General features: G+C 65.5%; 109 protein-coding genes and 2 tRNA genes (2 of these 111 running past the window's edge). 61 read left to right on the top strand and 50 right to left on the bottom strand.

All coding sequences use genetic code 11. The features are described 5' to 3' along the window. The 7 genes in view from U1700_RS10330 to eda are tightly spaced (at most 10 nt apart) and all read left to right on the top strand, a layout consistent with a single transcriptional unit that may run on beyond the window. Positions 1-1,595, top strand: partial view of an alpha-amylase family glycosyl hydrolase gene (locus U1700_RS10330; RefSeq protein ID WP_332752579.1) — the 3' portion only. Its footprint begins 28 nt before the window's first position; 1,595 of the gene's 1,623 nt are visible here — the last part of the coding sequence; the start codon falls outside the window, past its left edge; the stop codon is at positions 1,593-1,595. After that, a complete protein-coding gene (locus U1700_RS10325; protein ID WP_332752578.1) occupies positions 1,586-3,649 on the top strand; it encodes a glycoside hydrolase family 97 protein in 2,064 nt (687 codons plus the stop codon). The genes U1700_RS10330 and U1700_RS10325 overlap by 10 nt, the downstream gene beginning before the upstream one ends. A gap of 10 nt (positions 3,650-3,659) precedes the next feature. Then, positions 3,660-5,165: a tryptophan halogenase family protein gene (locus U1700_RS10320; RefSeq protein ID WP_332752577.1), complete on the top strand. Its 1,506-nt coding sequence runs from the start codon at positions 3,660-3,662 to the stop codon at positions 5,163-5,165. 9 nt (positions 5,166-5,174) lie between these two features. Then, positions 5,175-6,632, top strand: coding sequence for a glucose-6-phosphate dehydrogenase (gene zwf / locus U1700_RS10315; protein ID WP_332752576.1), 1,458 nt, complete (start codon positions 5,175-5,177; stop codon positions 6,630-6,632). Next, complete coding sequence (edd, locus tag U1700_RS10310) at positions 6,625-8,460, top strand: phosphogluconate dehydratase (RefSeq protein WP_332752575.1); 1,836 nt, start codon at positions 6,625-6,627, stop codon at positions 8,458-8,460. The genes zwf and edd overlap by 8 nt, the downstream gene beginning before the upstream one ends. Then, entirely contained in the window at positions 8,457-9,428 is a 972-nt protein-coding gene (locus tag U1700_RS10305) for a glucokinase (RefSeq protein ID WP_332752574.1), read from the top strand. The genes edd and U1700_RS10305 overlap by 4 nt, the downstream gene beginning before the upstream one ends. Continuing rightward, positions 9,425-10,036 carry a bifunctional 4-hydroxy-2-oxoglutarate aldolase/2-dehydro-3-deoxy-phosphogluconate aldolase gene (eda, locus tag U1700_RS10300; RefSeq protein ID WP_332752573.1) on the top strand — a complete coding sequence of 204 codons (612 nt, stop codon included), beginning with the start codon at positions 9,425-9,427 and terminating at the stop codon, positions 10,034-10,036. The genes U1700_RS10305 and eda overlap by 4 nt, the downstream gene beginning before the upstream one ends. A gap of 54 nt (positions 10,037-10,090) precedes the next feature. Here eda and U1700_RS10295 read toward each other — a convergent pair whose 3' ends face one another. Further along, positions 10,091-10,915 (bottom strand): outer membrane protein, encoded by an 825-nt coding sequence (locus U1700_RS10295; RefSeq protein ID WP_332752572.1) that lies wholly within the window; start codon positions 10,913-10,915, stop codon positions 10,091-10,093. Positions 10,916-11,063: 148 nt separating this feature from the next. Between U1700_RS10295 and hslV the strand changes: the two genes are divergently transcribed. Together hslV and hslU are read left to right on the top strand one after the other, a co-directional pair. Further along, positions 11,064-11,615, top strand: a complete 552-nt coding sequence (gene hslV / locus U1700_RS10290; protein WP_332752570.1) for an ATP-dependent protease subunit HslV — start codon at positions 11,064-11,066, stop codon at positions 11,613-11,615. After that, positions 11,612-12,901, top strand: a complete 1,290-nt coding sequence (gene hslU / locus U1700_RS10285) for an ATP-dependent protease ATPase subunit HslU (protein WP_332752568.1) — start codon at positions 11,612-11,614, stop codon at positions 12,899-12,901. The genes hslV and hslU overlap by 4 nt, the downstream gene beginning before the upstream one ends. Here hslU and U1700_RS10280 read toward each other — a convergent pair. Further along, positions 12,889-13,497 carry a TIGR02117 family protein gene (locus U1700_RS10280; protein WP_332752996.1) on the bottom strand — a complete coding sequence of 203 codons (609 nt, stop codon included), beginning with the start codon at positions 13,495-13,497 and terminating at the stop codon, positions 12,889-12,891. The genes hslU and U1700_RS10280 overlap by 13 nt on opposite strands. A 150-nt stretch (positions 13,498-13,647) precedes the next feature. Here U1700_RS10280 and U1700_RS10275 point away from each other — a divergent pair, with 150 nt between their 5' ends. After that, complete coding sequence (locus tag U1700_RS10275) at positions 13,648-14,343, top strand: EI24 domain-containing protein (RefSeq protein ID WP_332752566.1); 696 nt, start codon at positions 13,648-13,650, stop codon at positions 14,341-14,343. 38 nt (positions 14,344-14,381) lie between these two features. Here U1700_RS10275 and U1700_RS10270 read toward each other — a convergent pair. Further along, positions 14,382-14,458, bottom strand: a tRNA-Pro gene (locus tag U1700_RS10270). 205 nt (positions 14,459-14,663) lie between these two features. Between U1700_RS10270 and yajC the strand changes: the two genes are divergently transcribed. From yajC to ligA, 7 genes are all read left to right on the top strand, one after another. Beyond that, positions 14,664-15,017: a preprotein translocase subunit YajC gene (gene yajC, locus U1700_RS10265; RefSeq protein ID WP_332752564.1), complete on the top strand. Its 354-nt coding sequence runs from the start codon at positions 14,664-14,666 to the stop codon at positions 15,015-15,017. Next, positions 15,017-16,609 (top strand): protein translocase subunit SecD, encoded by a 1,593-nt coding sequence (secD, locus tag U1700_RS10260; RefSeq protein WP_332752562.1) that lies wholly within the window; start codon positions 15,017-15,019, stop codon positions 16,607-16,609. The genes yajC and secD overlap by 1 nt, the downstream gene beginning before the upstream one ends. A 10-nt stretch (positions 16,610-16,619) precedes the next feature. Continuing rightward, positions 16,620-17,564, top strand: coding sequence for a protein translocase subunit SecF (gene secF, locus U1700_RS10255; RefSeq protein ID WP_332752560.1), 945 nt, complete (start codon positions 16,620-16,622; stop codon positions 17,562-17,564). Between the two features lie 84 nt (positions 17,565-17,648). Then, positions 17,649-18,431 (top strand): outer membrane protein assembly factor BamD, encoded by a 783-nt coding sequence (locus tag U1700_RS10250; protein WP_332752558.1) that lies wholly within the window; start codon positions 17,649-17,651, stop codon positions 18,429-18,431. Between the two features lie 19 nt (positions 18,432-18,450). Then, positions 18,451-20,103 (top strand): DNA repair protein RecN, encoded by a 1,653-nt coding sequence (recN, locus tag U1700_RS10245; protein WP_332752557.1) that lies wholly within the window; start codon positions 18,451-18,453, stop codon positions 20,101-20,103. Continuing rightward, the gene (locus U1700_RS10240; RefSeq protein WP_332752555.1) at positions 20,100-20,819 is read left to right on the top strand and encodes a dienelactone hydrolase family protein; all 720 of its coding nucleotides are present in this window, start codon (positions 20,100-20,102) and stop codon (positions 20,817-20,819) included. The genes recN and U1700_RS10240 overlap by 4 nt, the downstream gene beginning before the upstream one ends. 43 nt (positions 20,820-20,862) lie before the next feature. After that, positions 20,863-22,905: an NAD-dependent DNA ligase LigA gene (gene ligA, locus U1700_RS10235; protein WP_443025946.1), complete on the top strand. Its 2,043-nt coding sequence runs from the start codon at positions 20,863-20,865 to the stop codon at positions 22,903-22,905. Position 22,906: 1 nt separating this feature from the next. Here the strand turns inward: ligA and U1700_RS10230 are convergent, their stop codons facing one another. From U1700_RS10230 to U1700_RS10215, 4 genes are all read right to left on the bottom strand, one after another. Continuing rightward, positions 22,907-23,749 carry a hypothetical protein gene (locus U1700_RS10230; protein WP_332752553.1) on the bottom strand — a complete coding sequence of 281 codons (843 nt, stop codon included), beginning with the start codon at positions 23,747-23,749 and terminating at the stop codon, positions 22,907-22,909. A 54-nt stretch (positions 23,750-23,803) separates the two neighbouring features. Continuing rightward, entirely contained in the window at positions 23,804-24,691 is an 888-nt protein-coding gene (locus U1700_RS10225) for a 50S ribosomal protein L11 methyltransferase (protein WP_332752552.1), read from the bottom strand. A gap of 9 nt (positions 24,692-24,700) precedes the next feature. Further along, on the bottom strand, positions 24,701-25,405 hold the full coding sequence (locus tag U1700_RS10220; RefSeq protein ID WP_332752551.1) for an SDR family NAD(P)-dependent oxidoreductase: 705 nt from the start codon (positions 25,403-25,405) through the stop codon (positions 24,701-24,703). A gap of 92 nt (positions 25,406-25,497) precedes the next feature. After that, on the bottom strand, positions 25,498-26,844 hold the full coding sequence (locus U1700_RS10215) for a methyl-accepting chemotaxis protein (RefSeq protein WP_443025945.1): 1,347 nt from the start codon (positions 26,842-26,844) through the stop codon (positions 25,498-25,500). A gap of 143 nt (positions 26,845-26,987) precedes the next feature. On the opposite strand from U1700_RS10215, the gene sdhC reads away from it, so the two are divergent. The 6 genes from sdhC (at position 26,988) to U1700_RS10185 (ending at position 32,989) form a co-directional block, all read left to right on the top strand. Further along, positions 26,988-27,395: a succinate dehydrogenase, cytochrome b556 subunit gene (gene sdhC, locus U1700_RS10210; RefSeq protein ID WP_332752547.1), complete on the top strand. Its 408-nt coding sequence runs from the start codon at positions 26,988-26,990 to the stop codon at positions 27,393-27,395. Further along, entirely contained in the window at positions 27,392-27,787 is a 396-nt protein-coding gene (sdhD, locus tag U1700_RS10205; protein WP_332752545.1) for a succinate dehydrogenase, hydrophobic membrane anchor protein, read from the top strand. The genes sdhC and sdhD overlap by 4 nt, the downstream gene beginning before the upstream one ends. Next, a complete protein-coding gene (gene sdhA, locus U1700_RS10200; RefSeq protein ID WP_332752544.1) occupies positions 27,784-29,586 on the top strand; it encodes a succinate dehydrogenase flavoprotein subunit in 1,803 nt (600 codons plus the stop codon). Before sdhD ends, sdhA begins: the two co-directional genes overlap by 4 nt. A gap of 14 nt (positions 29,587-29,600) precedes the next feature. Next, positions 29,601-30,620, top strand: coding sequence for an aldo/keto reductase (locus tag U1700_RS10195; protein ID WP_332752543.1), 1,020 nt, complete (start codon positions 29,601-29,603; stop codon positions 30,618-30,620). Positions 30,621-30,676: 56 nt separating this feature from the next. Next, positions 30,677-32,056, top strand: a complete 1,380-nt coding sequence (gene creD, locus U1700_RS10190) for a cell envelope integrity protein CreD (protein ID WP_332752541.1) — start codon at positions 30,677-30,679, stop codon at positions 32,054-32,056. 66 nt (positions 32,057-32,122) lie between these two features. Further along, complete coding sequence (locus U1700_RS10185; RefSeq protein ID WP_332752539.1) at positions 32,123-32,989, top strand: TIGR00730 family Rossman fold protein; 867 nt, start codon at positions 32,123-32,125, stop codon at positions 32,987-32,989. Between the two features lie 27 nt (positions 32,990-33,016). Here the strand turns inward: U1700_RS10185 and U1700_RS10180 are convergent, their stop codons facing one another. The 3 genes from U1700_RS10180 to U1700_RS10170 all read right to left on the bottom strand — a co-directional run bounded on the left by U1700_RS10180 (position 33,017) and on the right by U1700_RS10170 (position 35,677). Next, the gene (locus U1700_RS10180) at positions 33,017-33,748 is read right to left on the bottom strand and encodes a c-type cytochrome (protein WP_332752995.1); all 732 of its coding nucleotides are present in this window, start codon (positions 33,746-33,748) and stop codon (positions 33,017-33,019) included. A gap of 68 nt (positions 33,749-33,816) precedes the next feature. Next, positions 33,817-34,680: an NAD(+) diphosphatase gene (nudC, locus tag U1700_RS10175; protein ID WP_332752537.1), complete on the bottom strand. Its 864-nt coding sequence runs from the start codon at positions 34,678-34,680 to the stop codon at positions 33,817-33,819. Further along, the gene (locus U1700_RS10170) at positions 34,670-35,677 is read right to left on the bottom strand and encodes an A/G-specific adenine glycosylase (RefSeq protein WP_332752536.1); all 1,008 of its coding nucleotides are present in this window, start codon (positions 35,675-35,677) and stop codon (positions 34,670-34,672) included. Before U1700_RS10170 ends, nudC begins: the two co-directional genes overlap by 11 nt. Positions 35,678-35,704: 27 nt before the next feature. On the opposite strand from U1700_RS10170, the gene U1700_RS10165 reads away from it, so the two are divergent. From U1700_RS10165 to U1700_RS10145, 5 genes are all read left to right on the top strand, one after another. After that, a complete protein-coding gene (locus U1700_RS10165; RefSeq protein WP_332752534.1) occupies positions 35,705-36,256 on the top strand; it encodes a DUF721 domain-containing protein in 552 nt (183 codons plus the stop codon). Further along, complete coding sequence (locus U1700_RS10160) at positions 36,256-36,963, top strand: thioredoxin domain-containing protein (RefSeq protein ID WP_332752532.1); 708 nt, start codon at positions 36,256-36,258, stop codon at positions 36,961-36,963. The genes U1700_RS10165 and U1700_RS10160 overlap by 1 nt, the downstream gene beginning before the upstream one ends. 36 nt (positions 36,964-36,999) lie before the next feature. After that, positions 37,000-37,761 carry a thioredoxin domain-containing protein gene (locus tag U1700_RS10155; RefSeq protein WP_332752531.1) on the top strand — a complete coding sequence of 254 codons (762 nt, stop codon included), beginning with the start codon at positions 37,000-37,002 and terminating at the stop codon, positions 37,759-37,761. A 138-nt stretch (positions 37,762-37,899) separates the two neighbouring features. Next, positions 37,900-41,310 (top strand): chromosome segregation SMC family protein, encoded by a 3,411-nt coding sequence (locus U1700_RS10150; RefSeq protein WP_332752530.1) that lies wholly within the window; start codon positions 37,900-37,902, stop codon positions 41,308-41,310. 65 nt (positions 41,311-41,375) lie between these two features. Beyond that, positions 41,376-43,499: a TonB-dependent receptor gene (locus tag U1700_RS10145; RefSeq protein WP_332752529.1), complete on the top strand. Its 2,124-nt coding sequence runs from the start codon at positions 41,376-41,378 to the stop codon at positions 43,497-43,499. Here the strand turns inward: U1700_RS10145 and U1700_RS10140 are convergent. The 14 genes from U1700_RS10140 to U1700_RS10075 all read right to left on the bottom strand — a co-directional run bounded on the left by U1700_RS10140 (position 43,496) and on the right by U1700_RS10075 (position 56,058). Beyond that, entirely contained in the window at positions 43,496-44,944 is a 1,449-nt protein-coding gene (locus tag U1700_RS10140; RefSeq protein ID WP_443025927.1) for a UdgX family uracil-DNA binding protein, read from the bottom strand. The genes U1700_RS10145 and U1700_RS10140 overlap by 4 nt on opposite strands. Positions 44,945-44,958: 14 nt before the next feature. Further along, a complete protein-coding gene (locus U1700_RS10135; RefSeq protein ID WP_332752527.1) occupies positions 44,959-46,203 on the bottom strand; it encodes a putative DNA modification/repair radical SAM protein in 1,245 nt (414 codons plus the stop codon). A 61-nt stretch (positions 46,204-46,264) separates the two neighbouring features. After that, positions 46,265-47,062 (bottom strand): COG4705 family protein, encoded by a 798-nt coding sequence (locus tag U1700_RS10130; RefSeq protein WP_332752525.1) that lies wholly within the window; start codon positions 47,060-47,062, stop codon positions 46,265-46,267. Between the two features lie 53 nt (positions 47,063-47,115). Beyond that, positions 47,116-47,517: a hypothetical protein gene (locus U1700_RS10125; RefSeq protein ID WP_332752523.1), complete on the bottom strand. Its 402-nt coding sequence runs from the start codon at positions 47,515-47,517 to the stop codon at positions 47,116-47,118. Positions 47,518-47,565: 48 nt separating this feature from the next. Then, positions 47,566-48,102: a demethoxyubiquinone hydroxylase family protein gene (locus U1700_RS10120; protein WP_332752521.1), complete on the bottom strand. Its 537-nt coding sequence runs from the start codon at positions 48,100-48,102 to the stop codon at positions 47,566-47,568. Continuing rightward, positions 48,099-48,623, bottom strand: a complete 525-nt coding sequence (locus U1700_RS10115) for a disulfide bond formation protein B (protein ID WP_332752519.1) — start codon at positions 48,621-48,623, stop codon at positions 48,099-48,101. Before U1700_RS10115 ends, U1700_RS10120 begins: the two co-directional genes overlap by 4 nt. Position 48,624: 1 nt before the next feature. Beyond that, on the bottom strand, positions 48,625-49,950 hold the full coding sequence (locus tag U1700_RS10110) for a S41 family peptidase (RefSeq protein WP_332752517.1): 1,326 nt from the start codon (positions 49,948-49,950) through the stop codon (positions 48,625-48,627). A gap of 38 nt (positions 49,951-49,988) precedes the next feature. Further along, positions 49,989-51,149 (bottom strand): murein hydrolase activator EnvC family protein, encoded by a 1,161-nt coding sequence (locus tag U1700_RS10105; protein ID WP_332752515.1) that lies wholly within the window; start codon positions 51,147-51,149, stop codon positions 49,989-49,991. A 3-nt stretch (positions 51,150-51,152) separates the two neighbouring features. Further along, positions 51,153-51,575 (bottom strand): 23S rRNA (pseudouridine(1915)-N(3))-methyltransferase RlmH, encoded by a 423-nt coding sequence (locus U1700_RS10100; protein ID WP_332752513.1) that lies wholly within the window; start codon positions 51,573-51,575, stop codon positions 51,153-51,155. Beyond that, positions 51,576-52,610 carry a serine hydrolase gene (locus U1700_RS10095; protein ID WP_332752511.1) on the bottom strand — a complete coding sequence of 345 codons (1,035 nt, stop codon included), beginning with the start codon at positions 52,608-52,610 and terminating at the stop codon, positions 51,576-51,578. Between the two features lie 7 nt (positions 52,611-52,617). Continuing rightward, on the bottom strand, positions 52,618-52,941 hold the full coding sequence (gene rsfS / locus U1700_RS10090; RefSeq protein ID WP_332752993.1) for a ribosome silencing factor: 324 nt from the start codon (positions 52,939-52,941) through the stop codon (positions 52,618-52,620). 89 nt (positions 52,942-53,030) lie between these two features. Beyond that, positions 53,031-53,654, bottom strand: coding sequence for a nicotinate-nucleotide adenylyltransferase (locus tag U1700_RS10085; RefSeq protein WP_332752509.1), 624 nt, complete (start codon positions 53,652-53,654; stop codon positions 53,031-53,033). A 58-nt stretch (positions 53,655-53,712) separates the two neighbouring features. Beyond that, a complete protein-coding gene (gene guaA / locus U1700_RS10080) occupies positions 53,713-55,275 on the bottom strand; it encodes a glutamine-hydrolyzing GMP synthase (protein ID WP_332752507.1) in 1,563 nt (520 codons plus the stop codon). A gap of 99 nt (positions 55,276-55,374) precedes the next feature. Further along, positions 55,375-56,058, bottom strand: coding sequence for a hypothetical protein (locus tag U1700_RS10075; protein ID WP_332752505.1), 684 nt, complete (start codon positions 56,056-56,058; stop codon positions 55,375-55,377). Positions 56,059-56,262: 204 nt separating this feature from the next. Between U1700_RS10075 and cysD the strand changes: the two genes are divergently transcribed. The 4 genes from cysD (at position 56,263) to U1700_RS10055 (ending at position 60,233) form a co-directional block, all read left to right on the top strand. Further along, on the top strand, positions 56,263-57,195 hold the full coding sequence (gene cysD / locus U1700_RS10070; RefSeq protein ID WP_332752503.1) for a sulfate adenylyltransferase subunit CysD: 933 nt from the start codon (positions 56,263-56,265) through the stop codon (positions 57,193-57,195). A gap of 28 nt (positions 57,196-57,223) precedes the next feature. Continuing rightward, positions 57,224-59,128 (top strand): sulfate adenylyltransferase subunit CysN, encoded by a 1,905-nt coding sequence (gene cysN / locus U1700_RS10065; RefSeq protein WP_332752501.1) that lies wholly within the window; start codon positions 57,224-57,226, stop codon positions 59,126-59,128. Positions 59,129-59,449: 321 nt separating this feature from the next. Further along, the gene (gene msrA, locus U1700_RS10060) at positions 59,450-60,112 is read left to right on the top strand and encodes a peptide-methionine (S)-S-oxide reductase MsrA (protein ID WP_332752499.1); all 663 of its coding nucleotides are present in this window, start codon (positions 59,450-59,452) and stop codon (positions 60,110-60,112) included. A 46-nt stretch (positions 60,113-60,158) separates the two neighbouring features. Beyond that, a tRNA-Val gene (locus tag U1700_RS10055) sits at positions 60,159-60,233 on the top strand. Positions 60,234-60,242: 9 nt separating this feature from the next. Here U1700_RS10055 and U1700_RS10050 read toward each other — a convergent pair. Next, complete coding sequence (locus U1700_RS10050; protein WP_332752497.1) at positions 60,243-62,015, bottom strand: hypothetical protein; 1,773 nt, start codon at positions 62,013-62,015, stop codon at positions 60,243-60,245. A 191-nt stretch (positions 62,016-62,206) separates the two neighbouring features. Between U1700_RS10050 and U1700_RS10045 the strand changes: the two genes are divergently transcribed. Next, the gene (locus tag U1700_RS10045; RefSeq protein ID WP_332752495.1) at positions 62,207-63,067 is read left to right on the top strand and encodes a S1 family serine peptidase; all 861 of its coding nucleotides are present in this window, start codon (positions 62,207-62,209) and stop codon (positions 63,065-63,067) included. A gap of 27 nt (positions 63,068-63,094) precedes the next feature. Here the strand turns inward: U1700_RS10045 and U1700_RS10040 are convergent, their stop codons facing one another. The 10 genes from U1700_RS10040 to U1700_RS09995 form a co-directional block, all read right to left on the bottom strand. Next, the gene (locus U1700_RS10040) at positions 63,095-63,256 is read right to left on the bottom strand and encodes a hypothetical protein (RefSeq protein ID WP_332752493.1); all 162 of its coding nucleotides are present in this window, start codon (positions 63,254-63,256) and stop codon (positions 63,095-63,097) included. A 65-nt stretch (positions 63,257-63,321) separates the two neighbouring features. Continuing rightward, the gene (locus tag U1700_RS10035; RefSeq protein WP_332752491.1) at positions 63,322-65,235 is read right to left on the bottom strand and encodes a TIR domain-containing protein; all 1,914 of its coding nucleotides are present in this window, start codon (positions 65,233-65,235) and stop codon (positions 63,322-63,324) included. A gap of 66 nt (positions 65,236-65,301) precedes the next feature. Continuing rightward, the gene (locus tag U1700_RS10030; RefSeq protein ID WP_332752489.1) at positions 65,302-66,819 is read right to left on the bottom strand and encodes a CpaF family protein; all 1,518 of its coding nucleotides are present in this window, start codon (positions 66,817-66,819) and stop codon (positions 65,302-65,304) included. A gap of 59 nt (positions 66,820-66,878) precedes the next feature. Then, the gene (locus tag U1700_RS10025) at positions 66,879-68,378 is read right to left on the bottom strand and encodes an ArnT family glycosyltransferase (RefSeq protein WP_332752487.1); all 1,500 of its coding nucleotides are present in this window, start codon (positions 68,376-68,378) and stop codon (positions 66,879-66,881) included. 79 nt (positions 68,379-68,457) lie between these two features. Continuing rightward, positions 68,458-68,718, bottom strand: a complete 261-nt coding sequence (locus U1700_RS10020; protein ID WP_332752485.1) for an ATP synthase F1 subunit epsilon — start codon at positions 68,716-68,718, stop codon at positions 68,458-68,460. Further along, positions 68,719-70,188 (bottom strand): F0F1 ATP synthase subunit beta, encoded by a 1,470-nt coding sequence (gene atpD / locus U1700_RS10015; protein ID WP_332752483.1) that lies wholly within the window; start codon positions 70,186-70,188, stop codon positions 68,719-68,721. Positions 70,189-70,215: 27 nt separating this feature from the next. Next, a complete protein-coding gene (locus U1700_RS10010) occupies positions 70,216-71,103 on the bottom strand; it encodes a F0F1 ATP synthase subunit gamma (protein ID WP_332752480.1) in 888 nt (295 codons plus the stop codon). 105 nt (positions 71,104-71,208) lie between these two features. Then, entirely contained in the window at positions 71,209-72,738 is a 1,530-nt protein-coding gene (gene atpA, locus U1700_RS10005; RefSeq protein WP_332752478.1) for a F0F1 ATP synthase subunit alpha, read from the bottom strand. Positions 72,739-72,740: 2 nt separating this feature from the next. Then, positions 72,741-73,295 (bottom strand): F0F1 ATP synthase subunit delta, encoded by a 555-nt coding sequence (locus U1700_RS10000; protein WP_332752992.1) that lies wholly within the window; start codon positions 73,293-73,295, stop codon positions 72,741-72,743. Positions 73,296-73,414: 119 nt separating this feature from the next. Then, positions 73,415-73,879: a GNAT family N-acetyltransferase gene (locus tag U1700_RS09995; protein ID WP_332752476.1), complete on the bottom strand. Its 465-nt coding sequence runs from the start codon at positions 73,877-73,879 to the stop codon at positions 73,415-73,417. Positions 73,880-73,944: 65 nt separating this feature from the next. Here U1700_RS09995 and U1700_RS09990 point away from each other — a divergent pair, with 65 nt between their 5' ends. Continuing rightward, positions 73,945-75,006 carry a bifunctional transcriptional activator/DNA repair enzyme AdaA gene (locus U1700_RS09990; protein ID WP_443025944.1) on the top strand — a complete coding sequence of 354 codons (1,062 nt, stop codon included), beginning with the start codon at positions 73,945-73,947 and terminating at the stop codon, positions 75,004-75,006. A 50-nt stretch (positions 75,007-75,056) separates the two neighbouring features. After that, positions 75,057-75,968 (top strand): CPBP family intramembrane glutamic endopeptidase, encoded by a 912-nt coding sequence (locus U1700_RS09985; protein WP_332752474.1) that lies wholly within the window; start codon positions 75,057-75,059, stop codon positions 75,966-75,968. Here the strand turns inward: U1700_RS09985 and U1700_RS09980 are convergent. The 3 genes from U1700_RS09980 to U1700_RS09970 all read right to left on the bottom strand — a co-directional run bounded on the left by U1700_RS09980 (position 75,965) and on the right by U1700_RS09970 (position 79,470). After that, the gene (locus tag U1700_RS09980) at positions 75,965-78,127 is read right to left on the bottom strand and encodes a primosomal protein N' (protein ID WP_332752472.1); all 2,163 of its coding nucleotides are present in this window, start codon (positions 78,125-78,127) and stop codon (positions 75,965-75,967) included. The genes U1700_RS09985 and U1700_RS09980 overlap by 4 nt on opposite strands. A 46-nt stretch (positions 78,128-78,173) precedes the next feature. Next, entirely contained in the window at positions 78,174-78,953 is a 780-nt protein-coding gene (purC, locus tag U1700_RS09975; RefSeq protein ID WP_332752470.1) for a phosphoribosylaminoimidazolesuccinocarboxamide synthase, read from the bottom strand. A gap of 70 nt (positions 78,954-79,023) precedes the next feature. Then, complete coding sequence (locus U1700_RS09970; protein ID WP_332752468.1) at positions 79,024-79,470, bottom strand: vgr related protein; 447 nt, start codon at positions 79,468-79,470, stop codon at positions 79,024-79,026. Between the two features lie 107 nt (positions 79,471-79,577). Between U1700_RS09970 and U1700_RS09965 the strand changes: the two genes are divergently transcribed. The 3 genes from U1700_RS09965 to mltG all read left to right on the top strand — a co-directional run bounded on the left by U1700_RS09965 (position 79,578) and on the right by mltG (position 82,200). Beyond that, positions 79,578-79,814, top strand: a complete 237-nt coding sequence (locus tag U1700_RS09965) for an acyl carrier protein (RefSeq protein ID WP_332752466.1) — start codon at positions 79,578-79,580, stop codon at positions 79,812-79,814. Positions 79,815-79,972: 158 nt separating this feature from the next. Further along, a complete protein-coding gene (gene fabF / locus U1700_RS09960) occupies positions 79,973-81,235 on the top strand; it encodes a beta-ketoacyl-ACP synthase II (RefSeq protein ID WP_332752464.1) in 1,263 nt (420 codons plus the stop codon). Further along, on the top strand, positions 81,235-82,200 hold the full coding sequence (gene mltG / locus U1700_RS09955; protein ID WP_443025925.1) for an endolytic transglycosylase MltG: 966 nt from the start codon (positions 81,235-81,237) through the stop codon (positions 82,198-82,200). The genes fabF and mltG overlap by 1 nt, the downstream gene beginning before the upstream one ends. Positions 82,201-82,219: 19 nt before the next feature. Here the strand turns inward: mltG and U1700_RS09950 are convergent, their stop codons facing one another. The 3 genes from U1700_RS09950 to U1700_RS09940 form a co-directional block, all read right to left on the bottom strand. Then, on the bottom strand, positions 82,220-82,405 hold the full coding sequence (locus U1700_RS09950; protein ID WP_332752462.1) for a hypothetical protein: 186 nt from the start codon (positions 82,403-82,405) through the stop codon (positions 82,220-82,222). Positions 82,406-82,523: 118 nt separating this feature from the next. Further along, positions 82,524-82,898 carry a MarR family winged helix-turn-helix transcriptional regulator gene (locus U1700_RS09945; protein WP_332752989.1) on the bottom strand — a complete coding sequence of 125 codons (375 nt, stop codon included), beginning with the start codon at positions 82,896-82,898 and terminating at the stop codon, positions 82,524-82,526. Between the two features lie 132 nt (positions 82,899-83,030). Beyond that, complete coding sequence (locus U1700_RS09940; RefSeq protein WP_332752459.1) at positions 83,031-84,422, bottom strand: leucyl aminopeptidase family protein; 1,392 nt, start codon at positions 84,420-84,422, stop codon at positions 83,031-83,033. Positions 84,423-84,599: 177 nt separating this feature from the next. Here U1700_RS09940 and U1700_RS09935 point away from each other — a divergent pair, with 177 nt between their 5' ends. From U1700_RS09935 to U1700_RS09925, 3 genes are all read left to right on the top strand, one after another. Continuing rightward, the gene (locus tag U1700_RS09935) at positions 84,600-86,309 is read left to right on the top strand and encodes a DEAD/DEAH box helicase (protein ID WP_332752457.1); all 1,710 of its coding nucleotides are present in this window, start codon (positions 84,600-84,602) and stop codon (positions 86,307-86,309) included. A gap of 8 nt (positions 86,310-86,317) precedes the next feature. Then, positions 86,318-87,520 carry an NAD(P)/FAD-dependent oxidoreductase gene (locus tag U1700_RS09930; RefSeq protein ID WP_332752455.1) on the top strand — a complete coding sequence of 401 codons (1,203 nt, stop codon included), beginning with the start codon at positions 86,318-86,320 and terminating at the stop codon, positions 87,518-87,520. Positions 87,521-87,675: 155 nt separating this feature from the next. Continuing rightward, complete coding sequence (locus U1700_RS09925; RefSeq protein ID WP_332752453.1) at positions 87,676-88,782, top strand: AI-2E family transporter; 1,107 nt, start codon at positions 87,676-87,678, stop codon at positions 88,780-88,782. Here U1700_RS09925 and rimO read toward each other — a convergent pair. Further along, positions 88,779-90,131 carry a 30S ribosomal protein S12 methylthiotransferase RimO gene (gene rimO, locus U1700_RS09920; protein WP_332752450.1) on the bottom strand — a complete coding sequence of 451 codons (1,353 nt, stop codon included), beginning with the start codon at positions 90,129-90,131 and terminating at the stop codon, positions 88,779-88,781. The genes U1700_RS09925 and rimO overlap by 4 nt on opposite strands. A gap of 200 nt (positions 90,132-90,331) precedes the next feature. Between rimO and U1700_RS09915 the strand changes: the two genes are divergently transcribed. The 5 genes from U1700_RS09915 (at position 90,332) to U1700_RS09895 (ending at position 95,054) form a co-directional block, all read left to right on the top strand. Continuing rightward, positions 90,332-90,715: a hypothetical protein gene (locus U1700_RS09915; RefSeq protein ID WP_332752449.1), complete on the top strand. Its 384-nt coding sequence runs from the start codon at positions 90,332-90,334 to the stop codon at positions 90,713-90,715. A gap of 78 nt (positions 90,716-90,793) precedes the next feature. After that, positions 90,794-92,119, top strand: coding sequence for a UDP-glucose dehydrogenase family protein (locus U1700_RS09910; RefSeq protein WP_332752447.1), 1,326 nt, complete (start codon positions 90,794-90,796; stop codon positions 92,117-92,119). Further along, the gene (locus tag U1700_RS09905) at positions 92,116-93,384 is read left to right on the top strand and encodes a nucleotide sugar dehydrogenase (RefSeq protein ID WP_332752445.1); all 1,269 of its coding nucleotides are present in this window, start codon (positions 92,116-92,118) and stop codon (positions 93,382-93,384) included. The genes U1700_RS09910 and U1700_RS09905 overlap by 4 nt, the downstream gene beginning before the upstream one ends. Positions 93,385-93,421: 37 nt before the next feature. Then, on the top strand, positions 93,422-94,711 hold the full coding sequence (locus U1700_RS09900; RefSeq protein WP_332752443.1) for a sugar transferase: 1,290 nt from the start codon (positions 93,422-93,424) through the stop codon (positions 94,709-94,711). A gap of 148 nt (positions 94,712-94,859) precedes the next feature. Further along, entirely contained in the window at positions 94,860-95,054 is a 195-nt protein-coding gene (locus U1700_RS09895) for a hypothetical protein (RefSeq protein ID WP_332752441.1), read from the top strand. Here U1700_RS09895 and parE read toward each other — a convergent pair. Continuing rightward, positions 95,009-96,991 carry a DNA topoisomerase IV subunit B gene (parE, locus tag U1700_RS09890; RefSeq protein WP_332752439.1) on the bottom strand — a complete coding sequence of 661 codons (1,983 nt, stop codon included), beginning with the start codon at positions 96,989-96,991 and terminating at the stop codon, positions 95,009-95,011. The two genes, U1700_RS09895 and parE, sit on opposite strands and share 46 nt — an antisense overlap. 132 nt (positions 96,992-97,123) lie before the next feature. Between parE and U1700_RS09885 the strand changes: the two genes are divergently transcribed. Then, positions 97,124-97,549, top strand: coding sequence for an ExbD/TolR family protein (locus U1700_RS09885; RefSeq protein WP_332752437.1), 426 nt, complete (start codon positions 97,124-97,126; stop codon positions 97,547-97,549). Between the two features lie 147 nt (positions 97,550-97,696). Continuing rightward, the gene (locus U1700_RS09880) at positions 97,697-97,927 is read left to right on the top strand and encodes a type II toxin-antitoxin system death-on-curing family toxin (protein WP_332752435.1); all 231 of its coding nucleotides are present in this window, start codon (positions 97,697-97,699) and stop codon (positions 97,925-97,927) included. A 66-nt stretch (positions 97,928-97,993) separates the two neighbouring features. Here the strand turns inward: U1700_RS09880 and U1700_RS09875 are convergent, their stop codons facing one another. Beyond that, positions 97,994-98,755 (bottom strand): GcrA family cell cycle regulator, encoded by a 762-nt coding sequence (locus U1700_RS09875; protein WP_332752988.1) that lies wholly within the window; start codon positions 98,753-98,755, stop codon positions 97,994-97,996. A 72-nt stretch (positions 98,756-98,827) separates the two neighbouring features. Here U1700_RS09875 and U1700_RS09870 point away from each other — a divergent pair, with 72 nt between their 5' ends. From U1700_RS09870 to queE, 9 genes are all read left to right on the top strand, one after another. Continuing rightward, positions 98,828-99,673, top strand: a complete 846-nt coding sequence (locus U1700_RS09870; RefSeq protein WP_332752433.1) for an ABC transporter permease — start codon at positions 98,828-98,830, stop codon at positions 99,671-99,673. 108 nt (positions 99,674-99,781) lie between these two features. Continuing rightward, on the top strand, positions 99,782-100,339 hold the full coding sequence (locus U1700_RS09865; protein WP_332752431.1) for a hypothetical protein: 558 nt from the start codon (positions 99,782-99,784) through the stop codon (positions 100,337-100,339). Between the two features lie 156 nt (positions 100,340-100,495). Continuing rightward, positions 100,496-101,683 carry an aspartate aminotransferase family protein gene (locus U1700_RS09860; protein ID WP_332752429.1) on the top strand — a complete coding sequence of 396 codons (1,188 nt, stop codon included), beginning with the start codon at positions 100,496-100,498 and terminating at the stop codon, positions 101,681-101,683. Continuing rightward, positions 101,680-102,630, top strand: coding sequence for an ornithine carbamoyltransferase (gene argF, locus U1700_RS09855; protein ID WP_332752427.1), 951 nt, complete (start codon positions 101,680-101,682; stop codon positions 102,628-102,630). The genes U1700_RS09860 and argF overlap by 4 nt, the downstream gene beginning before the upstream one ends. A gap of 31 nt (positions 102,631-102,661) precedes the next feature. Continuing rightward, positions 102,662-103,570: an Hsp33 family molecular chaperone HslO gene (gene hslO / locus U1700_RS09850; protein WP_332752425.1), complete on the top strand. Its 909-nt coding sequence runs from the start codon at positions 102,662-102,664 to the stop codon at positions 103,568-103,570. Positions 103,571-103,601: 31 nt separating this feature from the next. Further along, positions 103,602-104,009, top strand: a complete 408-nt coding sequence (locus U1700_RS09845; protein ID WP_332752423.1) for a hypothetical protein — start codon at positions 103,602-103,604, stop codon at positions 104,007-104,009. Then, positions 103,975-104,499 (top strand): DUF3147 family protein, encoded by a 525-nt coding sequence (locus U1700_RS09840; RefSeq protein WP_332752421.1) that lies wholly within the window; start codon positions 103,975-103,977, stop codon positions 104,497-104,499. The genes U1700_RS09845 and U1700_RS09840 overlap by 35 nt, the downstream gene beginning before the upstream one ends. Next, a complete protein-coding gene (gene queC / locus U1700_RS09835) occupies positions 104,466-105,179 on the top strand; it encodes a 7-cyano-7-deazaguanine synthase QueC (RefSeq protein WP_332752987.1) in 714 nt (237 codons plus the stop codon). Before U1700_RS09840 ends, queC begins: the two co-directional genes overlap by 34 nt. Then, on the top strand, positions 105,179-105,811 hold the full coding sequence (gene queE, locus U1700_RS09830; RefSeq protein ID WP_332752419.1) for a 7-carboxy-7-deazaguanine synthase: 633 nt from the start codon (positions 105,179-105,181) through the stop codon (positions 105,809-105,811). Before queC ends, queE begins: the two co-directional genes overlap by 1 nt. A 19-nt stretch (positions 105,812-105,830) precedes the next feature. Here queE and U1700_RS09825 read toward each other — a convergent pair whose 3' ends face one another. From U1700_RS09825 to lipB, 3 genes are all read right to left on the bottom strand, one after another. Continuing rightward, on the bottom strand, positions 105,831-106,508 hold the full coding sequence (locus tag U1700_RS09825; RefSeq protein WP_332752415.1) for a hypothetical protein: 678 nt from the start codon (positions 106,506-106,508) through the stop codon (positions 105,831-105,833). 169 nt (positions 106,509-106,677) lie between these two features. Further along, the gene (locus U1700_RS09820; protein ID WP_332752413.1) at positions 106,678-106,947 is read right to left on the bottom strand and encodes a hypothetical protein; all 270 of its coding nucleotides are present in this window, start codon (positions 106,945-106,947) and stop codon (positions 106,678-106,680) included. A gap of 88 nt (positions 106,948-107,035) precedes the next feature. Continuing rightward, positions 107,036-107,698, bottom strand: coding sequence for a lipoyl(octanoyl) transferase LipB (lipB, locus tag U1700_RS09815; protein WP_332752986.1), 663 nt, complete (start codon positions 107,696-107,698; stop codon positions 107,036-107,038). Between the two features lie 60 nt (positions 107,699-107,758). Between lipB and U1700_RS09810 the strand changes: the two genes are divergently transcribed. Further along, positions 107,759-108,565: a hypothetical protein gene (locus U1700_RS09810; protein ID WP_332752411.1), complete on the top strand. Its 807-nt coding sequence runs from the start codon at positions 107,759-107,761 to the stop codon at positions 108,563-108,565. Here U1700_RS09810 and U1700_RS09805 read toward each other — a convergent pair. From U1700_RS09805 to U1700_RS09795, 3 genes are read right to left on the bottom strand one after another with little or no spacing between them, the layout of a single operon-like run. Beyond that, positions 108,514-109,128 (bottom strand): GNAT family N-acetyltransferase, encoded by a 615-nt coding sequence (locus U1700_RS09805; protein ID WP_332752409.1) that lies wholly within the window; start codon positions 109,126-109,128, stop codon positions 108,514-108,516. The two genes, U1700_RS09810 and U1700_RS09805, sit on opposite strands and share 52 nt — an antisense overlap. A gap of 10 nt (positions 109,129-109,138) precedes the next feature. Then, complete coding sequence (gene hemF / locus U1700_RS09800) at positions 109,139-109,993, bottom strand: oxygen-dependent coproporphyrinogen oxidase (RefSeq protein ID WP_332752407.1); 855 nt, start codon at positions 109,991-109,993, stop codon at positions 109,139-109,141. Then, positions 109,990-110,436 carry a tRNA (cytidine(34)-2'-O)-methyltransferase gene (locus U1700_RS09795; protein WP_332752405.1) on the bottom strand — a complete coding sequence of 149 codons (447 nt, stop codon included), beginning with the start codon at positions 110,434-110,436 and terminating at the stop codon, positions 109,990-109,992. The genes hemF and U1700_RS09795 overlap by 4 nt, the downstream gene beginning before the upstream one ends. A 190-nt stretch (positions 110,437-110,626) precedes the next feature. Here U1700_RS09795 and petA point away from each other — a divergent pair, with 190 nt between their 5' ends. The 3 genes in view from petA to U1700_RS09780 are tightly spaced (at most 15 nt apart) and all read left to right on the top strand, a layout consistent with a single transcriptional unit that may run on beyond the window. Beyond that, the gene (gene petA / locus U1700_RS09790) at positions 110,627-111,223 is read left to right on the top strand and encodes a ubiquinol-cytochrome c reductase iron-sulfur subunit (protein ID WP_332752403.1); all 597 of its coding nucleotides are present in this window, start codon (positions 110,627-110,629) and stop codon (positions 111,221-111,223) included. Positions 111,224-111,238: 15 nt separating this feature from the next. Next, positions 111,239-112,576, top strand: coding sequence for a cytochrome b (locus U1700_RS09785; RefSeq protein ID WP_332752401.1), 1,338 nt, complete (start codon positions 111,239-111,241; stop codon positions 112,574-112,576). Between the two features lie 9 nt (positions 112,577-112,585). Further along, positions 112,586-113,259, top strand: partial view of a cytochrome c1 gene (locus U1700_RS09780; RefSeq protein WP_332752399.1) — the 5' portion only. It continues 298 nt past the right edge of the window; the window shows 674 of its 972 coding nt (coding positions 1-674); it begins with the start codon at positions 112,586-112,588; its stop codon lies beyond the right edge, outside the window.

The raw sequence follows: 113,259 nt of genomic DNA, 5'->3' as shown, positions 1-113,259 counted from the left end.
CCGCGCCCGAAGCCGCCCCTGCCCCATGGTGGAAGGGCGCCGCCATCTATCAAATCTACCCGCGCAGCTTTGCCGACAGCAATGGCGACGGCATCGGTGACTTGCCCGGCATTACCGCGCACCTGGATCATGTCGCCAACCTCGGCGTCGATGCGGTGTGGGTATCGCCGTTCTACACCTCGCCCCAGCGCGACTTTGGCTATGACGTCGCCGACTATCGCGGGATCGACCCGATCTTCGGCACGCTCGACGATTTCGACGCGATGGTGGCGCGGGCCCACCAACTGGGTCTCAAGCTGATCATCGACCAGGTCTATTCGCACACGTCGGACCAGCATGACTGGTTTGCCAAAAGCCGTGCCGACCGGACGAACGACAAGGCCGACTGGTATGTCTGGGCCGATGCCAAGCCCGACGGTTCCCCGCCCAGCAACTGGCAGTCGGTGTTCGGCGGGCCAAGCTGGACGTGGGACGCCCGCCGCGGCCAATATTATCTCCACAATTTTCTCAGTGCACAGCCCGATCTCAACGTTCACCATCCCGCCGTGCAGGACGCGCTGATCGCCGTCGCGCGTTTCTGGCTCGAACGCGGGGTCGACGGCTTCCGCATCGATGCGCTCAACTTCGCGATGCACGACCCCGCCCTGCGCGACAATCCGCCGCTCCCGCCCGGCGGCAAGCGTACCCGCCCGTTCGATTTCCAGCAGCACCTCTACAACCAGTCGCATGGCGACATCACCGCCTTCATCGAGCGATTGCGCGGCGAGCTCGACCATTTCCCCGGCACCTTTGCGCTGGCCGAAGTCGGCGGCGAGCAGGCGCTGGCTGAAATGCACGCGTTCACCCGCGGCGCGAACCGCCTCGACAGCGCTTATGGCTTCGACTTCCTTTATGCTGACCGGCTGACCCCTGCGCTGGTGGCAAGCGCAGCCGACGCCTGGCCGGATACACCCGGCACCGGCTGGCCAAGCTGGGCGTTTGAAAATCACGACGCCCCGCGCGCCGTGTCGCGCTGGTCCAAGCCTGAACATCGCGACGCCTTCACCCGGATGAAGCTCCTCCTCCTCGCGGCCTTGCGCGGATCGATCATCCTCTATCAGGGCGAGGAACTTGGCCTGACCCAGGTCGATGTGCCGTTCGGGCAGCTGCAAGACCCTGAGGCGATCGCCAACTGGCCGCTTACCCTCAGCCGCGACGGCGTGCGCACGCCGATGCCATGGCACGGTGGCGCGCCCAATCTGGGCTTCGGCAAGGGAGAGCCGTGGCTTCCCCTCGGCCCCGATCATGGTGCACTGGCGGTCGACCGGCAGGACCGCGATCCCGGCTCCATCCTGGCGGCGACTCGCACTGCGCTCGCCCTTCGCCGGGACCGTGCCGCCCTTCGACTGGGTGCGATCAAGCTGATCGAGGCTGGCGAGCAGCTGCTTATCTTCGAACGACGCTACGGCGGCGAGCGCCTTCGCTGCAGTTTCAACCTTTCGCCGAACCGCGTGATATGGTCATCCGCTGGCCGTGCGATTGCCGCTGTCGGAGAGGTCGCCGAGACGTCACTGGGCGGCTATGCTGCCATCATCGAGGAATTGTCATGCGTATAATCGCCTTGCTGATCATGCTGAGCGCGTTCGTGGGCGCACCCTTGGAGGCCCAGGTGACGCCGACCCCAGTTGCCACAAGCGCCGAGGCCACATCGCCCTCGGGCCAGCTTGCGATCACCATCGCCACCAATGGCGAAGGCCGCGTCAATTATCACGTCACTCGCGCCGGCAAGCCGCTGATCACCGACTCGCAACTCGGCTTCCTGTTCACCGACGCGCCGCAGATGCTCCGCAATTTCCGACTGGTCGCCACCGACCGCCGCTCCGTCGATGAAGCGTGGGAGCAGCCGTTTGGCGAATGGCGTCACATGCGCAACCATTACAATGAAGTCGCCGCGACGTTCGAGGAAGGAAGCAAATACCATCGCCGAATGCGGGTCGTCGCGCGGCTGTTCGATGACGCTGTCGCCTTCCGCATCGAATTTCCCGACCAGCCCAATCTCAAGACCGCGAACATTGCCGAGGAACTGACCCAGTTCCACATCGTCGACGATCGCGCCGCGACCGGCGAGGCTTGGTGGGACACGGCGTTTGAAAGCAATCGCGAGGAATATCTCTATAACCGCACGAAGATCAGCGAGATCGGTACCGCCCAGACCCCGCTGACCGTTCGCCTGGCCGACGGCACCCACATCGCCTTCCACGAAGCCGCGCTGGTCGATTATTCGGGAATGAACATTGCCAAGGTCGGGGGCGGCTTGCTGAAAGCGGTGCTGACCCCCGGAGCGACCGGCCCGAAGGTCACGCGCAACACCCCATTCGAAACTCCGTGGCGGGTGATGCTGATCACCTCGGATGCGCCCTCGCTCTACATGGCCAATGCCGAGATACTGAACCTCAACGAGCCCAATAAGCAGGGCGACGTGTCATGGGTCAAACCCCGCAAATATATGGGTATCTGGTGGGGGATGCACCTCGATACGCAAAGCTGGTCGTCGGGTCCCAAGCATGGTGCGACCACCGCTTACGCAAAGAAAATGATCGACTTCGCCGCCGCCAACGGCTTCACCGGGCTGCTGGTCGAAGGCTGGAATCTCGGCTGGGACGGCGACTGGTTCGCGACCGGCGACACCTTCAGCTTCACCGAACATTATCCAGACTTCGATCTGCCCGGCGTGGTTGCCTACGGCCTGAAGAAGGGTGTCCATTTCATCGGGCATAACGAGACCAGCGCCAACATCGCCTGGTACGAGCCGCGCATGGGTGCCGGTTTCGACATGTTCCAGAAGCTTGGCGTCGACGCGATCAAGACCGGCTATGTTGCCGACGCCGGCGGAGTCCAGGCGGTTGGTCCCGACGGCAAGCCGCGCTTCGAATGGCATGAGGGCCAGGTGATGGTCGTCCATCACCTGAAGGTCGTGACCGAAGCCGCCAAGCGCCACATCGCCATCGACGCGCACGAGCCGGTCAAGGACACCGGGCTTCGCCGCACCTATCCCAGCTGGGTCAGCCGCGAGGGCCAGCGGGGCATGGAATATAACGCCTGGGGTGTCCCCAAGAACCCGCCCGAGCATGAGGCCAACCTCGTGTTCACGCGGATGCTGTCGGGGCCGATGGACTTCACCCCGGGCGTGCTCAGCCTGATGGGGCGCGGCAATACGCCGATCCTGTCGACCATGGCCAAGCAGCTGGCGCTTTACATCGTCATTTACTCGCCGATTCAGATGGCCGCCGACCTACCCGAAAACTACGCCGCCAACCCTGGGCCGTTCCAGTTCATCAAGGATGTCGCGGTCGACTGGGACGACACCCGCGTTCTGGCGGGCGAGGTCGGCGACCTTGCCGTCATCGCGCGCAAGACCCGTGGCAAGAACGAATGGTTCGTCGGCGCCGTCGGTGACGAGCAGGAGCGCCACTTCGACGTGCCGCTGTCCTTCCTCGGCAAGGGCCGCTGGCGCGCCGAAATCTATCGCGACGGCGACACTGCCGACTATCGCACCAACCCGCGATCGATCGTGATCGAACAGCGCAAGGTCAGCAGCGCCGACCGGCTCGCGCTGCGACTGGCCCCGGGCGGCGGGGCAGCGGTGCGGTTCGTCTCGCTGGGCCGCTGAGCCGGACCGAGTGAAGCGCCCCGACCGCATCCTGATCCTCGGCGGCGGCACCGCCGGGTGGATGGCGGCGTGCCTGTTCCAGCACCACTGGGGGGCGAGCGGGACCACGGTTACGCTGATCGAATCGGCCGAAATCGGCATCATCGGGGTCGGCGAAGGGTCGACTCCGCAGCTGAAAGCCTTCTTCGACACGCTGGGAATCACCGAAAGCGAGTGGATGCCGCGCTGCAATGCCACGTACAAGACCGGAATCAGGTTCGAAAACTGGTCCGACCGGGCGGGTTTCAAATCCTATTTCCACCCCTTCCCGACCGACCTCGACCGTCACACCAGCCGCGACTTCTTCTTCAACTGCTACGCCCGCCGCAACGGTCATGACGTGGTCGCCACCCCTGACCGTTTCACCGTGTCCGAGCGTCTCGCCTTCGACCGCCGCGCGCCGCTCGCACCGCCCAATTTTCCGTTCGATATCAGCTACGGATATCATTTCGACGCTCACCTCGTTGGTGCCTTTCTGCGCGACGTCGCGACCGCCCGCGGCGTGACCCATATCGACGCCCGCATCGCCGACGTCACCCTGACCGGGGACGGCCAGGTTGCCGCGCTGATCGACCTCGACGGCCGCCGGTTTGACGCCGACCTATTCGTCGACGCCAGCGGCTTTCGCGCAGTCATCATCGAAGGCGCGCTGGGTGAGAAGCACCTCTCGTTCGGCTCCAACCTGTTCAACGACAGCGCGGTCGTCACTCCGACCCCGCTGCCCGACGAAGGCCCCGGCGTCTGCACCCGCGCAACCGCGCTGTCGGCCGGCTGGGCCTGGCACATCCCACTGACCAATCGCGCCGGCAACGGCTATGTCTATTCGTCGCGTTACCTTGACGCCGGAGCGGCGGCGGATGAGCTTCGCGCGCACCTCGGGCTCGATCCCGAAGCCGAGGTTAGGCACCTCAAGATGCGGGTCGGGCGGGTCGAACGGAGCTGGATTGCGAACTGCCTTGCAATCGGGCTCGCGCAGGGTTTCATCGAGCCGCTCGAGGCCACGGCGATACATGTCGTCCTGACCACGGTCGAGCGCTTCATTCGCACCATCGCCAGCGAGGACGACGGGCAGGCCGCACGGGACGATTTCAACGCCGCAATCGCGCGCCGCTACGAAGGCATTCGCGACTATCTTGTCTGTCACTACCGCGCCGCGCGCCGATCGGACTCGCTCTACTGGCGAGAGGCCACTTCACATGACGAGATGTCGGACAGCCTGAAAGCTATCTTCACCGCCTGGTTCACCGGTGCCAACCTTGAGGAGGAATTGGCGCGGCAGGGGATTGAAGATATTTATCCCGCAATGAGCTGGCACTGCCTTCTGGCCGGCTACGGCAACTTCCCCGATCGACTAATCCCCGCGGCTGGCGTCGCAGCACATGTCGACATGGCACGGATCGACAAGTTCATCGAAGGCTGCGCAATGAATTTCCCGTCGCATCACTCTGCGCTAGAGCGCAGCGTAGCGACGGCATGAAGGATCAAAATGAGCGACACGGCTTCCACCCTCATCCTGTTTGGCGCAACCGGCGACCTTGCTGCGCGGATGCTTCTGCCGTCGCTCTACGGGCTCAACTGTGACGGACTGCTTCCGGCGGACCTGCGGATTATCGGCACGGCGCGAACCGCTCAGGAAGATGCGGCCTTTCGCGCCCACGCCCATGATGCGGTGCGTGATCATGTCCCCGAGACGATCTTCGATGAAGCTAGGGTGGCGACTTTCCTGGAGCGAATTCATTACGTCACGCTCGATGCGACCGACACGGCGGGCTTCCATCGGCTGGCGCATGTCGTCGGCGATACATCGGGCGGGGTCGCGATTTTCCTCTCGACCGCGCCGTCGCTGTTTAAGGCAACGATCGACGGATTGGCGGCAGCAGGCCTCACCGGCCCCGAGGTCCGGCTGGCACTGGAGAAGCCGCTCGGATCGGATCTCGCCTCCAGCCGCGCGATCAACGATGCCGTGGCGGGGGCGTTCAGCGAGGCGCAGACATTCCGCATCGATCATTATCTGGGCAAGGAAACCGTCCAGAACCTGCTCGCACTGCGGTTCGCCAATGTGATGTTCGAGCCGCTGTGGACCAACGCCACGGTCGACCATGTGCAGATTACGGTTTCCGAAACGATCGGCCTCGAAGGGCGCGGCGATTATTATGACGGGGCCGGCGCGCTTCGCGACATGGTTCAGAATCACATGCTGCAACTGCTCGCGCTGGTCGCGATGGAGCCCCCGGCAAGCTTTGACGCCACCGCTGTGCGCGATGAGAAGGTCAAGGTGCTCCGCTCGCTTCGTCCGGTGACCGCCGCCGACGCCGCGCAGCGCGTGGTCATTGGCCAATATGGCGCGGGCGCGGTCGGCAGCATCCCGGTTCCGGCCTATGCCGATGAGCTTGGCAAGCCATCGACCACCGAGACTTTCGTCGCCCTGCAGGCATTCGTCGATAATTGGCGCTGGGCCGGCGTTCCCTTCTACCTGCGCACGGGCAAGCGCTTGCCCGACCGGCGGACCGAGATTGTCATCCAGTTCAAATGCGTTCCCCATTCGATGTTCCACACGCGCGGCGCAACGACCAGTCCCAACCGACTGACCATCGCCATTCAGCCCGACGAGAATATCGAACTGAGCCTGATGGCCAAGGTACCCGGGCTCGATCGGGGCGGGGTCAAGCTGCGCGAAGTGTCGCTGGCGATCGGCCGCGACGATGCGTTCAGCGACACGCGCCGGCGAATCGCTTACGAACGGCTGCTGCTCGACCTGGTTGAGGGCGAACCGACCCTGTTCGTCCGGCGCGACGAGGTCGAGGCGCAGTGGCAATGGATCGATGGCGTGCGCGCGGCATGGACCGCAGCGGGGATGGTGCCAAAGCCTTATGCCTCGGGCAATTGGGGTCCGTCGGCCGCAATCGCTCTGGCCGAGCGCAACGGAGTGAGCTGGAATGACTGACCCGCGGATCATGGCGGTGACCGAGCGCATCATCGAGCGTTCGCGACCGACACGGCGGCGCTACCTCGACCTGATCGCTCAGGAAGCCGACCATGGACTTCGCCGGCCACGCCTATCGTGCGGAAATTTCGCGCATGGCTTCGCCGCGGCGGAGGGTGACAAGCCCGCGATCAAGGCGATCAGCGGGCCGAACATCGGCATTGTCACCGCCTACAACGACATGCTGTCGGCGCATCAGCCCTATGGCCGCTACCCCGAGCAGATCAAGATTTTCGCGCGCGAAGTCGGTGCCACGGCGCAGGTTGCGGGTGGGGTCCCGGCGATGTGTGACGGCGTCACGCAAGGCCAGGACGGGATGGACCTGTCGCTGTTCAGTCGCGACAATATCGCGATGGGGACGGCCATCGCCCTGTCGCACGGCATGTTCGACGCGATCGCGATGCTGGGGATTTGCGACAAGATCGTGCCCGGCCTGTTGATCGGCGCGCTTCGTTTCGGCCATTTGCCGGCGCTGCTGATTCCGGCAGGGCCGATGCCGACCGGGATTGCCAACAAGGAAAAGCAGCGCGTCCGGCAATTGTTCGCCGAGGGAAAGGTTGGGCGGGACGAATTATTGGCGAGCGAGTCGGCCAGCTATCATTCGCCTGGCACGTGTACTTTCTATGGCACCGCCAATTCCAACCAGATGATGATGGAGTTGATGGGGCTTCATGTCCCCGGGGCGGCGTTCATTCACCCCAACACGCCGCTTCGAACCCAGCTGACACGGCATGCGGTGCACCGGCTGGCTGCGCTGGCGAAGGGATCGCAGCGCCCGCTCGGCCATGTCATCGACGAGCGTTCGATCGTCAACGCGGCGGTCGGGCTGCTTGCGACCGGCGGGTCGACCAATCATCAGATCCACTTGCCGGCAATTGCGCGCGCGGCGGGGATCGTCATCGACTGGGAAGATTTCGACACGCTGTCCGGCGCGGTGCCGCTGATCGCGCGAGTCTATCCCAATGGCTCGGGAGACGTGAATGGCTTCCACGAGGCGGGCGGAATTGCGTTCGTGACCAACGAATTGCTCGGCGCCGGGCTCCTTCATGGCGATGTGCTAACCGCAGGCGGCGACAGCCTGGCCGAGCATGGCGCGACGCCGATGCTGGAGGGGGAGGTACTTAGCTGGAAATCTATCACGACAAGTGGGGATGACACGATGCTTCGGCCGGTCGCGGCGCCGTTCATGGTCGATGGCGGGATGCGCCTCCTCAATGGCAATCTGGGACGGGCAGTGATCAAGACCAGTGCGGTCGATCCGTCGCGCTGGACGATCGAAGCCGAGGCGCGGGTTTTCTCCGACCAGCAGTCGGTGCTCGCGGCATTCCAGGCGGGCGAGCTAGAGCGCGATGTCATCGTCGTCGTCCGCTTCCAGGGCCCGCGCGCCAATGGCATGCCCGAATTGCATAAGCTGACTCCCGCGCTGGGCGTGCTCCAGGACCGCGGTTTCCGGGTCGCACTGCTAACTGACGGGCGCATGTCGGGCGCCAGCGGCAAGGTGCCCGCCGCAATCCATTGTTCTCCCGAAGCGCTCGGCGGCGGCCCGCTTGCCCGGTTGCGCGACGGCGACCGGGTGCGGATGAGCGCCGACGACGGGGTGATCGAAGTCATCGGCGTTGACTTGGCCACGCGCGAGCCGGTGGCCGCGCCGCCCTATCCGATGGGCACGGGCCGCGAGCTGTTCGCACTGATGCGCACGACCTGCGACACCGCTGAGCGCGGGGCGTCGGCGATGCTTGCGGCGATGGATGTGGAAAGCGCGATTGGCGCCGCGATGGTGCCGGTATGAGCCGGACGATCGCCGTCGCCGATATCGGCGGCACCCACGCCCGCTTCGCGCTGGCCGAGATCGACGGTGGACACGTCGTTCGCTTGCACGAGCCAGTCACGCTCAAGACCGCCGAGCACGCCAGTTTCCAGACCGCGTGGCAGGATTTCGGCGCTCACCTCGACCGCGCCTTGCCGATCGAACTCGGCATGGCCTTCGCCGGCCCGGTCGGAGGCGAACTGCTCAAGCTGACCAATAATCCGTGGGTTATCCGGCCCGCGCTGATGAATGAGAAGCTAGGGGTCGAACGGTACGTTATCGTCAATGATTTTGGAGCCGTGGCGCATGCCGTGGCGGCGCTTGGCGATGATGGGTTCGACCATTTGTTCGGGCCCGACGAGCCGCTGCCGAGTGAAGGCATTACAACCATCGTCGGCCCCGGTACCGGGCTCGGCGTCGCCGCGCTGCTCCGCCGTGAGGGGCGTGCCGACGTGATCGAAACCGAGGGCGGCCACGTCGATTTCGCCCCGCTCGACGGGTTGGAGGACAAGATCCTTGCGCATCTCCGCCAGAATTTCCGTCGCGTGTCGGTCGAGCGGTTGGCGTGCGGCAGCGGCCTGTCCAATATCCATGCGGCGCTCGCCGCGGTCGAAGGCCAGCCGCTGATCCAGCGGGATAACAAGGAATTATGGTCGGCCGCGCTCGACGGCAGCGACAGCCTCGCCGCCGCCGCGCTCGATCGATTCTGCTTAATCCTAGGCGCGGTCGCGGGCGATCTCGCGCTGGCCCACGGATCCAATGCAGTCGTCATCGCCGGCGGGCTCGGCCTTCGCCTTCGTGAACATCTGCCCAAATCGGGCTTTGAAACCCGGTTCGTCGCCAAGGGTCGCTTCGAGCGGCGAATGGAGGCCATGCCGGTCAAGCTGATCACTCACCCGCAACCCGGCCTGCTTGGCGCCGCGGCTGCCTTTGCCAAGGCGAACCCATGACGATCGACGATCTGATGAACATGGCTCCGGTGATCCCGGTGCTGGTGCTTGGCGACGAGCTTGACCCCGCCGCGCTGGCCGAGACGCTGGTCGCGGCCGGGCTGCCGGTGATCGAGGTCACGCTTCGCACGCCGTGGGCGCTCGACGCGCTGCACACGATGGCCGGCGTCACCGGCGCGATCGTCGGGGCGGGGACGGTTCGCGATCCCCGGATGCTCGATGATGCGTTGAAAGCCGGCGCCGAATTCATCGTCTCGCCGGGGCTGACCGAGCCGCTCGGCAAGGCCGCCATCGCCAGCGGCGTGCCCTTCCTGCCGGGGACAGCGACTGCGGCCGACATCATGCGCGGGCTCGACATGGGACTAACCCGGTTTAAATTCTTTCCGGCCGAAGCGGCGGGCGGTCGTCCGGCGTTGAGCGCGTTGGCGGGACCATTTCCCGAGCTGCGATTCTGTCCAACCGGCGGCATCCGGCTCGAAACCGCGGCCGATTGGCTGACCATGGAAGCGGTGACCTGTGTCGGCGGAAGCTGGATCGCCGGACCAAGAGATCACGACCTCGCGGCAATCGGCACCCGCGCACGAGCTGCGGCGGCACTCGCGTATTGAGGCGAACAGCCCCGGGTCGGGACCAGTACCCAACCCGGGGCTGAACACGCTCTACTAGAACCGATAATTGGCGGTCATGGCCAACGAGTGGTTCGAGAAGCGGTCGTCCGAACGGCGGAACTGGGTGCCGTTGGCATTGGTTAGGATGAACGCGTTGGTGGCTCCGGCCGTCCCGCGCGTGACGTTCACGCGGAAGTCCTTGTCCTTGACGCGAGTGTAAAGATATTGCGCGCCGATCGCGATATGGCCAAGCCGCTTTTCGACTCCGCCGCCGACGCGATAGCCCCAGCTGCTGTTGCTGGCGTCTTGCACGGCGAAGGCGTTGACGGTGTTGGAGGTCGCAAAGCTCGACCGCACCTTGGTCCGAACTACTCCCGCGGTCAGGTAGGGCAGGACACCGCCGGCATTATAGCCGATCCGAGCGCGGGCGCCGAACGTGCCCTTCATCTTCCGGGTTAGCGTGTAGCTGGCGGGCGTGGTCGAGAAAGCGGTGACATTATCCTCGATATCGGCCCGGCCATATTCGACCAGCCCGCCAATGACGACGCCGCCAAGGTCGAGGTCATAGCCGGCGTTGACTGCATAATCGATACCGCCCTTGTCCTTGCGGCACAGCGCGACGGCCATGTTGCTGTTGGGGCGACCGGGGCAGAAACCCGGAGAAAAGGCGTTGGCCCCGGCGGCGGTGGTAACAGTATCGCCGAACTGGCCGTCAAGATTCTTGTCGAACAGGACCGTCGAACTGTTGCGATCATGGTCGACAGCGAAGCCGATGCGGCCGCCGACGTAAGCGCCCGTATAGCTTGGCGTTACAGTCTGGGAGACGGCGGGCGTGGCGACGAACGCGGCGCCGGTCAGCGCAAGCAACAGGAATTTCATGGTTTTACCCCAGTTTTGGACTCACGGGAGGTGAGGGCCGTTCGCGAGCTACGAACCGGGGAACGCCTCGGACGCATCGATTAAATCGCACGGCTTGCAAGGACCTAGCGCGCTTCCCACCTTTCACCAGCATTTGCGGGAGTATGAGTTGGAAAGCTGGCACGGCACGACGATCCTCGGGGTCAAGACGGGTGGGCGCACGGTGATCGCCGGCGATGGCCAGGTGTCGATGGGCAATACGGTGATGAAGCCCAACGCCAAGAAGGTCCGCCGACTGGGCAAGGACGGGACCGTCATCGGCGGGTTCGCCGGAGCGACGGCGGACGCGTTCACCCTGTTCGAACGGCTCGAGAAGAAGCTGGAGGCCGCGAATGGCCAGTTGCTGCGCGCGGCGGTAGAGCTTGCCAAGGATTGGCGGACCGACAAATATCTCCGCAATCTTGAGGCGATGATGATCGTCGCCGACGCCGACGTGATGCTGATCCTGACCGGTAACGGCGATGTTCTCGAACCAGAAGGCGGGATCGCCGCGATCGGGTCGGGCGGGAACTATGCGCTTGCGGCCGCCAAGGCACTGGTCGACTATGAAAGCGACCCCGAGAAGCTTGCTCGGCGTGCGATGGCGATCGCGGCCGAAGTGTGTGTCTTCACCAACGACCGGCTGACGCTTGAAAGCGTTGGCGAAAGCGTCGGCGCATGAACGACGCCCTGACCCCCAAGGCAATCGTAAAGGCGCTCGACGAGCATATCGTCGGGCAGCATGACGCCAAGCGCGCGGTCGCGGTGGCGCTTCGCAATCGTTGGCGGCGCCAGCGGCTGTCACCCGAATTGCGCGAGGAAGTCACGCCTAAGAACATCCTGATGATCGGGCCGACCGGCTGCGGCAAGACCGAGATTGCGCGGCGGCTGGCGAAGCTCGCCGATGCGCCGTTCGTCAAGGTCGAGGCGACCAAATTCACCGAAGTCGGCTATGTCGGCCGCGACGTCGAGCAGATTGCGCGCGACCTGGTCGAGGAGGCCGTGCGGCTGGAACGCGAGCGCCGGCGCGACAAGGTACGGACGGCAGCCGAGGAGAGCGCGATGGAGCGATTGCTCGACGCGCTGACCGGCAAGGGCTCGTCCGAAGCGACCCGCGCCGCCTTCCGCCAGCGCTTTGCCGAGGGCAGCCTGGCGTCAAGCGAGGTCGAGATCGAAGTCTCCGAAGCGCCGCAGATGCCGTTCGACATGCCCGGCGGCCAGATGATCAATCTCTCGGAAATGATGAGCAAGGCGATGGGCTCGGCGCCCAAGAAGCGCCGCAAGCTCAAGGTCGCCGATGCCTTTGCCAAACTGTTGGAGGAAGAGGCAGACAAGCGGGTCGACCCCGACGACCTCAACCGCGCTGCGCTGGCCGATGCCGAGGCCAATGGCATCGTTTTCCTCGACGAGATCGACAAGATTGCCGTGTCCGACGTGCGCGGCGGGTCGGTGTCACGCGAGGGCGTCCAGCGCGATCTGCTGCCGCTGATCGAGGGCACGACCGTCGCGACCAAATATGGACCGATCAAGACCGACCATATCCTGTTTATCGCCTCGGGCGCCTTCCATGTGGCCAAGCCGTCGGACCTGCTGCCCGAGCTTCAGGGGCGATTGCCGATCCGGGTCGAGCTGAAGGCGCTGACCGAGGAGGACTTCGTCCGCATCCTGTCTTCGACCCGCGCCAGCCTGACCGAGCAATATGTCGCACTTTTGGCGACTGAAGGGGTGGGGGTCAGCTTCACCGATGACGGTATCGCCGCCGTTGCCAAGGTCGCAGCTGAGGTTAACTCAAGCCTCGAGAACATCGGCGCCCGGCGGCTCCAGACGGTGATGGAGAAATTGCTCGAAGAGATCAGCTTCGAGGCCGAGGATCGCTCGGGCGAAACGCTCAGCGTGGACGGCGCTTTCGTCGAGAAACAACTGGCCGGGATTGCGCGCGACACGGACTTGTCGCGCTACGTTCTTTGAGCCTTGCGGTAACGCCACTCGATCCCTTGGGGGAAAGGGCTCCACAGGCTGGTCCGGACCCCGGCGATGCGGAGGCGATCGGTGGTCCACACGTTGCAGGTGTTGATTGCATTGGCCCGGCCGACGCCTTGGTAGAAAGCGTCATTGGCGCCGTAGCCCGGGTGGTCGATCCGCTGGACGCGACCCTTGGCGTCGAGCTTGAAGCCAGCGCGAATGGCGCTCCACAGGCGGCGATATTCCTCGGGGCGAAGGCGGATGGCGCGGGCATGCCAGGCAGGGTCGGCGACCCATTCGACGTGCATCACCCGCTCGCCGCCGGCCGCCGCGGCCCACAATGTACCGGGGCGGACATCGCGCCAGCGGGGGGTCTCGAGATAGACTTTGCGCTCGCCCATGCCGAACGCCAGCCACTGGGCGGCGGGGTCCGGGCGGGCCATGTCGGCGCGGCTAATGACGGGTCGCCAGTCGAGCCCCTGTGCCGCGACGGGGAGGATCAGGTCGGTGTGGATCCCGTTCGAGATGAGGTAGACCGTCTGCCCTTGGGCGGGCTCGGTCCATTCGCGGTTGACGGGGACCAAGGAGAGACCGACGGACACGGTCAAGTAGAGCGCCGGAATCGCGACCAGCAAAACCACAAGGCGCCAAAAAATCGTTTTAATTGAATAGGTTGAGCGATGGCGGGTGCGGCGGCGGCGGGGCATTCGAGCATGTGTACACGCTGGTGAAAAAGACGCTACAATCATGTCATGTTCCGCATCGTTTCGCTCCCTTTTTCAGACCTTGCCGACCGGCGGATACTGGCCATCCTGGTCCAAGCGCTGCTGCTGACCGCGCTGCTGTTCGTGGTGATGGGACTGGTCGCCGGATGGATGCTGGCGGGGAGCGATCCGTGCGACCTTGCGGGGTATGACAGCTGTCCGATCGGCGCGGGGACGGGCGGCGTCGGGGCGGTCTTGCTGACGCTGGCGGCGGCGTGGTTCCTGTTCCCCGGGGTCGCGGTGGGCGTGCTGATGGGGTTCGCCGACCGGATCGCGGCGGCGGTCGAGGAGCGGCATTATCCGGCGGCGGCAGCGGTTGCGCGGCCGATCGGGATCGGACGAGGGGCGCTGATGGGGCTGAAATCAGCGGCCCGCGTGCTGCTGTTCAACTTGATCGCGCTGCCGTTCTACCTGATGCTGCTGGTCACCGGGATCGGGCCGCTGGTGCTGTTCGTGATCGTCAACGGGCTGGCGTTCGGACGTGATCTTGCGGAACTTGCCGCCGCGCGCCACGGGACCCGCGATTCGCGCCGGGCGTGGCTGAAGTCGACCCGCGGCGAGCAGGGACTGTGCGGGACGCTGGTCAGCGTGCTGTTCCTGATCCCGTTCGTGAACCTGATCGCGCCGATATTGGGCGCGGCGATGGCGATCCATTTGTACAATCGGCGTGGCGGGCCGGTTTAGGGCACTGCCGCAGGGCCTGGACCTGCTTCGGCAAATGTTGGTCGGGGCGACAGGATTCGAACCTGCGACCCCCACACCCCCAGTGTGATGCGCTACCAGGCTGCGCTACGCCCCGACCGAGCCTGCCCCAAAGTGGGAACAAGCGAGGCGCGCTCTAGTCGCCGGGCTTCCGCATGGCAAGGCGTTTGGGCACGGTGTCGGGGCGCCTAGGCTGTCCTGCCGCTTGCCTGCCTTGCCGGGTCCGTGATAGGCGCGCGGCTTCCTTTGGCGATGCAGCCGTCTCGGCCCCGCCCGACGATTAGAAAGTCCAGACCCACCCCATGAGCATCGCCCCCCTCCTTGCCGTAGCGCAGGTTTCGACCGCCGCAGCACCCGCCGCGGGCGCCGGCGGCGCCGATTTCATCATGCAGATGGCGCCGCTGCTGCTGGTGTTCGTAATCTTCTATGTGCTGATGATCCGGCCGCAACAGGCGCGGGCCAAGAAGCATGCGGCCACGCTGGCGGCGGTCAAGAAGAATGATGAAGTGATCACGGGTGGCGGTTTGCGCGGCCGGGTGACCAAGGTCATGGACGACGACGTCGAGGTCGAGATCGCGCCCAATGTTCGAGTCCGGGCGGTCAAGTCGACCCTCAACGGTGTTGTCACGCGCGATTCGAACCCGGCCAACGACTGATGTTGGATTTCCCGCGTTGGAAGGTCATCGCGATCACGCTGATGATCTTGCTGGGGATCGGGCTGGCGGTGCCAAGCTTCTTCCCCAAGGATCAGGTTGCGCATTGGATGAAGGGGGTGCCGCATAGCCGCATCAACCTGGGGCTTGACCTTGCCGGCGGCTCGCACTTGTTGCTCGAGGCCGATTCAAACGACGCCGCCAAGCAGCGCGTCGCGGCGATGGAAGACAATGTCTCGTCCGAGCTTCGCCGCGGCGATGCGCCGATCGACATTGGCGACATTTCAACGGCCAATGGCGTGCTGTCATTCATGGTCCGCAACCCGGCGCAGGTCGATGCCGCGGTCGAGAAGCTGCGCCAGCTGACCAAGCCCGTCGGCATGACCGGCGCGCGCGACTGGGACGTCACGGTGATGGACCAGAGCCGCATCGTGCTGACCCCGACCGCTGACGGACAGGTCCGCGCGCTAAAGGATGCGATGACCGTCGCACGCGACGTCGTTCGTCGCCGCATCGACCCGCAAGGGACGAAGGAAATCACCGTCGTCACCCAGGGCAATAACCGCATCCTGGTGCAGGTCCCCGGGGTCGAGGATCCGGCCGCGCTGAAAGCGCTGATCGGCCAGACCGCGCGGCTGGAATTCAAGCTGGTCGACCAGACTGCCAATCCGGCCGAAGTCGCGGCGGGCCGCGCGCCGGCGGGAAGCCAGGTGCTGCCGCTGGTCGACGGGGGCGGCGCGATCGCCGTTCAGCGCCGAGTGATGGTGTCGGGGGACCAGCTGACCGGGGCCAAGCAGAGCTTTGACCAGGACGGCCGTCCCGAAATCGTGATCACTTTCAATTCGACCGGGGCGCGGCGCTTTGGCCGGGTCACCCAGGAAAATGTCGGTAAGCCGTTCGCGATCATTCTCGACAACAAGGTATTGTCGGCGCCGACCATCCAGACCGCCATCCTGGGCGGGACGGCGTCGATCACCGGAAGCTATACCGTCGAAAGCGCCAACGCGCTCGCGGTGAGCCTGGCCTCGGGCAAGCTGCCGGTGAAATTGAACGTGATCGAGGAGCGCACGATCAGCGCCGAGCTGGGCAAGGATTCGATCCACAAAGGTGCCCTTGCGGCGGGAGCGGCGATCATCGCGGTGATGATCTTCATGCTCGTGACCTATGGGCGGTTCGGCATTTACGCCAATATCGCGCTGATCGTGAACGCGTTCCTGGTGCTGGGCATCATGGCGCTGTTCAATGCAACGCTGACCTTGCCCGGGATCGCCGGCTTCGTTCTGACAATCGGCGCGGCGGTCGATGCCAACGTGCTGATCAACGAGCGAATCCGCGAGGAAATCAGGCGCGGGCGCAAGATCCTTGATGCGGTCGAAACCGGCTATCGCGAGGCATTCCGGGCGATTTTCGACGCCAACATCACCCACGCCATTTCGGCCGCGCTGATGTTCTACTTCGGCTCGGGGCCGATCCGCGGCTTTGCCGTGGTGCTTGGTGTCGGCATCATCACCTCGGTGTTCACCGCAGTCTATTTCACGCGCATGCTGGTGGTGCTGTGGTTGCGCCGCGCCCGCCCGCGCACGTTGCATATTTGAGGCCCGGCACATGAAGCTGCTCAAACTCGTCCCCGACCATACCAACCTCGACTTCATGCGCTGGCGCAACCTGGCGATCGTGCTGTCGACGATCGCGACCATCCTGGCGTTCGGCTTCACCGCCTATCGCGGGCTCAACCTGGGCGTCGATTTCGCCGGCGGGCAGATGGTTCGCGTGACCTTCCCCAAGGCGATCGACATCGAGGATCTGCGCGGCAAGATGGACTCGCTTGCAGTCGGCGAAGCGACGATCACCGAATTCGGGAATGACCGCACCTACCAGATCCGCCTGCCCAAGCCGGCGGGTCCCGATTCAATGTCGAACGAGGTCGTGACCAAGGTCCAGGCGTTCATCCCCAAAGCCTATCCGGGGGCGTCGGTTGGCGCTGGCGAATCGGTCTCGGGCAAGGTCTCGGAGGAGCTTGCCGCCGACGGGGCAAAGGCGATTCTGTTCGCGATGCTGGGGATTGCGGTCTACATCTGGTTCCGCTTCGAATGGCAGTTCGGGGTGGGCGCGCTGGTGACGCTGGCGCATGATTTCGCGATGACGCTGGGGTTTTTCGCGTGGACGCGGTTGCAGGTCGATCTCAACGTCGTCGCGGCATTCCTGACGATCATCGGCTATTCGCTCAACGATACCGTCGTCATCTATGACCGGATCCGCGAGAACCTCCGCAAATATCGCAAGATGTCGATTTTGCCGCTGCTCAACCTGTCGCTCAACGAAACGCTGGCGCGGACCGTGGTGACCTCGCTGACGGTGCTGATCGCGCTGGCGCTGCTGATGCTGATCGGGCCGCAGGTGATCTTCGGCCTGTCGATCGCGATTTTCCTGGGCGTGCTGATCGGGACTTATTCGTCGATCTATATTTCGGCGCCGATCCTGGTGTGGCTGGGGGTCAAGCCCGACAGTTTCCTGCGCACCGAGGGCGAGGCCGAGGCGCAAAGGGTTTGAGGTTCATCTGGGGTCAAGGCGGGGCCAGCAACGAATGGCACACGCGGCTTGGCCTATTCGCCGGCCCCCGCTAAGGAAGCTTCCATGGTCAAACTGAACCGCTCAGCACTGCTGATTGCCGCCGCCGCCGTCTTCGTCGTTCCGTTGGGCGCGTGCGCCGGAAAGAAGGCCAAGGGTGACACCGCCTACGTCGCGCGAGACGTCAACACGCTCTATTCGCTGGCGAAGAAAAGCGCGGACCAGGGCAATTATGCCGACGCCGCCAAGCTGTTCGACGAGGTCGAGCGCCAGCACCCCTATTCGGTGTGGGCCCGCCGGGCGCAGATGATGAGCGCGTTCAGCTACTATATGGCGCAGCAGTATAGCGATTCGATCTCTTCGTCGCAGCGCTTCCTGACAATCCACCCGGGCAACAGCGACGCGCCCTATGCCAACTATCTGATCGCGATGAGCTATTATCAGCAGATCGCCGACGTCACCCGCGACCAGAAGATTACCCAGCAGGCATCGGACGCGTTTGGCGAGCTGATCCGCCGCTATCCGGCGAGCCGCTATGCGACCGACGCGCGGCTGAAGCTCGACCTGATCAACGATCATCTTGCGGGCAAGGAGATGGAGGTTGGTCGTTATTATGAGCGATCGAGCAACTGGCTTGCCGCCTCGCTCCGCTTCCGCACCGTCATCGACAAATATCAGACCACCAGCCACACGCCCGAAGCGCTCGAGCGGTTGGTCGAATGCTATCTCGCGCTCGGCGTGCCCGAGGAAGCGCGCAAAGCCGGCGCGGTGCTGGGGCGCAACTATCCCGGCACGATCTGGTACAAGCGCAGCTATGAGATGCTTCGGCGCCACCAGCCCAAGGCCTGACCGGCAACGAGCGGCCTAGATGCTCGGCCAGCTCGCCATTTGCGACGTCGTCTTGATCGACCGGCTTGAGCTGATGTTCGAGCCGGGGCTTGGCGTGCTCACGGGGGAGACCGGGGCGGGGAAATCGATCCTGCTGGACTCGCTCGGGCTGGCGCTGGGCGCGCGGTCGGACAGCGGGCTGGTGCGCGCCGGGCAGGATGTGGCGAGCGTGTCGGCCGAGCTGATGCTTCCCGCCGGTCACCCTGTGCTGGCTTTGCTCGACGAACAGGGGATCACGCTGGACCCTGGCGAAGCACTGGTGCTTCGCCGGACGGTTCGCGCCGATGGTGGCAGCCGGGCGTTTGCCGGTGGGGTGGGCGTGTCGGCGGCGACGCTTCGCGATATCGGCGCGCTGAGCATCGAGATTCACGGCCAGCATGACGACCGCGGCTTGCTCAATCCACGCGGGCATCGCGCGCTGCTTGATACGTTCGGGAAGATGTCGACCGCAGGCGTGGCCGCAGCGTGGGGCGAGGTCAGTGACGCCGAGCGGCAGCTCGACGAGGCGCGGCGCGGAATCGAGGACGCCCGGCGCGACCGCGATTATCTGAGCTTCGCGGCCGAAGAAATTGGCGTGTTGGCGCCCCAGCCGGGCGAAGAGACCGAGCTCAGCGAGCAGCGCGCGACGATGCAAGCCGGGGCGCGGGCGGGCGAGTCGCTGACCGGGATCGATACGCTGCTCGGCGGATCGGACGGCGCGCTGGCCCAGCTTCGCGGCGCGGCGCGCAAGATCGAGCGCGGCGCGGCGGATCATCCGCTGCTTGCCGAAGCGCTGGCCTCGCTCGACCGTGCGGTGATCGAGGCGGCCGAGGCCGAGGACCGGATCGCACGCGCGGCCGACGCGATGGCGTTCGACCCGGCGCGACTGGAAGCGGCCGAGGCGCGATTGTTCGATATCAGGGCAATGGCGCGCAAGCATCGCGTCGAGCCCGATGCACTGGCCGCGCTGGGCGACGAAATGCGGTCGAAGCTGGCGGCGATCGATGCGGGCGAGGGCGAGCTCCAACTGCTCGAGGCGGCGCTCGAGACGGCGCGCACGACCTATCGGGACGCGAGCGATCAGCTTCGCGCCAGTCGCCTCGAAGCGGCGGTGAACCTCGATCTGGCGGTTGCTGGCGAACTCGCCCCGCTCAAGCTCGATGCGGCCCGGTTCAGGACGATCATTGCCGAAACGGAACCAGGCCCGAGCGGAAGCGACCGGGTCGAATTCACCGTCTCGACCAACCCCGGCGCGCCATTCGGGCCGCTTACCCGGATCGCGTCGGGAGGCGAGCTGTCGCGCTTCATCCTGGCGCTCAAGGTGGCCCTGGCCGAGGCGGGCGGGGCGGGGACGATGATTTTCGACGAGGTTGATCGCGGGGTCGGTGGGGCGGTTGCCTCGGCGATCGGCGAACGGCTGGCGCGGCTGGCCGAGCGGTCGCAGTTGCTGGTCGTGACGCACTCTCCGCAGGTTGCGGCGCGCGCGGCGCATCATTATCGGATCGAGAAATCGACCGGGCCTGAAGGCACGCGGACCGCGGTGCGCAAGCTTGACGCCGCCGAGCGGCAGGAAGAAATTGCGCGGATGCTGTCGGGCGCCGCGATCACCGAGGAAGCCCGCGCTCAAGCGGCACGATTGCTGGAGGCCGCATGACTGACGTAACGACCGTCGCGAGCGAGTTCGAGGGTGAGAAGCTCGCCAGCCTGTGGTTGCCGCCGCGCACCGCCAGTGCCCCGGCAGTGCTGATTTTCCCGACGGTGATGGGGGTTTCCGACCTCGAGATCGGCTTTGCCCGCAAGCTCAACGCGCTTGGCTATGGTGCGATGGTCGCCGATCCGTTCGGGGTGTCGACGCGGGGCGGGGACCTCAAGACGATGTTCGGTGAGATGGGCCGATTGAAGGGCGATCGTGCCGCGCTTCGTCGGCGAGTGGTCTCGCTGCTTGATGTGCTCCGCGCTCGCCCGGGGGTCGACGCCAGCCGGATCGCGGTGACGGGCTATTGCTTTGGCGGGCTGTGTGCGCTGGACCTCGCCCGATCGGGGGCGGATGTGCGTGGGGTGGCGAGCTTCCACGGGCTGTTCGAAGCGCCGCCGCTCGATCCCCAGCCAATCAAGGCCAAGGTCGTCGCTTATCATGGCTGGGACGACGCGATGGTCCCGCCCGAAGCGGTCGTCGGGCTGGCCAAGGAGCTGACCGAAGCCGGGGCCGACTGGCAGATCCATGCCTATGGCCATGTCCGCCACGGCTTCACCAACCCCAATGCAAGCCACATGGGCATCGCCGCAGTCGCGTTCGACCAAGCGGCGGCGCGGCGCAGCTGGGCGGCGTTGGAGGATTATCTGGCCGAGCTGTTCGAACCCGGTGCCTGAAGTCGAAAGCCAGATTTCGGAAGCCGAGGCGGCCAACCGGCTGATGCGGCTGGCGAAGGAGATAGCGCGGCACAACCGGCTGTATCACGACCAGGATATGCCGGCGATTTCCGACGGTGAGTATGACGCGCTGGTGCGCGAGAATGCCGAGCTGGAGGAGGCATTTCCCAAGCTGGTGCGGGCCGATTCGCCGTCGAGCACGGTCGGGGCGGTGCCGTCGTCTAGTCTTGCCAAGGTCTTGCATGCCAAGCCGATGCTGAGCCTAGAGAATGCGTTTGCCGAGGAGGAAGTGCGCGACTTTGTCGGGCGGGTGCGGCGGTTCCTTAGCTTGTCCCCTGAGGCCGAGGTCGCACTGACTGCCGAGCCCAAGATCGACGGGTTGTCCTGCTCGCTCCGCTATGAGGATGGCGTTCTCGTCATGGCGGCGACGCGCGGAGACGGGAGCGTCGGCGAGGATGTGACCGCCAATGTCCGGACGATCGCCGACATTCCGCAGACCCTGATCGGGGCGCCGCCACTGATCGAGGTGCGCGGCGAAGTGTTCATGGCGAAAGATGACTTTGCCGCGCTCAACCAGCGGCAGGAGGCGGCGGGGGGAAAGATCTTCGCCAACCCGCGCAACGCCGCGGCGGGGTCGCTTCGGCAAAAGGATTCGGGGGTCACTGCGGCGCGGCCGTTGCGGTTCCTGGCGCATGGCTGGGGGGAGGTACAGGAGAGACTCTCGGACACGCAGGAAAACTCGATGAAGCGGCTGGAATCGCTCGGTTTTCCGGTCAGTGAGCTGATGGTGAAATGTACCAGTGTCGAAGCGGCCTTGGACCATTATCGCGAGATTGAAAAAGTGCGGGCTGAGCTGCCGTTCGATATCGACGGGGTGGTCTACAAGGTCGACCGGATCGACTGGCAGGAGCGGCTGGGGCAGGTCGCTCGTGCGCCGCGCTGGGCACTGGCGCATAAATTCCCGGCCGAGCGGGCCGAGACGGCCATCGAGGCGATCGATATCCAGGTCGGGCGAACCGGCAAGCTGACCCCGGTCGGGCGGTTGACCCCAGTCGGAGTTGGCGGGGTCATCGTGGCCAATGTGACGCTCCACAATCGCGACGAGATCGGGCGGCTGGGGCTTCGCGTCGGTGACCGAGTGCGGATCCAGCGGGCGGGGGACGTCATTCCGCAAGTGGTCGAGAATCTGACTAGGGACGAGGCGCGCGATCCCTATATCTTCCCCGATCATTGCCCTGAATGCGGCTCCGAGGCGGTGGCCGAGGAGGGTGAGGTCGACGTGCGCTGCACCGGCGGGCTGGTCTGCCCGGCGCAAGTCATCGAGCGGCTACGCCACTTCGTGTCGCGCGGGGCGATGGATATCGAGGGGCTGGGCGAGAAGTCGATCGTCGAATTTGTCGGACTCGGCTGGCTGCACGGGCCGGCGGATATTTTCCGGCTGAAACAGCATCGTGACGATCTGGTCGGGCGCGAGGGTTGGCAGGCCAAATCGGTCGACAATCTGCTCGCCGCGATCGAGGCGAAGACGGGGTTTGACCCGGCGCGACTGCTGTTCGGGCTGGGCATTCGCCATGTCGGCGCGGTGACGGCGAAGGATTTGATGCGCGCGTTCGGCACGCTACCCGCACTTCGAGAGGCTGCGGAATTGGCCGGACGCAAAACTGATAACCTAGAAGGCGAAGCGGTCGGAGCTGCTTTCAAGATACTAATTGCGCTTGACGAGGTGGAGGGTGTTGGGCCGGTTGTCATTCTATCCCTGCGAGATTTTTTTCACGAACCGCACAACGTGACGGCATGGGAAGATTTATTAGAGATTGCGAAACCCGGCGCCTTCGTGTCGACCGCGCGCGAGACGAATTGGACCGGCAAGACAATCGTCTTCACCGGGGGCCTTGAGCGGATGAGCCGCGACGAGGCGAAGGCACAGGCCGAGCGGCTTGGCGCGCGCGCGGCGGGATCGGTCAGCGCCAAGACCGATTTGGTGGTCGCCGGGCCGGGCGCCGGGTCGAAGCTCAAAAAGGCCGCCGAGCTTGGCATCCAAGTGATCGACGAGGCCGGATGGGAAGCAATCGTCGCGGGCAGCTGATTTAGTGGCCGACGGTGCGCCCGGTGATGCGCGGCCCGACGGGCGGGGGCGGAAACGCCATCGGATCGACCAGCGCCCCGGGCGAACCGGCGGTCACCCCGCGATAAACGGCAAGCCCGACCGGACTGTAGCTGACGAGTTCGATCAGCAGCAACGAGCCAAGCAGCACGCCGACCCCGCGAGTCCATGCCGGATGGACCCGGCCCGTGCGACGGCGATCGGCCCACATCCCGACGAGCGGGAACATCAGCCCCACAACGAACGTCGCTTCGAACGCAACGGGCGTAAGCAACGGCATTGGCAGGAGGCGACCGATGGCGGGGCCCAGCAGCACCGTCATCCCGCAAAAGTGCAGTCGACGATGCCAGTCGGTTCGGCGCCGCATGACGACCGCAGCGATGGTGAGCCCGGCGAAGGTGAACAGCGACAAAGGATCGAAGGCGAGGAAATTGACCGGGCGAAAGAAAAACGGGACCTGGCCATGGCGGACCATCGCGACGACGACTGCGCACCCGAGGAAGACCATCGCCGCCATCCAGCCGGTCGCGATCCAGCCCAGCCGACGGTGAAGCGCCATGTTGCCGCTGGCGACGAAGATATTCTGGAGTAGGTAGAGCACGACCCAGCCCATGAACACGATGGCGTGGGCATGGACCAGCAAGGGCGAGGCGAAACTGGAGCGGCCCATCGCCAGCTGGGTCGAGAAGCCGGTGAAGATGAGCAGCGCCATGACGATCGATGCGCGCAGGAAAAAGCGTTCGTCGCTTATCGGCTGCGCGGGATGCGCGTGCGGTGATGATGCCAGCGTTGCCATGAAGCCTCCCCCGAAGTTCGAAGGGATCATAGCAGAATGGCGGAGCACGACAAATGCGCGTGACGTGATCGCGCTGGCCTGAGCTCAGGCGGCGGTGAGGGTGAGGACGCACCACTCACCGGGGCTGCATTCGGCGACGGTCATGCCGTGGGCTTCATAGGCGGCGATGACGGTGTCGGCCTGGGTGTCGAGCAGGCCGGCGAGGATCAGGGTTGCGCCGGGGGTCACGGCGGCGGCGAAGGCGGGGGCGAGGTCGACCAGCGGGCCGGCGAGGATGTTGGCGATGAGCAGGTCGAACGGAGCGCGCGCGGCGAGCAGGGGGTGATCCATCCCGTCGGCGACGGCGAGGAGCAGCTGGCCGGGGGCCTGCCCCAAGGGGACAGCGTTGATCGCGGCATTGTCGGCGGTGACGTCGATCGAAATGGGGTCGATGTCGGTGGCGATGGCCTTGGCCTGGGGCCACAGCGCAAGCGCGGCGAAAGCAAGGAGGCCGGTGCCGGTGCCAATGTCGGCGATATTTTCGAAGGTCGCGCCGCCCGTCTGGAGGCGATCGAGCGCCGCGAGGCAACCCGCCGTGGTATCATGCTGGCCGGTGCCGAAGGCGAGCCCGGCATCGATCTCGAACGCGATCGCGCCGGGCGGGATTGCGTCGCGGTGGGCCGGTGTGTGGACGAAGAAACGCCCGGCGCGGATCGGCTCCAGTCCGGCCTGGCTGAGGGTGACCCAGTCGGTCTCGCCCAAATGTTCAAGCTCGGGTTCGCTGCCATGAGCAAGGCGAGTGAGCAGGATCAGCTCCTGGGTCGAGGGCTGGTCTTCGAAGTAAGCGTGGATACGCCAGTCGTCGGGGGCGTGCGGATCGGGCTCGTCGGCGACGAGCACGGGGGGCGTGTCGAGCATCGCGAACAGCGCGTCACTGTCGGGCACGGCTTCGGCCTCGGCGCGGGTACAGTGAAGGGTGACTCGCCAGCTCATCGGCGTTTCCTAGCGAACGAAACTCGCGCCATTGACGTCGATGACGGCGCCGGTCGCGCTGGGCGGGGCGTCGGTCGCGAGCCAGCGGATGGTCTCAGCGATCTCGGCGGGATCGGCGACCCGGCCCAATGGGATATCGGCGATCACCTGTGCACCACCGCGCGATGAGAGATATTCCTCGGCCATGCCGGTCATCACGAAGCCCGGGCAGACCGCGAAGGCGAGAATATTCTCCTGCGCGTAGCCGCGAGCGATCGACTTGGTCATGCCGACCATGCCCGCCTTTGACGCGGCATAGTGCCAGTGTTTGGGCGAGTCGCCGCGATAGGCGGCCCTGCTGGCGACGTTTACGATCCGGCCGCCGAATTGAGTTTCGCGGAAATGGCCGATGGCGAAGCGGCACAGGTCGGCGCTGGCCTGGAGATTAATGCCCAGCGTGCGGCCCCAGGCGGCGTGCCATGCCTCGTCGTCGGCGTCGTCGGCGATATCTTCGAACACCCCGGCGTTGTTGACGAGCACGTCGATCCGGCCGTCGAGCCGGGCGAGCGCCGCGTCCCACAGCGCGCGCGGCGCGGCGGGGTCGGCGAGGTCGGCGGCGAGGAGGTCGGCCGAGCCTTGCGAGCTATGCCCGGCGACGATGTGGCCCGCGTTGCGCAAGTGGCTGAGGGTGGCCGCGCCAATGCCCCGGCTCGCGCCGGTGAGGAGAATGTTCATGGCGACGCTCTGTCATTGCGAGCGCAGCGAAGCAACCCAGTGGATGTAGGACTGGGTTGCTTCGCTGCGCTCGCAATGACGGAACAGGAAGTTTACGCCGCGAATTTGGCCACGAACTCGCTGGTCGTCGAGCGGAAGTCGGCAATGTCTTCGGCGAAGCGGCCGAAGCCCTGCTCGACCTCGTCAATGTCGCGCGCGACGCTTTCGGTGTCCGAGCGGATCGCGGCGATGGTCGAGCTCATCGAATCGGCGGCAAGCGCGGTTTCGTCGACCGCGGCGGTGATCATCGTAACCGTCTGGGCCTGAAGCTCCATCGCCTGGCGAATGCGGTCGGCGGAATGCTGGACCTCCTCGACCGTGGTCTGGATCGAGCCATTGGCCTCGACCGTCTGGCGAGTGGCCTGCTGGATCGCGCTGATCTTGGTGGTGATGTCGTCGGTCGCACGAGCAGTCTGGCTGGCGAGGCTCTTCACTTCCTGCGCGACAACCGCGAAGCCGCGCCCGGCGTCCCCGGCGCGGGCGGCTTCGATCGTGGCATTGAGCGCGAGGAGGTTGGTCTGCGCCGCGATGTCGCGGATCAGCCCGAGGATCGACTCGATCGCCTCGACATGCCCTGACAGGGCTTCGCTGACCTTGACTGCCTGGCTCGCCTGGCCCCCGGCGCGGGTGGCGACTCCGGCGGCGACCTCGACCTCGGTACGGGCATCCTCGATCGCGCGGATCAGCCCGGCGGCAGTCTGCGCCGCTTCGCGCATGGCGATAGCGGACTGTTCGGCGGCGGCGGCGACCTCGCTGGTCTTGCCGAGCATGCCGCGCGCCGAGGTGCTGGTCTGCGACGCCTGGAGGCGAAGCTGATCGCTTTCGGACGTGCAGCGCTCGACGACGCCGAGGACTTTCTTGTTGAACTCGCTCGCCTGGCGGGTCTGGACAGCCGCGCCCTCGACGCGGATATTCTCGAGGCAGCGATGAACGTAAATATCGGTTTCGAGCATCAGCAGGTCGCTTATCGCACTTTGGAAACGCTGCATTTCGGCAATGTCGAGTTTGCCTTCTGCAAACAGCGTGGCACGCGCAAATTCTGTTTTTCCGGCCAATCCGGTGAGCAACGTCGACAGGCTGATTCCAGCCTCCATCGCGCGATCGACAAAGTCGTTGGCCTGGTCGACCCATTCGTAGCTTTCGATCGCCGAAAATTGATTGTGAATATAAGGCGCGACCCGCCGCGCCAGATCTTCGACTTTTTCGTCGCTGATCTTCTCGGTCAGTTCGACACTGAGACGATAACGCTGCCAGAAGGCCCGCGCCACATCGACTTCGCACCCTTCGATAATCGCCCAGACTTCGCGCAAGCGGATCGGCAGGTCGCCGAGCGCATCGAAATCCTTGATTCCTCGACGCAGGTCGTAGGGCTTGGCTTCGCCAGTGCGCTTCGCGATCATCTTGGGTCCTTCAGCCAATGCGGTCTTCCTTCCTTGGCGCGCAAATGGTTAAGAGCGAGTTAGTCCCCGCATAATCTTGCATCGCGGCGGCGCCCTGCCTAAGCGGGCGGCGCATCCCTTTCCCGGCTCAGGCAGAACGTCCCATGCCCCCTTCGGCTTCGCGCAATCCCAACCGGCCCCTGTCGCCGCATCTCGGCATTTGGCGCTGGGGCCCGCACATGCTGGTCTCGATCCTCCACCGGGTGACCGGCGCGGCGCTGACCGTGGCCGGCATGGCGCTTTTGTGCTGGTGGCTGATCGCAATCGCGGCGGGGCCCGACGCCTATGCGACGTTCGTAAAAGTGGCGACCAGCCCGGTCGGGCTGTTTGTCCTGATCGGGCTGAGCTGGGCCTTTTTCCAGCATAGTTTTTCGGGGCTGCGGCATCTCGTCATGGACATTGGTGCCGGGTTCGAGCTCGCCACCAACAAGGCCATGGCGATCGCGACGATCGGCGGCTCGGCGGCGGCGACGTTCGCCCTGTGGGCCTATATTTTTGGAGCGACACGATGAGCATGGGCGACAGCAGCACGCCGTTGGGCAAGGTCCGCGGGCTTGGCGCTGCTCGCTCCGGCGGGGGGCACTGGCTCGACGAGCGGATCAGCTCGGTCGCGCTGGTACTGCTCTCGGTGTGGCTCATCGCTTCCCTCGTGATGCTGCCCGACCTTCACCAGCCGACAGTTTTTGAATGGCTTCACTCGGCGACCGGCGCGGTGCCGATGGCGCTGTTCGTGATCCTGTCGTTCGTCCACGGGCTGGAGGGGATGAAGGTCATCGTCGACGATTATGTTCACGACGAAGGCAACCGTGTCGCCTGCAATATCGTACTATTATTTGCCGCGGTCGGCGGGGCGGCGTTTGCCCTGTTCGCGCTGGCGAAGATTGCCTTTGGAGCCGCCGCATGAGCGAGCCGTACAAGATTATCGACCATGTCTATGACGTCGTTGTCGTGGGCGCCGGCGGGGCAGGGCTCCGCGCGACGATGGGCTCGGCCGAGGCCGGGCTGAAGACCGCCTGCGTGACCAAGGTGTTCCCCACCCGCAGCCACACCGTGGCCGCGCAGGGCGGGATCGCCGCCAGCCTTGGCAACATGGGGCCCGACCACTGGACGTGGCACATGTACGACACCGTCAAGGGGTCGGACTGGCTCGGCGACCAGGACGCGATCGAATATCTGTGCCGGGAGGCGCCCGCTGCGGTTTACGAACTCGAGCATGCCGGCCTGCCGTTCAGCCGCACCGACGAAGGCAAGATTTACCAGCGCGCGTTCGGTGGAATGACCCAGGACATGGGCGAAGGCCCCCCGGCGCAGCGCACTTGCGCCGCGGCCGACCGTACGGGCCACGCTATGCTCCACACGCTCTATCAGCAGAGCCTGAAATATGACGCTGATTTCTATGTGGAATATTTCGCGCTCGACCTGATCATGGAAGACGGCGTGTGCCGCGGCCTGATCGCGCTGTGCATGGATGACGGATCGATCCATCGCTTCATGGCCCAGTCGGTGGTGCTGGCGACGGGCGGTTATGGCCGCTGCTATTTCTCGGCGACCTCCGCGCATACCTGCACCGGTGACGGCAATGCGATGGTGCTCCGCGCGGGCTTGCCGCTTCAGGACATGGAATTCGTCCAGTTCCACCCGACCGGCATCTATGGCGCGGGCGTGCTGATCACCGAGGGCGCGCGCGGCGAGGGGGGCTATCTCACCAACTCCGAGGGCGAGCGCTTCATGGAGCGCTATGCCCCCTCGGCCAAGGATCTGGCGTCGCGCGACGTCGTCTCACGGTCGATGGCGATGGAAATCCGCGAAGGCCGCGGTGTCGGCGAGAACAAGGATCATATCTTCCTTCATCTCGACCATATCGACCCCAAGATCCTGGCCGAACGACTGCCCGGCATCACCGAGACGGGCAAGATCTTCGCCGGTGTCGACCTCACCCGCCAGCCGCTGCCGGTGACCCCGACGGTCCATTACAACATGGGCGGCATCCCGACCAACTTCCACGGTGAAGTGGTGACGTTGAAGGACGGCAATCCCGACGCCGTCGTCCCCGGGCTGTTCGCGGTCGGCGAGGCGGCGTGCGTCTCGGTCCATGGCGCCAACCGCCTTGGATCGAACAGCCTGATCGACCTGGTCGTATTCGGCCGCGCGGCGGGGCATCGCCTGGCCGAAGTGGTCAAGCCGCAGGCGGCGCAAAAGCCCTTGCCCAAGGACAGCGCCGACCTCGCGCTCGCCCGGCTCGACAGGTTCCGCCATGCCAGCGGTAGCACCAAGACTGCCGAGATCCGGACCGAGATGCAGCGCACGATGCAGTCCGACTGCGCCGTATTCCGCGACGACAAGCTGCTTGCCGACGGGGTGGGCAAGATCGACGCCATCTATGCCAAGATGACCGACGTCCAGACCAGCGACCGCAGCCTGATCTGGAACAGCGACCTGGTCGAGACGCTCGAGCTCGACAATATGCTCAGCCAGGCCGTCGTGACGATGCATTGCGCCGCCAACCGCAAGGAGAGCCGCGGCGCGCACATGCAGGAGGATTTCCCCAACCGCGACGACGCCAACTGGATGAAGCACACCATCGCCTGGTTCGACGGGTGGGGCGGCGTTGGCGGTGCGGTCAAGATCGATTACCGCCCGGTCCACGAATATACGCTCACCGACGACATCGAATATATCAAGCCCAAGGCGCGGGTTTACTGATCGGAAGCCGGCTCATGCCCATGCCCACCCGCCGCCTCGGTCCGCTTGCCGTCTCGGCGATTGGGCTTGGGGCGATGAACTTGAACTATGCCTATGGCGAGCCGTGCACGCCTGAGGAAGGCGCGGCGCTGCTCAACCGGGCGATCGATCTTGGCTGCACGCTGGTCGATACGGCAGCGCTCTATGGCAATGGCGAGAATGAGCGGCTGATCGCGGCGGCGATCGGGCATCGGCGGGCGGAATATCGGTTGACGACCAAATGCGTGCTCGACGTGATCGACGGCAAGCGGTCGCTCGACGGGTCCCCGGCGCAGATCGTGCGGACGGTCGAGGGGTCGTTGGCGCGGCTCAAGATGGACTTTGTCGACATGGTCTATCTCCACCGGCTCGACAGACAAGTGCCGGTCGAGGAGTCGGTCGGGGCGCTGGTGCGGCTCAAGGAGCAGGGCAAGCTCGGCGCGATCGGCTTGAGCGAAATGTCTGCGGCGACGATCCGCCGGGCGCATGCGGTTCACCCGATCGCAGCGGTGCAGAGCGAATATTCGCCCGCCGTGCGCAATCCGGAAATTGGCGTGCTGGCAACGTGCCGCGAACTGGACATCGGGTTCGTCGCTTTCTCGCCAGTTGCGCGCGGGTTGCTGGCCGCGTCAGTTCAGGCGGCGGACTATGTGCCGGGCGATATTCGCGCCGCCATGCCGCGCTTCGTCGAGCCGACGCTCGACGCGAATCTGGCATTGGTTGCGCGCTATGACGCGATTGCAGCCGAGGCGGGGTGCACACCGGCGCAACTGGCGTTGGCGTGGCTGCTGGCACGGGGCGACGACATCGTTCCGATTCCCGGCACGCGGAGCATTGCCCATCTCGAGCAGAACCTTGCCGCGACGAGCCTCGCGATCGATCCGGCACTGCTCGAGAAAGTCGACGAAATCATGCCGCCGGGAGCCTTGCGCGGAGCGCGTTACGCCGCCGCAATGCAGGCGCAGATCGACACCGAAACATTCCCTGACGAAGAGCTGGCCGTGATGACAAGTTGACGAACTGCGACGAACCGTGCATTTCTGTCGACGAACTGAGCGGCAGGAGCGGTGAAATGCGTGGTTCCGACCAAGTCGAACTGACCCCCGGCAAGAAATTCGTCCGCGCGTTGCTCGTCGGTTTCCTCCTCGCCATCCCGATCTTCGCGGTGTGGCTGATGATTGGTGATCGCCAGTCGCAGTCGGCCCGGGCGCGGCAGTCGATCGCGGCGGGGTGGGGCGGGCCGCAGACCATCGCCGGTCCCGAATTGTCGATCCCGTTCAAGCAGACGGTCAACACGACCGAGCAGGTAAATGGCACCGCTGTGACTCACACCACGACGATCGACCGCCGCCTGATTCTGGCGCCGAGCGGGATTGATGCAGCGACGGTGCTGCTGCCCGAGCGGCGCTCGCGGTCGATCTATGACGTCGTCATCTACCGCGCCCAGACCCGCGGCCGTGCGCTGTTCCAGCTGCCGAGCGACCTTGCCTCGCTGGGGGTCCAGCCGGGAACGCTCGAACCGGCGCGAGCCGAGATAAGGTTCGGCGTGTCGGACGCACGCGGGCTGTCGGCCAATCCCGATATCCGCGTCGGCGGCACTAAATTGCCGCTCGGGCCCGGCGGCGGGACCAGCCTCGTCGGATCGGGCTTCTATGCGCCGATCGACCTGACCAAGGTCGATCCCGCCAGGCTCGCGGTCGATTTCAACTTCACCCTGCGCGGCAATGGCAGCATCGCGATGGCTCCCCGCGCCGGCGACACCGCATGGAAGATCAGCTCACCGTGGAGCAACCCCAGCTTTGCCGGCGGGTTCCTGCCCGACGATCGCACCGTTACGCCCAAGGGGTTCGAGGCGAGGTACCGCATCGGCAATCTCGCGCTCGGCCGGTCGCTGCTGTTCGTCGAGGGCACTGAGGCCCCAGCAAGCAAGGAGGCTCCCGCTGCCGACGCCGCCGACGATGCGCAGGTCGCCAGCATCGCCCTGATGGAGCCCGTCGACCTCTATTCACAGGTCGATCGCGCGACCAAATATGGCTTCCTGTTCGTCGGCTTCACCTTCCTCGCCTATCTGTTGTTCGACGTGATCGGCGGGGTCCGCGTTGCGACCGTGGAATATCTGCTGGCCGGGGCCGGGCTGGTGCTGTTCTTCGTCCTGCTGCTGGCCTTTGCCGAAGTGATCGGCTTCACCCCGGCCTATATACTTGCGGCACTGGCGATCACCGGGCTCAACACGGCCTATTCGGCGGCGGTGCTCAAAAGCTGGCGGCGGGCGGGGGTGATCGGGGCGATCCTCGCAGCGCTTTACGCCGTGCTCTATGTCTTGCTCAGCCTTGAGGCTTACTCGCTGCTGATCGGCGCGCTGCTGCTCTTCGCCGCGCTGGCGGGGACGATGTATGTCACTCGCCGACTCGACTGGGCGGGTGTGCGTGGCGGCGAGGTTGCCGAGGGCTGATCGCGAACCGGGGGAAGTGCATGTCGCTTCCCCCGCTCGCCGCGAGGCTTTAGAGCCCAGCAGCATATGACCAATAATAATCCCCCCAAGCGGGTGTTTCCGGCCGCCAAGGTCGATGCCCAGTCCGCCAAGCATGTCCCCTCTTCGCCGCAGACCGAAAGCGAAGCCTATAAGCTCGCCTTTCAGGATACTGATTTCCTGCTGCGCGAGGACTTGCGCCCGGTCCGTTTCCAGCTTGAACTGCTGAAGCCCGAGTTGCTGCTCGAAGAGGCCAATATCGCCTCGACCTTCGTCTTCTACGGATCGGCGCGCGTGCCTGAACCCGCCAAGGCCGACGAGCTGATCGAGGCCGCGCGCGGGGATAAGGCCAAGGCGGTGGCGGCAAGCCTCAAGTCCAAGTCGCATTATTACGACATTGCCCGCGAGCTTGCGCGGCTGGTCAGCTGCTATCCGGTAACCGAGGACGGCCAGCGCCACTTCGTCGTGTGTTCAGGCGGCGGGCCGTCGTTCATGGCGGCGGCCAATCGCGGCGCCGAGGATATGGGCAAGGAGTCGATCGGGCTCAACATCGTGCTGCCCCATGAGCAATTGCCCAACCCGCACGTCACCCCGGACCTGAGCTTCCAGTTCCATTATTTCGCGCTGAGGAAAATGCACTTCCTGCTCCGCGCGCGCGCCGTCGCAGTCTTCCCCGGCGGGTTCGGGACGTTCGACGAGATGTTCGAGCTGCTGACGCTGATCCAGACGGGCAAGATGCGGCCGATGCCGATCCTGCTGTTCGGCGGCGACTTCTGGAACAAGGTGGTCGATTTCCAGGCGCTCGCCGACGAGGGCGTGATCAGTCAGCACGACCTCGACCTGATCACCTGGTGCGAGACGGCGCAGGAAGCCTGGGACGCGGTGCAGAAGCATTACGCGCACCCGAAAGGGTAGGGTCTCGCTTCCTTCGTCGCGACGCGGTTATTTGGTCGCGACGCCTTTGGGGCCGGTCAGCTTGGCCGCACCTTCGCCGCCGACGTTCTTCGAACCACCGATCGCTGCCTGCTGTTCGGTGAGTACGGGCGTGTTAGTGGCCTTCTGAGCACCCGCGCTGGTTGCTTCTGCAGCGGCCTTGGCATCACCCGCGGGAGTCCCGGCTGCCGGAGCAGCAGCTTCCTTCGGCGCGGCCGGTAGCGGCTTGGGCGCATCGCTCTTCGAATTGAGGAAGGCGATGACGTTGGCGCGATCTTCGGGGTTCGAGAGACCGGCAAAGGTCATCTTGGTGCCCGGCGCAAAGGTCTTGGGGCTGTGGAGCCAGGCGCCCAGCTGGTCCCAGTCCCAATTGCCGCCCTTGCCCGACAGCGCGTCGGAAAAGGCAAAGCCGTTGGCGCCCTTGCCGATCGCCTCGCCCAGCACGCCATAAAGGTTGGGGCCAAGTGCATTGGCGCCGCCCTTGTCGGCATTGTGGCAGGCGGCGCATTTCTTGAACACGTCGGCGCCCTTGGCCGCGTCTGCGCTGGCAAGGTAGAATGCGATCGGTTTTTCGGCGACCGCAGCATCGGCAGCGCCTTCCTCGACCACGCCCGCGATCGGGTAGCCCATTTTCTCGGGGCGCTCATGGTTGAAAACCTCGCCAGTGACGATCGATCCGCCAAGCGCGACGATGCCCGCGGCGAGCACGAACATGGCGATGAAATTGCTACGGTCCTGCATGAAGATCCTCGTCGGGCGCTCGAGCGAAAAATGATTGCGCCCGCCCTTAAAGCGCAGGCAGCGATTGCTCAAGGGGTTGGCGGGTGATCGAGCCAGTCTGCAAGCAACGTATGCGCGATGGCGAAACGTGGCGGGGGCAGGAAGGGGCCGGCCTTCGCCATCGACGCGGCGACCTCGTCGCGGGTGAACCAGCGCGCGTCCTCAAGTTCGGTACGGTCGATGACGAGCTCGTCGCCAAGCGCGCGGGAGGTGCAGCCGATCATCAGGCTCGACGGGAAGGGCCATGGCTGGCTGGCGACATAGCGGACGTCGGTTACATCGATTCCGGCTTCCTCGTGAAGCTCGCGCGCGACCGCCGCCTCGATCGTCTCGCCCGGTTCGACGAACCCTGCCAGCGCCGAATAGCGCCCAGCCGGATATTGCGGCTGGCGACCGAGCAGCAAGCGGTCGTCATGAGTGGCGAGCATGATCACGACCGGGTCGGTTCGCGGGAAATGCTCGGCGCTGCATTCGTCGCATTTGCGCGACCAGCCGCCACGGACGACAATGGTCGGATGGCCCGAGACCGCGCAGAACAGGTGGCGGCGGTGCCAGTTGGCGAGGCTCAGCGCGGCGGCGAACAGCGGCGCGTCGCGTTCCCCAAGTTGTCCAAGGAGGCCGAAATGGGCGCGGGTGTCGAACGCGACCTGGCCATCGGGAAGGGCCGAGAATCGTGGTTCGCCGTCACGCAGGCCGAGGAACAGCGGCGAGTCGGCGGGGTCGACCGACTGCCACATCAGTTCGCCTGCCTCGTCAATCGACGGCGCGCCATTGTCCCACGACAGGGCGCGGGCGGAAGGGTCGTGAAGCAGCGCGGCAATGGCCTCGGGCTGGGCGCGAAGCTGGTCGACGCGGTCGAGTCCGGGGCCCGCAAAGAAAGGTTCAGGCGGCAAACAAGTCACTCCTTCGGGAAAATACGGCGGCAACGGCGTTGCGATAAAGTGTCGGCAAGCCAGCCTCGGCGATGGTCTCGATTGGCTGCCACCAGCCCTCGCCGACGGGCTCGACGCGGGCAACGATGGCGAGGTCGAGGGTGAAGTGGGTGAAACCATGCGCGACCGTTGCGATGGCGCGGGCCGGGGAGGGGGCGTCGCCCCATTCGTCCCCCGGAAGCGCCGCCATCCCGCCGAGCAGGCCCTTCGCCGGGCGCCGAACGAGCCACACGCAGCCGTCGCGCTCGGTCCACCAGGCGGTGCCGAGGCGGTGCGGCCGCTCGCGCCTTGCCTTGGGCGCGGGAAACGCCTCGGGGGTGCCACTGGCGAAAGCGGCGCAGTGCGGGCGGAGCGGGCAATCGCCACAGCGCGGCGCCTTGGCGCGGCAGATGGTCGCGCCGAGATCCATCATCGCTTGTGCGAAATCGCCGGGCTGTTCGTCGGGGGTGATCCGGTCGGCAGCCAGGCGAATTTCGGCGCGCGCCTCGGCGATGGGGCGGGCGATGCCAAACAACCGCGCCACGACCCGCTCGACATTGGTGTCGATCACGACCGCGCGCCGACCAAAGGCGATCGCCGCAATCGCCGCCGCGGTATAAGCGCCAAGCCCCGGCAGCGCTCGAAGCCCCGCCTCGTCATCGGGAAACCCGCCGCGACCCGCGACGACCCGCGCACAGGCGATGAGGTTGCGCGCGCGGGCATAATAGCCAAGCCCCGCCCACTCGCCGAGCACCTCCTCGTCGCGCGCCGCCGCCAGCGCCTCGACGCTCGGCCAGCGTTCGACGAAGCGGGCAAAGCGCGGGGTCACCGTCGCGACCGTCGTCTGCTGGAGCATGACCTCGCTCAGCCACACAAGATAGGGGTCCGCCGGCACCTCGCCGGGCATCGCCCGCCATGGCAGTCGCCGGGCGTGGACCCGATAATGTTCGAGCAGCGACGATGCGATATTGGCGATCACCCGCCGCCTATGGCATGGACGTGCGAGATGTCGAAGCGTCCCACCATTTCCAACGCCCCGCGCCGTGGCCACGCCCGCGCCGCAGGCGAGATTGCGGGCGATATCAGCGGTATGGCCTTCAAGAAATTCGGCTTCGTGCAAGGCGCGGTGGTCAGCCGCTGGAAGGAAATCGTCGGCGAACGCTACGCCCGTGTGTCGCGCCCCGAATCGATCCGCTTTCCCGCCGGCAAGAAATCGGGCGGAACGCTGAGCATGGTGGTCGAAGGCGCCCACGCCCCGCTGATGCAGCATCTCGCGCCGATGATCGTCGAAAAGGTCAATCGCTTCTTCGGCTATGAAGCCGTTGCGCGGATCGCCTTTCGTCAGGGCCGGATAGCCGACACCGCCGCCCCGATCCTCCGCCAGGCGCCGGCGCCGGTCCCGGCCGAACTCGGCGACGGCTTGCGCGCCATCGCCGACGATGAACTTCGCGCCTGCCTGACCAGCCTTGCGGGTCAAGTCGCCGCAACCACGGGACCACCGCGCATCGACGGGCCCGTGCCCATGCCATCGCTCATCAACATCCCGAAAGTCTCCTGATGATCCTGCTTGCCGCGCTTGCCCTCGCCGCCGCTCCCCATTCGCACGCTCACAAGTCCGTCGCGCACGCCAAGGCGTCGACCGACTGGAGCCGGGTCACCGCCGTCACGCCGGCCGGCGGCTATGTGATGGGCAACCCTGCGGCCAAGGTGAAGCTGATCGAATATGGCTCGCTGACCTGTCCCCACTGCCGCCATTTCGACCAGGAAGGCGCGGCGCCGCTGGTCGCCAACTATGTCCGCAGCGGCAAGGTCAGTTACGAGTACCGCTCGTTCCTGCTCAACGGCATCGACATTCCCGCGACCCTTGCGGCGGGCTGCGGTGGCCCGGGCAGCTTTTTCCCGATGCTCCGCGCGCTCTATGCTTCGCAGCCACAGTGGGTCGCAAAGATCCAGGCGATCCCGGCGGCGCGGATGACACAGATTCAGGCGATGCCGCCGGGCAAACAGTTCGAGGCGATCGGGCTCGCGGCTGGCTTCCTCGCGATCGCCGCCGCGCACGGCATCCCCGCTGCCCGCGCGACCGCCTGCCTCAACAACCAGCCGCGCGCCGAGCAACTCGCCAAGGCGACCGACGATGCCACCAAGCGGCTCAAGGTCGAGGGCACCCCAACCTTCCTGATCAACGGCGCCACGGTCGATTATTCGAAGGGCCCGACGGTGTGGGGCGCGGTCGAGGCAAGGCTTGCCGCAGCGCTTCGCGGCTGACATTCTGATCCCCGATCAAAATACGAAAGTGACCCGATGAAGACTTTGCCCCTGCTGCTCGCCGCCACCGCACTAATCGCCGCCAGCGCCTGCTCGAAAAAGGCCGGCGACGCACCCGGCTCCGGCTCGACCGCCACCGCCGACGCCTCGGCGCCAACGATCAAGGTGACCAAGCCGGCCAGCGGCGACTGGACCGAAGCCGTCGCCCCGACCGGGGCTGGCGGCTTTGTCATGGGCAACCCCGACGCCAAGGTGAAGCTGATCGAATATGGCTCGCTGACCTGTCCGCACTGCGCCGAATTCGACGAAAAGGGCGTACCCAGCCTGCTCGCCAACTACGTCAAGGACGGCAAGGTCAGCTGGGAATTCCGCAACTTCGTTCGTGACCCGTTCGATCTGTCGGCCAGCCTCGTCGCCCGCTGCAATGGCGAAAAGAGCGTGTTCGGCATGACCCGCGCGCTCTACGCCGCGCAGCGCGATTGGGTCGCCAAGCTTCAGGCCGTCCCGCCCGCACAGCTTGACGCCTTGTCGAAGCTGCCCCCGGCGCAGCAATTCCCGGCCTATGCCAAGCTTGCCGGCTTCGCCCAGTTCGCGGCCATGCGCGGCATTCCTGCGGCCAAGACCGAAGCCTGCCTGGTCGACACCAAGCAGGTCGATCGCCTGGTGCAGATGAACAGTGACGCGGTGTCGCAATATAATCTTCCGGGAACCCCGACCTTCCTGCTCAATGGATCGGTCGTGCCCGACACGGCAACGTGGGCCTTGCTCGAACCCAAGATCAAGGCGGCGCTTGGCTGATCGTTTTCGTCGGCTTCGCCGGTTCGGCATCGGCCCGCTCCCCCACCCGACCTCCCATAGCGTAAACTGTTTGGGAGGTCGGGTGGGGGAGCGGGCCGGTGCCGGCTTTCTCCAACAACAGCGTCGGGGGGCGCCTAATTGCGGATCAGACAGCTCAAGCTGAGTGGCTTTAAAAGCTTCGTCGAACCGGCGGAGCTGAGGATCGAACCCGGACTGACCGGGGTCGTCGGGCCCAACGGCTGCGGCAAGTCCAACCTGCTCGAGGCGATCCGCTGGGTGATGGGCGAGGGCAGCGCCAAGTCGCTTCGTGGCGGGGGGATGGACGACGTCATCTTCGCCGGGACCGCGACCCGCCCATCGCGCGATTTCGCCGAAGTGTCGCTGCTGATCGACACGGCCGATGGCGACAGCGAAGTCACCCGGCGGATCGAGCGCGGATCGGGATCGGCCTACCGCCTCGACGGGCGCGACGTCCGCGCGAAAGACATTGCGCTGCTGTTCGCCGACGCCGCAACCGGGGCGCATTCACCGGCATTGGTCAGCCAGAACCGGATCGGCGCTGTGATTGCCGCCAAGCCGACCGAGCGCCGCCAGATGCTCGAGGAAGCGGCGGGGATTTCGGGGCTCCACGTCCGCCGCAAGGATGCCGAACAGAAATTGCGCGCGACCGAGGCCAATCTGGCGCGACTCGACGAACTGCTTGCCGATCAGGAGCTGCGCATCGGCCAGCTTCGGCGGCAGGCGCGCGCCGCCGAACGCTATCGCTCGATGAGCGAACGGATCCGCCTCGCCGAGGGACGACTGATCTACGCCCGCTGGGCCGATGCCGACCGCGCCGCGCAAGCTGCCGATGCCGAGGCGAAGGGCGCGGCGGGCGAAGTCCAGGAATTAAGCGACGCCATGACCCGCGCGCAGGTCGCGCAGGAACATGGCGCGGCCGAAGTATCGCGCCGGCGAACCGCGACCCAGGAGGCGCGCGACGAAGCGCGCAACCTCGCTCATGTGCTCGCCACCGCTCGGGCCCGGCGCGATACCGTCGTGCGGCGGATCGCCGAACTCGGCCGTCTCGCCGCCGCGCTCGCTGCCGAAACTGCGCGCGAGCAGGCACTACGCGAGGATGCCGCCACCGCCATTGCCACGCTCGAGGCGGAGCGCTCCGCGATCGAGGAGCGGCTGGCCGATGGCGAAGCGGGTGCGGCGCGGATCGCGGGCGAGCTGACGCGTGCCGAGGCAACATCGCGCGAGGCCGAGGCGGCGCTCGCCGGATTGCTTGCGCAGGATGCCGCGATGCGCGCCGAGCGGCGGGTGGCCGATGCCGCGCTGGAAGCGGCCCGCGCGCAGGAGGCAAGGGCCACGGGCGAAGCGGCGCGGTTCGAAAGCCAGCTTGCCACGCTTGGCGATGGGTCGGATTTTGCCGCGTCGAAAGCCGAAGCCGATGCGCGCGGCGTCGCGGCAGCGAGTACGCTGGCTGCGGCGGAAGCCGCGCTGGTCGCCGCCGAAGCCGCCCGCTCGACCGCCGTCGATCAGCGCGACCTCGCCGAGACCGGGCTCGCCGCATCCCGCGCCGCGCTTGCCGCCGCCGAGGCCGAGCGCGCCTCGCTGGTCCGTGCACTCGATCATGGCAAGGCCGGATCTGCGCTCGCCACCATCACCGCCGACCCTGGTTATGAGCGCGCGCTGGCGGCTGCGCTTGGCGATGATCTCGATGCCGATATCGGCGGTCATGGCGCGCGTCGCTGGATGGGGAGCGAGGGGGCCAGAAACCCACCGCTCGACGCGCCGCTTGCCCCCGGGTTGGTCCCCCTGATCGACCATGTCCGCGCTCCGCCCGAGCTTGGCCGCCGCCTGGCCCAGATCGGGGTCGCCACCGCCGATGACGGACAGCCGCTCGCCCCTGGCCAGCGCCTGGTGACGCGCGATGGAGTCGTTCGCCGCTGGGACGGCTTCGTCGCGGTCGGCGGCGGGGCTGCCGCAGCCGAGCGGCTGGTCCGCGCCAACCGCCTCGCTGCGATCGATGCCGATCTGCCCGGGCTTCGCGCGGTGGCCGACCAAGCAGTCGCGCGCCGTGCCGCCATCGCCGCGACGATCGACACTCATCGCGCCGCCGCCGAAGCCGCGCGCGCTGCGGCTGGTAGTGCCGAACGCGATGCGCGGGATGCAGCCCGCGCGGGGGATGCCGCCGCTTCGGCAATCGAACGACTCGACGCCCAGCGCGCCGCCCTGGCCGATCGCCGCACCGATCTCGATCCCGTCCTCGCCGCCGCCAGCGACGCTGTCGCGGCCGCCACCACGGCACTTGCCGAACTGCCTGATGCCGCCGGGCTGGGCAGCGGGATCGATGCCGCCCGCGCCGCCGCCACTCGCGCCGGCGAAACGGTCGCCGACAAGCGCGCCGAAGCGTCCGCGCGGGCACGCGAGACGGCGGCCGCGCGCGAGCGCCTTGCCGCCGCCGCGCGTGAGGCGGGCGAATGGCGCCGCCGGGGAAGCGCCGCCGACTCCCGCCTTGCCGAAACCGGCGACCGCGAACGCACTTTTGCCGAGGAGCAGGCCGAACTCGCCGCGCAGCCAGACCTGCTCGCCGCCGACATCGACTCCCTCGAAGCGCGCTCGGCCGCCTCCGACGGCGCAACTTATGCCGCCGCTTCTGCCGAACGCGAGGCCGAGGCCGCGCTGACCGCGATCGCGAAGGCGCTCGCCGATGCCGCTGAAGCTTTTGCCGACGCCCGCGAACGCCGTGCCGGGGCTGTCGCCCGCGCCGAAAATCAGGAACTTCGCCGCCGCGAATATGGCGCCATCTGCGGCGAGAAGTTCGAATGCCCGCCGCCGCTGCTGCCCGAAAAACTCGGCTTCGAGGTCGCCGATCTGGCCGCCCCCGACGCCGAATCTGCGGCGCTCGATCGGCTGACGGCGGAGCGCGAACGCCTCGGCCCGGTCAACCTCGTCGCCGAAAGCGAACTTGCCGAAATCGAGACAGCGCGCCTCACCGGCACCGCCGAGCGTGACGAGCTTCACGAGGCGATTAACCGCCTGCGTGGCTCGATCGGCAGCCTCAATCGCGAAGGCCGCGCCCGCCTGCTCGATGCCTATACCCGCGTCGATGGCCATTTCCGCAGCCTGTTCACCACCCTGTTCGACGGCGGCCAGGCGCATCTCGAGCTGATCGAAAGCGACGATCCGCTCGAAGCCGGGCTCGAAATCATGGCCCAGCCGCCGGGCAAGCGCCTCACGGCGTTGACCCTGTTATCAGGGGGCGAACAGGCGCTGACAGCGGTCGCGCTGATCTTTGCGCTGTTCCTCACCAACCCCGCGCCAATCTGCGTCCTCGATGAAGTCGACGCCCCGCTCGATGACGCCAACGTCGAACGTTTCTGCGACCTGCTCGACCGGATGACGATGGAAACCCAGACGCGCTATCTGATCGTCACCCACAATGCCGTGACGATGAGCCGAATGCACCGCCTCTATGGCGTGACGATGATCGAGAAAGGCATAAGCCGGCTGGTTTCGGTCGATCTCCAAGGGGCCGAGGGCCTGCTTGCCGCTGAATAAATTCTGCTATTGCGAGTCACTCGCATTAGCACTAGTGACACGGCTCCAGCCAAGGGGCCCTTCACATGCAGTTTGCATTTCTCGTTTCGACCATGATGATCGTTCCATTGCCGGCACTAGCGGCAACCACAATTGTCGCCGACGAGATTGTCGTGACCGCCGCGCGCGATGGCTATGTCGCCAGACGCAGCGCGACTGCGACCAAGACCGACACCGACCTCATCCTCGTCCCCCAGTCGGTCAATGTTGTCACCGCCAAGCAGATCCGCGACCAGGCGATGCACTCGATCGGTGACGTCTTGCGCACCGTTCCCGGTGTCGCGCTCAACGCCGGCGAAGGCCACCGCGACCATATCGTGCTACGCGGCAATTCGACCACTGCCGACTTCTTCGCAGATGGCCTGCGCGACGACGTCCAATATTATCGCGGGCTCTACAACATCGAGCGGGTCGAAATCCTCAAGGGCCCCAATGCGATGATCTTCGGCCGCGGCGGCGGCGGCGGGGTCGTCAATCGCGTGACCAAGCGCGCCGAAACCGGGTCCTTCGCCCGCTTCGCGCTGAGCGGCGACAATGAAGGCGCCGCCGATGTCACGGCCGATATCAACACCCCGCTCACCACCTCGGTTGCCGCCCGCCTCAACGCCGTCGCCGAACGGTTCGACTCTTTCCGCGATGCCTATGGTGGCCACCGCATCGCCGTGAACCCGACCGTCGTGTGGCGCCCGAACGACGCCACTCGTCTCGACCTCGGCGTCGAATATAGCCGCGACACCCGAGTCATAGATCGCGGCATTCCCTCGGCGGGCCCCGGCACGCTGGCCGTACCCGCTCGCCCGCTCGCCGGTTACGATTCGGTCTACTTTGGGCAAGCCGACACCAATCGTGCGCGCTTCACCGGCAAGGTCGCGACCGCCGCCTTTGAGTATCACTTCTCGCCCGCGCTGCGCGTCGTCGCCAAGGGCCTCGCCGGGGATTACGACAAATTCTATCGCAACGCCCAGCCCGCAACCCCGGTCACGATCACCGGCGGCGTGCCCACGGTCGGGATCGAGGCCTATGAAAGCTCGACCCGTCGCCGCAGCCAGCTCGGCCAGGTCGACCTCATCGCCGACGTCACCACCGGCCCCGTCAAGCACACCCTCGTCGCGGGCATCGACTATGCTCATCAGCGCTCGCACAGCGACCGCTTCCAGGGCTTCTTCGACAGCGGCGTCGCCACCACCAGCAGCGGCCGCCGGACCTTCGTCCCGCTGGCCGACACGATCGTCATCCCGCCAATCACTTTCCGCGACGCGCCGGGCCATCTTGGCCATACCGATGCCATCGCGCGCGGCACCGCGGTCGGCGTCTATCTCCAGGACCAGGCCAATATCGGCGATCTGGTGACAATCGTCGCGGGTCTTCGCCGCGATCATTTCCGGCTCAGCGTCGACGACCTTGTCCATCAGGCGGCCTTCGTGCGAAGCGACAATCTATGGTCGCCGCGCCTCGGTCTGGTCCTCACTCCGGGCAAGAACCTGTCCTTCTACGGCAGCCTCAGCCGCAGCTTCCTGCCGCAATCGGGGGACCAGTTCGGATCGCTTGACGTGACCACGTCGGCGCTCGAGCCCGAGCGATTTACCAACCGCGAAGTCGGCGCGAAATGGCGCCCGCTGCCTGGCCTTGACCTCACCGCCGCACTCTACCGCCTCGACCGCACCAACACCCGCGCGACCGATCCCGTCACCTTGCTGACCGTGCTCAGCGGATCGCAGCGCAGCAAAGGCGCCGAGTTCACCGTCGCCGGCCAAGTGACCAAGGCGCTCTCGCTCACCGCCGGCGCGGCATGGCAAAGCGCGAAGATCACCAGCACGACCACCGCCGCCCCCGCCGGCCGCCGCGTCGCGCTAGTCCCCCACTTCCAGGCATCGGCCTGGGCCCGCTATGACTTCGACCAGCGCATCGGCCTCGGCCTCGGCGCGATCCACCAGTCGTCGAGCTTCGCCTCGATCAGCAACACCGTCCTCATTCCCGCCTGGACCCGCATCGACGGTGCAGTCTTTGCCAAGCTGAGCGACAAGTTCGACCTTCAGCTCAACCTGGAGAACGCGCTGGGCAAGCGCTACATCGCCGCCGCCGGATCGGACAATAACCTCACCCCCGCCAACGGCCGCACGCTTCGCGCCACCCTCCATACGGGATTTTAGGCAAGCCCCACGACCCGCTCGCGGATCCGCATCAGGTCACGAACGAACAGCGCGCGCTCTTCGCGGCGGCGCTGCTCGTCGGGGATTCGCAGCAAATAGCTCGGGTGCACGGTGACCCAGCACTCGCCGCCATCGGCCAGCACCAGCGGCGCCTCCCGGGCCTTGGTGATCGTCAGCGTCTTGCCCGTCAGCGACCGAGCCGCCGTAGCCCCTAGCGCGACCGTCACCGCCGGGCGGATCAGCCCGCGCTCCTGCTCCTGCCACCAGCGGCAGGCATCGATCTCGGCGATGTCGGGACGCGCGTGGATCCGCTGCTTGCCGCGAAGCACGAATTTGAAATGCTTGACCGCATTGGTCACGTAAGTCGTCGACCGGTCGATCCCGGCCTTTTCGAGCGCGGCATCGAACAATTGCCCCGCCGGCCCGATGAACGGCCGCCCGGCCAGATCCTCTTGGTCGCCCGGCTGCTCGCCGACGAAGATGATCTTCGCGTCGAGCGGCCCCTCGCCAAACACCGTCTGTGTCGCACACCGGTGAAGCTCGCACCGCGTACAGCCCGCCGCCTCGTCGCGCAGCGCGTCCCAGCTCAGCTGCACATTATCGCCCGCGCTCGCCTGCGCTTTCGGCATCGCCGCACTCGCCTCGATCATCACCGCCTCGCGCGCCTGAGCCCCCGCGATCAGCCCCGCGACCAGCGCCGTCTCGGGCATGTTCTTCCAATACTTCTTCGGCATTTCCTTGGTCATCGCCTTGATCTTGACCCGCGCCGGATTGAAGATCGATGCATAATAGGTCTTCCACGTCTCCTCGACCGGATCCCCATTCGGCGCATCGGCGCGAGTTGCCCCCGGGCTTTCGGTCAGGCTCACCCCGTCCCAGTGGATGCAGACTTCGGGCGTCAGGATCGACCAGCGCATCGTCGTGAACCGCCGCACGAAGAATCCCGCGGTATGGCGGACGATATGATGGTCGGGCTCGAACCAGGCGACGAATCGCGTCCCCCCCTCCTCGGCCACTTCGCGAAAGCGAACGAAGGCGTGCATCTTGTGGACGTCGCGGCGGACCTCCTTGGCCAGCTTTTCGATCCGGTCGACCAGCGGGTCGGCGCGATCCTCCAGCGCCCGCTTGTTGCCCTTCAGCTTCAGCAGCAGCGCATAGAGCAGCGCGAACCGCTCGGGCTCGGAATGGCAGATCGCCGACTTCGCCAGATCGACAAACCCGCGCGGCACCGCAAAGCTCGGCCCGGGCCCCGGCCCCGGATTCAGCTCCGGAGCGACATCGCCACCGAACAAATCGGCATCCCCGCCCTCGACCTGCCACACTACGGCGCTTGCCGGCACCCCAGCCTCGGCCAGCCCCCGCGCCGCATCGCGCCACGCCTCGAAATCATCCTCGGCAGGAAGCGTGATGCGCAGCACATCGATCATCGGGCCGTCACGGAGCATGGGCAATCAACCAGTTACGCGGCGAACAGCTCCATCTGTTCGGCCTTGGGGGTAATCAGCGCTTTCAAATCAACGCGATCGGTCAGCAGGGTCGGGCGCCAGTCGCTGGTCACGATGAACGGGCGCATCTTGCCGATCGAGACCGTCAGCCGGGCAACGTCGGCCAGCGTGATCGCCCGCCATCGCCGCGAACTCAGGATCCGCCCGACCGCTTTCGTGCCGAGCCCGGGCACGCGCAGCAGCATCTCCCTCGGCGCGCGGTTGAGGTCGACCGGAAAGCTTTCGCGAAACTTCAGAGCCCACGCCAGCTTGGGATCGATATCGAGCGGCAACATCCCGTCGGCATCGGTCGCCGAAACGACCTCCTTCGGCGTAAAACCGTAAAAGCGCATCAGCCAGTCGGACTGGTACAACCGATGTTCGCGCATCAGCGGCGGGCGCTTCAAAGGCAACACCGCGCTCGCGCTCGGGATCGGCGAGAAAGCCGAATAATAGACCCGCCGCAGCCCGAAGCGGTCGTACAACTGGCTCGCGCGACCAACGATATCGCCGTCGCTCGCCGCATCCGCGCCGATGATCATCTGGGTCGACTGCCCCGCTGGCGCGAACTTGGGCGCCGACTTGAACCGTTTCAGATTATCCTTTGCCTCGATGATCAGTCCCTTCATCCCCGCCATTGCCTCCTCGATCTGGCTCTCCGACTTCTCGGGGGCGAGCCGCTCGAGCCCGGCGCGGGTCGGCAGTTCGACGTTGATCGACACGCGGTCGGCGTGAAGCCCGGCCTGCCGCACCAGCTCCGGATCGGCGTCGGGAATCGTCTTGAGATGAATATAACCGCGAAAATCATGGTCTTCGCGCAAGGATCGCGCGACCTCGACCATCTGCTCCATCGTGTAGTTGGACGAGGCGATGATCCCCGACGACAGGAACAGCCCTTCGATATAATTGCGCTTGTAGAAAGCGATCGTCAGCTTGACGACTTCCTGCGCCGTGAACCGCGCGCGACGCACGTTCGAGCTTTTGCGGTTGATGCAATAATGGCAGTCGAAGATGCAGCTGTTGGTCAGCAAGATCTTCAGCAGCGAGATGCACCGACCGTCGGGAGCGTAGGCGTGGCAGATCCCCATGCCCTCGGTCGATCCCACCCCCTTGCCGTCGCGACTGTCCCGCTTCGACGTGCCCGAGCTTGCGCAACTAGCATCATATTTGGCCGCGTCGGCAAGGATCGCTAGCTTTTCACGGGTGTCGAGCTGGGCCATGAGTTCATGTTATGTTCTCAGGCAATGAAAGTCTAGCAAGTTTTTCGTTTCGCACGGCTTTTCAGGAGTCTTGACCGTCCTCGACCGTGTCCCCGGGGTGCGCCCCGGCGCGCTGCGGGATGAGCAGGATCAGCCCGACGATGACGACGAACAGCACCGCCGACGCGAGCGAGCGGCTGAACTCTAGTCCGCCCTTCGCCACCGGCTTGTCGAGAAAGTCCCCGACTGTGGCGCCGAGCGGGCGGGTCAGGATGAACGCCGCCCAGAACAGCAGGGTCCGGCTGATGCGGGTGGCATAATAGAGCCCCGCGACCACCGCGAGCGCCACGCCAAAGATCAGCGCGCCCCCGGAATATCCCGGGCCCAGGTCCGCAACCCAGTCGCCAAGCGCGGTGCCCAGCGTCTGCGAGAAGGTAATCGTCAGCCAATAGAAGACTTCGACTTTGTGCGTGTTGACCGTGTCGACGCTGATGCTCCCCTCTGACCGGTACCAGCTCCCAAGCGAAAACAGCACGAGGGCGAACAGCAGCAACGACCCGCCGGGATAGCCGATCCCGAGCGAACGGGTCGCAAAGTCGGCGAGCGTTGTTCCGGCCGTGGTCGAGGCGATAATCGTCGCCCAGTAGAGAAAGGGGTGAAACCGGCGCGCCCGGATTTGCAGCGCCACCAGCGCGATCAGCGTGAGCCCGAAAATTGCGGTCCCGACCAGATAGCCGTTGAGCCCCGCCGCGCCTGCCCCCGGGGTCGTCTCGCCCAGCCAGCTCATCGACACGGCGTCACCCGCGGTTTCGCCAAGCGTGGTCGCAAGGATCTTGATCAGCCAAAAGCCGAGCGTGACCGCGGGCACCTTGCTGAGCATTTCGCCCGCTGTCGGTTCGCTGCGAGGCAAGGATGCGCTAGTGGCGACCATCACTATTTGCTCGGCACCGTGTCCTGTGAAATATCGGATGCGCGCTGAGATGCGCTGTCATGAATCTCCTGGATCGCACAGCCAGTGTAACCGGCAGGCCCAACTGCCGAGCAGCTCTGCGGCCCGGTCAGCCCCTGGCGAGCAAACACCCGCGACTGGTTGACCCAGCTGTTGCGCGACTGCGGCGGGCCCGACGAGCGAAGCTTGGGGGGGATGCGGAAACGCTCGGCGTCGGGGCGGCGCGTACACACGAAAATCTCGCCATCGGTCGATCGTGGGCAGGGATCGGTGCCATAGACAATGATCTCCGACCGACGGTTTTGCGCGGCGGCGGGAAGCGGATCGATCACCACCACACCCGCGAGCAGGGCGACGCCGACGGCGATACTGGGAAGGGCTTTCATATTTCGTCCTTTCAACGGATCAACGGACGGGCCGCCGGTCCAGTTTCGTCAAATGCGTTTGGAAACGGTGATGGCGGCACGGCAACCGGCGCGAATGACAGCGGTCAGCAACGGATAGCCCGCCGCTTCGGCCGCGCCATGCTCGCGCGCGGTGTCACGATGTTCGAGTTCTTCGGCCTGGAAATCGAGGATATCGGCCGACAGGATGGGGTCGCTGTCGCCAAGCTCGACCAGTTGATCGGCATAATGGCGATCAATCTCGGTCTCGACCGCTTCGGTACAGGCCATCGCCGCTTTCTCGGACAGCAGCGCAGTCGCCGCGCCAAGCGCGAAGCCGGCGATGCTCCATAGCGGCTGGAGCAGGGTCGGGCGAACCCGGCGCTCGGCCATTAGGGTGTTGAACCGGTCGAGGTGACGCTGCTCCTGCGACGCCATCCGCGCGACGAGGTGCGACGCGGCGGTCCCGCGGCCCAGCACGGCGAGCTGCCCGGCATAAATTCGGGTCGCGCCATATTCGCCGGCCTGGTTAACGCGAAGCATCGACGCCGTGTCGATCGCCTGATCGCCGGGGGTCCAGCGGCTCATCGTGCGCGACCTTTCAACAAGAGAAACGCCGTAACGGCGGCGGCGGGCAGCGAGATCAGCGCATTCCACGCCGCCAGCGACAGCCCCAGGAAGCGCCACTGGACCTGGTCGCACTGGATCAGCGGCACGTTCATGATCTGCTTCAAGATGTCGGCCGAACTGCCGCTTTTGATCGAGCTCGAGCAAGCGGTGAAGCCCTGGAAGACCTTGGCTTCGACCCCGGCATGATAGACGCCGATCCCGCCCGACACGGCAATCGCGATCGCGGCCAACACGACCAGCCCCCTCGCCCGTCGGTCTCCTGCGGCGAACAGGAAGGCCAGCGCGGCGAGCAGGATCGCGGCGGCATGGGGATAGCGCTGCCACCAACACATTTCGCACGGCCACAACCCGCCGACATATTGCGAGAACAACGCCCCACCGAGCAGCCCGAGCGGAACAAGCAGCGCGAGCAGCCGCGCCGCCTGGTTGGCGGACAGTGCGGTGCGTGGCGCGGGCTCGATCAGCGTGGCTGCGGTCACCTTACTTCGCCGCGACCTTCGCCGCGGGCACTCCGCTCAGCCGCCGCAGCGTCTTCAGCGCATAATCAAGCTGGAAATCCTTGACCCCTTGCGTCTTGAGCTGGTCGGCGGTGGCGGTGAAGCGCGGATCGGGGGTGGTGTCACTCTCGAGCAGCGTATCGTCGACCTTGGTCTGGCTTAGCAGATGCTTGCGCAAATCGGCCTCGCGCAGCCGCGGGCGGTCCTTATAGTCGGGGTCGCTCAGCTGGGGCACGATGATATCGGGGTCGATCCCGCCCGCCTGCACCGAACGGCCCGAGGGCGTATAATAGCGCGCGGTGGTCAGGCGAAGGACGCTCGACGCGCTCATCGGCATGACCGTCTGGACGCTGCCCTTGCCGAAGCTGCGCTCGCCCATGACGATCGCGCGGCGCTGGTCCTGAAGCGCACCGGCGACGATTTCGGCGGCCGACGCCGTACCGGCATCAACCAGCACGATCACCGGCAGGCCGTGGGCCAGGTCCCCGGGGTGGGCATAGAAACGGTCGATGTCGGTCTTCTCTCGCCCGCGCTCGGACACGATCTCGCCATGGTCGAGGAAGGCGTCGCTGACCGACACCGCCTGGTCGAGCAACCCGCCCGGATTCGAACGAAGATCGACGACATAGCCCAGCGGGTGACCCCCGGTCGCGGCATCGATCGACTTCAGCGCGCTTTCGGTCGCCGCCCCGGTCTGGGCCGAGAAGCCGTTGATGTTGATATAGCCGATCTGGTCCCTGATCTCCCACTTCACCGGGCGAAGCTGGATCTTCTCGCGCACCAGCGAAACGTCGAACGGCTTGTCGCGGCCGGGGCGGACGATGGTCAGCTTGATCTTGGTCCCCGCGTCGCCGCGCATCTTCTCGACCGCTTCGTCGAGGGTCGAGCCATAGAGCAGCACCCCGTCAAGGTGGGTGATATAGTCGCCTGCCTTCAGCCCCGCGCGCCACGCCGGCGTGTCCTCGGTCGGGGCGACGATCTTGACCGCGCCATCCTCGGTCGAGACGGTAATGCCCAGCCCGCCGTAATTGCCGTCGGTGGTTGCCTTGGTTTGCTGATAGTCGGCGCCCTCGGCAAAGGCCGAATGAGGGTCGAGCGCGGCCAGCATGCCGTCGATCGCACCCTTGATTAGGACATGGTCATCGACCTTGTCGACATATTGCGAGCGGACCCGCTGGAACACGCTCATGAACGTCTCCAGCTCCTTGTACGTGTCGGTATCGGCTGCCGCCAGGCCACTCGTCGCAGTCGGGATCAAGGCCAGCGCGCCGACCAGCGCGAGCGGGGGAAGGAGCTTGGCGAAGCGCATCGAACACCTTTGGTTGCGGCGGGTACAGGGCGGGGACTCTAGCCGCCTTTGACCCGGTTGGACAGCATCGCAGATGAAGCTGCGATGAAGGCCGGGGAGATTGCGGCGCCATCATGGGTCAGGTCGATCTCGACCGGGCCGAGCGCACGGCCAAGCGGATCGCCGCGGCGGACCGTTGCTCCCTTAGGCAGGGAGGTCGCGACATTGACGATCAGGCTAATCCAGCCTCCGCCATGGTCGATGATGATTACTCCGTCCGATCGGCGATAGGGGCCAGCGAAGACAACCGTCCCGTCGGCGGGGACGACCAGCGCGGCGCCTCGGCCGTTCCGCAGGGACAGGCCGCGCGAGCGGATGCCGTTGGTATCGACGGTGCCGAGCCCGGCGGCGACCGGGGCGTCGAGCGGGAGCTGGTAGGCGAGTAGTGGGGGTAATGCGGCGACGGAGCCGGGGCGCCCGGGGATGGGGTCCAGCCTCGCAAGTTCGGTGGCGCTGTTCATCGCGTTTCGTCGGCGGCTTGCTTCATTGCCAAGCGCGCCGAGCATTTCACCCCCGGCCAGCGTCTCGTCGCCTGCGCCGAGCGCTTGGCCGGCAAGGCTCGTCTGTCGGCTCAGCGCGCGCTGCTCGAGCGCGGCGAACTGGGTGCGCCTGGCCTCCAGCCCGGTCCGCTCCTTGGCCAGCCGATCACGTGCCTGCGCTGCTGATGCTGCGGCGCGTTGCCCGGCGAAAAGATCAGCGCTGAGCGCGGCGGTGCGCGCACGAATCGCGGGCATGGTCGCGTCGAGCAGCGCGCGGACCCGCACAAATTCCTCGGTCGATCCGTCGGCCAGCGCAAGCAACGGCGGACGGCGGCCCATGGTGACGAGCCCGGCGAGGAGCCCGGCGACGGGGGCCTGCTGCTGGGCAAGGCGCCCCTTGCGCGTCGCCATGTCGGCCTGCGCGCTGCGGTAAATAATTTCGGCGGCGCCGATCCGCGCCTCGGCGACGGTGATGGCGGCAGCGGCGGCACGCCGCTCCCCGGCGAGACGCTCGGCCTCGTTCCCGGCACTCGACGCAGCGGCGGTGAGGCGCACTTCCTCGGCGGCGGTGCGAGTGACTTCAGCCTGCGCCTGCGCCAATGACGGTTCGCCCGGCACCACCACCGGATCGGCCGCGCCGAGCAGGGGGAGTACAAGGGCCAGGAGAATCAGGCGACGCATTACCTACCCTTCGCGGTGATAGGGATGGTTCGCAAGGATCGATGTCGCGCGAAACAATTGCTCGGCCAGCATTGCCCGCGCCATCATGTGCGGCCAGGTCGCCGGGCCGAACGACAATAGCCAGTCGGCCTCGGCCCGGTGCGCCTCGTCATGCCCGTCGGCGGCACCGATCAGGAACCGCGCCTCGCGCTTGCCCCCGTCGCGCCACGCCTCGAGCTTTTTCGCCAGGGCCATCGACGATACCGCCTCGCCGCGTTCGTCGAGCGCGATGGTCACGCTGGCCGGCGGCGCGATCGGAATCGTCCCGCCGCGGTCGGGCAGCTCGGTGACTTTGGTCGGCCAGCCGATGCGTTTCAAATAACGCTCAACCATCTCGGCCTCGCTCGATCGCCCTATCTTGCCCCGTGCGATGATGTGGAGGAGCATTTAGCGGGTCGCGGCGAAACTGTCGTAGATCGCGCGCGACGCCCGGGCGATGATCGACGCGCGCGGCCCATTGCCGCCGCGCGTGAAGACCGTGACGATGATCCGCCGACCGTCGGGCAGCACGATATAGCCGACATCGTCGGTGATCGTCGCATAAGTCCCGGTCTTGTGCTCGACATTGGTCCCGGCGGGAAGCATCCCCTTGATCCGGTTCGACCCGGTGATGCAGCGGCGCATGACATCGAACAGGAAATCGCGGCTGGCCGGCTTGATCAGCTCGCCGCGATACAGCCGCTTGAGGAAAATTGCGAAACCGTCGGGGGTCGCAGTGTCGCGCGGATCCTGATCGAACGTCAGCATCGACCCGGTGGCACGCTCGTCGTCATTCTCGCTGACGCTTCCAGGCGTCACTGGTTCCCAGCGGCGCAGCGCCTCAGCCTCGGTCGATCCGCTCGCCACCCGCACCCCGCGCCGGGCAAGCAGCAACTGGGCAATGGTGCGATCGACCCGCAGGCCCGTGACATGGTTGATCTCGAGCCATTTCTCGACCGTCGCCGGTCCGCCAAGGTCGGCCAGCAACACGTCGGTCGCGGTATTGTCGCTTCGCGTCAGCATCAGCTCGATCAGGTTTGCAGCCGACAGGGATACCCCGTCATGCGGAGCAAAGGCAGTAATCCCGTCGGCGCGCAGCCGCAGGCGATAATCGACCGGGATCATCGTCGCCAGCGTTCGGTGCCCGGCGTCGACTTCGGCCATGTACGTCGCGGCAATCGCGACCTTGACCGTGCTCGCCATCGGGAAGGCGCGACTGCCGTGGACGCTGACCTGCCGCCCGGTAGACAAGTCGATTGCCGAAATCCCCACATCGCCCGCCGGGACGGCGGCGATCTCCTCGAGCCGGCGCTGGAGATCGGCGATGCCTGCCGTCGGCGATGCGGTGTAAGGCGCGCGATACACCGGCGCCGGCTGAAGCACCGCCATCGGCGCGGGCGCAGCCTGAAACGCAAGCGCAACGGCGCCGAGGAACGCGGACATCGTCAAATCAGGCGGCGCCTACCTTGGCATCCTTCTCGTCGCCGAACGCCCACATGCGTTCCAGATTGTAGAAGCTGCGCACTTCGGGGCGAAACAGGTGGACGATGACGTCGTCGGCATCGATCAGGACCCAGTCGGCGACGGGCAACCCTTCGATCCGGACGATCTTGCCGAATTCTTCCTTGATCTTCGCGGCAAGCTTGGCTGCCATCGACGCGACCTGGCGTGACGATCGGCCGCTGGCGATGACCATGTGATCGGCAATCGCCGACTTGCCGGCGAGCGGGATCGACAGCGTCTCGACCGCCTGGTCGTCGTCGAGGCTCTTCATGATGAGGGCGTGCAGCGCGGCGACGTCGGCAGGCCCCGAAGGGCGGCCGGAAACGCGGTTAGGTCCGCTGGTGGCGGGCAGGGGGTCGGTCAATTCTTCTCCAGTCGGGCGTGAGGCGCGCGCACCGCGGTGAAGCGGCGATGCCAGTCGGGGTCGAGCGCGCGGAGGCGGGTTGCGGAGGTCGGGTCGGGGGGCAGGCGAAGCAGGCTAATCGCCGGTGCGCTCCAATTCGTCCACCTCCGGGCCGTGGCGGCGGGGTGGACGAACCACCGCAACCAGCCCATCGCGCGAGCCGCACGGGCCGCTCGCCCATAGCCCGGACGCGACATGATCGCAATCGGCACGGTACGCGCCAGTCGACGCCAATCCTTCCACTGGTGAAATTCGGCAACAGTATCAGCCCCCATCAGCCAGATGAAGCGGTCGGCGGGGCGGCGCCGGACAATCGCGGTGACGGTATCGACGGTGAAGCGGGTGTGAAGCCTCGCCTCGATATCGCTCACCCTGATCCCCGTCCCACGCGCTATTTCGCGGGCCGAGGCAAGGCGCGCGGCAAAAGGCGCCATCCCGGCCTTGGCTTTCAGCGGATTGCCCGGCGACACCAGCCACCACAGCTCGTCGAGCCCGAGAGCGTCCATCGCCGCCAGGCTCATCCGCCGATGCCCGCGATGCGCCGGATTGAAGCTCCCGCCAAGGAGTCCGATGCGCCTCATGCTGCAGCGCTAGCAGCGTCGCCGCCCGCGTGACGTATTGCCCCTCGAAGTGCGGCCGTCACTCCCACTCAATCGTTCCGGGCGGCTTCGATGTGTAGTCGTAGACCACGCGATTGATCCCCGCGACCTCGTTGACGATCCGCGTCGCCACCCGCGTCAGGAAGGCGGCCTCGAATGGATAGACGTCGGCGGTCATGCCATCGACGCTGGTGACCGCTCGCAATCCGCATACGCTGTCATAGGTCCGCGCATCGCCCATCACGCCGACCGTCCGCACCGGCAGCAGCACTGCAAACGCCTGCCAGATCGCGTCGTACAGCCCGGCGTTGCGGATTTCCTCCAGGTAAATGGCATCGGCCTTGCGCAGGATGTCGCAGCGTTCCTTGGTCACTTCGCCGGGGATGCGGATCGCGAGCCCGGGGCCGGGGAAGGGGTGGCGGGCGACGAACGCCTCGGGCAACCCCAGCTCGCGGCCGAGCACGCGGACCTCGTCCTTGAACAGTTCGCGCAAAGGCTCGACCAGCTTCATCTTCATCGTCTCGGGCAGGCCGCCGACATTATGATGGCTCTTGATCGTCACCGAGGGCCCGCCGGTAAAGCTGACGCTCTCGATCACGTCGGGGTAAAGCGTCCCCTGCGCCAGGAAATCGGCTCCTCCCAATTTCTTCGCCTCGGCATCAAACACGTCGATAAACGTCGCGCCGATGAACTTGCGCTTCTTCTCGGGGTCGGTGACCCCCGCGAGCCCCGACAGGAACAATTCCTCGACATCGACATGGACCAGCGGGATGTTGAAGCTGTCGCGAAACAGGGTCACGACCTGTTCGGTCTCGCCCGCGCGCATCAGGCCATGGTCGACATAGACGCAGGTCAGCTGTTCCCCGATCGCTTCGTGGATCAGCACTGCGGCGACCGCCGAATCGACTCCGCCCGACAGCCCGCAAATCACCTTGCCGTCGCCGACCTGGGCGCGAATGTCGGCGATCTTGGCGTCGCGATAGGCGCCCATCGTCCACTCGCCCGAACAGCCGCAAATCTCCTTCGCAAACCGCGCCAGCAGCTTGCCGCCGTCGGGAGTGTGGACCACCTCGGGGTGGAACATCATCGAATAGAACCGACGCGCCTCGTCGGTGGCGATGGCATAGGGCGCGCCTTCGGACTGGGCGACGACCGCGAATCCTTCGGGGAGCCGTTCGACCCGGTCGCCATGGCTCATCCACACCTGGTGCTTCTCGCCGACCGACCACAGCCCCTCGAACAGCGCCGAGGGAGCAACGACATCGATGTAGGCGCGCCCGAATTCCTTGCCGCCGTCACTGCTCGCAACCAGCCCGCCAAGCTGCTGCGCCATGGTCTGCTGGCCATAGCAGATCGCGAGGATCGGCAGGCCAAGGTCGAAGAAATGCTGGGGTGCGCGCGGGCTGTCGTCCCACATCACCGACGATGGCCCGCCCGACAGGATGATGCCCTTGGGAGCGAGCCGCTCGAAAGCTTCGGCGGCAGCGTTGAACGGGGCGATTTCGCAATAGACCCCGGCCTCGCGCACCCGCCGTGCGATCAGTTGGGTGACTTGGCTGCCGAAGTCGACAATCAGGATCGTGTCGGCGGTCGGCAGGGTCACGGGCGGCACCTTCGGAGACAGTAAAAAGATGCGCCGAGGCGTTAAGGCCCCGGCGCATCCCTGTCCACCGAAGTGGTCGGCTTTTAGGCAGGCGTGGCCTTAGTAACCGCGATAGCCATAGCCACGGTTATAGCCGCCACGGTTGCGGTCGATCGACAGGTCGATCACCCGGCCCGAATAATCCACCTTGCAGGTGAAGCTCAGGTTGGGGGCGCCGTAACCGCCGTTGTTGTAGCCGCCGCCATTGTTATAGCCGTTGTTGTAGCCATAGCCCTGGTTATAGCCCTGGTTGTAGCCTTGGTTATATCCGCCACCGGCCATCGTCGAAATCACGCCGTGGACGCGCAGCGCGCCATTGTTGCGGGCTTCGATGTTGGTGATCCCGGTCACGCGGCCACCCTGGCCGTAGCTCTGACCGTAGCCCTGGCCATAGCCCTGGTTGTAACCGCCATAGCCACCGCCACCATAACCATTGTTATAGCCACCGCCGTTGAGGCGAGTCTCGACCGCGGCGGCGCACTGGTTGACGGCAACGCTCGCCTGGATGTTCTGGCCACGATAGCCGTACGATTGGCCATATCCGTAATTGCCATACTGATACCCGCCATATTGGGTGGCAGCGATGACGCCGTTGATCACCTGTCCGACGACATTGCCGGGGCTGTTATTCTGGTAACCGCCATAGCCGTTGCCGGGATAATATTGCGCGGCGGCAGGGCTGGCAGCCCCGATGATCGCGGCGATGCCGACCGTTCCGGCCAGGATTTTCTTGATTGCAGTCATGGGGCTGTTCCTCATCTGATAATTCCCGAATACGCTCGGTGCATCAACGCAATTAAAGCCATTCGGCTGCACAATGGCTGAATTCCGCGTTGTCCGCCGTTCAGCTTGGCACGCCTCCGAAACGGACGAATTGCTCCAAATTGCGCTCAGAAGCGGACCCGCTTTCGTACGTGCAACGCGCCGCGCGGCTGCTAAGACCTGCCCATGCTTTCAGGGGTCGACAGCATCGCGGATCATCGCGCTCGCCTCAGCCATCTCGATCGGCTGGAGGCGGATGCGATCCATATTTTCCGCGAAGTCGTCGCGACAAGCCGCGCGCCCGTCCTGCTTTACAGCATCGGCAAGGATTCGGCGGTGATGCTCCACCTCGCGCAAAAAGCCTTCTTCCCCGCACCCCCGCCATTCCCCTTGCTCCACGTCGACACGACATGGAAATTCCGCGCGATGTACGAAATGCGTGACAAGGTTGCGCAAACGAGCGGCATTCGCCTCATCGTCCACCGCAACCCCGCTGCCGAAGCCGCCGGGATCAACCCGTTCGATCATGGCGCGCGCCACACCGACGAGTGGAAGACGCAAGGACTTAAGCAGGCGCTCGACGCCGGCCGATTTGACGCAGCGTTCGGCGGCGCCCGGCGCGACGAGGAAAAAAGCCGCGCCAAGGAACGCATCCTTTCGTTCCGCTCGGCCAGCCATCGCTGGGACCCGCGTCATCAGCGCCCCGAATTATGGAACCTGTTCAACACCGCGCTGCGCCCCGGTGAATCGCTGCGCGCCTTCCCGATCAGCAACTGGACCGAGCTCGACGTGTGGCAATATATCTCGCGCGAGAAGATCGCTCTCGTCCCGCTCTATTTTGCCGCCCCGCGCCCGACGGTGGAGCGCGACGGGCTGATCCTGATGGTTGACGACGACCGCTTCCGCCTTCGCCCCGGCGAAGTCCCGGTGACCCGCACCATCCGCTTCCGCACGCTCGGCTGCTACCCGCTGTCGGGCGCGATCGAGAGCGAGGCCACGACGATCAACCAGGTCATCCAGGAAACATTGCTCGCGACCACTTCCGAACGCCACGGCCGCGCAATCGACCATGATCCCGGTGCGTCGATGGAGCAGAAGAAACAAGAAGGCTATTTTTGATGCCGCACCCCGTGCAATCTGGCGCCCGATGACCGGCTATCTCCCCGAGGCGATGATTGCCGACGACATTGCCGGCTGGCTCCGCGCCAATGCCCAAAAATCCATGCTCCGCTTTATCACCTGCGGCTCGGTCGACGACGGCAAGTCGACCCTGATCGGCCGCCTGCTTTTTGATACGCGCCAGATCTTCGACGACCAATTGTCCGCGCTCCAGGCCGATTCGGTCCGCGTCGGGACGCGCGGGGAAGGGATCGACTTCGCCCTCCTCGTCGATGGCCTCGCTGCCGAGCGCGAACAGGGCATCACGATCGACGTTGCCTACCGCTTCTTCGTCACCCCGACGCGCAAGTTCATCATCGCCGACACGCCGGGCCACGAACAATATACCCGCAACATGGTCACCGGCGCCTCGACCGCCGACGCGGCGGTCATCCTGGTCGATGCGCGCAAGGGGCTCCTGACTCAGACCCGCCGCCACAGCCTGCTGACGAAGCTGCTCGGTGTCCGCCACCGCATCCTCGCGGTCAACAAGATGGACTTGGTCGACGACAGTGCCGACGCCTTTCACGCCATAGTCGCCGACTATCGCATATTCGCGGCCGAGGCCGGGCTTAGCGACATCATCGTCATCCCCGTCTCGGGCGTCCGCGGCGACAATATTGTCGATCGCTCGGCAACGATGGACTGGTACACCGGCCCGACTCTGCTCGAAGCGCTTGAAGCACTCGATGTCGACTCCGATGCGGCGTCGCGCGGCCCGTTCCGAATGCCCGTCCAACTCGTCCACCGTCCCGACCAGCACTTTCGCGGTTTCGCCGGGCTCGTTTCGGGCGGCATAGTCGCGCCGGGCGACGCCGTCCGCATCCTTCCCTCGGGCGCGACCAGCAGCATCGCCCGGATCGTGACGATGGACGGCGACCTTCCCGCCGCCACTGCCGGCCAATCGGTCACGGTGACGCTGGCCGACGAGATTGACTGCGCGCGCGGCGACGTGATCGTGGCGGCCGCCGATCCCCCAGTGGTCGCCGACCGGTTCGAGGCAAGCATCGTTTGGCTCGACGCCGACCCGCTCGTCCCGGGGCGAACCTATTCGCTCAAACTCGCCACCCAATCCGTCGGCGCAACCCTTGCCGCTCCCAAATATGAACTCAACGTCAATACGATGGAGCATCTGGCGGCCAGAACGCTCGAGCTCAACGCGATCGGCGTTGCAGAACTCGCTACCGACCGCCCGATCGTCTTCGCCCCCTATGCCGAGGACAAGGCGCTCGGCGGCTTCATTCTCATCGACCGCGTCACCAACGCCACCGTCGCCTGCGGGATGATCCACTTCGCGCTTCGCCGCGCGACCAATATCCACTGGCAGGCGATGAGTGTCGACCGCGCGGCGCGCGCGCGGCTGAAAAACCAGCGCCCGGCCGTCGTCTGGCTGACCGGCCTGTCGGGCGCGGGCAAGTCAACCATCGCCAACCTCGTCGAGAAAAAGCTCAACCGGATGAACCGCCACAGTTTCCTGCTCGACGGCGACAATGTCCGCCACGGGCTAAACAAGGATCTTGGCTTCACCGAGACCGACCGGATCGAGAATATCCGCCGCGTCGGCGAAATCGCGCGACTGATGAGCGACGCCGGACTCATCGTCGTCACCGCCTTCATTTCGCCCTTCCGTGCCGAGCGCGACATGGTCCGCGCGATGATCCCGGCGGGCGAATTCCTCGAAGTGTTCATCGACACCCCGCTGGCCGAGGCCGAGCGGCGCGACGTCAAGGGCCTCTACGCCAAGGCCCGCGCCGGCCAGCTCAAGAATTTCACCGGGATCGACAGCCCCTACGAGGCCCCGCGCCACCCCGAACTCAGGATCGACACGACCACCTTGTCGGCCGAAGCCGCCGCCGACCTCATCGTCGACGCACTGCTCGATCTCGGGACCTAATTCAGGTTGTTTTTTCTATCATAATATGCCAAATAGGTTAGATTAGTGATAGCCCCGGCGGGTCCGCCAGGCTGGGAAAGAGGGGAGGGCGTTCCATGCGACTTGCGTTCGCCGCCGCCAGACGTCCCCTCGCACGCCGCGCTGCACTGTCTAGCGTGTCCATTTTGCGTTGCGCTGGTGCTCGCCAACCATCTCCTGCCAAACCGCGCCAGACTGTCCACTTGTCCATAATGCATCCCGCCCGGCCTCCCATCCGTTCCTTTGCGGTTCATGCCCCACTGTCCACTGGGCACGGATTGATCAACTGAAAGGCTCGACCCGATGAAGCCGATTTTCGCCCCCCTCGCCATTCTCGGCGCGTTGACTGCCGCCGCAATCGCCTTTCCCGCGACCACTGCCGCCACCGTCATGGCGCCGCGCCCGGTGATGGACATCGCTGCCGTTAGTCACCGTGAGACTGCGGTCTTCGCCGGCGGCTGCTTCTGGGGGGTCGAGGGGGTGTACAGCCATGTGAAGGGGGTCATCTCGGCAACCTCGGGCTATAGCGGGGGCAGCGCCGCGACCGCGACTTATGGCCAAAGCTCGACCGGGCGCACCGGCCATGCCGAATCGGTTCGCGTCGTGTTCGATCCGACCGTGGTCAGCTATGGCCAGCTGCTGCGCATCTATTTCTCGGTCGTCGCCGACCCAACCCTCAAGGACGCGCAGGGCCCCGATCGTGGCACCCAATATCGCTCGGCGCTGTTTCCCTTGTCCCCGGCACAGGCTCGCGTCGCGCGCGCCTACATCGGCCAGCTCGCCGCCGCACGGGTCTTCCCCCGCCCGATCGTGACCACGGTCGAACCCTTTCGCGGCTTCTACCCGGCCGAGGCCGAGCACCAGCGTTTCATGGCGCGCAATCCCGATTATCCCTACATCGTCGTCAACGACCGGCCCAAGGTCGACGCGCTCCGGCGCCAGTTCGCGGCAAATTATCGCGCCTGAACGGGCTTGCGGGCCGCGCCCCGCTTCCCTAGAGACCGCGTCGAGTGGGCGTGTAGCTCAGTGGTAGAGCACTGTGTTGACATCGCAGGGGTCGCAAGTTCAATCCTTGCCACGCCCACCAGTTTTCGCCTCAGCCCGGAAGCGTCAGTGGACGCGCGGTGTAGGTCTGGAGCCATGCCGTCAGGTCGACCGCCATCAGGTCGGCGACCCGCCGGATCCGCCGCAGCAGCGCGTCATATTCCAGCTCGTCGTCGATGATGACGTCTTTCAGGATGATCAGGTCGCGGCGCAGCGTCTCGCTCCTTGCCGCGACGCCGGCAAAGTCGCCCTGCATGCGGATCCCGTAAATGGCCGCGCCGATCGACGGCAGCGCGGCGCCGAGGATGGTGACGACCAGTGACAGCGGCAATGGGCTTTCTCCCGCCACCCACTCCATCCCGGGCAGCGTCTTGACCCCCAGCATCAGCAGGCAGGCCAGCGCGGTCGCCGCAAACAGCGCCGACCCGCCCCGGTGCAGCCGGTGATCGAGCTGGTGCATTCGCCGGGCGTCGACCTCGAGATAGCCAATCTGCCCGTCGATCATCTCGAGCAGCTCTTGCTTGACGCAGCTCAGATAGGCGGCATCGACCTTGACCCCGGGCAGCCCGAGTTCGCGGGCTGCGGCCTGGATATACCAACTGACCCACGGCGACGACTTGCCCGCGGCATTACGCAGATCGAGGTCGCCGAGCTGGGTGGTCAGCGCCAGGCACCGCAGCCGCTCGGCCAGCGCCCGGCTGTCGAGCCACTGGCGGTGCCACCCGGCCCGATTGCCCGCCGAGGTGATGATTAGGATCGAACTGATCGTCGCGAATTCCAGGGTCAGCAGATAAAACTTGGCACCGGTTGGAAGGGCAAGCCCGAGCATCGTCAGCAGGACCGCCAGGGACGACAGCGAGAAGTTGAGCAGGAAACTGCTGCGAAACAGCGCGGCGCTGCGGCTGGCGGCGAAGTCGGCGCGAACGAAGCGCCTGGTGACGAAGCGATCGAGGCGCAATGCAAAGTCCGGCGAAGCCGCGCACGCCGATAATAACGGTGCTTGTCCCGAAGCTTTCGGTTTCACCCCGAAATCGGTCAAACGAATCTTGCGCACCCCCATCAGCGCGAGGAACAGGGGATAGGCCACACCGGTTCCAGGCCAGTGCCGACGTTCTTCCTCAAACAGGCCGAGCATTCGCGTTTCATCGGCGAAGGAAGGCGGATCGAGCAAGTCGCTAATGACCCGATCGAGATGCTCGAGACCGCCGCGCGCGACGGTGTCCGTCGTCTGCTGGCCAAGATCGACTTCGTTGAGCCCGTCCCACAGCAACATCGGCTCGGTCCCCCCGGTGGGGTCGATGCGGACGACAGGGATGCCCTTCAGGACGCCTTCGTGGACAATTTGCGCAGCCCCGCCGCGGCCGCGCACGGGATGCCCGTCCCACACTGCCAGCAGCAGGTCGGCCTGGGCCAGAGCGGCGCGTCCGGCCCGTTCATAGGCTGCCGTCTCGCCGCCTTCGTGAATGCGGTCGCCGGGCAATTCGAACACCGAATGGGCATGGTCGAGCCGACGGAAATAGCCTTCCAGCGCGTCGGGTTTCGTGAAATCCTTGGCATATTCCTGGCGGTCGAAGGGCAGGATGACGTCGAGCGACCAGCCAAGCTTGACTGCTTCGTCGGCAAGGATGCTATCGGCGCCCTCGGCCAGCGCGCTGACCAGTCGGGTCCGGGTCGGGGCGAAGGTCGTCGCGGCGCGGCTGATCTGCTTAAGCACGTCGATCACCGTCGCGTCGAGCTGGGCGAGGTCGCAACCACCCAGTCGGTCGGGGCGGTGACCCGTGACGGCAACCGACAGGATGCGCGCTGGGCGATCTGGCGAGATCATCGCCGACCCATGATCAGGCAATTTCGCGGTATCGAAAACCCAAGCAAAGCGTGCATCTTTGTCCCCCACCGACTGCATGCCACGGGTTGCGTAGCTGTTGCAAATGGCGCGCGCGCCGCCTTCGAGGTAAAACAAGTTGGGGATCGGACCGGACTATGGTTTTCTCAAGTCCGGCGGCAGGGAGAGTGACGATGCGCATCGGCTGGCTGGCGGTCTCGCTGTTGTTAAGCCCAGTGCCCGGATGGTCCCAGGACCAGGCCGCAGCGCCGGAATCTGCAATGCGCTTTGGCGCGCCGTGGCAGGCGGAGATTTACTCGAACGCCGAGCCCGCCGCCTACACCGAGGCCGAGCGCGCGGCGAAACCCTATTGGGAGCTTGCCCATCGCTGTGGCGGGTCCCTGATCGCGGATGGCTGGGTGGTGACCGCGGCGCATTGCATCGACGAGGCCAAGGTCGAGAAGGGCTATCGCGCGCGACTGGGATCGCGCGATCTGGCCAATGACCCTGGCATGACGTTCGTCATCGACCGCATGGTTCGTCATCTCGACTATGACGCGCTGCATCATCTCAATGACATCGCGCTGGTCCATTTCGCGGCTGATGAAGCGACTGGCGAAGGCGGCGGAGCGACGATCACGCCGATCGCTCTCAATGGCAGCGGCGACGACGACCGGGCGGTGGCGCCCGGCGATCCGCTGAGCGCTTCTGGCTGGGGGCGGACCAGCGCGGGCCCCGACGGACGCAACTCGGCGGGTTTGCTGCAGGTCGACATCGCCGCAGTCGATTGCGGTGCGGTAGCGGCCTATCGTGGCCAAACGACCGACGGCATGATTTGCGCTGGCGCGCCGGGCAAGGACACGTGTCAGGACGACAGCGGCGGTCCATTGATCCGCACGCTGGGCGAGCCGGTGCTCGTTGGCATCGTCAGCTGGGGCGATGGCTGTGCCAAGTCCGACCGACCCGGGGTCTATGTCCGGATCGATCGCGACCATTATCTCGACTGGGTCAACCGCGCGATGGCGAGCGATCCTTCAGTCAGCGAGATGCGCTAGCAGATCTCGCCAAAGCGGCTCGATACGTTAGCGCGAGTCGCCGACGCTTCTGGAATCGCCGACGCTGCGCGAGTCGCCAACGCTGCGCGAGTCGCCGACACTCTTGTCTTCGCCTTCGCTTGTCTCTTCGACGGCGTCTTCATTCTCGTCCTCGGACGCATCGGTTACGGGTTTTCCGCCAATGACCATGAGTAAGACCTTTCCTGATCGACGCTGACATCATCCCATGAATTGCGACGTCGCGATAGGCCAGCTCAGATCAAACCAATGCCTGATGCCAAAGCCTTGAATTGTGGGGATTCCTTGACCGGGTCGAGCATCGGGTCGGTGGTCAGGTAAAGCAATCCGGCATCGCCGATCGCGCGCGCCTGCTGAAGCGCGACGATGGCCCGGTCGCGCTCGCCCCATTGCGCCAGCACTTCGGCCTGCTGGTAGAGCGCGCTGTCGCCCAGCGCCACCAGCGCGGCCATCGCCTCGTCAGCCTTGGCGCGGTGGCCCAGCCGATGCTCGGCGATGGCCAGGCCGGGCAGGCGGAAGACGTCGTGGGGCTCGGCGGCATAGGCGGCGCGCGCGGTCTCGATCTGGCCCAGCTGGTAGCGGCAATTGCCGATCATCGCGCTGGCGTTGGAGATTTTGGGATTAAGCGCGAGCGACTGGTCGAGCGCGGCGATCGCGGTCGGATATTGGCGAAGCGAATAATGGATCGATCCCGCCGCGCGGTGAGTCCGCGGGTTGAGCGGGTCGAGCGCCAAAGCCCGCCGAATAGCCGTCAGCGCTTCGGTCCCGCGGCCCGCCCGGACGGCGTAAATGGCGAACAAGAGCAGGATGTCGGCGTCGCCATGGCCAAGGGCATAAGCGCGCTCGTAGGGGGCCCGCGCGGCGCGGACGTCGAGCTGGCCGTTGAACTCGGCAAAGCCGAGCGCGAGCTGGGCTTCGGCGAGGTCGGGCGCGAGATCGACCGCCTGGCGGGCGGAGGCGATGGCGGCATCGTACAGCGACTTGAGCTGGTCGGCCTTGCCATATTCCCCGGCGATGGCAGCAAGCGATCGCGAGCGCGCGGCAAACGCCAGCGCAAACCCCGGATCGAGCGCAATCGCCTGGCCATATTGGTCGAGCGCGGCGCGATCGGTGACTTCATCCTTGGCGGTGTTGAACAGCGCCCGGCCGCGCAGATAGGCTTCATAGGCGGCGACGATGCGCGTGCCGCCGGGGGCGGGAGCGGCACTTTCGATCTGGGCGGCCATGGCCTGTGCGACAAGCCCGGCAATCTCGCTCTGCACCGCGAATATGTCGGCCAGCCCGCGATCAAAGGTCTTTGACCAGCGGCTGAAGCCGGTCGCGCCGTCGCTCAGATTGGCGGTAATTCGCACCGTGTCGCCCGACCGCCGGACCGTGCCGTCAAGGATGAAGGCGACCTGGAGCTTGCGCGCGAAGTCGGCCGGGCTCGCGCCCGCCGCCCCGGCGGCGTCGGACGAAGCACCGGCAATGACCTTGAGCGAATCGTTGCGCGACAATGCCGAGCGCAATTCCTCGGTCAGCCCTTGCGAGAAAAACGCCTGTTCGGGGTCGGGGCTGAGGTTGCGGAAGGGCAGGATGGCAATGCTGTTGGCAGCCTCGCCGCGGTCGAACAGCCCTGTCTTCCAGCCGATCAATCCGCCACCGCCGACAACCAGCACGGCAGCGCCCGCGCCGAGACCGATCGCCGAACGGCGCGAGACCGGGGCCATGACCGGGCGCAAAGGCACAGGCTTGTGGCTGGCGAGCTCGATTGCCGAGAGGATGGCGTTGATCTCGGGCGCGTCGCGCTTGCCGCGCCAGTGGGTCAAGTCGATCGACTGATATTGGCGAAACCCGAGCGGGGGAATCGTGCCGTCGATCGACACGGGGACAAGCCGGTGGCGGTCGCGCCCGGCGGCGGCCTCGTCGCGCACCCAGTCGGATTCGGTCGAACTGGCCGACCATAGGACGATGACCGCATCGGATTCGTCGAGGGCCGTTGCGATCGATTTGGCGAACGCCGCACCGCCTTCGATCAGCGCATCCCACCAGACCATGATTCCGGCGAGTTTCAGCGTGTCGGCGAGTCTTTCCGCCAGCTGCCGGTCGACGCGCGAATAGCTAAGGAAAACCGTCGGTTGGCGTGCGGAGGCGTTTGCTTCGTCTGCCACTTCACCTTGCCCCCGTTTGGACAAGGCTAACCGATCACGACCGGCATTGCCAGCAGTGGGCCCAGACTAGAGACAAGCTTCGAGGTAGGGCTGGTCGAAGCCGAACTGCTTGGCCTTTTCCATTGTGTAGGGACGCAGCCCCATCGATCGATATTCGCCGATGATCTTGCCGTCGCTGCCCTCGTCGAGATATTCGAACTTGAACAATTCCTGGGTGACGATGACGTCGCCTTCCATCCCGATCACTTCGGTGATGTTGGTCGTGCGTCGCGACCCGTCGCGCAGGCGCTTGACCTGGATGATGAGGTCGACCGAGTCGGCGATCTGGCGCGAAATGGCTTCCTTGGGCACCTTGATGTCCGACATCATCACCATATTCTCCATGCGCGCGAGGCATTCGCGCGGGGAGTTGGAGTGAAGCGTCGCCATCGATCCGTCATGGCCGGTGTTCATCGCGGCGAGCAGATCAAAACACTCCGGTCCACGAATTTCGCCCAGGATGATCCGGTCGGGACGCATGCGCAGCGCGTTGATGACGAGATCACGAATGGTGATCGCACCCTGGCCTTCGAGGTTGGCGGGACGCGTCTCTAGCGGCAGCCAGTGCGGCTGCTGAAGCCGAAGCTCGGCGGCATCCTCGATCGTCAGCACGCGTTCGCCCGGGTCGATCATCTTGGACAGGGCATTGAGCATAGTGGTCTTGCCCGAACCGGTGCCGCCCGAAATGACGATGTTCATCCGGCTGGCGCCGGCGATCTTGAGCAGGGTCGCCATCTTCTCCGACATCGATCCAAAGCCGCGCATCATGTCGAGCGTGATCGGCTTTTCGGAGAATTTACGAATCGAGATGGCGGTGCCGCGCAAGCTGAGCGGCGGCACAATGACGTTGACGCGGCTGCCGTCGGGCAGACGGGCATCGGCCAGCGGAGTAGTCTGGTCGACCCGGCGGCCGACCTTGTTGACGATCCGCTGGGCGATCTGGAACAGATGCTCTTCGTCGCGGAACTGGATGTGCGCGAGCTCGAGCTTGCCCTTGCGCTCAACGAAGGTCTGGTCGGGACCATTGACCATGATGTCGCTGATCGACGGGTCGGCGAGCAATTCTTCCAACGGCCCGAGACCGAGCAGCTCGTCGACCAGCACCTTTTCCAGCGCAAATTGTTCGCGCCGGTTGAGGTTGATCTTCAGCTCACCGAGCACTTCGGAAATGATCGGCCGGAATTCCTCGGCCAGCTCGTCCTTGCCGAGCGTGGCGGCGGCTTCGGGATCGACCCGTTCGAGCAGGCGCGGAAGGACCTGCTCTTTGATGCGGTGGACCGAGGCTTCAAATCCCTCGGTCTTGCTGGCGCCGGCCTCGCCACTGGCGTTCTGGCGCTTGTTGAGGCGATCCATCGCCCCGATCATCGAGTTTGACGCGTGGACCGGGCCGTCGTCGACGATCTCGGCGAGTTCCTCCACCGGCGGGAATTGCTCGCCGCCGGCGGGCGCGCCGCCGGGGCCGGCCTTCATCGGCCGTGCCACCCCGAAATTGGGTCGCGCAGAGCCCGTGTTGCCCAGTCCGTTGCGCTTGCCGAAAGCGTTCATGCCCACCGTGTCCCGTCGTTCATTGGGGTAATCCACGATGGTGAATAAGCGCAAAACTTTTACGAAAGGTTAGTCCGCAGCGGGGGCAGGTCGCGGCGCTGCCATACTTCGAAGACGCGGAAGGAGCGTTGAACCGGTGAGCGCCTGACCAAGATCCGTCGATAGTCGCGGGCAAGAGCAGCCGCAACCTGGGCAAGGCTGCGCGGGTTGGCTTCGAGGATAGGTGCGGAGACACGGACGATCACGGCTGGTTTGCGCATGAGCACGCGGGCCAGTTCGCCTTGCTGGTCGGTTCCGATCGCGCGGGCTTCATTGGCATCGGCGAGATGTTCTGGGAACTGATATTTGGTGAGCCGACAATCGCCCGCGTGATCATACAGGAGGGGTGGGCCCGATGCGAGGTAGAGGCAGCCATTGTGGCGCGAACCGGCAATCGCCGAGGCGAGTGCCTCGAACGCTAGGCGCCCCTCGCGATTGGGCTGGAAACGAAACATCGAGCCTTCGGACCAGGCGGTCAGGAGCAGCGCGGCGGCCAACGCGAATCCGGTGCGCCGGCCGAGCAAGGTCGCTGCAGAAACGCTCAGGGGCGCGATCAGGGGGAGCTCGTAATGGTCGTAAAAGTTGGGAATGAGCATGACGCCGAGCAGCGCGGCAACCATCCAGCCACTCAGAAAGATGGTGCGTAGATCGGCATTTCCGAAGCGGCGGTGCCTCATAACCGAGCCGATGATTCCGGTTAGGATTAGCGGGATCATGAAGACCAGCAGGAAAAGGACGCCAAAGCTGCGCGAGCGGATACCCTGATCGGCTTTGAAAAAGATCGAGATGAAATTGGCGAAGACGTAGTCACCGAGATGGCCGTGGGCGAAGTAATAGATTGCAGCGAGCAGGGTCGGCAGTAGCGCCACCGCGATCATGGCTACGGCGAGGCCAACCAGACGCAGAGGAGGCCATTGGCGGCGGCGGGCAAGGATCAGGAAGCACAGGCCGAGGTAGATACCCTCAACGATGCTGACCTGCTTGACAGTTAGCGCCAGTCCGCAGGCGACCATTGCGGTCATCGCGGCCGGGACGAGACGAGTGGTTCCTTCGGCGGCCCTGACGAACGACAGCGCGGCGCCGGCGATGAGCAGATTGTAGAAGACCGGTGACTGCCCACCCTGTCCGCCGAACGGGACAAGGGTCGCGAGATAGACGATCCCGGCAAGCAGCGCCCCTTGGCGATTGGCGATGCGGCTGGCCAGGCGAGTGACGACCCACGCAGTGGCGACGGCGAAAAGCCCGGCGACCAGCTGATATTGCTCGACACCGCTGCCGCCCAGTCGGGCGATGGCGGCATAGATCAGGAACAGCCCGATCGGCTTGCGGTCCCAAATGTCGACATAGGGCAGCTGGCCATGGTCGATCGCCTTGCCGACCAGCAAATAATATTGGTCGTCGACGTGGAGCAGCGGATTACCAAACGCGGCGGCGCGCGTGACAATCGCGACCGCGACAAGGGCGAGGATAGACCACAGGCCGAACCACCGCGCGTCGAGCGCTCGCGTCGAACCGGTCATCGTCACCCCCCTCGAGGCGACGATAAGTGTAACCTAAATCAAAAGCAAAGCGTAGGTTTTACCCCTGCCAAACAAGAGCCTAGCTCACGCTCTCCGCGAGCACCGTCAGCCCGCCCGCGCCGATCTCCGCAAAGCCGCCGCTGACATTGATCGTCTCGGGCGCACCACCGGCGGTCTTGAACACCGTCAGCGGGCCGTCCTTGAGCGTCGTCATGAACGGCGCGTGCCCGGCCATCGCGCCGAAATCGCCCTCGCTGCCGGAGACGACCACCATGTGGACATCCTCGGAGCGAACGAGCTTTTCCGGAGTGACGAGCTCGAAGTGGAGCAGGTCGGCCATCTAGGCTTCCTGCGCCATCTTCTCGGCCTTGGCGACCGCTTCGTCGATCCCGCCGACCATGTAGAAGGCGCTCTCGGGAAGGTGGTCATACTTGCCTTCGACGACCGCCTTGAACGAGGCGACGGTGTCTTCGACCTGGACGAACTTGCCGGGAATGCCGGTGAACACTTCGGCGACGTGGAATGGCTGGCTGAGGAAGCGCTGGATCTTCCGCGCGCGGGCGACGATCAGCTTATCTTCTTCCGACAGCTCGTCCATGCCGAGGATGGCGATGATGTCCTGAAGGCTCTTATACTTCTGCAGCGTCTCCTGAACGCGGCGCGCGGTGTCGTAATGCTCCTGTCCAACGACGGCAACGGTCAGCACGCGGCTGGTCGAATCGAGTGGATCGACCGCCGGGTAAATACCCAGTTCCGAAATCGCGCGGTTAAGCGTGGTCGTCGCGTCGAGATGGGCGAACGACGCGGCCGGGGCCGGATCGGTCAGATCGTCGGCGGGAACATAGATCGCCTGGACCGAGGTGATCGACCCCTTGTTGGTCGAGGTGATCCGCTCCTGCAACTGGCCCATGTCGGTCGCCAGCGTCGGCTGATAGCCCACCGCCGACGGAATGCGGCCGAGCAGTGCCGACACTTCCGAACCGGCCTGGGTGAAGCGGAAGATGTTGTCGACGAAGAACAACACGTCCTGGCCCTCGACGTCGCGGAAATATTCGGCCTGAGTCAGGCCCGACAGCGCGACGCGGGCGCGCGCTCCCGGCGGCTCGTTCATCTGGCCGAACACCAGCGCGACCTTCGATCCCTCGGGGGTCGGGTTGCCGTCGGCATCCTTGGCGATGACACCCGCGTCGAGGAACTCGTGGTAGAGATCGTTACCCTCGCGGGTGCGCTCGCCGACTCCGGCGAACACCGACACGCCGCCATGGCCCTTGGCGATGTTGTTGATCAGTTCCTGAATCAGCACGGTCTTGCCGACCCCGGCGCCGCCGAACAGGCCGATCTTCCCGCCGCGCGCATAGGGAGCGAGCAAATCAATGACCTTGATGCCGGTCACGAGGATCGCGCTCTCGGTCGACTGGTCGACGAACAGCGGGGCCTCGGCGTGGATCGGGGCCGACAGGTCGCTGCCGATCGGGCCGCGATCGTCGATCGGCTCGCCGATGACGTTCATGATGCGGCCAAGCGTCTTGGGACCGACGGGGACGCGGATCTGCGAACCCGTGTCAGTCACGGTTTGGCCGCGGGTCAGGCCCTCGGTCGCGTCCATGGCGATCGTGCGGACCATATTCTCGCCGAGGTGCTGGGCGACCTCGAGGACAAGGCGATTGCCATTGTTGCTGGTTTCAAGCGCGCCGAGGATCGGCGGCAGCTCGCCGTCGAACGAGACGTCGACGACCGCGCCGATGACCTGCGCGATGCGGCCGACGAGGTTGCTCGTCTGGGTGGGGGCAGTAGGGGCGGCGGTGGCCATGATGTCTGTCCTTGGCTTTTTGGGCGGTTAGAGCGCTTCGGCGCCCGAGATGATTTCGACGAGTTCGGTGGTGATCGCGGCCTGGCGCTGGCGGTTGTAGATGATCGCCAGCTTCTTGATCATGTCGCCGGCGTTGCGCGTGGCATTGTCCATCGCGGTCATCTGGCTGCCATAGAAACCGGCCTGATTCTCGAGCAGCGCGCGATAGACCTGGATCGCGACGTTGCGCGGCAGCAGCGCGGCGAGGATCGCTTCCTCGTCGGGCTCATATTCGGTCGCGGCAGCGGGGGCGGCATTCTTGTCATTGGCAGGATTGACGGCGGGGACGACCGGGATGATCTGGTCGACCGTCGGCTCCTGCAGCAGCGTCGATCGGAAATTGGCATAGGCGAGGTGCGCGACATCGAACTGGCCGGCGAAATAGCGCTGGCTGATGTCCTCGGCGATCGCCTGCGCATCGGTGTAGCCCGGGGCCTTCATCGCGCTGGTGTCATGCTGGGCGATGATCGCGCTGGGGTAGAAGCGCTGGATCACCGGGCGACCCTTGCGCCCGACGATGTAGAACAGGACGGTCTTGCCCGCGGCCTCCAGCTGTTCGGCCTTGCGGCGGGCGGCGCGGACGATGTTGGTGTTGAACGCGCCCGCCAGCCCGCGATCGCCGGTGGCGAGCACGATCAGATGGGTCTGGTCGCTGCCGGTGCCCGCGATCAGCTTGGGGCTGTGCGGCCCGACCGAAACGCGCGACGCCAGGCTGGCGACGACCGCGGCCAGGCGCGTCGCATAGGGGCGCCCGGCCTCGGCATTGGCCTGCGCCCGACGAAGCTTCGCCGCGGCGACCATCTTCATCGCCTTGGTGATCTTCTGCGTCGACTTGACTGAGCCGATGCGCATCTTGAGGGATTTAAGCGAGGCCATTGCGTTCCTATTTCGTCATCCCGGACTTGATCCGGGACCTGCCTTCTTGTGTTCCACTCCCACCGTAGAAAGGCGGGTCCCGGGTCAAGCCCGGGATGACGATCCTTAAGCGAACTGCTTGCCGAACGTCGCCAGCGCATCCTTGAGCGCCGCCGAGGTCTCGTCGTCGAGCGCCTTGGTGTCGCGGATCTTCGCGAGGATTTCCGGCTTGTCCGAGCGCAAATAGCTCAGCATCTGCGATTCGTAACGCGTGACGTCGGTCGTCGGCACGGTGTCAACAAACCCCTGCGTACCCGCGAAGATCGAGGCGACCTGCTCCTCGATCGGCATCGGCTGATACTGCGGCTGCTTGAGCAGTTCGGTCAGCCGGGCACCGCGCGCCAGCAGCTTCTGGGTCGAGGCATCGAGATCCGATCCGAACTGTGCGAACGCCGCCATTTCGCGATACTGCGCAAGCTCCAGCTTGATCGAGCCGGCGACCTTCTTCATCGCCTTGGTCTGCGCCGCCGATCCGACGCGCGACACCGACAGCCCGACGTTGATCGCCGGACGGACGCCCTGGTAGAACAGGTCGGTCTCGAGGAAGATCTGGCCGTCGGTGATCGAAATCACGTTGGTCGGGATGTAGGCCGACACGTCGCCCGCCTGCGTCTCGATGATCGGTAGCGCGGTGAGCGAGCCCGAGCCATTGTCGGCGTTCATTTTGGCGGCGCGCTCGAGCAGGCGGCTGTGAAGATAGAAGACGTCGCCCGGATAGGCTTCGCGGCCCGGCGGACGGCGCAGCAGCAGCGACATCTGGCGATAGGCGACCGCCTGCTTGGACAGATCGTCATAGACGATGACCGCGTGCATGCCGTTGTCGCGGAAATATTCGCCCATCGCGCAGCCGGTGTAGGGCGCGAGATATTGCAGCGGAGCGGGCTCCGACGCGGTCGCGGCGACGACGATGCTATATTCCATCGCGCCATTCTCTTCGAGCGCGCGGACGATCTGGGCGACGGTCGAGCGTTTCTGGCCGATGGCGACGTAGATGCAATACAGCTTCTTGCTCTCATCGTCGCCGGCGTTGGCGGCCTTCTGGTTGATGAAGGTGTCGAGCGCGACGGCGGTCTTGCCGGTCTGGCGATCGCCGATGATCAGCTCGCGCTGGCCGCGGCCAACGGGAACGAGCGCGTCAAGCGCCTTGAGGCCGGTCTGGACGGGCTCGTGGACCGACTGGCGCGGGATGATGCCGGGCGCCTTGACCTCGACGCGGCTGCGCTGGTCACTGACGATCGGGCCCTTGCCGTCGATCGGGTTGCCGAGCGCATCGACCACGCGGCCAAGCAGGCCCTTGCCGACGGGGACATCGACGATCGTGCCGGTACGCTTGACGGTCGAGCCTTCCTTGATGGTCGAATCCGACCCGAAGATGACCGCGCCGACGTTGTCGGCCTCCAGGTTGAGCGCCATCCCCTGGATGCCGCCTTCGAATTCGACCATCTCGCCGGCCTGGACATTGTCGAGGCCGTGGATGCGGGCGATGCCGTCGCCGACCGACAGCACGGTGCCGACTTCGGAGACCTGCGCGTCGGCATCGAAGTTCGCGATCTGGTCGCGAATGACGCGGGAGATTTCAGCGGCGCGGATATCCATGATCAGCCTTTCATAGCCGTGGCTAAGGTATTGAGTTTGGTACGAATGGAGGCATCGATCATCTGGCTTCCCAGCCGGACGATAATGCCCCCGAGGATGGCGGGATCGACCTTTGCGTCGATCGATACGTCGCGCTTGGCGCGGGTCTTGAGTTGGGCGGCGAGCGCGACGCGCTGGTCGTCGTTCAGCGGGTGGGCGGTGGTTACCTGCGCGGTCGTCTCGCCACGGTGGGCGGCGGCGAGGGTGCGGATCATGGCAATGACGCGCGGCAGTTCGACCAGCCGGCCGTTCTTGGCAAGGACGCCGAGGAAGCGCGCCGTCAGCGGGTCGAGTCCCAGCGTCGGGACCAGCGCCGCGACGACCTTGGCCGCCTCGATCCGGTTGACCAGCGGACTTTCCACGACGCGCCTCAGATCGGCCGATTCAGCAAGCCCCTGAGTCAGCGATTCGAGGCTCTTCGAGACCGAATCAATCTGTTTTTCGTCGCGGGCAAGGCCGAACAGCGCAGTCGCGTAGCGCCCTGCGAGGCTAGCCTGAATGCCGCCGGAATTCTCCACGCGCGATAAGCTCCAAGTCGAGTATTGGCCCCAGGACGGAGGGCGCTGGAGACCGAAGCCCTGCACCCCCACCGGGTTGCGGCCCCCTAGCAAAGGGGGCACGGCGATGCAAGACGAGGCTAGATTGTCAGCGAAAAGAAGCGCGAAAAGGCTGACGCTTCGTAACCGCCAAACGGTTCGCACGGGGTGAAGCCCTCGCGCTCGTAGAGGTGCAGCGCTGCGGCGAAATCGGGGGTGCTGCCAGTTTCCAGGCTGAGCCGGGTCAGGCCCATCGCCCGTGCCTCGGCGACTAGGTGAGCCAGTATCGTGCCACCGACCCCGCGCCCGAGCGCCGCCGGGGCGGTCCGCATCGACTTCAGCTCGCCGTCGCTCCTTCCAAGCGACTTCAGCGCGCCAATCCCGAGCAAAACTCCATCCCCATCACGCATCGCGAAGAAACGGATCGAGGGATCGCGCAGCGCATCGGCGACCAGGAAATGGCACGCCTCGGGCGGCGAACTCGCTTCCATCCCCGCCGCATGCAGGTCGAGCAGCGCGGCGACGTCTTCGCTGTCGAGATCGCCCTCGTGAAAGGTGAACGTCATGAAACCCCGGTTTGACCGCAAGGCGCGGGATGCGCGGCGGACGCGACTGTCTTATGCTGGTCGGCATGGACATGGGCAAGATCGACGAAGCGGTGGCGTGGACGGCGTTCGAGGCGCGCGACCGCTCGCAGGACGGGTGCTTCGTGGGCGCGGTGCGGACGACGGGCATTTATTGCAAGCCAAGCTGCTCGGCGCGGCGGCCAAAGCGCGAGAATGTTGCGTTTTTCCCATCGGGCGCCGCAGCGATGGCGGCGGGCTATCGCGCCTGCCTGCGCTGCCGACCGGACGAGGTGGGGCGCGACCGGGCGGCGGTGGCGAGGGCTGTCGACTTAATCGAGGCGGCGGAGGGACCGGTCCTGCTGGCCGATCTCGCCGCCGCAGTCGGCTACGCACCCCACCATTTCCAGCGCTCCTTCACTCGCGACCTGGGCATCTCCCCCGCCGCCTATGGCCGCGCGCTGAGGGCCAAACGAGCCGCCACCCATTTGCAGGAGGACAAGTCTGTGACCGATGCACTCTACGACGCCGGCTATGCCGCCCCGAGCCGCTTCTACGCCGACGCCGAGGAACGGCTCGGCATGACCCCGTCGGCATGGCGCGACGGCGGGCGCGGGGCGACGATCCGCTTCGTCATGGTCGACAGCGCGCTTGGACCCCTGCTGATCGCGGCGACTGCGAAGGGCATTTGCCGGCTGACGTTCGGCGAGGGGGAAGAGACGCTTCGCCGCAAATTCCCCAACGCCGAGATCCGCCCCGACGACGGCACGATTGCGCCGTGGGTGAAAGCCGCGCTGGGCCAGATCGACCGGCCGAGCGACCACCAACTCCCGCTCGACGTGCGCGGTACTGCGTTCCAGGAAAAAGTGTGGGGTGAACTACGCAAGATCCCGCTTGGCCAGACGCGCAGCTATGCTGACATCGCCGCAGCCGTCGGCCAGCCCGGAGCAGTGCGTGCGGTCGGCACTGCCAATGGCTCGAACCCGGTGTCGGTGCTGGTCCCGTGCCACCGCGTGATCCGCTCGGACGGAAGCCTTGGCGGCTATGGCGGCGGCCTGCCCAACAAGCGTTACCTCCTGGCCGCCGAGGGGATTACCGACGACGAACCCGGCCTGCCGTTGGTCGAATGAGCGGTTGCCATGTCGCCCGGGCGCGCCAAGGTGCGAGCAGGGGGACAAGCATGACCGATCAACAGCCAGCCGATATAGCCGCACGCCCATGGTGGAAGCGCCTGCTTCAGTTCCCGCTGGTGGCAATGGTAATTGCGATCATACTGCTGATCGTTGCGACCATCCCCGCGGGCGCGGTCCATTACGTGCTGCCGAAGCTTTCTGGCGATCCGTTGCTCGTGATTCGGTCGCTGCTGGAATTCGTTTTCACCTTGGTGATGTACAAGCTGGTGATGGTCCGCCTCGGGCGGCAGCCGCGCGATGACCTCAAACTGGCGGGGGCGGGCGGACAGCTGGGGCGCGGCCTGCTGCTGGGGGTCGGGCTATTCTCGCTGGTAGTCGCAGTCGCGGCGCTGCTTCATGTCTATGCGATTACCGGGCGGGGCGACACCAGCGCACTGCTGTCGACCGCAGTCGGCATGGCGATCATGCCCGCCTTTCGCGAAGAATTGCTGTTCCGCGGGGTGCTGTTTCGCTGGCTCGAGGAGTTCGGCGGAAGCTGGTTCGCGCTCGCGCTGACCTCGGCATTGTTCGGCGCGGCGCATCTGATGAACACCAACGCCACCACCCTGTCGGCGGTCGCAATCGCGATCGAGGCGGGGGTGCTGCTTGGCGCTTCCTATATGCTGACGCGAAGCCTGTGGATGCCGATGGGTTTTCACGCGGCGTGGAATTTCACCCAGGGCGAGATTTTCGATGTGCCCGTGTCGGGGGTCGACCAGCATGGTCTGGTGACCGCCAAAATGATGGGCGATCCACTGCTGTCAGGCGGCATGTTCGGGCTTGAAGCGTCGGTCATCGCCATGGTGCTGGCGACCGCGACCGGGCTGTGGCTGGTGTGGCTTGCGATCCGCGCGGGTCAGGTGGCGCCGCCGATGTGGGCGCGACCCAAGGGGCCGACCGTCATTGCCGACGCCGCTTAAAGGAAGCTGTAGGGATCGACGTCGACGCTGACGCGGGTCTTGGGTTTCCAGTCGAGCCCGCCGAGCCAGTCGCGGATGACATCCTGCACATCGAGTGCGCGCGCGGCATGGACCAGGATCCGTTGGCGGTGGCGGCCACGAAGCATCGCGAGTGGGGCAGGCGCGGGACCATAGACCGCCATCCCTTCGACCATCGGCGCGGCGCGGCCGATGCGGCGGGCAGTCGCTTCGGTTTCGGCGGCATCCTCTGAGGAAATGATGATTGCAGCAAGTCGACCGAACGGCGGCATTGCGGCCTCCCGGCGCGCGGCGGTTTCGGCGGCGATGAAACCGGGGGCGTCACCGGCGATCAGCGCGGCGATGACCGGGGCCGACGGGTCGTGAGTCTGGACGAACACGCGACCGGGCTTGTCACCGCGACCAGCGCGGCCGGCGACCTGGCTGATCTGCTGGAAGCTGCGCTCGGCGGCGCGCAGGTCGCCGCCCTGGAGCCCGAGGTCGGCATCGACCACGCCGACCAGGGTCAGATTGGGGAAATGATAGCCCTTGGTGACCAGTTGTGTCCCGATGACGATGTCGATCGCCCCGACTTCCATCTGCTCGACGAACTCGGCGGCTTTCGCCGGGGACCAGATGGTGTCGCTCGTCACGATCGCGGTGCGCGCCTCGGGGAACAGCGCGGCAACCTCGTCGGCGATCCGCTCGACCCCGGGCCCGCAGGCGACAAGGCTGTCCTCCTCGCCGCACTCGGGGCACTTCAAGGGCGGCGGCTCGACATGGCCGCAATGGTGGCAGGCGAGGCGGTGCATCAGCCGGTGCTCGACCATCCACGCGGTGCAGTTGGGGCACTGAAAGCGGTGCCCGCAGTGGCGACACAGGGTCAGCGGGGCAAATCCGCGGCGGTTGAGAAACAGCAAGGACTGCTCGCCCGCGTCAAGATTGGCCTGCATCTCGGCGACCAAAGTGGGGGCGAGCCAGCGGCCGCGCGGGGGCGGATCCTGCGTCAGGTCGATCGCGGTGATGCTCGGCAGGGTCGCACCGGCAAAGCGGCTCGGCAGCGCGACTTCGCGATATCGGCCAATCTCGACCATGTGGCGGGTTTCGATCGCCGGGGTGGCGGTCGACAGGACGACCGGAATATCCTCAAACCGCGCCCGCATCACGGCGACATCGCGGGCGTGATACTGGACACCCTCTTCCTGCTTGAAGCTGGGTTCGTGAGCCTCGTCGACGACGATCAGGCCAAGGTTCGCATAGGGCAGGAACAGCGCCGAGCGCGCGCCGACGGTGACCGCCGCCTCGCCGCTGGCGATTGCGCGCCAGGCGCGGCGGCGCTGGGATGACCGTAGGCCCGAGTGCCACGCGTTCGGCGGGCAGCCAAAGCGCGCCTCGAATCGCTTGAGGAAGGGTTCGGTCAGCGCAATTTCGGGAAGGAGGACGAGGGTTTGGCGACCGGCGCGAAGAGCGGCGGCGATGGCTTCGAAATAGACTTCGGTCTTGCCCGATCCCGTCACGCCGTCGAGCAGGATCGGGTCGAAGCCGGTTGCCGCGACAAGGGTGTCGGCGGCACGCTGCTGGTCGGTGGAGAGGATCGGCTGGGCGAAGTCGGGGTCAGGGGCGGGAAGGGGGCGGTCGGCCTCGACCTGCACTGCCTCGAGTGCGCCCGCGGTGACGAGCCCGCGAAGGACGGTGTCGCTGACTTCGGCAATGTCGGCGAGCTCGCGGATGGTGCCCTGGCGGCCAGCGAGGCGGGCGATGGCCTGCTCGCGCTGCGGCGTCAGGCGCGCCGGCACGGTGTTGGTGGCCCGATATTCGGTCAGCTGGCGCGACCCTTCGAGCGCCGCGGCGCTGGGCAGGATCATCCTCAGCACACTGGCGAGCGGGCTCAGATAATAGTCGGCGGTCCACTCGGCGAGGCGCCGCAACGGCGCGGCGATGGGCGCCACGTCGACCAGCCCGGCCAGCGGGCGCAGGCGATTGTCGCCCACTTCTTCAGACGGCAATCGCTCGGCCTCCCACGCGACGCCAATCAGCTGGCGGGGCCCTAACGGCGCGATCACCACCGTGCCCGGCTCGACACGCATCCCGGCAGGGACGCGATAGTCGAGCGGGCCGAGCGCGGCATTCAGCGTGACGACACGGGTGCGGGGGAGGGACATGTCGCCGAGTAGCATGCTCGCCTGCCCCCCGGACAGGCTGCGCGTGCTACTTGCCCCGCTTCTTGCGGTGGCTTTCGAGGTCAAGGACGGCGGTCTCCTCGCCGTCGGGCATCAGCCCGAGGCGGCGGGCGACTTCCTGATAGGCTTCGGCCTCGCCACCGAGGTCCTGGCGGAAGCGGTCCTTGTCGAGCTTTTCGTTCGACTTCATGTCCCACAAGCGGCAGCCGTCGGGGCTGATCTCGTCGGCCAGGATCACGCGGCTATAGTCGTTTTCCCAGATCCGCCCGAACTCCAGCTTGAAGTCGACCAGCCGGATGCCGATGCCGGCGAACATCCCGCACATGAAGTCGTTCACGCGAATCGCCATGTCGGCGATGTCGTTCATCTCGTCCTGGCTCGCCCAGCCAAAGCAGGCGATATGCTCGTCGGCGATCATCGGGTCGCCGAGCGCATCGTCCTTGTAATAATATTCGATGATCGTGCGTGGCAGCTGGGTACCCTCCTCGATCCCGAGACGCTTGGAGATCGATCCTGCGGCGACGTTGCGAACGACGACCTCGATCGGGATGATCTCGACCTGGCGAATCAATTGCTCGCGCATGTTGAGACGGCGGATAAAGTGGGTCGGGATGCCGATCGTCTGCAGCGCGACGAAGATATGCTCGGAAATGCGGTTGTTGAGAACGCCCTTGCCCGAGATGGTGCCGCGCTTCTGGGCGTTGAACGCGGTCGCATCGTCCTTGAAATACTGGATCAGCGTGCCGGGCTCGGGACCCTCGTAGAGGATCTTGGCCTTGCCTTCGTAAATCTGGCGGCGACGAGTCATGGGCAGGTCATGCTTTCAACTAACTGGCGTTCAGCGGGCTATAGGCCGCGCGTCCCCGCTGCGCAAAGGCTCAGAACGGCAACAGCGAGCGCGGTGGGCGATTGGGCAGGATCACGCCGCGCTCGGCAAGGAAGACGTGGCGGACGATCTCGGCCTGCTGCTCGATCCCGTAAAGCGCGAAGGAGCGATCGGGATCGAGCCGATAGGAATAGCGACAAAAGGGGTGGCGCATCAGCGGCAGCCAGAAGCGGCCGTTGCGCTGCGCCTGCCAGACATGGGTCATCTCGTGGATGAACAGGCCCTGCGCCGCCACCGTGTCGGTTGCGAAGTTGTCGCTCCACGTTTCGCCTTTGGGATGGAAATGGATATTGCCCGTTGGTGCCATCACCGTGCTTCGCGGCTGGAGCGGCCACCACGGGCGGTGAATCAGGCGGACCCGGCCAAGCGCGATGGAGTCTCCGAACATGGTTCGCGCAAGCTCGGTCTCGCCGGGCGTGAGGGGTCGTTGGTCGCGCATGACCAGCCTCCTGCCCAAGCTGCGTTGCAACCGCAACGCTTGGATGCTTGCCGCCGCGCATCGGCAACGCTAGGGCATCGTCAAAATCAAAGAGAAGGAATGCGAGCATGAGCGAGACTGCTGATCGGGTGAAGAAGATCGTCGTCGAGCATCTTGGCGTTGACGCCGAGAAGGTTACCGAGGAAGCCAGCTTCATCGACGACCTAGGCGCCGACAGCCTCGACATCGTCGAGCTCGTGATGGCGTTCGAAGAGGAATTCGGAGTCGAAATTCCCGACGATGCCGCCGAGAAGATCGCGACCGTCAAGGATGCCATCGACTATATCGACCAGCACAAGGCGTAATCTGCCGAGCCCGTCACCCGTCAGGATCGGGCCGAGCTTGTCGAAGAGCAGTCTTTCGTCCTGCTCAAAGTGACGATCGAATGGTTAGCGGCAGGCTCAGCCCCCACGGGGCTGGGCCTGTTCGCTGTAAGAAGATTGATGCCATCGGGGAGTAGGCAATGCGTCGAGTGGTCGTAACCGGTCTGGGGCTCGTCACGCCGTTGGGTGCCGACGTCGAGACGACATGGGCCAATATCCTGGCGAGCAAGAGCGGTGCTGGGCCGATCACGCGCTTCGACACCACCGGGCAGAAGTGCACCATCGCCTGCGAGGTCAAGGGTCCTGACCATGAATATGGTTTCGACCCGGCCAAACGCGTTGATCACAAGGTTCAGCGCCAGGTCGACCCATTCATCATCTATGGTATCGACGCCGCAGGCCAGGCGCTCGAGGATGCCGGCATGACCGAGATGAGCGAAGAGGACAAACTGCGCACCGGCTGCTCGATCGGGTCGGGCATCGGCGGCCTGCCGGGGATCGAGAGCGAATCGCTCGTGCTGGCCGAGAAGGGACCCGGCCGGGTCAGCCCGCACTTCGTCCACGGCCGGTTGATCAACCTCATCTCGGGCCAGGTCTCGATCAAATATGGCCTGATGGGGCCGAACCATTCGGTCGTTACCGCCTGCTCGACCGGCGCCCATTCAATCGGCGATGCGGCGCGAATGATCAGGGACGACGATGCCGACATGATGCTGGCGGGCGGCGCCGAAGGCACCATCAACCCGCTCGGAGTCGCCGGCTTCGCCCAGGCGCGTGCGCTCAACATGAGCTTCAACGATCGACCGCAGCAGGCCAGCCGCCCCTATGACAAGGGCCGCGACGGCTTTGTCATGGGCGAAGGCGCGGGCGTGGTCTTGCTCGAGGAATATGACCACGCCAAGGCGCGCGGTGCGAAGATCTACGCCGAGGTCGTCGGCTACGGCTTGTCGGGCGATGCCTATCATGTCACCGCCCCCCATCCCGAGGGCAAGGGCGCCGAAATTGCCATGCGGATGGCGCTCAAGAAGGCCGGCATGGAGCCGAGCGACATCGACTATATCAACGCCCACGGCACATCGACCATGGCCGACACGATCGAACTCGCCGCCGCCAAGCGGGTGTTCGGCGACGATCTGTGCGGCGCGTCGATGAGCAGCACCAAGTCGGCGATCGGGCATCTGCTCGGCGGCGCCGGGGCGGTCGAGAGCATCTTCTGCATCCTCGCGATCCGCGACCAGATCGTCCCCCCGACGCTCAACCTCGACGATCCCGACGAAGGCACCGAGGGCGTCGACTTGGTCCCGCATGTCGCCAAGAAGCGTGAGGTCAAGGCGGCGCTCAACAACAGCTTCGGCTTTGGCGGGACCAATGCCAGCCTCGTCATGAAAGCGTTCGAAGCCTAGTGCGGAAGCTCGTCGTCCTGCTGACGGTTGCGACCCTTACCGCACTGACCGGGATGTCGCTGCTGTGGTGGAGCCCCGGCCCTGCGACAACCACGCAGCGGATTGTCGTGCAACAGGGCGAAAGCCTGAGCGTCGTCGCAGGGCAACTGCACAAGGCTGGCGTGATTCCCGGCAGCCGCCGAAGCTTTCTGGCGCTGGCGAAGCTTTTCGGATCGAAGGACCCGGTTCAGGCCGGTGAATATGAAGTGCCGGCGGGAACCAGCGGCGAAAACGTGCTCGACCTGCTCCAGCATGGCAGCCCGGTCCAGCGGATGATGACCATCCCCGAGGGCATGCCCTCGATCATGGTCCAGGAGCGCCTCGCCGCGCTGCCCTTCGCGACCGGGTCGGCGCCGCTGCCCGCCGAGGGATCGGTCCTTCCCGACAGCTACAGCTATGAGCGCGGCGAGGCACGGGCGGCAATCCTCAAGCGCGCCACCGACGCCATGAGCCGGACGATCGACGCGTTGTGGGCCAAGCGCGCGCCGACGACGGTCGCGACCTCCAAGGCAGAAGCCATCACACTCGCCTCGATCGTCGAAAAGGAAACCGGCAAGCCGTCCGAACGTCCGATGGTTGCCGGGGTCTATTCAAACCGCGTGCGCATCGGGATGAAGCTCGATGCCGATCCGACGGTGATCTACCCGATTACCAGAGGTAAGCCGCTCGGGCGGCGGATCCTGCGGTCGGAACTCGATGCCGACAATGGCTATAATACCTACCGCCGCGCCGGGCTGCCAGCGGGGCCGATTGCCAATCCGGGCAAGGCGAGCATTGCCGCAGTGCTCAATCCGGCGCCGACCAAGGCGCTTTACTTTGTTGCCGACGGTACCGGCGGGCATGTCTTTGCCGAAACACTTGACGAGCAGAATGCCAATGTCGCCAAATGGTTCGCGCTTCGTCGGGAGCGGGGCGAGATCAAGTAGCCCGCGCCTTTGCCAACCGTCAGGGCGCGACCGCATCCTGCCGGACATAGCCGACTAGGCGGTCCTTTCCGGCATAACCCCACGCCCAGCCAAGCGAACAGTCGAGCATCTGCAATTCGTCGCCGGCAGCAAGCTCGGCGACGGTCGCCGCTCCGGCGTCGCGGCTGGCCATGAGCGGCGCGGCGCAGGCGAGATGGCGAAGCAAGGGCTCGGCATAATGCGAGGCAATGACCCGCCCCGCGAGCGCGATGTCGGCCAGGTCGTCACGATAGGCATGGCGCGCCGGATCGGGTCGCTCGGACCGACCGGCCAGCGCGAAGCTGTCAACCGCGGGCGAAGGCGGGGCGGGACGAGGGCGACGTGGCGGGACTGCTGGCGACGACTGGACGCGGAGCCCCGGCGTCGCTGCCGTCCGACCTGAGGAGCCGTTTGAAACCTTCAAGAAAATCTGCCCCGTTTGTCGTTCGGACGACGAACACATTGCGTCGGTCGTCCTGATCGCGTTCACGGCGCAGATAGCCCAGCGTGCCCAGCGTATTCAAGGCGCGCGTGACCACGGGCTTCGAAACGCCCAGAATTCGGGCAAGGCCACGCACGGTGTGCGGGCCGGGGGTAAGATAGACGAGCATCAGCAGCGCCATCTGGCGGTTGGTCAGGTCGGGGTCGCCCGATCGGACATAGCCGATCAGGGCGCGCATCCAGCCTGTCAGAGCATTTTCGCTCATTAGTCCCGGTTCTCCGTGTCACATCGTGCTGCGAAGGAGAGAACCGAGCAGGACGCGAAATGTTGCGTCCCTGTGTCGGATTGCCAACGAAAGTCAGCATTTGGCTTATCCGCGGCGATAACGGGCGGCGAGCATGGCGAAGGCGGCACGCAGGCCCAATGCCTCGCCTCCGCGCGGTCGGCCGGGTTTGGCCGAGGGTCGCCAGGCAAAGGTATCGAGGTGTGCCCACGCGCATGTTTTCGGCACGAAACGGCGAAGGAACAGCGCTGCCGTGACCGATCCGGCGAAGGGCGAATCGGCCGAATTGACGAGGTCGGCGAGGTCCGATTTGAGCATGTCGTCATAGCCGTCCCACAGCGGCATCCGCCACAAGGGGTCGGATGCGTCATGCGCGGCGGCGAGGAGTTCGCGCGCCAGTGCCTCGTCATTGACGAAGGTGGCGGGCAGGTCGGGGCCAAGCGCGACGCGGGCGGCGCCGGTCAGCGTCGCGAAGTCGAGGATCAGTTCGGGGTCGCCTTCGCCTGCGCGAGTGAGCGCGTCGCCCAGCACGAGTCGACCTTCGGCATCGGTATTATCGATCTCGACACTGATCCCGGCGCGGCTGCCGATGATGTCGCCGGGGCGGAAGGCAGTTGCCGACACGCTGTTTTCCACCGCTGCGACCAGCAGGTGAAGGCGCACGGGGAGACGTTCGGCGATGATGAGGCCGGCCAGCGCAATGGCGTGGGCCGCGCCGCCCATGTCCTTCTTCATCAGGCGCATGCCGCTTGCGGGCTTGAGGTCGAGCCCGCCGGTGTCGAAACACACGCCCTTGCCGACGATGGCGATGCGCGGGGCGTCTTCACGGCCCCAGTCCAGTTCGATCAGGCGCGGCGCGCGCGACCGCTCGGCGCCGCGACCGACTGCGGCGATCATGGGGTAGCCTTGGTCGAGCGCGTCGCCGTGGGTAACGGTGATCCGCGCGTCGTGCGTGGTGGCGAGATCGCGGACTGCGGCTTCGAGGTCGGCGGGGCCCATGTCGGAGGCGGGAGTGTCGACGAGGTCGCGGACGAGCGCGGTTGCTTCGGCAAGGCGGACGGTGAGCGCGATGCTGGCCAGGTCGGTGGTCAGCAACACGCGCACCGGACGGGGGTCGGGCTTCGACTTGTAGCGGTCGAAGCGGTGCTGGGCGAGGAGCCAGCCGAGCGCGGCTTTGCCTGGCGTCCCGGTGGCAAGGCGGTAGCGCCCCTCGGGGAGTGCTTCGCCCAGCTTGGCCAGGCACCACGGCGAGAGGACAGCGGTGTCGGCAACGGCGGTGACCACCTCGAAGCCGTCGCCTCGCGGCAGTATGGCGAACGCATAGCCCGACTTGCCGTCGAAGCGCATGGCGTCGAGCAGGCTGCGGTCGGCGGCGGGGCGGGTGGCGAGCCAGTCGCCAAAGCCGTCGCCATCGACGAGGTGGATCGAGGTCGCCGGCTCGGCGCGGTCGGGGAGGAGGAAAGCGGCAAAATCGGTCATGGCGTTGCTTCTAGGCAGGGGCGGGGGCCACTGTCACCCCGCGGCCTGGCGCGACCGCCAGCCCAAGGTAGCGTCCGCGACGCTTTGTCGCTATGGGCCGGGCGCGCGTTTGCCGCGTTCGTCGCATTTCAGCCCTCCCGACCCGCGCCTCGCGGGCGGCAAGTCGTATCGAGTCTCATGCCTTTTCCCGAGCTTCCGCCCCTAATCACCGAAGCCCTCACCGCGCAGGGCTATGCCGAGCCGACCCCCGTCCAGGCGGCGGTGCTGGAGCCCGACGCGATCGGGCGCGATCTCGTCGTGTCGGCCCAGACCGGATCGGGCAAGACCGTGGCGTTCGGGCTGGCGATGGCGGCGAAGCTGCTCGAGGTTGGTGGCAATGGCCCGGCACGCGCGCCGCTGGCGCTGGTCATCGCGCCCACGCGTGAACTGGCGCTCCAGGTCAGCCGCGAGCTGGAATGGCTGTATGCCAAGGCCGGCGGCCGGATCGTGACCTGTGTTGGTGGCATGAACGCCGCGCTGGAGCGCAAGTCACTGTCGCAAGGCTGCCACATCGTCGTCGGCACCCCGGGGCGGCTCCGCGACCATCTCGAACGCGGCGCCCTCGACTGTTCAAAGCTTAACTATGTCGTGCTCGACGAGGCGGACGAGATGCTCGACATGGGCTTTCGCGAGGACCTTGAAGAGATCCTCGACGCGACGCCCAGCGAGCGCAAGACCCTGCTGTTCTCGGCGACCATGCCGCGCCCGATCGTGGCGCTGGCCAAGCGTTACCAGAAGGACGCGCTGCGCATTTCGACCGTCGGCGACGACCGCGGTCATGGCGATATCGTCACCCAGGCGGTTGCCGTGTCGCCCGCCGAGATCGAGCATGCGGTGATCAATTTGCTGCGCTTCCACGAGGCCGAAACGGCGATGCTGTTCTGCGCCACGCGCGACAATGTGCGCCACCTCCATGCGACGCTGGTCGAGCGCGGCTTTGCGGCGGTCGCGCTGTCGGGCGAGCATAGCCAGTCGGAGCGCAACTCCGCGCTGCAAGCCCTTCGTGACGGCCGCGCCCGAGTGTGCGTCGCGACCGACGTTGCCGCGCGCGGGATCGATGTCGCCTCGCTGAGCCTTGTCATCCACGTCGAAGTGCCGCGCGATGCCGAGATCCTCCAGCATCGGTCGGGCCGCACCGGCCGCGCCGGCAAGAAGGGGACGGCGGTGCTGATCGTTCCATATCCGCGTCGTCGCCGGCTCGACATGATGCTGAAGCAGGCACGGATCCCGGCCGAATGGGTGCCGGTGCCAAGCGCCGATGCAATCCGCGAACGCGATCGCGAGCGGTTGCTCGAGACGCTGGCCCAACCAGTCGAGGCGAGCAACGAAGACCGCGCGCTGGCGGCGCAGCTGGTCGACATGATGACACCGGCCGATCTCGCGCTGGCACTGATCGCCGCGCGCAAGGGCGCGATGCCCGAGCCCGAGGAGCTGATCGACATTTCGGCCAAGGGCGGCGCCGATACGGGTGCGCCGATGGACGGCCCACGCCAGCATGGCGATTTCGACGACGCGCCCTGGTATCGGATGGACATCGGGCGGCGCCACAACGCCGATCCGCGCTGGATCCTGCCCTTGCTGTGCCGCCGTGGCCATGTCTCGCGCAACATGATCGGGTCGATCCGCATCGCTGCCAACGAGACGTATTTCCAGCTGGCGAAGGGTGCCGAGAGCAAGTTTCGCGACGCGGTCAAGCGGACCGCCCAGCCGGGCGCCGAGGACGAGAGCGGGATCACGATAGAGCCCTCGCCGACCTCGCCCGCCCATGGTCCCAACAAGGGCCCGGCAGGCGCCGCGCGGCGACCCAGCCAGCACCAGGCAAGGCCCAAGCCGCCCCGTCACGGATAACGCCACGGATGACGGAAGCCTTTGACGCGATCGTGCTCGGCGCAGGTGCGGCCGGGCTGATGTGCGCCGCGACCGCTGGGCAACGGGGCAGCCGCGTGCTGGTCCTCGACCACGCCGATGCGCCGGGCAAGAAGATCCTGATTTCGGGCGGCGGGCGGTGCAACTTCACCAATGTGGGGACGGTGCCCGAGCGCTTCCTGACGGCCAATCCGCACTATGCGCGGTCGGCGCTGAGCCGTTACTCGCCGGCCGATTTCATCGCGCTGGTCGATCGATACGGGATTGCGTGGCACGAGAAGACATTGGGCCAGCTGTTCTGTGACGGGTCGGCCAAGGCAATCGTCGCGATGCTGCTGGACGAGTGCGCGGCGGGCGGGGTCGCGGTTCGGTGCGGCGAGGCGATCGAGGCAGTCGATCATCGCGACGCACTGTTCCGGGTGCGGGTGGGCGGGCGCGATGTCACTGCCCCGGCGCTGGTCATCGCCACCGGCGGGCCGTCGATCCCGAAGATGGGCGCGACCGGGTTCGCCTATGATCTGGCGCGCCAGTTCGGGCTCAAGCTGGTCGAGCCGCGTCCCGGGCTGGTGCCGCTGACACTGGCGGGCGAGCAATTGCTGTTTCGCGAGCTGTCGGGCGTGGCGGCGGAGGTCGTTGCGACGAGCGGTGGGACAGGGTTTCGCGAGGCGGCGCTGTTCACTCACCGCGGGTTGTCGGGGCCCGCGATCCTGCAAGTGTCATCCTATTGGCGGCACGGCGAGGCGGTGACGGTCGACTTCCTGCCCGATGGCCCTCGCGACTGGCTGGTCGAGGCCAAGCGGGCGGCGCCGAGGCGGACGATCAAGCGCGTTCTGGGCGATTTGCTGCCCGAGCGGCTGGCGAGCGTGCTGGCCGAACAGGTCGGGCTCGGCGGCGAGATTGGCCAGGCGAGCGACCGCGTGCTGGGCGCGGCGGGCGAGCGGCTCAAGAGCTGGCGGTTCATGCCCAATGGCAGCGAGGGCTTTGCCAAGGCCGAAGTGACCGCAGGTGGAATCTCGACCGCCGGGCTGTCGTCGAAATCGATGGCGGCCAAGGCGGTCCCGGGGCTGTATGCGATCGGCGAGGCGGTTGACGTGACTGGCTGGCTCGGCGGCTATAATTTCCAATGGGCGTGGGCGAGCGGCGTCGCGGCGGGAGAGGCGCTGGCGAGCGAGCGGCAGCGACAGGCGAGCTAATCAAAAATCCGCGAGCGGCAGCGATAGGCGAGCCAACAAAAACTTTGCAAGATCGGGCTAAAGTCGGATCTCACTCCCCACAGAAGCCATGCCAGTGCGGACTTGTTCCTCGTGACCCGGCATGATCTATGGCGAGAAAATTGCAGGATGGGCGCGTGACGAAAACTTCGGCTGAACCAGGTGACGGGAAAGTCGCACTGTCGACCTCCCCGCATGCAATCCGCTTGCGGCAATTGGCGCTGGTCGGGGTAATCCTGACGCTGGCGGTGTGGGTGGCCTATGCTTTTCTCGTGCCGATGGCGTGGGCGGCAGTGCTAGCGATTGCCGAGTGGCCGCTGTTCCGCCGGGCGCGGGCGCGCTGGCCGGGCCATGACGGGCTGTTGAGTATCTGCTTTGCTGCGGCAACCGCGCTGATCGTGCTGGTGCCGCTGTCGATGGCTGGGGTCAGCCTGGTCCAGGAAAGCCAGGCGGCGAGCGACTGGATCGCCCGGGTGCAGAAAACCGGCATTGCGCAGCCACCGTGGCTGGCGGGCCTGCCGCTGGTCGGCGAGCGGGCGGCGGGGGCATGGCGCGACTATCTTGGCACGCCGGGGGGCGCCAATGCGCTGCTGGGTTCGATCAGTGCCTCGTCGGTGTTCGGCTGGACCAAGTCGATCGGCGCCGAACTGGCGCGCGAATTGGGGCTGTTCCTGATCACGCTGATCGCGCTGGCATCGTTGCTGTCGCGCGGCGATGCAATCCGCGACCATGGCAATGCGGTGGCGACGCGGATGTTCGGCGAGTTTGGCGAGGATTTCCTCGAACGGATGATCGCGGCGGTGCGCGGCACGGTCAACGGCACCGCGCTGGTATCGTTCGGCGAGGGTGCGCTGATCGGCGTCGGTTACTTCATCGCCGGCGTGCCCCAGCCCTTGCTGTTCACCCTGTTCACGATGCTGCTGGCGCTGGTGCCGTTCGGGGCGTGGGCAGCGTTCGGGGTAGCGTCGCTGATCCTGATCGGAACCGGCTCGGTTCTGGCCGGAGCGCTGCTGTTCGGGTTCGGCGTGACGGTGATGACCGTCGGCGACAATGTCGTCCAGCCGAGCGTGATCGGCAGCGCGGTCGAACTGCCGTTCCTGCTGGCCATGATCGGTGCGTTCGGGGGCCTCGCGCAGATGGGGCTGGTCGGCCTGTTCGTCGGGCCGGTGGTGATGGCGGCGCTGTTACTGGTGTGGCGCGAGTGGATCAGGCCGCGGGTCGAGGGGGAGGAGACGCGGACCTAGGCGATCTCTACCTCGGCGCCGAACAAATCATGCTCGTCGCTGTCTTCAATAACGACCTGGACGATTTCGCCGGGTTCGAGGTGGCCGGCGTCGCGGAGGTGGACTTCGCCGTCGATTTCGGGCGCGTCGGCCTTGCTGCGGCCGGTGGCGCCGCCGGTTTCGTCATCGACCGCGTCGATGATCACGTCGAGCGTGCGGCCGACCTTGGCCGCGAGTTTTTCAGCCGAGATGCGCGCGGTCAGCTCCATGATCCGGGCGTAGCGTTCTTCCTTCAGCTCCTCGGGCACCTGGTCGGGCAGCGCATTGGCGGCGGCGCCCTGGACCGGCTCGAAGCGGAAGGCGCCGACGCGGTCGAGCTGCGCCTCTTCGAGCCAGTTCAGAAGATATACGAAATCCTCCTCGGTCTCGCCGGGAAAGCCGACCACGAAGCTCGAGCGGATGGCGATGTCGGGGCATTCGCCGCGCCACGAGCGCAGCCGCTCGAGCACCTTGGCGTCGTTGGCGGGGCGCTTCATCGACTTGAGGATCTTCGGGGACGCGTGCTGAAACGGGATGTCGAGATAGGGGAGGACGAGGCCCTCCGCCATCAGCGGGATGACGCTGTCGACGTGGGGGTAGGGGTAGACATAATGGAGCCTGACCCACGCACCCAGCTTGCCCATCTCGCGGGCGAGGTCGGTCATGTGGGCGCGGACGGGTTCGCCCTTCCAGGTCCAGGCGGCGTGGCGCAGGTCAAGGCCATAGGCGCTCGTGTCCTGGCTGATGACGAGCAGCTCCTTGGTCCCGGCCTCGATCAGCTTCTCGGCTTCGCGCAGGATTGCGTCGGGGCGGCGGCTGACGAGGTCGCCGCGGATCGAGGGAATGATGCAGAAGGCGCAACGGTGGTTGCAGCCTTCGGAAATCTTGACGTAGCTATAATGGCGCGGGGTGAGCTTGAGGCCCGGCCCGAGATCGGCTTGCGGGACCAGGTCGAGATAGGCGTTCGGCGTGGTCGGCGCGGCTTCGTGGACCGCGGCGACGACCTGGTCATATTGCTGCGGGCCGGTGATCGCGAGGACTTGCGGGAAGCGCGCGCGGATGACGTCGGCCTCGTTGCCCATGCAGCCGGTGACGACGACCCGGCCGTTCTCGGCAATGGCCTCGCCGATCGCCTCGAGGCTTTCCTCCTTGGCCGAATCGAGGAAGCCGCAGGTGTTGACCAGCACGACGTCGGCGCCGGCATAGTCGGGCGACAGGTGATAGCCGTCTGCGCGAAGCCGGGTGAGGATGCGTTCGGAATCGACCAGCGCCTTGGGACAGCCGAGCGAAACCATGCCGACGCGCGGCGGGGAGGGGAGGGTGGTGGCCATGGGAAAGCGAGGCCCATAACGCATCCGCGCAGTAAAATCGAGGCTGGAAGAAACGAAGGGGACGAACTCAGTCCGTTTGGCGAGAGCGCGGGCGAAATCCATGACGTGAGGGCGCGCCGCGATAGTGTTTACGCAATGCCCGTGCGTACGGGGGCATAACTTGCTACTCGTGATTCTCGGGAGCAGCCGGGGGGACTGAAATGGCGATTGCACTGGTTTTGGCGGGGGTAGCCTGCATCATCGCAGCGATCGTCGGAGGGGGCGTCAAATTGCGTGACGTCGAGTTTCCCACCGTTCAGTCAGTCTGGCGGCAAGTATTGCTCGGCGGTTTCGGGCTCGTCCTGGCGCTGGCGGGTGCCGTGGTGAAGTCGGAGGACTCGCCGGCGCCTGCCGTCAATGCGACCAGCACCGAAGCGCTGGCTGCCGATACCGCCAACGACACCAAGCCATCGAACGAGGCCGTCGATGCGAATGCTGTCGATGCGAATGCAGTCGATACCGGCGCAACCGCTGGCGTGGCAAGCGACCCCAACGCGACCGCGACCGCGACGGACGCGTCGGCGAGCGAGAATAGCGGCGGATAGACCGATCAAGCGGCTGGCCTTGCTGTTGCCGGATAGCTATGCCTCCCGCGATTATCTTCAAGCCGGAATATTGTACCAATGCGCATCACCATGATCGGCACGGGCTATGTCGGTCTCGTTTCGGGCGCCTGCTTGGCGGACTTCGGGCACGAAGTGACGTGCATCGACAAGGACGCGGCCAAGATTGCGCTGATCCATGACGGGATCATGCCGATCTGGGAGCCGGGGCTGGAGGGGCTGGTCAAGTCGAACCAGGAGCGCGGGCGGCTTCACTTCACGACCGATCTTGCCGGCGGCGTGGCCGATGCCGACGCAGTGTTCATCGCGGTCGGGACACCGGCGCGGCGCGGGGATGGCCATGCCGACCTGACCTTCGTCTATGCCGCGGTGCGCGAGCTGGCCAAGGCGCTGACCAGGCCGGTTGTGGTCGTGACCAAGTCGACCGTGCCGGTCGGCACTGGCGACGAAATTGCGCGGATCCTGGCCGAAGAAGGCGCACCGGCGGGCTGCTGCGCCGCATCCAACCCGGAGTTCCTGCGCGAGGGCGCCGCGATCGCCGACTTCAAGCATCCCGACCGGATCATCGTCGGGGCCGAGGAGGAGCGCGCGCGTGAGGTGCTGGCGCAAATCTATCGCCCGCTGTTCCTCAATAAGGCGCCGCTGATGTTCACCGGGCGGCGCACCGCCGAGCTGATCAAATATGCCGCCAATGCCTTCCTGGCGACCAAGATCAGCTTCATCAACGAGATTGCCGACCTGTGCGAGGCAGTCGGGGCCGACGTCCAGGACGTCGCGCGCGGGATCGGGCTGGACAATCGCATCGGTGCGAAATTCCTTCATGCCGGGCCCGGCTATGGCGGGAGCTGTTTTCCGAAGGACACGCTGGCACTACTCAAGACAGCCGAAGATGCCGGAGTCCGCCAGCGGATCGTCAGCACGGTGGTCGAGGTCAATGATGCCCGCAAGGCGGAGATGGCGGAGCGGGTGCGCGACGCGGTCGGCGGGTCGCTCGCGGGCAAGCGGATCGCCCTGCTCGGGCTGACCTTCAAGCCCAATACCGACGACATGCGCGACAGTCCGTCGATTCCGCTGGCGCAGGCGCTGATCGCCGGCGGGGCGATCGTTGCGGCGTTCGATCCGGTCGGGCGCGAGCAGGCCGAACCGCTGCTGCCCGGAGTCGAGTTCGCCGCCAACGCCTATGCCGCCGCGATCGGCGCCGACGCGCTGGTGATCGTGACCGAGTGGGACGAGTTCCGCGCGCTCGACCTGAAGCGGATGAAGGCAACGATGGCTGGGTCGGCGCTGATCGACCTGCGCAACATCTATGACCGGGAGGCGGTCGAGGCCGCAGGACTAAGCTATCGCGGGATCGGCCGTGGCGTCGTGGCCAAGGCAGCACAGTGACGGCGTCGCCCAGGATCGTGGTGCTCGGGCTGGGCTATGTCGGCCTGCCACTGGCGGTGGCGCTGGCGCGGTCGTTCGAGACGATCGGGCTGGATATCGACCGGCAGCGAATTGCCGAGATGAAGACCGGCGAAGACCGTACGCGCGAAGTCGAGCCAGAGGTGCTGGCGGCTTCCACGCTGCGGTTGACCGCCGATCCTGAGGACGCGCGCGGGGCGGACATCTACATCGTGACGGTGCCGACCCCGGTTGACGCCGCGCGCCGCCCCGACCTTGGCGCGGTGATGGCCGCGTCGCGCACCGTGGGCATGCTGATCGACCCCGCCAGGCGACCGACGGTGGTGTTCGAGAGCACGGTCTATCCCGGGGTCACGGAGGAGCAGTGCGGGGCCGAGATCGAGCGCGCCGGGGGCATCATGCGTGGGCGTGACTTTCGCCTCGGCTACTCGCCGGAGCGGATCAATCCGGGCGACCGCGAGCATAGCGTCGACAAGATTATCAAGGTCATCGCCGGCGAGGATGCCGAGGTCGTTGAGCAGCTCGCCGCCGTCTATGGTGCGGTGACCACCGGAGGCGTGTTTCGCGCCGCGTCGATCAAGGCCGCCGAGGGCGCCAAGGTGATCGAGAACGCCCAGCGCGACATTAATATCGCCTTCATGAACGAAGTCGCCCAGATCATGGGTGCGGCGGGAGTGTCGGTGTGGGACGTGCTCGACGCGGCGCGGACCAAGTGGAATTTTCTGGCGTTCGAGCCAGGGCTGGTCGGCGGCCACTGCATCGGGGTCGACCCCTATTACCTCAGCCATTTGTCGCAGAGCCTGGGGATGGAGCCGCATGTTATCCTGGCCGGGCGCGGGACCAATGACGGGATGGGGGCGTGGATCGCCGACCGGCTGCACGACCGGCGCGGGGGTCGGGCGGGGAGCGTGCTGGCGCTGGGGCTGACCTTCAAGGAAAATGTCCCCGACCTGCGCAACAGCCGGTCGATCGACGTGATCGAGCGACTGACGGCGCTTGGCCACCGCGTCGACGTCGCCGATCCCTTGGCCAATGCCGAGGGCGTGCGTAAAGAATATGGTCTGGGATTGAGTGACCTGGGCGGGCGCGCCTATGACATGGTGGTCGGCCTGGTCGGCCATGAGGAGTATCGCTCGATGTCCGCGGACCAGCTTGCCGCGATGGTCGCGCCGGGAGGGCTGCTGGCCGATCCCAAGGGAATTTGGCGCGGCGTCGCGACCCCCTGCGTCGAGCGCTGGACGCTGTGACCCCTCGCGATCGCATGGTCGCAAGGGGCGCCAGCTGATGCTGCACAGCACCCCCTTACGCGCGGCGTCGCGGCAATCGCTGATGAACCGGCGACGGGTGCAGCTGGTCGGCGCACTGCTGATCGCTGCGCTGCTGCCCTATCTGCTTCGTGCCTACATCACCGAGGGTACCGAAACGCTGACGATGTCGATCAACGCCTTCGTCGGCAATATCGCGGCGGTGATCATGGCGCTGTGGATCCGCCAGTCGATCGAAACCTATCCCGGGGTGCGGTCGAGCTCGATCAACCTGCCTGCGGCGGCAGCGAGCCACGGACTAGTGCTTGCGGCGATCCTGTTCCTGCGCGTCGGCTATGACCGGGTGGCGCTGCTCAGCGGGTTCCTGTTCCACCTGATTTGGCTCTACATCGTATATTTCGCGGTACAGCGTGGGTCGCGGATGGCGGTTGCGATCGTGCCGTTTGGACGGATTGACAAGCTGGGCGCCATCGACCGGGTCGACTGGAAGGTGATGGAGCAGCCGACGCTCGCCGATGCCGCCGATTGCCAGGCGATCGTCGCCGACTTCGGGGCCGACTTGCCGCCCCGGTGGGAAGGATTCCTGGCCGATGCGGCGCTCGCCGGGCGGATCGTGTTCCAGGTCAAGCAACTGATGGAATCGCTCACCGGGCGGGTCGAGATCGAGCATATCAGCGAGAATAGTTTCGGCAGCCTGCTGCCCGCGCGGGGCTGGTTCCACTTGAAGGAAGTGACCGACCTGTTGTTCGCGCTGGTGATGGCGCCGTTCGTCGGGCTGGTGTCGCTGATGGTCGCGGTGGCGATCAAGCTGGATGACGGCGGTCCGGTGCTGTTCCGGCAAAAGCGGATCGGCCATGCCGGCGCGCCGATCATGATGGTCAAGTTCCGCACCATGAGGGTGATCGCGCCGGGCGATCCGGGCGACCGGCGAAGCGCGGCGATGACCAGCAGCGACGACGACCGCATCACTCGCGTTGGCGGCTTCCTGCGCCGCTCGCGGATCGACGAGCTGCCCCAGATCTGGAACATCCTCAAAGGCGAAATGAGCTGGATCGGCCCGCGTCCCGAGGCGCAGGTGCTGTCCAGCTGGTACACTGGCGAAATCCCCTTCTACCGCTACCGCCATGTCGTGAAGCCGGGGATCTCGGGCTGGGCGCAGGTCAACCAGGGCCATGTCGCCGAAGTCGACGAAGTCCACCGCAAGCTTCATTTCGATTTCTACTACATCAAATATTTCTCCCCCTGGCTCGACCTGCTGATCGTGTTCCGGACGATCAAGACGATGGCATCAGGGTTCGGATCGCGGTGAGGGACGGGGTCGGCTACCGACCCGATTGCGGACATTAATTTGGGTGGGAAAGGCCGGCAATCCGTTTGACAATTGGTGTCCACGAACCACTAATCGAAATAGACGATTTTCCTGTCCTACAGGCAGCCGGATATGCTTGGCTCGACCAATGATTCGTCGCACCAACTTTGACCAGCTGTTCGGCGTTGACGCGCGGGTCACGCATGACACCGGCGACAGGCGCGACATTATTGTCGGAAAACCGCGTTACACTGTCTATTTGTCCAAAACGCCGCGTCCGCCGCCGGTGCGTTCGGGTCAGGCGTCGATGGCGCCTTCATCCACTGAAGCGGCGCTCGCCTGAATGAAGTTGAAGCGGTGGGAGGGGTCCTTGCCCATGAGGCGCTCGACGAGGTCTTTCACCGGCTGGCGGTCCTGATATTCGACCGGCAGGGTGATGCGCAAAAGGGAGCGGCTGGCGGGGTCCATGGTGGTCTGCTTGAGCTGGTCGGGGTTCATTTCGCCCAGCCCCTTGAAGCGCCCGACCTCGACGTTCTTGCCCTTGAACTCCTTGGCCTGGATCTCGGCGCGGTGAGCGTCGTCGCGGGCATAGAGCGATTTCGCGCCGACGGTCAGGCGATAAAGCGGGGGCTGGGCGAGGAACAGGTGCCCGCGGCGGACGAGCTCGGGCATCTCCTGGAAGAAGAAGGTCATCAGCAGCGTTGCGATGTGGGCGCCATCGACATCGGCGTCGGTCATGATGATGATCCGCTCGTACCGCAGCGCATTCTCGTCGAAGCGGTCACGGATGCCGCAGCCGAGCGCGAGCTGAAGGTCCGCGATTTCGCTGTTGGCACGGATCTTGTCGGCGGTGGCGCTGGCGACGTTGAGGATCTTGCCTCGGATGGGGAGGATAGCCTGGGTCTTGCGGTTACGCGCCTGCTTGGCCGATCCGCCGGCGCTGTCGCCCTCGACGATGAACAGTTCGGAACCGGCGGCGTCGTCATTGGCGCAGTCGGTCAGCTTGCCGGGCAGGCGCAGCTTGCGGGCGGAGGTCGCGGTCTTGCGCTTGACCTCGCGTTCGGCGCGGCGCTTCAACCGCTCGTCCATCCGCTCGACGATCGCGCCAAGCAGGGCGCGGCCGCGGTCCATATTGTCGGCCAGATAATGGTCGAAATGGTCGCGAACGGCATTTTCGACAAAGCGCGCCGCCTCGAGGGAGGTGAGGCGGTCCTTGGTCTGGCTTTGGAAATGGGGATTGCGGATGAACAAAGAGAGCATCAGCTCGATCTGGTTGAAGGCGTCGTCGGCGGTGATGTCCTTGGCGCGCTTGCTGCCGACCAGCTCGCCGAATGCGCGAATGCCCTTGGTCAGCGCGGCGCGAAGCCCCGCCTCGTGGGTGCCGCCGTCGGGGGTCGGGATGGTGTTGCAATAATAGGTCTCGATCCCGTCGGACCAGATCGGCCAGGCGACCGCCCATTCGACCGAGCCCTGGCCGTCAGGGAAGTCCTGGCGCCCGGTAAAGGGCGGCGAGGAGATGCACTCGCGGCCTTCGAGGGTTTCGTTGAGGTGGTCGCCGAGCCCGCCGGGGAACTGGAAGACGGCGGTGGCGGGGACGTCGGCGGTGGCCAGCGCGGGGTCGCACCGCCAGCGGATCTCGACCCCCGCGAAGAGATAGGCTTTGGAGCGAGCGAGGCGGTAAAGTCGGCCTGGATCGAACATCATTTCCGTCCCGAAAATTTCGGTGTCGGGAGTGAAAGCGACGGTAGTACCGCGGCGGTTGGGGGCAGCGCCGACTTCCTGGAGCTTCGACGTGGCAAGGCCGCGGGCAAAGGTCTGGCGATAGAGCTTCTTGTCGCGCGCTACTTCGACGACGGTGTCGGTGGAGAGCGCGTTGACGACGCTGATCCCGACCCCGTGGAGGCCGCCGCTGGTGGAGTATGCCTTGCCTTCGAACTTGCCGCCCGAATGGAGCGTGGTGAAGATCACCTCGAGCGCCGACTGGCCGGGATATTTGGGATGCGGATCGACCGGGATGCCGCGGCCATTGTCGCTGACCGTCAGGCGATTGCCGAGGCCGAGCTCGACCTCGATCCGGGTGGCGTGGCCAGCGACGGCCTCGTCCATCGCATTGTCGATGACTTCGGCGGCGAGGTGGTGGAGCGCGCGTTCGTCGGTCCCGCCGATGTACATGCCCGGGCGCCGGCGAACGGGCTCGAGCCCCTCCAGCACCTCGATCGACGAAGCGTCGTAGGTGGCGTGGGTGGCAGCGGCGGAGGAGGCGGCGAAAAGGTCGGACATTCAGCCAACGCTATAGGGGGCGACTGGCGGCGATGCCAAGCGGCGCCGATCCGATTTGCGCGAGATTTTCGGTGGCGCTTGACTACGCAATGATATATTGTCACTTGCGAGGAACAAGCGAGGAGAGAGGCAATGGCAACGTCATTCGTTCCGACCGCAAGCGAGGCCGAGACCCCGCCGATGATGGAGCTCAACACCACCCCGCTGATCGACATTATGCTGGTGCTGCTGATCATGTTCATCGTCACCGTCCCGCCGCAGAATAATGCGGTCAAGCTGGACTTGCCGCAGGGCCCGAGCGCGCTGATCGACCGGGTGAAGGACGAGATTGGGGTCGCGCCGAGCGGGGCGATATTGTGGAACGGGCAAGGCGTGAGCCGGGCTGAACTGGCGGGGCTGTTGCACGAGGTCGCGGCGATGGAGACTCCGCCCGAGCTTCACCTGAGGCCCGACGCCCAGGCGCGGTATGAAGTCGTCGACGAGGTGCTCGCAATCGCCAAGCGGCAGCAAGTCCAGCTGCTGGGGTTTGTCGGGAATGAGCGATATTCGCAGTTTTGAAAGCACGCGACAGGCTGCTTGAGGGAGCACCGAGCCCATGTTCTAACGCCGGTATGAACAAGCCGCTCAAACTTATTTCGATTGGTAATTCCACCGGGGTAATTTTTCCAAAGGAATTGCTTGGCGAGCTCTCACGGTAGTCCTGACGTGGCCGACCTTGCCGCAAGCTATGCCTTTGACCTGGCGCGCGACCATCTCTTTATTGACGGCAACAAGCGGACAGCGCTGGTCGTGAGCGAATTATTTCTGGCCAAGAACGGACTGGTACTCGAAGTGACCAATGCCGAGGCTGCGGTCGTCTTCATCGGCTTGGCTTCCGGAGCGCTGAGCGAAGCGGAGCTTGCCACCTGGTTTCGCGAGCGGATCACCGGCGGGTAGGCGGTCTTTAACCGCGCGCCAGCCACTAGAAATGGCTCCGGGACCCAAGGTCGCCGGAGCCTTTTCTTATCGAACCCGTGGCCCACCATAGGGCAATGGAGGAGGCGGACGGCGGTCGCGGCGCGGGAGTTGGGCCTGGTAGGCTACCCCGCAATGCGCGACGCAATAGGGGAAGCCGGGGTTCGACGGCTCGCCGCAGAAATGGAAATCAGGCTCGCCGGGATGGCCCAGCGGCCAGCGGCAGATGCGGTCGTTGAGATCGAGCAGGCTTGTCCGGTCCGCGACTTCGGCGGAAGGCTTGGCCGGCACGAGGCGACGCGGCGGGGCGGGCGGGATCGGCGCCTGGGTGTCGCCCGGACCCTGGCGGATGAAGCCGCCCGGACCAACCGAGCGATACTGGATGGTCGACGGATCGGCGCCCTCGCGGGCCGGGACCAGTGTCGCCTGGGGCAGGCGCGAGGGATCGGTCGGAGTGATCTTGCGCGTCGGCTGCGCAATCGGATCATGGCCGTCGTCGTCGTCCGACTTGGCCGAGAGGCGCGAAGGCGCGGCGGGCTTGGCGCGGGGCGTGGCCGCCGGTTTCGGCTCGGCTGGCTTGGCGGCGGGCTTTGCCGCAGCCGCGGCGGGTGTAGCTGCCTTGGTGGCAGCGGGCTTCTTCTCTTCGCCCGCCTTGACCGGCGAAGGACGCGAGTCGAGGCCGAGGCGATGCGCTTTGCCGATCACCGCGTTGCGGCTGACGCCGCCCAAATCCTCGGCGATCTGGCTGGCGGTGGCGCCTTCGCTCCACATCGCCTTCAACCGGTCGATCCGCTCGTCAGTCCAGCTCATCATCACTCCAATATCTGTCGCACAACCCATGACGGTTGCGCGGTGTCGCCGCTGCCGATAGGCGATGGCGCCGTGAACGACCAGCCCGGCCCCCAATCTTCCGACTCGTCGTGGGTCCGCTTCGAGCCGGGGGTGCCGACACTCAGCGGAGTTAATACGGTTGGGCTGAAGACCCTCTATATAAAGGAGGTCCGGCGGTTTTTGAAGGTCCACATGCAAACGCTGTGGGCGCCGGCGGTCAATGCGCTGCTGCTGCTGACGATTTTCACCGTCGCACAGGGGCGAAGCGGCATTCACATCATGGGGGTACGCTTCGCCGATTTCATCGCGCCGGGGTTGATCATTTCGGCCATGCTCCAGAATAGTTTCGCGAATTCGTCGTTCGCACTTCTCGTGGGAAAAATGCAGGGGACGATCGTTGATTACCTCATGCCGCCGCTGTCGGTCGGCGAGTTGATCGCGGGGATCGTCGGGGCGGCGGTGACGCGGGCCTTTCTGGTAGGGACTGCGGTATGGCTGGCGCTGCTGGTATGGCCCAACGTGTCGGTCGGGATTGCGCATCCGCTGGCAATGCTGTGGTTCGGGTTGATGGGCGCGACCATGCTCGGGCTGCTGGGCCTGCTGACCTCGATCTGGGCGGACAAGTTCGACCAGTCGGCGATGGTCACCAATTTCGTCGTGCTACCGCTGTCGCTTCTGTCGGGCACGGTCTATTCGGTTGAGCAGCTAAGCCCGGTGTTTCGCGCGATCAGCCATGCCAACCCGTTTTTCTATGTGATTTCCGGCTTCCGCTATGGATTGCTCGGGGTTGCCGATTCGCCACTCATCGTCGGCGCGGTCGGGCTGCTGGCGCTCAACCTGGCGTTATGGGCGCTATGCTATGCGCTGTTGCGCAGTGGCTGGAAGATCAAGAACTAATCGCTTCAGACGCGCCAACTGAACGCCAGATAACGACCGCGTTCAGCATCTGCGCACCCCACATCGCCTATAAGCATTGCAACACCACTTGTCGGAAAGGACAGTGCAATGCTTAAGTTTTCCGGGCGTAAGTTGATCCTTGGAACCGCCCTTGCCGTGTCGGCACTGACCGCTGCTGCCCCCGCCGCCGCCCAATATTACCCGCAAGCCCAGCAGGGTTACGGCTATTCGCAGGGCTATAACCAGCCGTACCAGAATAACGGCTATGGCCAGCGTTACGGCTATAACAATAACTGGGGTCAGGCGCGGGCGCTGATGGCGCGAGTCGAGCAGGTTCGCCAGCAGGTCCGCATCCTCGACCGTCGCAATATATTGTCGCAGCGCGAGGCCTATCGCCTCGACGCCGAAGCTCAGCAACTGCGCTATCGCATTGCCCAGCTGAGCCGTGGCGGGATCAATCAGAACGAGCGTTATGACGTGGAGCGTCGTCTCGCCCGTCTCGAGCGGTCGGTCCAGATCAATGCCTATGACCGTAACGGTCGCTACGACAATGGCCGTTATAATTACGACGGTCGCGGCACCGGCTTCGGTGGCAATAATGGCTGGAACAATGGCGATCACGATGGCGACCGTCACGACCATGACCGCGATGACGACGACGACTAAACGCGGCAAATACTAGGCAGCCCGACGCACCGACGGCTGTTCAAAGGGAAAGGCGTTCGGATCTCGCGAGAGGTTCGGGCGCCTTTTCCTTTTGGAACGCCCCCGGTATAGGCTGCCTTCCTCACCCTTTCGATCATGCTACCCAGGAGCCCTCCAATGGCCATTACGCCGCTTATGCCCGTCTATCCGCGCTCGCCGGTGCGACCGGTACGAGGCGAGGGGGCCTATCTGTGGGGCGAGGGCGGCGAGAAATATCTCGATTTCGCAAGCGGCATCGCGGTCAATCTGCTCGGTCACGGCCATCCGCATGTGACGAAGGCGGTGCAGGAGCAGGCGGCGACGCTGGTCCATGTGTCGAACCTTTACGGGTCGCCGCAAGGCGAGGCGTTCGCGCAGCGGCTGGTCGACCTGACCTTCGCCGACACGGTGTTCTTCACCAATTCGGGGGCCGAGGCGGTCGAATGCGCGATCAAGACCGCGCGCAAATATCATCATGCGCAGGGCAATCCGCACAAATATGAGCTGATCTGTTTTACCAATGCCTTCCATGGGCGGACGCTGGGGACGATTTCCGCGACCAACCAGGAGAAGATGCGCGATGGGTTCGAGCCGCTGCTGCCGGGCTTCAAGGTCGTCGAGTTCGACAATCTGGAAGCGGCGAAGGCGGCGATGGGGCCCAACACGGCGGGCTTTCTGGTCGAGCCGGTGCAGGGCGAAGGGGGCATTCGGCCGGCGTCGAAGGAATTCATGACCGGGCTTCGCTCGCTGTGCGACGAGCATGACCTGATGCTGGTGCTCGACGAGGTGCAGTGCGGGGTCGCCCGAACGGGGACGCTCTATGCGCATGAGCAATATGGCGTCACGCCCGACATCATGGCCTCGGCCAAGGGCATAGGCGGGGGGTTTCCCTTGGGGGCCTGTCTGGCAACCGAAAAGGCCGCGTCGGGCATGGTCGTGGGCACCCATGGGTCGACCTATGGTGGCAATCCGCTGGCGATGGCGGCAGGGCAGGCGGTGTTCGATGTCGTCGCCAATGACGAATTCCTGGCGCAGGTCCGCGCGACCGGCGAGCGGTTGCGGGCGGCGCTGGAGCAGATGATCCCCAATCATGACGCACTGTTCGAAGGCGTGCGCGGAATGGGGCTGATGCTGGGCCTCAAAATGAAGGTCGATAGTCGCGCGTTCGTGTTGTTCCTGCGCGAGCGAGGAATCTTGACCGTGGCTGCTGGGGACAATGTCGTCCGCGTTCTTCCGCCGCTCAACATCGAGGAAAGCCATATCCGCGAGTTCGTCGACGGGCTGTCGGCGGCGGCGGCGGATTACAAGGTGTCGCAGGCGGCGTGAGCGAGGGTTCGACGAGCGGGGGGCTTCGCCATTTCCTAAGCCTGACCGACGCGGGCGGGGACGCGATCGCCGCGATCCTCAACGATGCGCAGGACCGCAAAAAGGCGCGAGCAGGCTGGCCCAAGGGCAAGGTCGACGTCGACCGTCCGCTTGACGGCCATGTGCTGGCAATGATCTTCGAGAAGAACTCGACCCGGACCCGAGTGAGTTTCGATCTCGCCATGCGCCAACTGGGCGGAAGCGCGATCATCCTCGACAGCGGATCTAGCCAGATCGGGCGCGGCGAGAGCGTAGGTGATACGGCCCGCGTGCTGTCGCGCTTTGCCGACGCGATCATGATTCGAACGGACATCCATTCCAAGGCCGAGGAACTGGCGGCGGCGGCGAGCGTGCCGGTAATCAACGGGCTGACCGACCTGTCGCACCCGTGCCAGCTATTGGCCGACATGCTCACGCTGATCGAGCGCAAGGGCAAGCTTGCAGGGAGCAAGTGGGCGTGGTTCGGGGACGGCAACAATGTCTGCAATTCGCTGATCGAGGCGGCGTCGATCATGTATTTCGACGTGACGGTGGCGTGCCCCGAGGGGTTCGAGCCCGATATCGGGATACTGAAAGCGGCGGCGGCGCGGGGCAAGTCCGTGCCGATCGTTCGCGATGCAGCAGCAGCGGCAGCGGGAGCGGACGTGATCGTCACCGATACCTGGACGTCGATGGGCCATAGCGACAGCGACAATCGCGCAGCGGCGATGGCATCCTTTATGGTCGACGAAGCGCTGATGACCGGCGCAGGGGATCAGGCAGTGTTCATGCACTGTCTGCCCGCGCACCGCGGCGAGGAAGTGTCGGACGCTGTGATCGACGGGGCGCAATCGGCGGCGTGGGACGAGGCCGAGAACCGGCTTCACGCGCAAAAGTCGCTGATCCTGTGGTGCCTCGGCAAGTTGTGATATCCCTGCGGTATACCTATCTGACGCCGTAATGAGCCAGAATCTTTCTTCCGATGTCGCGCTGGGCGTGACGATACCCGAGCGCCACGCGCGGGGACGGACGGCGCGACTCGGGGCGGCGCTCGACGCGGTGCTCGCCAATCATGACTATCCGCCGGTGATCGAGCAATTGCTCGCCGAAGCGCTGACGCTGACTGCGTTGCTGGGGACATTGCTCAAGGATCCGGGGGGGCAGATGACCCTTCAGGCGCAGACCGAGGGTGGGATCGTCGACTTGCTGGTCTGTGATTTTTCGGGCGGGCAGCTGCGCGGATACGTCAAGCATGATTCCGAGCGGCTGGCCGAGGCGGGGCCGATGCCGTCGCTGTTCGGCCTGTTCGGCAAGGCTTATCTGGCGATCACGTTCGATCAGCCCGCGACCGACGAACGCTATCAGGGAATCGTGCCGCTCGACGGCGAGAGCCTGGCCGCAGCGGCGCAGAATTACTTCACCCAGTCCGAGCAGATTCCGTCGCTGGTACGGCTGGCCGCGCGACGCGACGAGGCTGGGCATTGGCACGCCGGAGGCCTCCTGTTTCAGCATTTGCCCGAGGGCGAGGAGGGGCGCGACCGGTTGCACACGCGGCTCGATCATCCCGACTGGCCGCACGTCGCGGTGTTGGCGGGGTCGGTCAAGGCCGACGAGCTGACCGATCCTGAGTTGCCGCTCGACGCGCTTGTGTGGCGATTGTTTCACGACGAACAGGAGATCCGGGTCCTCGAGCCGATTGCGTTGTTGAAGGGGTGTCGCTGCGATCCGGATTATGTGCGCTCGGTCATCGAGCGCTTCCCGGTCGAGGATCGGGCGCAGATGGTTGGCGACGACGGGTTGATTCGGGTCGATTGCGCCTTTTGCGCGACGAGCTTTCCGATCCATTTCGACGAAGCCGATGCCGCATAGCTGGCGCTGCGCCGGCATGGTATTGGATCCCATGAACGGGGGACTTCGCCGAGTCGATTTGACGATGCTCGCCGCATTGGGCGCGGTGGTGATGATCGGCGCGGTGGCCCCGGGTCTTTCACCCAGCAGTGCGCGCCCTGGCCTGTGGGACGTCAGCCATAGCGCAACCGGTACGGCCGCCGAGCGGGTGTGCCTGGCCGATCCGATGATCCTGACCCAGTGGGAGCATCGCGGCGGGGCCTGCACGCGGGTCGTGCTGAGCGAACATGAGGCCGAGGCGACGATTCATTATACCTGTGCCGGGCGCGGCTTTGGCCAGTCGACGATCACCCTGCTGACCCCGCGATCGCTGCGGGTCGATACACAGGGGATTTCGAACGGGCTGCCCTTTGCCTATTCGCTTCATGCGCGCCGAGCCGGAGATTGTCCGCGCCGTTAACCACCTGTTTACCATGGCGGCCCTAAGGACTGGTGGTGCCCATGGCACGCTTTCCTCCCAACGGGCCGTGGCCCGAGACTGGGGCCGCCTCGATTGGCGGCCCTATTTTTTTGGGCGCAGCGACGGTATTGGCGCGGCCATGTTCTATTTCTTCATCAAGGCGGCAATCTCCGGATTGATCGCGGCCGCCGTGTCCGAAATCGCGCGGCGCTTTCCGGGTTGGGGCGGGCTAGTCGCGTCGTTGCCGTTGACGTCGCTGATGGCGATGATCTGGCTGTGGCGGGACAGCGGCGACGTGGGCAAGGTAGCCAGCCTGTCGGCGGGGGCGATGTGGTTTATCCTGCCGTCGCTGCCCATGTTCCTGATCATTCCCTGGCTGATCCGGTCGGGCGTCGGCTTCTGGCTGGCGATGGGGGTTTCGGTGGCGATCACACTGGCGCTCTATGCAGGCTTCTTCTGGCTCGCCCCCAAGGTAGGGATCGCGCTGTGAAGCGGGCGGTCGTGCTGCTGTCGGGCGGGCTCGATTCGATGGTCTGTGCCGCCCTGGCGCGCGAGCAGGGGTTCGCGGTGCTGGCCCTGACGATCGACTATGGCCAGCGCCACCGGGTCGAAATCGATGCGGCGCGGGTGATCGCGGCCGAGATTGCCGAGCGGCATATTGTCCTGCCGATGGATTTAACCGGGTTCGGCGGGTCGGCGCTGACGGCGGATATCGATGTGCCCAAGACGGCCGACGGCGACGCGCTCGGACACGGTATCCCCGTCACCTATGTGCCTGCACGCAATACGGTTTTCCTGAGCCTGGCGCTGGCGTGGGGGGAAGCCGCCGGGGCGCGTGATCTGTTCATCGGGGTCAATGCCCTCGACTATTCCGGTTACCCCGACTGCCGGCCCGAATTTATCACGTCATTTCAGGCACTTGCCAACCAAGCGACCAAGGCGGGGGTCGAGGGAGATCCGTTCACCATCCATGCCCCGCTGCAATATCTGACCAAGGCCGACATTGCCCGCGAAGCGCAGCGTATGGGGCTCGATGCGGGGGTCAGCCACAGCTGCTATGACCCGGGCGCCGACGGCGGGGCGTGCGGAGCGTGCGATGCGTGCCGGCTTCGGGCCAAGGGGTTCGACGAGGCGGGGATCGCCGACCCGACCCGCTATGCCGCCGCCTGATGACCTATACGGTCAAGGAAGCCTTCCTGACGTTGCAGGGCGAGGGCATGCAGGCGGGCTCGCGAGCGGTGTTCCTGCGCTTCGCCGGGTGCAATCTGTGGTCGGGGCGCGAGAGCGATCGGCAGGCGGCGGTGTGCCGCTTTTGCGACACTGATTTCGTTGGAACCGACGGGACTGGCGGTGGCAAATTTGGCGCGGCCGGGGCGCTGGCCGATCATGTTGCGGCGCTGTGGGGCGCGGGCGAGGTCGAGCGGCTGGTGGTGGTGACCGGCGGCGAGCCGATGTTGCAGTATGATGCGCCTCTGTTGGGCGCGCTTAACGCGCGCGGATTCCGGGTGGCGATGGAGAGCAATGGTACGTTCGCTGCCGACCCGCGCCCTGACTGGCTGTGCATCAGCCCCAAGGCGGGGAGCGAGGTGGTCCAGCGATCGGGCGACGAGCTGAAGCTGGTGTGGCCGCAGGAGGGGATCGATCTGGATCAGCTGGAACGATGGGATTTTGCCAATTTCCTCATCCAGCCGATGGACGGACCCGATCGCGAAGCGGCGCTGCAGGCGTCGATTGCGCTGGTGATGGACCGCCCGAAATGGCGACTGACGCTCCAAGCGCACAAGATCATCGGCCTCGCCTAGTTTCGTTGCGGCTTCCACCTTAACGAAGGCATTTTTCCTTCACCGCGCCGCGCTTGTCGTAGCAGTTGTCGGGGTAGCGGATTTCGGGAAGGGGAATGTAGAGATACCGCTGGCCGTAGAGCGGGTCGCCGACGAAAATCAGGCTGTTGCGGAGCGAGCGCATATTGGTTTGGGCGAATGAGAGCAGCCCGCCGATCGGGACGAAGCGCGCTTCCTTGCCGACCTGCGCCGCCTGGTGGCAGAAACCGCGCTGGGCATAGAGCGTCGACCAGCCATTATAGCTGCGCGTGTCATATTGATTGAGGCCAGCCATGCCGGCGCGGGTGATTGTCACCTTGCTCCCCGATACCGCGCCGCCGTTGGTTCGCGCGAAATAGCCGGTGATGCTGGCGTAGGCGGCGGCCAGTTCGGCGCGGTGGTTGGCGAGCAGCATATTGTAATTGCCGGTGGTGTCGTAGAAGGCCGAATGCGAACATTGCAGCGCGGCGACGTTGAGCCCCGAGCGAAGCCCCCAGATGAGTGCGGCTGAATATTCCTGAGGCGTCGCGCCGGGCAGCGCCGAGCCAAGGCCAGGTTCGTTGCCAAGCACGGGCTCTCCGGCGAACACGGGGGGCACAGTATAGACCTGGCCGATGGCGGGGGCCGCGAGAGAGGCCAGCGCGGCGACGGCCAGCGCGACGGGTCGAAGATGGTGCATTGACGGATTCCTTGACTCGGCCGTTCGCGCGGGGGGCGGCCTTGATGGCGTGAATCCTAGGCGATCTGGCGCGCGTGGCAAGGTGGCCACTGCGCAAAAAAGGGGCCGCCGGTGTTGCCGGCAGCCCCTTTTCGAAACCACGATCGGCGCCGAAGCACCGACCAAGACATTACATCTTGTTGGTGGTCGTGTTGGTCGTGGTGGTCGAGTTCATTGTGGCCATGTTGCCACCCATGTTCGACGAGTTCATCGCCATGTTGGCGTCAGCAGCCATGTTACCGCCCATGTTCGACGAGGCATCAACCGCGGTCGTGTCATTGGTGGTGACATTCTCGGTGGTCATGTTCGTGTCGACGTTCATGGTGTTGTTCGCGGCTTCCTTGCTGCTGCAAGCCGAAACCGCCAGGGCCGCACCGGCGACCAGGATAAGAGCACGCATTCAGAAACTCCCTTGATTGTAAGATCTGGAACGAGGGTGCCCCGCTTTCCCAAATCCCGCCCGGTGTAGTCGAAAAAGGCGCTTCGCCTCAAGTGACTTTGATGCTTCTGCTCAAATTGGCCAGAAAAATGGGAAATTCTGCCTCAAGCGAGGCGTCGAGATCGGCCATGCTGGCCTTATTTCCGAGCTTTTCGAGGCTGGTGACTCCAAAATCACTAATTCCGCACGGGATGATCCCGCCGAAATGATCGAGGTCAGGCGCAACGTTAACCGAGAAGCCGTGAAGCGTGACCCAGCGTTTCACGCGCACCCCGATCGCCGCGATCTTGGCCTCGTCGGTGCCTTGCCCGACCCACAGCCCGATGCGTCCCGGTTCGCGTCGGGCGGCAACCCCGAGTCTAGCAAGCGCGGCGATCAGCCAGGCTTCGAGGCTATGGACGAAATGGCGGATGTCGCGCCCGCGCGCATCAAGGTCGAGCATCAGATAACCGACCCGCTGGCCCGGCCCATGATAGGTGAAGCGCCCGCCGCGCCCGGCGTGGTGGACGGGAAAGCCGGCGGGGTTGGTCAGTTCAGCCGGGTCGGCACTGGTGCCCGAAGTGAACAAGGGCGGATGTTCGACCAGCCACGCGAGCTCGCCAGCTGTGCCGGCGCGAATGGCGGCGGCGCGGGCATCCATCGTGGTTAGGGCGCGGGCATAATCGGTCAGGCCGGGCTCGATGCGCCATTCGGGGGAGGCGAGCACGGTCATGATTGCCACCGCATGGGGCGCCCCGCATAGAGGCGTGACAAGCGAGCAAAGGGGCGACACGTGCGACTATCGATTTCCAGGGCGTGGGACGACACCAGCGGGTTCATCGTCCGCGAGACCAAGCTGATCGTGCCGATCGCGCTGGCGCTGCTGTTCCTTCCCGGGGTGATCGCCGCGCTGGCCGCGCCGGTGAAGCGCGGTGAGCAGCCGGGCGGGACCTTCCTGTTGCTGCTGATGGTCCAGATATTGATCGCGCTGGTCGGCCAGATCGCCATCGCCCGGCTGGCGCTGGGCGAGCGCGAACCCGTCGGGGCGGCGATTCGCCATGCCGCAATGCGGGTACCGGCGCTGTTGGGGTCGGTGTTGATCCCGATGATGCCGATCGTGATCGTGGCGACGTTGCTGGGCGGGGCGGCGACAGTGGTGGCCAAGCCGGGGGCGGGGATCAGTCCGATTGTCGGGCTGCTGGTGCTGCTGGCACTGGTCGTGACGATGGTCGCGACGATCATTGTTGGCGTTCGCTGCCTGCTCAACACTGCGATTGCCGCCGCCGAACCGGGCGGCCCAGTGCTGATCCTGAAGCGCGCGTTCGCGATCACGCGAGGGCATGTGCTCAGGTTGCTGGGCGCGGCCTTGCTGCTGGGGGTTGGCGGACTGGTGGTGATCGTGGCGCTGGACAGTGTCGTCGGGCTGGTCGTCAAGCTGGCGTTCGACAAGCCCACGCCGTGGAGCCTCGGCGCGCTGCTGATCGCGCTGGTCGGGGCGGCGGCGCAGGCGGCGTTCTCGGTGGTGTTCACGGTGTTCTTCGCCCGCGCCTATTCGCAGCTTGCCGCAGGCGAACCGGGGGTGCCGAGCAGCGCGATCTGAGGCGCGGCGTCGGGGGCAAGCGCACCAATGACGCGGGGGTCGGCGAACCGCTCGATCGCGCGCTTGTAGGGGGTGAAGCCGGCGCGGATGTAGGTTGCCAGCGCGGCGGGATGATCGAGCGTGCAGGTGTGGACATGGACCCGGGTGATGCCGGGATGGGCCCAGGCGCGGGTGACGGCTTCGGCTAGGAGCCAATGGCCGTGGCCTTGCCCGGCATAAGCAGGGATCAGGCCGACGAAGGAGAGTTCGCATTGTGACGGGGTGCGGAAGTCGAGTTCGAGCATTCCGACTTCGGTGTCGTGGTCGTCGAGGATTGCGAACAGGGCAATCGCGGGATCGTGGAGCAGCGCGCCAAGGGTGGCATCGCTGTCGATCAGGCGCGAGAACCATAGCCATGGGGCACCGACGGCGCGGAACAGGGTGCGGTAGGCGGCGGGGGTGATCGCGGGGCGAGGGTCGAGGCGGAGCGGGCTGGGCGGGACGGTGACGTCCGGGCGAACGCGCATCTCGAGATAGGTGACGACGGCGGCGAGCTCCGTGGGGGCGAGGAATTCGAGGCTCACGACCCCACCTTCAAGCCCAGCGCGCCAGGGGGGGCAAGCTCATCAGGATGGCGTCGATATTGCCTCCCGTCTTGAGCCCGAACAGCGTGCCGCGGTCGAACAGCAGGTTGAACTCCACATAGCGGCCGCGATATTCGAGCAAGGTCTCGCGGTCGGCGTCGGTGAAAGGGGTGTTCATCCGGCGGCGGACGATCGCGGGGAAAATGTCGAGGAAGGCCTCGCCGACGTCGCGGGTAAAGGCGAAGTGGGCATCGAAATGATCCTCCAGCCGGTCGAAGAATATTCCGCCGACGCCGCGCGCGACCTGGCGGTGAGGCAGCCAGAAATACTCCTCGGCCCATTTTGAAAAGCGCGGATAGAAGGTCGGATCATGCGCGGCGCAGGCGGCGCGTAGGCGGGCGTGGAAGGCGTCGGTGTCCTCGGCGTTGGGGATGGCAGGGTTGAGGTCGGCGCCGCCGCCGAACCAGCGGCGAGTGGTCGACAGCATGCGGCAGTTCATGTGGACCGCGGGGACATGGGGGTTGGCCATGTGCGCGACCAAGCTGATGCCGGTGGCGAAGAAGCTCTTGTCATCGTCGGTGCCGGGGATGGAGGCGGCGAATTCGGGGCTAAGCTGGCCGCCGACGGTCGAGACGTTGACCCCGACTTTTTCAAATATCTTGCCGGTCATCTGCCCGCGCACCCCGCCGCCGCCGGGCGTGACATTGCCATCGGCGTCCGACTCAGTGCGGTCCCAAGGGGTGTATGTGAAGGCCGCGTCGGAGCCGGCCTCGCGCTCGATTGCCTCGAACTCGGCGGTGATGCGGTCACGCAAACCCTCGAACCAGGCCTTGGCGGCGGATTGCTGATCGTCGAGCGGGGTCATGGCAATTGTCCGGTCTGGCGCAGCGCTTCGCCCAGGGCAAGCGCGGCGGCGGTGGCGAGGTTGAGCGAGCGGACCTCGCGGCGGATGGGAATGCGCAGGGCGAGGGCGCACTGGTCGGCGACCGACTGGGGCACCCCGGCGCTTTCCTTGCCGATCAGCAAGATGTCGTCGGGGGCAAAGGCGGCGTCATAGAGCGAGGCATTGCCCTTGGTCGTGAGCAGGACGAGACGGCCGGGGCAACCGGCGCGGAAAGCGTCCCAGCCGGAGTGGCGCGTAATCTCGACCGCGTCGATATAATCCATCGCGGTGCGGCGGACGCGGGCGTCGTCCCACGCAAAACCCATCGGCTCGATCAGGTCGACGGCGACACCAAGGCAGGCGCCGAGGCGAAGGACGGCGCCGACATTGCCGGCAATTTCGGGTTCGAACAGGGCAATCCGCATGATGCACGCGCTAGGCCATGGACATGTTCGGCGGCAAGCATCGGTTTGCGGGCTTTTTGGCGTTTGCAACATGGGCATGAAACGCTATCAGCGCGCCAACCCGCCACGGCCTCGTGTCGTCGCGGAGCCGTATCTGCAGTTTCTACCAACGTCCGCACTTCTCGCGGCCGGGCCGATCAATAGGGTGAGCATGGCAACGCTGGACAATCCTTCGCACGACGCGCCGCTGGCAGGCGAGGCTGGCCCCGTCGATGCCCCGATCGATGATGGCGTTCGCCGCCGCGACGTGATCAACATTGCCGCGCTGAGCTTTGCGGGGATCGGCGGCGTCGCCGCGATTGCGCCGATGGTCTATCAGATGGCGCCGTCGGCCGACGTGCTGGCGCTGGCATCGGTCGAGGTCGATATCTCCAAGATTTTGCCGGGCCAGGCGATCAAGACCAGCTGGCGCAAGCAGCCGGTGTTTGTCCGCAATCTGACGCCAAAGGAAATCGCCGAGGCCAATGCGGTCGACGTGTCGAGCCTGCGCGATCCGCAGACGCTGGCCGAGCGGACCAAGCCGGGTCACGCCAACTGGCTGATCACGCTGGGCGTGTGCACTCACCTGGGCTGCATCCCGCTGGGCACCGGCGAAGGCGAGAACAAGGGGCCGTTCGGCGGATATTTCTGCCCGTGCCACGGATCGGCCTACGACACCGCCGCGCGGATCCGCAAAGGTCCGGCGCCGAAGAATCTGTTGGTCCCGGACTATTCGTTCAGTTCGCCGACCGTCGTCAAAATCGGTTAAGGGAAGACATTCGTCATGAGCTTTGGCTGGGCCCGCGAATATGAACCCAAGACGGAAATCGGCCGCTGGTTCGACCAGCGGCTGCCGTTTCCGCGGCTGGTCTATGGCTCGCTTGGCGGCGGCTACCCGGTCCCGCGCAACCTCAATTATTTCTGGAACTTCGGAGTCCTGTCGGGGCTGATGCTGACAGTCCAGATCATCACCGGCATCGTGCTGGCGATGCATTATTTCGCGAGTGCCGACGGAGCGTTCAACAGCGTCGAAGCGATCATGCGCGACGTCAACGCCGGGTGGATGCTGCGTTATGCCCACGCCAATGGCGCGAGCTTCTTCTTCGTCGCGGTCTACATTCACATTTTTCGCGGCCTGTATTTCGGCAGCTACAAGGCGCCGCGCGAGCTGGTGTGGATGCTTGGTCTGGTGATCTACCTGCTGATGATGGCGACCGCGTTCATGGGCTATGTGCTGCCGTGGGGCCAGATGTCCTATTGGGGAGCGCAGGTCATCACTGGCTTCTTCTCGGCCTTCCCGATCGTCGGCGAGCCGCTGCGGGTGTTCCTGCTGGGCGGGTTCGCGCCCGACCAGTCAGCGCTCAACCGCTTCTTCTCGCTGCATTATTTGCTGCCTTTCGTGATCATGGGGGTCGTCATCCTGCACATCTGGTCGCTGCACATTCCGGGATCGGGCAATCCGACCGGGGTCGATGTGAAGACCGAGAAGGACACGCTGCCGTTCCACCCCTTCTATACGGCGAAGGACGGCTTCGGGGTCGGGGTGTTCCTGATCCTTTATTGCTTCTTCATCTTCTTCGCGCCGGACTATCTGGGCCATGCCGACAATTATATCCCGGCGAACCCGCTCTCGACCCCGGCGCACATCGTTCCCGAATGGTATTTCTGGCCATTTTACGCGATCCTGCGTGCGTTCACGAGCGACCTCAGCATCCCGTTCACGGGGATCGTGATCATGCCCGCCAAGCTGCTTGGAGTGTTGGCGATGTTCGCATCGATCCTGCTGCTGTTCTTCCTGCCGTGGCTCGACAAGTCGCCGGTCCGGTCGGGCAATTACCGCCCGCTGTTCAAGCGCTTCTTCTGGCTACTGGTCGCCGACGTGGTGATCCTGGGCTATTGCGGAGGCGCGCCGGCATCGCCCTTCTTCGTGATGCTCAGCCAGATTTGCGCGGCCTATTATTTCCTCCACTTCCTGGTGATCCTGCCGATCGTTGCCAAGGTCGAGCGTCCCTTGCCGCTGCCCTCGTCGATCTCGGCGTCGGTGCTTCATGGCGAGGCCCAGGAAAGTGCGCCCTACGGACTGGCGACGACTGCGTCGCCTGCCCTCGCGGCCGCCGAATAAGGACCGACCATGATCCGCTTGCTCGCCTTTCTCGTCGGTATTTTCTTCGCCGGCCTGTTGCTGCTCTCGTTCTTCGTCAACCTGACGGGGTTCATCACCGATCCGCCGGCGCCGACCGCCGAAACTGCGGGCTTCCACAAGGAGCCCAAGGAGCTTCAGCTGGCCAGCAATGGCCCGCTGGGCAAGTATGACCGCCAGCAGCTCCAGCGCGGCTTCCAGGTTTACAAGGAAGTCTGCTCGGCGTGTCACTCGCTGAAACTGGTGGCATTCCGCGACCTTCGCCAGCTTGGCTATACCGACGCCGAAGTGAAGGCGATCGCCAACCAGTGGGCGACCGAAGTTCCCTCGATCAACCCGGAAACTGGTGAGCCGGCGAGCCGCAAGGCGCTTCCGGCCGATCATTTCCCGTCACCTTATCCCAACGAGACTGCGGCGCGGGCCGGCAACAACAATGCGCTTCCGCCCGATCTTTCGCTGATGACCAAGGCGCGCGAAGGCGGGGCGCCTTACGTCTATTCGCTGCTGACCGGCTATGCGAAGCAGGAAGGGTACAGGAACGAAGAGGGCAAGGAATTGCTCAAGGAATTCCCGGACGCGACGACGCCGAAGGGACTTCACTTCAATCCTTATTTCGCGAACCTCAACATCGCGATGCCGCCGCCGCTCGTTGCGGACGGGCAGGT

It is taken from the genome of Sphingomonas sp. RB1R13, assembly GCF_036663775.1.
In the GTDB taxonomy this organism is placed as follows: Bacteria; Pseudomonadota; Alphaproteobacteria; order Sphingomonadales; family Sphingomonadaceae; genus Sphingomicrobium.
Note: the sequence above shows the minus strand (reverse complement) of the source record. Positions and strands in the feature narration are given on the sequence as shown.

What these genes read in the sequence shown, in the direction of transcription:
- U1700_RS10020 (WP_332752485.1), bottom strand. Translation starts at nt 68,718, where the DNA reads ATGGCCGACCTGCTCCACTTCGAGCTCGTCACTCCGGAAAAGCTCGTT.
- U1700_RS10075 (WP_332752505.1), bottom strand. Translation starts at nt 56,058, where the DNA reads ATGACTGCAATCAAGAAAATCCTGGCCGGAACGGTCGGCATCGCCGCG.
- U1700_RS09795 (WP_332752405.1), bottom strand. Translation starts at nt 110,436, where the DNA reads ATGCGGATTGCCCTGTTCGAACCCGAAATTGCCGGCAATGTCGGCGCC.
- secF (WP_332752560.1), top strand. Translation starts at nt 16,620, where the DNA reads ATGAAGCTGCTCAAACTCGTCCCCGACCATACCAACCTCGACTTCATG.
- queE (WP_332752419.1), top strand. Translation starts at nt 105,179, where the DNA reads ATGACCTATACGGTCAAGGAAGCCTTCCTGACGTTGCAGGGCGAGGGC.
- U1700_RS10135 (WP_332752527.1), bottom strand. Translation starts at nt 46,203, where the DNA reads ATGGCCCAGCTCGACACCCGTGAAAAGCTAGCGATCCTTGCCGACGCG.
- U1700_RS10325 (WP_332752578.1), top strand. Translation starts at nt 1,586, where the DNA reads ATGCGTATAATCGCCTTGCTGATCATGCTGAGCGCGTTCGTGGGCGCA.
- U1700_RS10050 (WP_332752497.1), bottom strand. Translation starts at nt 62,015, where the DNA reads ATGATCTCGCCAGATCGCCCAGCGCGCATCCTGTCGGTTGCCGTCACG.
- U1700_RS10250 (WP_332752558.1), top strand. Translation starts at nt 17,649, where the DNA reads ATGGTCAAACTGAACCGCTCAGCACTGCTGATTGCCGCCGCCGCCGTC.
- edd (WP_332752575.1), top strand. Translation starts at nt 6,625, where the DNA reads ATGACTGACCCGCGGATCATGGCGGTGACCGAGCGCATCATCGAGCGT.
- petA (WP_332752403.1), top strand. Translation starts at nt 110,627, where the DNA reads ATGGCAACGCTGGACAATCCTTCGCACGACGCGCCGCTGGCAGGCGAG.
- hemF (WP_332752407.1), bottom strand. Translation starts at nt 109,993, where the DNA reads ATGACCCCGCTCGACGATCAGCAATCCGCCGCCAAGGCCTGGTTCGAG.
- U1700_RS10240 (WP_332752555.1), top strand. Translation starts at nt 20,100, where the DNA reads ATGACTGACGTAACGACCGTCGCGAGCGAGTTCGAGGGTGAGAAGCTC.
- U1700_RS10155 (WP_332752531.1), top strand. Translation starts at nt 37,000, where the DNA reads ATGAAGACTTTGCCCCTGCTGCTCGCCGCCACCGCACTAATCGCCGCC.
- U1700_RS10040 (WP_332752493.1), bottom strand. Translation starts at nt 63,256, where the DNA reads ATGGTCATTGGCGGAAAACCCGTAACCGATGCGTCCGAGGACGAGAAT.
- U1700_RS09965 (WP_332752466.1), top strand. Translation starts at nt 79,578, where the DNA reads ATGAGCGAGACTGCTGATCGGGTGAAGAAGATCGTCGTCGAGCATCTT.
- U1700_RS09915 (WP_332752449.1), top strand. Translation starts at nt 90,332, where the DNA reads ATGGCGATTGCACTGGTTTTGGCGGGGGTAGCCTGCATCATCGCAGCG.
- U1700_RS10110 (WP_332752517.1), bottom strand. Translation starts at nt 49,950, where the DNA reads ATGCGCTTCGCCAAGCTCCTTCCCCCGCTCGCGCTGGTCGGCGCGCTG.
- fabF (WP_332752464.1), top strand. Translation starts at nt 79,973, where the DNA reads ATGCGTCGAGTGGTCGTAACCGGTCTGGGGCTCGTCACGCCGTTGGGT.
- U1700_RS09985 (WP_332752474.1), top strand. Translation starts at nt 75,057, where the DNA reads ATGACCGATCAACAGCCAGCCGATATAGCCGCACGCCCATGGTGGAAG.
- hslO (WP_332752425.1), top strand. Translation starts at nt 102,662, where the DNA reads ATGAGCCAGAATCTTTCTTCCGATGTCGCGCTGGGCGTGACGATACCC.
- secD (WP_332752562.1), top strand. Translation starts at nt 15,017, where the DNA reads ATGTTGGATTTCCCGCGTTGGAAGGTCATCGCGATCACGCTGATGATC.
- yajC (WP_332752564.1), top strand. Translation starts at nt 14,664, where the DNA reads ATGAGCATCGCCCCCCTCCTTGCCGTAGCGCAGGTTTCGACCGCCGCA.
- U1700_RS09995 (WP_332752476.1), bottom strand. Translation starts at nt 73,879, where the DNA reads ATGACGTTCACCTTTCACGAGGGCGATCTCGACAGCGAAGACGTCGCC.
- U1700_RS10165 (WP_332752534.1), top strand. Translation starts at nt 35,705, where the DNA reads ATGTCGAAGCGTCCCACCATTTCCAACGCCCCGCGCCGTGGCCACGCC.
- recN (WP_332752557.1), top strand. Translation starts at nt 18,451, where the DNA reads ATGCTCGGCCAGCTCGCCATTTGCGACGTCGTCTTGATCGACCGGCTT.
- U1700_RS09875 (WP_332752988.1), bottom strand. Translation starts at nt 98,755, where the DNA reads ATGAGCTGGACTGACGAGCGGATCGACCGGTTGAAGGCGATGTGGAGC.
- zwf (WP_332752576.1), top strand. Translation starts at nt 5,175, where the DNA reads ATGAGCGACACGGCTTCCACCCTCATCCTGTTTGGCGCAACCGGCGAC.
- U1700_RS09930 (WP_332752455.1), top strand. Translation starts at nt 86,318, where the DNA reads ATGACGGAAGCCTTTGACGCGATCGTGCTCGGCGCAGGTGCGGCCGGG.
- sdhD (WP_332752545.1), top strand. Translation starts at nt 27,392, where the DNA reads ATGAGCATGGGCGACAGCAGCACGCCGTTGGGCAAGGTCCGCGGGCTT.
- U1700_RS09910 (WP_332752447.1), top strand. Translation starts at nt 90,794, where the DNA reads ATGCGCATCACCATGATCGGCACGGGCTATGTCGGTCTCGTTTCGGGC.
- purC (WP_332752470.1), bottom strand. Translation starts at nt 78,953, where the DNA reads ATGACTCGTCGCCGCCAGATTTACGAAGGCAAGGCCAAGATCCTCTAC.
- U1700_RS09825 (WP_332752415.1), bottom strand. Translation starts at nt 106,508, where the DNA reads ATGCACCATCTTCGACCCGTCGCGCTGGCCGTCGCCGCGCTGGCCTCT.
- U1700_RS09945 (WP_332752989.1), bottom strand. Translation starts at nt 82,898, where the DNA reads ATGCGCGCCCTGATCGGCTATGTCCGATCGGGCGACCCCGACCTGACC.
- U1700_RS10030 (WP_332752489.1), bottom strand. Translation starts at nt 66,819, where the DNA reads ATGAACGCTTTCGGCAAGCGCAACGGACTGGGCAACACGGGCTCTGCG.
- cysN (WP_332752501.1), top strand. Translation starts at nt 57,224, where the DNA reads ATGACCGGCTATCTCCCCGAGGCGATGATTGCCGACGACATTGCCGGC.
- lipB (WP_332752986.1), bottom strand. Translation starts at nt 107,698, where the DNA reads ATGACCGTGCTCGCCTCCCCCGAATGGCGCATCGAGCCCGGCCTGACC.
- hslU (WP_332752568.1), top strand. Translation starts at nt 11,612, where the DNA reads ATGAACGACGCCCTGACCCCCAAGGCAATCGTAAAGGCGCTCGACGAG.
- parE (WP_332752439.1), bottom strand. Translation starts at nt 96,991, where the DNA reads ATGTCCGACCTTTTCGCCGCCTCCTCCGCCGCTGCCACCCACGCCACC.
- U1700_RS09820 (WP_332752413.1), bottom strand. Translation starts at nt 106,947, where the DNA reads ATGCGTGCTCTTATCCTGGTCGCCGGTGCGGCCCTGGCGGTTTCGGCT.
- rimO (WP_332752450.1), bottom strand. Translation starts at nt 90,131, where the DNA reads ATGGCCACCACCCTCCCCTCCCCGCCGCGCGTCGGCATGGTTTCGCTC.
- U1700_RS10220 (WP_332752551.1), bottom strand. Translation starts at nt 25,405, where the DNA reads ATGAACATTCTCCTCACCGGCGCGAGCCGGGGCATTGGCGCGGCCACC.
- atpD (WP_332752483.1), bottom strand. Translation starts at nt 70,188, where the DNA reads ATGGCCACCGCCGCCCCTACTGCCCCCACCCAGACGAGCAACCTCGTC.
- U1700_RS10305 (WP_332752574.1), top strand. Translation starts at nt 8,457, where the DNA reads ATGAGCCGGACGATCGCCGTCGCCGATATCGGCGGCACCCACGCCCGC.
- U1700_RS10045 (WP_332752495.1), top strand. Translation starts at nt 62,207, where the DNA reads ATGCGCATCGGCTGGCTGGCGGTCTCGCTGTTGTTAAGCCCAGTGCCC.
- sdhA (WP_332752544.1), top strand. Translation starts at nt 27,784, where the DNA reads ATGAGCGAGCCGTACAAGATTATCGACCATGTCTATGACGTCGTTGTC.
- U1700_RS09865 (WP_332752431.1), top strand. Translation starts at nt 99,782, where the DNA reads ATGCTTAAGTTTTCCGGGCGTAAGTTGATCCTTGGAACCGCCCTTGCC.
- cysD (WP_332752503.1), top strand. Translation starts at nt 56,263, where the DNA reads ATGCTTTCAGGGGTCGACAGCATCGCGGATCATCGCGCTCGCCTCAGC.
- creD (WP_332752541.1), top strand. Translation starts at nt 30,677, where the DNA reads ATGCGTGGTTCCGACCAAGTCGAACTGACCCCCGGCAAGAAATTCGTC.
- U1700_RS09970 (WP_332752468.1), bottom strand. Translation starts at nt 79,470, where the DNA reads ATGCGCGACCAACGACCCCTCACGCCCGGCGAGACCGAGCTTGCGCGA.
- msrA (WP_332752499.1), top strand. Translation starts at nt 59,450, where the DNA reads ATGAAGCCGATTTTCGCCCCCCTCGCCATTCTCGGCGCGTTGACTGCC.
- U1700_RS10180 (WP_332752995.1), bottom strand. Translation starts at nt 33,748, where the DNA reads ATGCAGGACCGTAGCAATTTCATCGCCATGTTCGTGCTCGCCGCGGGC.
- U1700_RS09990 (WP_443025944.1), top strand. Translation starts at nt 73,945, where the DNA reads ATGGACATGGGCAAGATCGACGAAGCGGTGGCGTGGACGGCGTTCGAG.
- U1700_RS10125 (WP_332752523.1), bottom strand. Translation starts at nt 47,517, where the DNA reads ATGAAAGCCCTTCCCAGTATCGCCGTCGGCGTCGCCCTGCTCGCGGGT.
- U1700_RS10275 (WP_332752566.1), top strand. Translation starts at nt 13,648, where the DNA reads ATGTTCCGCATCGTTTCGCTCCCTTTTTCAGACCTTGCCGACCGGCGG.
- U1700_RS10095 (WP_332752511.1), bottom strand. Translation starts at nt 52,610, where the DNA reads ATGTCCGCGTTCCTCGGCGCCGTTGCGCTTGCGTTTCAGGCTGCGCCC.
- U1700_RS09860 (WP_332752429.1), top strand. Translation starts at nt 100,496, where the DNA reads ATGGCCATTACGCCGCTTATGCCCGTCTATCCGCGCTCGCCGGTGCGA.
- U1700_RS10085 (WP_332752509.1), bottom strand. Translation starts at nt 53,654, where the DNA reads ATGAGGCGCATCGGACTCCTTGGCGGGAGCTTCAATCCGGCGCATCGC.
- U1700_RS10025 (WP_332752487.1), bottom strand. Translation starts at nt 68,378, where the DNA reads ATGACCGGTTCGACGCGAGCGCTCGACGCGCGGTGGTTCGGCCTGTGG.
- U1700_RS10010 (WP_332752480.1), bottom strand. Translation starts at nt 71,103, where the DNA reads ATGGCCTCGCTTAAATCCCTCAAGATGCGCATCGGCTCAGTCAAGTCG.
- U1700_RS10130 (WP_332752525.1), bottom strand. Translation starts at nt 47,062, where the DNA reads ATGCTCAGCAAGGTGCCCGCGGTCACGCTCGGCTTTTGGCTGATCAAG.
- U1700_RS10230 (WP_332752553.1), bottom strand. Translation starts at nt 23,749, where the DNA reads ATGATCCCTTCGAACTTCGGGGGAGGCTTCATGGCAACGCTGGCATCA.
- ligA (WP_443025946.1), top strand. Translation starts at nt 20,863, where the DNA reads ATGCGGCTGGCGAAGGAGATAGCGCGGCACAACCGGCTGTATCACGAC.
- U1700_RS10295 (WP_332752572.1), bottom strand. Translation starts at nt 10,915, where the DNA reads ATGAAATTCCTGTTGCTTGCGCTGACCGGCGCCGCGTTCGTCGCCACG.
- U1700_RS09840 (WP_332752421.1), top strand. Translation starts at nt 103,975, where the DNA reads ATGCGCGCCGAGCCGGAGATTGTCCGCGCCGTTAACCACCTGTTTACC.
- U1700_RS09980 (WP_332752472.1), bottom strand. Translation starts at nt 78,127, where the DNA reads ATGTCCCTCCCCCGCACCCGTGTCGTCACGCTGAATGCCGCGCTCGGC.
- U1700_RS10120 (WP_332752521.1), bottom strand. Translation starts at nt 48,102, where the DNA reads ATGAGCCGCTGGACCCCCGGCGATCAGGCGATCGACACGGCGTCGATG.
- U1700_RS10160 (WP_332752532.1), top strand. Translation starts at nt 36,256, where the DNA reads ATGATCCTGCTTGCCGCGCTTGCCCTCGCCGCCGCTCCCCATTCGCAC.
- U1700_RS09885 (WP_332752437.1), top strand. Translation starts at nt 97,124, where the DNA reads ATGGCAACGTCATTCGTTCCGACCGCAAGCGAGGCCGAGACCCCGCCG.
- U1700_RS10185 (WP_332752539.1), top strand. Translation starts at nt 32,123, where the DNA reads ATGACCAATAATAATCCCCCCAAGCGGGTGTTTCCGGCCGCCAAGGTC.
- rsfS (WP_332752993.1), bottom strand. Translation starts at nt 52,941, where the DNA reads ATGAAGAGCCTCGACGACGACCAGGCGGTCGAGACGCTGTCGATCCCG.
- U1700_RS09895 (WP_332752441.1), top strand. Translation starts at nt 94,860, where the DNA reads ATGATTCGTCGCACCAACTTTGACCAGCTGTTCGGCGTTGACGCGCGG.
- U1700_RS10145 (WP_332752529.1), top strand. Translation starts at nt 41,376, where the DNA reads ATGCAGTTTGCATTTCTCGTTTCGACCATGATGATCGTTCCATTGCCG.
- U1700_RS09900 (WP_332752443.1), top strand. Translation starts at nt 93,422, where the DNA reads ATGCTGCACAGCACCCCCTTACGCGCGGCGTCGCGGCAATCGCTGATG.
- U1700_RS09935 (WP_332752457.1), top strand. Translation starts at nt 84,600, where the DNA reads ATGCCTTTTCCCGAGCTTCCGCCCCTAATCACCGAAGCCCTCACCGCG.
- atpA (WP_332752478.1), bottom strand. Translation starts at nt 72,738, where the DNA reads ATGGATATCCGCGCCGCTGAAATCTCCCGCGTCATTCGCGACCAGATC.
- U1700_RS10105 (WP_332752515.1), bottom strand. Translation starts at nt 51,149, where the DNA reads ATGCGTCGCCTGATTCTCCTGGCCCTTGTACTCCCCCTGCTCGGCGCG.
- U1700_RS10140 (WP_443025927.1), bottom strand. Translation starts at nt 44,944, where the DNA reads ATGCTCCGTGACGGCCCGATGATCGATGTGCTGCGCATCACGCTTCCT.
- eda (WP_332752573.1), top strand. Translation starts at nt 9,425, where the DNA reads ATGACGATCGACGATCTGATGAACATGGCTCCGGTGATCCCGGTGCTG.
- U1700_RS10100 (WP_332752513.1), bottom strand. Translation starts at nt 51,575, where the DNA reads ATGCTCCTCCACATCATCGCACGGGGCAAGATAGGGCGATCGAGCGAG.
- U1700_RS09845 (WP_332752423.1), top strand. Translation starts at nt 103,602, where the DNA reads ATGAACGGGGGACTTCGCCGAGTCGATTTGACGATGCTCGCCGCATTG.
- U1700_RS10225 (WP_332752552.1), bottom strand. Translation starts at nt 24,691, where the DNA reads ATGAGCTGGCGAGTCACCCTTCACTGTACCCGCGCCGAGGCCGAAGCC.
- sdhC (WP_332752547.1), top strand. Translation starts at nt 26,988, where the DNA reads ATGCCCCCTTCGGCTTCGCGCAATCCCAACCGGCCCCTGTCGCCGCAT.
- U1700_RS09940 (WP_332752459.1), bottom strand. Translation starts at nt 84,422, where the DNA reads ATGACCGATTTTGCCGCTTTCCTCCTCCCCGACCGCGCCGAGCCGGCG.
- U1700_RS09785 (WP_332752401.1), top strand. Translation starts at nt 111,239, where the DNA reads ATGAGCTTTGGCTGGGCCCGCGAATATGAACCCAAGACGGAAATCGGC.
- U1700_RS10195 (WP_332752543.1), top strand. Translation starts at nt 29,601, where the DNA reads ATGCCCATGCCCACCCGCCGCCTCGGTCCGCTTGCCGTCTCGGCGATT.
- U1700_RS10215 (WP_443025945.1), bottom strand. Translation starts at nt 26,844, where the DNA reads ATGATCGCGAAGCGCACTGGCGAAGCCAAGCCCTACGACCTGCGTCGA.